Origin of the sequence: Parafrankia elaeagni (genome assembly GCF_000374165.1) — a bacterium.
GTDB classification, from domain to species: Bacteria; Actinomycetota; Actinomycetes; order Frankiales; family Frankiaceae; genus Parafrankia; species Parafrankia elaeagni.
Genome location: NZ_KB893783.1, coordinates 56,428 through 171,770, shown reverse-complemented (window position 1 = coordinate 171,770; position 115,343 = coordinate 56,428). Strand labels below are relative to the sequence as shown.

96 protein-coding genes (2 of these 96 only partly in view) are annotated in these 115,343 nt (G+C 72.6%); 33 read left to right on the top strand and 63 right to left on the bottom strand.

The features are described from left to right. A protein-coding gene (locus tag B207_RS0130160; protein WP_154675719.1) for a glycosyltransferase family 4 protein crosses the window boundary here: on the top strand, positions 1 to 438 show its 3' portion. The gene continues 897 nt to the left of window position 1, outside the view; only the last 438 of its 1,335 coding nucleotides appear in the window; the start codon falls outside the window, past its left edge; it ends in the stop codon at positions 436 to 438. Here the strand turns inward: B207_RS0130160 and B207_RS36360 are convergent, their stop codons facing one another. From B207_RS36360 to dnaG, 3 genes are all read right to left on the bottom strand, one after another. Further along, the gene (locus B207_RS36360) at positions 439 to 1,404 is read right to left on the bottom strand and encodes a class I SAM-dependent methyltransferase (RefSeq protein ID WP_018640429.1); all 966 of its coding nucleotides are present in this window, start codon (positions 1,402 to 1,404) and stop codon (positions 439 to 441) included. A gap of 92 nt (positions 1,405 to 1,496) precedes the next feature. Then, the gene (locus tag B207_RS0130150; RefSeq protein ID WP_006538863.1) at positions 1,497 to 2,675 is read right to left on the bottom strand and encodes an RNA polymerase sigma factor; all 1,179 of its coding nucleotides are present in this window, start codon (positions 2,673 to 2,675) and stop codon (positions 1,497 to 1,499) included. A gap of 40 nt (positions 2,676 to 2,715) precedes the next feature. Further along, a complete protein-coding gene (gene dnaG, locus B207_RS0130145; RefSeq protein ID WP_018640428.1) occupies positions 2,716 to 4,674 on the bottom strand; it encodes a DNA primase in 1,959 nt (652 codons plus the stop codon). Between the two features lie 843 nt (positions 4,675 to 5,517). On the opposite strand from dnaG, the gene B207_RS40905 reads away from it, so the two are divergent. The 8 genes from B207_RS40905 to B207_RS39300 all read left to right on the top strand — a co-directional run bounded on the left by B207_RS40905 (position 5,518) and on the right by B207_RS39300 (position 15,155). Next, positions 5,518 to 5,673, top strand: a complete 156-nt coding sequence (locus B207_RS40905; RefSeq protein WP_018640427.1) for a hypothetical protein — start codon at positions 5,518 to 5,520, stop codon at positions 5,671 to 5,673. A 40-nt stretch (positions 5,674 to 5,713) separates the two neighbouring features. Beyond that, positions 5,714 to 6,253 carry a PH domain-containing protein gene (locus B207_RS0130135; RefSeq protein WP_026311593.1) on the top strand — a complete coding sequence of 180 codons (540 nt, stop codon included), beginning with the start codon at positions 5,714 to 5,716 and terminating at the stop codon, positions 6,251 to 6,253. 252 nt (positions 6,254 to 6,505) lie between these two features. Next, entirely contained in the window at positions 6,506 to 9,271 is a 2,766-nt protein-coding gene (locus B207_RS0130130; protein WP_230205318.1) for an AMP-binding protein, read from the top strand. A 45-nt stretch (positions 9,272 to 9,316) separates the two neighbouring features. Beyond that, on the top strand, positions 9,317 to 9,802 hold the full coding sequence (locus B207_RS36355) for a BlaI/MecI/CopY family transcriptional regulator (protein WP_018640424.1): 486 nt from the start codon (positions 9,317 to 9,319) through the stop codon (positions 9,800 to 9,802). Further along, complete coding sequence (locus B207_RS0130120) at positions 9,795 to 10,829, top strand: M56 family metallopeptidase (RefSeq protein WP_018640423.1); 1,035 nt, start codon at positions 9,795 to 9,797, stop codon at positions 10,827 to 10,829. Before B207_RS36355 ends, B207_RS0130120 begins: the two co-directional genes overlap by 8 nt. A gap of 335 nt (positions 10,830 to 11,164) precedes the next feature. After that, entirely contained in the window at positions 11,165 to 12,154 is a 990-nt protein-coding gene (locus tag B207_RS0130115) for an iron ABC transporter substrate-binding protein (RefSeq protein WP_407671486.1), read from the top strand. 188 nt (positions 12,155 to 12,342) lie between these two features. After that, positions 12,343 to 13,881 carry an ABC transporter permease gene (locus tag B207_RS0130110; protein ID WP_154675729.1) on the top strand — a complete coding sequence of 513 codons (1,539 nt, stop codon included), beginning with the start codon at positions 12,343 to 12,345 and terminating at the stop codon, positions 13,879 to 13,881. A 92-nt stretch (positions 13,882 to 13,973) separates the two neighbouring features. Then, positions 13,974 to 15,155 carry an ABC transporter ATP-binding protein gene (locus B207_RS39300; RefSeq protein ID WP_035743049.1) on the top strand — a complete coding sequence of 394 codons (1,182 nt, stop codon included), beginning with the start codon at positions 13,974 to 13,976 and terminating at the stop codon, positions 15,153 to 15,155. Between the two features lie 79 nt (positions 15,156 to 15,234). Here the strand turns inward: B207_RS39300 and B207_RS0130100 are convergent, their stop codons facing one another. The 15 genes from B207_RS0130100 to hemW form a co-directional block, all read right to left on the bottom strand. Beyond that, a complete protein-coding gene (locus B207_RS0130100) occupies positions 15,235 to 17,118 on the bottom strand; it encodes a transketolase (protein WP_026311590.1) in 1,884 nt (627 codons plus the stop codon). A gap of 409 nt (positions 17,119 to 17,527) precedes the next feature. After that, positions 17,528 to 18,214, bottom strand: coding sequence for a YdcF family protein (locus B207_RS0130095; protein ID WP_018640418.1), 687 nt, complete (start codon positions 18,212 to 18,214; stop codon positions 17,528 to 17,530). A gap of 58 nt (positions 18,215 to 18,272) precedes the next feature. Continuing rightward, on the bottom strand, positions 18,273 to 21,326 hold the full coding sequence (locus B207_RS36350) for a glycine--tRNA ligase (protein WP_018640417.1): 3,054 nt from the start codon (positions 21,324 to 21,326) through the stop codon (positions 18,273 to 18,275). A gap of 45 nt (positions 21,327 to 21,371) precedes the next feature. Next, on the bottom strand, positions 21,372 to 21,827 hold the full coding sequence (locus B207_RS36345; RefSeq protein ID WP_018640416.1) for an antibiotic biosynthesis monooxygenase family protein: 456 nt from the start codon (positions 21,825 to 21,827) through the stop codon (positions 21,372 to 21,374). Further along, on the bottom strand, positions 21,820 to 22,617 hold the full coding sequence (locus B207_RS0130080) for an isoprenyl transferase (RefSeq protein WP_018640415.1): 798 nt from the start codon (positions 22,615 to 22,617) through the stop codon (positions 21,820 to 21,822). The genes B207_RS36345 and B207_RS0130080 overlap by 8 nt, the downstream gene beginning before the upstream one ends. A 189-nt stretch (positions 22,618 to 22,806) precedes the next feature. After that, positions 22,807 to 23,532 (bottom strand): DNA repair protein RecO, encoded by a 726-nt coding sequence (gene recO / locus B207_RS0130075; RefSeq protein WP_018640414.1) that lies wholly within the window; start codon positions 23,530 to 23,532, stop codon positions 22,807 to 22,809. 106 nt (positions 23,533 to 23,638) lie between these two features. After that, positions 23,639 to 24,556 carry a GTPase Era gene (era, locus tag B207_RS0130070; protein WP_018640413.1) on the bottom strand — a complete coding sequence of 306 codons (918 nt, stop codon included), beginning with the start codon at positions 24,554 to 24,556 and terminating at the stop codon, positions 23,639 to 23,641. Continuing rightward, entirely contained in the window at positions 24,556 to 24,948 is a 393-nt protein-coding gene (locus tag B207_RS0130065; protein WP_018640412.1) for a cytidine deaminase, read from the bottom strand. The genes era and B207_RS0130065 overlap by 1 nt, the downstream gene beginning before the upstream one ends. Positions 24,949 to 24,952: 4 nt before the next feature. Continuing rightward, on the bottom strand, positions 24,953 to 26,341 hold the full coding sequence (locus tag B207_RS0130060; RefSeq protein ID WP_018640411.1) for a hemolysin family protein: 1,389 nt from the start codon (positions 26,339 to 26,341) through the stop codon (positions 24,953 to 24,955). 15 nt (positions 26,342 to 26,356) lie between these two features. Continuing rightward, entirely contained in the window at positions 26,357 to 26,836 is a 480-nt protein-coding gene (ybeY, locus tag B207_RS0130055; protein ID WP_018640410.1) for an rRNA maturation RNase YbeY, read from the bottom strand. Positions 26,837 to 26,858: 22 nt separating this feature from the next. Then, positions 26,859 to 27,893 (bottom strand): PhoH family protein, encoded by a 1,035-nt coding sequence (locus B207_RS0130050; protein WP_018640409.1) that lies wholly within the window; start codon positions 27,891 to 27,893, stop codon positions 26,859 to 26,861. A 132-nt stretch (positions 27,894 to 28,025) separates the two neighbouring features. After that, entirely contained in the window at positions 28,026 to 28,769 is a 744-nt protein-coding gene (locus B207_RS0130045) for a 16S rRNA (uracil(1498)-N(3))-methyltransferase (RefSeq protein ID WP_018640407.1), read from the bottom strand. A gap of 47 nt (positions 28,770 to 28,816) precedes the next feature. Continuing rightward, the gene (dnaJ, locus tag B207_RS0130040) at positions 28,817 to 29,959 is read right to left on the bottom strand and encodes a molecular chaperone DnaJ (protein ID WP_026311587.1); all 1,143 of its coding nucleotides are present in this window, start codon (positions 29,957 to 29,959) and stop codon (positions 28,817 to 28,819) included. Beyond that, positions 29,959 to 30,978 carry a heat-inducible transcriptional repressor HrcA gene (hrcA, locus tag B207_RS0130035; RefSeq protein ID WP_018640403.1) on the bottom strand — a complete coding sequence of 340 codons (1,020 nt, stop codon included), beginning with the start codon at positions 30,976 to 30,978 and terminating at the stop codon, positions 29,959 to 29,961. The genes dnaJ and hrcA overlap by 1 nt, the downstream gene beginning before the upstream one ends. A gap of 244 nt (positions 30,979 to 31,222) precedes the next feature. Continuing rightward, entirely contained in the window at positions 31,223 to 32,452 is a 1,230-nt protein-coding gene (gene hemW, locus B207_RS0130030) for a radical SAM family heme chaperone HemW (RefSeq protein ID WP_018640402.1), read from the bottom strand. A gap of 264 nt (positions 32,453 to 32,716) precedes the next feature. Here hemW and B207_RS40370 point away from each other — a divergent pair, with 264 nt between their 5' ends. Continuing rightward, positions 32,717 to 32,884, top strand: a complete 168-nt coding sequence (locus tag B207_RS40370) for a hypothetical protein (RefSeq protein WP_018640400.1) — start codon at positions 32,717 to 32,719, stop codon at positions 32,882 to 32,884. Positions 32,885 to 33,088: 204 nt separating this feature from the next. Here the strand turns inward: B207_RS40370 and lepA are convergent, their stop codons facing one another. After that, positions 33,089 to 34,951: a translation elongation factor 4 gene (gene lepA, locus B207_RS0130020; RefSeq protein ID WP_018640398.1), complete on the bottom strand. Its 1,863-nt coding sequence runs from the start codon at positions 34,949 to 34,951 to the stop codon at positions 33,089 to 33,091. Between the two features lie 268 nt (positions 34,952 to 35,219). Between lepA and rpsT the strand changes: the two genes are divergently transcribed. Beyond that, positions 35,220 to 35,489 carry a 30S ribosomal protein S20 gene (gene rpsT / locus B207_RS0130015; protein WP_018640397.1) on the top strand — a complete coding sequence of 90 codons (270 nt, stop codon included), beginning with the start codon at positions 35,220 to 35,222 and terminating at the stop codon, positions 35,487 to 35,489. A gap of 197 nt (positions 35,490 to 35,686) precedes the next feature. On the opposite strand, the gene B207_RS0130010 is transcribed toward rpsT, so the two are convergent. Genes B207_RS0130010 through B207_RS0129995 form a run of 4 tightly spaced genes read right to left on the bottom strand, consistent with a single transcriptional unit; the run spans position 35,687 to position 40,725 of the window. After that, positions 35,687 to 36,040 carry a hypothetical protein gene (locus B207_RS0130010; protein ID WP_018640396.1) on the bottom strand — a complete coding sequence of 118 codons (354 nt, stop codon included), beginning with the start codon at positions 36,038 to 36,040 and terminating at the stop codon, positions 35,687 to 35,689. Beyond that, on the bottom strand, positions 36,037 to 37,065 hold the full coding sequence (gene holA / locus B207_RS0130005) for a DNA polymerase III subunit delta (RefSeq protein WP_230205317.1): 1,029 nt from the start codon (positions 37,063 to 37,065) through the stop codon (positions 36,037 to 36,039). The genes B207_RS0130010 and holA overlap by 4 nt, the downstream gene beginning before the upstream one ends. Positions 37,066 to 37,078: 13 nt before the next feature. Next, positions 37,079 to 39,556: a ComEC/Rec2 family competence protein gene (locus tag B207_RS0130000; protein ID WP_018640394.1), complete on the bottom strand. Its 2,478-nt coding sequence runs from the start codon at positions 39,554 to 39,556 to the stop codon at positions 37,079 to 37,081. After that, entirely contained in the window at positions 39,556 to 40,725 is a 1,170-nt protein-coding gene (locus B207_RS0129995; RefSeq protein WP_018640393.1) for a ComEA family DNA-binding protein, read from the bottom strand. Before B207_RS0129995 ends, B207_RS0130000 begins: the two co-directional genes overlap by 1 nt. Before the next feature lie 209 nt (positions 40,726 to 40,934). On the opposite strand from B207_RS0129995, the gene B207_RS0129990 reads away from it, so the two are divergent. Then, entirely contained in the window at positions 40,935 to 41,495 is a 561-nt protein-coding gene (locus B207_RS0129990) for a YceI family protein (protein WP_018640392.1), read from the top strand. 125 nt (positions 41,496 to 41,620) lie between these two features. Here the strand turns inward: B207_RS0129990 and B207_RS0129985 are convergent, their stop codons facing one another. The 3 genes from B207_RS0129985 to B207_RS36340 all read right to left on the bottom strand — a co-directional run bounded on the left by B207_RS0129985 (position 41,621) and on the right by B207_RS36340 (position 45,127). Continuing rightward, positions 41,621 to 42,466: a transglutaminase family protein gene (locus tag B207_RS0129985; protein ID WP_018640391.1), complete on the bottom strand. Its 846-nt coding sequence runs from the start codon at positions 42,464 to 42,466 to the stop codon at positions 41,621 to 41,623. An 88-nt stretch (positions 42,467 to 42,554) separates the two neighbouring features. Beyond that, complete coding sequence (locus B207_RS0129980) at positions 42,555 to 43,499, bottom strand: alpha-E domain-containing protein (protein ID WP_018640390.1); 945 nt, start codon at positions 43,497 to 43,499, stop codon at positions 42,555 to 42,557. Further along, positions 43,493 to 45,127, bottom strand: coding sequence for a circularly permuted type 2 ATP-grasp protein (locus tag B207_RS36340; RefSeq protein WP_018640389.1), 1,635 nt, complete (start codon positions 45,125 to 45,127; stop codon positions 43,493 to 43,495). Before B207_RS36340 ends, B207_RS0129980 begins: the two co-directional genes overlap by 7 nt. A gap of 246 nt (positions 45,128 to 45,373) precedes the next feature. On the opposite strand from B207_RS36340, the gene rfbB reads away from it, so the two are divergent. Then, the gene (gene rfbB, locus B207_RS0129970; RefSeq protein WP_018640388.1) at positions 45,374 to 46,378 is read left to right on the top strand and encodes a dTDP-glucose 4,6-dehydratase; all 1,005 of its coding nucleotides are present in this window, start codon (positions 45,374 to 45,376) and stop codon (positions 46,376 to 46,378) included. 100 nt (positions 46,379 to 46,478) lie between these two features. Here the strand turns inward: rfbB and glgA are convergent, their stop codons facing one another. From glgA to B207_RS0129920, 10 genes are all read right to left on the bottom strand, one after another. Continuing rightward, entirely contained in the window at positions 46,479 to 47,663 is a 1,185-nt protein-coding gene (gene glgA, locus B207_RS0129965) for a glycogen synthase (RefSeq protein ID WP_018640387.1), read from the bottom strand. Between the two features lie 53 nt (positions 47,664 to 47,716). Continuing rightward, complete coding sequence (glgC, locus tag B207_RS0129960) at positions 47,717 to 48,955, bottom strand: glucose-1-phosphate adenylyltransferase (RefSeq protein WP_018640386.1); 1,239 nt, start codon at positions 48,953 to 48,955, stop codon at positions 47,717 to 47,719. Positions 48,956 to 49,243: 288 nt separating this feature from the next. Then, a complete protein-coding gene (locus tag B207_RS0129955) occupies positions 49,244 to 49,687 on the bottom strand; it encodes a metal-sulfur cluster assembly factor (RefSeq protein ID WP_026311586.1) in 444 nt (147 codons plus the stop codon). Between the two features lie 2 nt (positions 49,688 to 49,689). Further along, positions 49,690 to 50,160 (bottom strand): Fe-S cluster assembly sulfur transfer protein SufU, encoded by a 471-nt coding sequence (gene sufU, locus B207_RS0129950; RefSeq protein ID WP_018640384.1) that lies wholly within the window; start codon positions 50,158 to 50,160, stop codon positions 49,690 to 49,692. Then, positions 50,157 to 51,482, bottom strand: a complete 1,326-nt coding sequence (locus B207_RS0129945) for a cysteine desulfurase (protein WP_018640383.1) — start codon at positions 51,480 to 51,482, stop codon at positions 50,157 to 50,159. The genes sufU and B207_RS0129945 overlap by 4 nt, the downstream gene beginning before the upstream one ends. Then, the gene (gene sufC / locus B207_RS0129940; protein ID WP_195905377.1) at positions 51,479 to 52,255 is read right to left on the bottom strand and encodes a Fe-S cluster assembly ATPase SufC; all 777 of its coding nucleotides are present in this window, start codon (positions 52,253 to 52,255) and stop codon (positions 51,479 to 51,481) included. The genes B207_RS0129945 and sufC overlap by 4 nt, the downstream gene beginning before the upstream one ends. Positions 52,256 to 52,263: 8 nt before the next feature. Beyond that, entirely contained in the window at positions 52,264 to 52,635 is a 372-nt protein-coding gene (locus tag B207_RS0129935; RefSeq protein WP_018640381.1) for a non-heme iron oxygenase ferredoxin subunit, read from the bottom strand. Beyond that, a complete protein-coding gene (gene sufD, locus B207_RS0129930; RefSeq protein WP_018640380.1) occupies positions 52,632 to 53,777 on the bottom strand; it encodes a Fe-S cluster assembly protein SufD in 1,146 nt (381 codons plus the stop codon). Before sufD ends, B207_RS0129935 begins: the two co-directional genes overlap by 4 nt. Continuing rightward, a complete protein-coding gene (gene sufB / locus B207_RS0129925; RefSeq protein ID WP_018640379.1) occupies positions 53,777 to 55,189 on the bottom strand; it encodes a Fe-S cluster assembly protein SufB in 1,413 nt (470 codons plus the stop codon). The genes sufD and sufB overlap by 1 nt, the downstream gene beginning before the upstream one ends. Beyond that, positions 55,186 to 55,959 (bottom strand): helix-turn-helix transcriptional regulator, encoded by a 774-nt coding sequence (locus B207_RS0129920; RefSeq protein WP_018640378.1) that lies wholly within the window; start codon positions 55,957 to 55,959, stop codon positions 55,186 to 55,188. The genes sufB and B207_RS0129920 overlap by 4 nt, the downstream gene beginning before the upstream one ends. A gap of 277 nt (positions 55,960 to 56,236) precedes the next feature. Between B207_RS0129920 and B207_RS0129915 the strand changes: the two genes are divergently transcribed. The 8 genes from B207_RS0129915 to B207_RS40365 all read left to right on the top strand — a co-directional run bounded on the left by B207_RS0129915 (position 56,237) and on the right by B207_RS40365 (position 63,933). Beyond that, entirely contained in the window at positions 56,237 to 57,034 is a 798-nt protein-coding gene (locus tag B207_RS0129915) for a hypothetical protein (protein ID WP_018640377.1), read from the top strand. Positions 57,035 to 57,161: 127 nt separating this feature from the next. After that, entirely contained in the window at positions 57,162 to 58,655 is a 1,494-nt protein-coding gene (glpK, locus tag B207_RS0129910) for a glycerol kinase GlpK (RefSeq protein WP_018640376.1), read from the top strand. Positions 58,656 to 58,871: 216 nt separating this feature from the next. Continuing rightward, a complete protein-coding gene (locus B207_RS0129905; protein ID WP_018640375.1) occupies positions 58,872 to 59,435 on the top strand; it encodes a transcriptional regulator in 564 nt (187 codons plus the stop codon). A gap of 86 nt (positions 59,436 to 59,521) precedes the next feature. Continuing rightward, on the top strand, positions 59,522 to 60,655 hold the full coding sequence (locus B207_RS0129900; RefSeq protein WP_018640374.1) for an ABC transporter ATP-binding protein: 1,134 nt from the start codon (positions 59,522 to 59,524) through the stop codon (positions 60,653 to 60,655). Continuing rightward, the gene (locus B207_RS0129895) at positions 60,655 to 61,482 is read left to right on the top strand and encodes an ABC transporter permease (protein WP_084692387.1); all 828 of its coding nucleotides are present in this window, start codon (positions 60,655 to 60,657) and stop codon (positions 61,480 to 61,482) included. The genes B207_RS0129900 and B207_RS0129895 overlap by 1 nt, the downstream gene beginning before the upstream one ends. Positions 61,483 to 61,647: 165 nt before the next feature. Continuing rightward, positions 61,648 to 62,613, top strand: a complete 966-nt coding sequence (locus B207_RS0129890; protein ID WP_018640372.1) for a COX15/CtaA family protein — start codon at positions 61,648 to 61,650, stop codon at positions 62,611 to 62,613. 585 nt (positions 62,614 to 63,198) lie between these two features. After that, positions 63,199 to 63,417 carry a hypothetical protein gene (locus B207_RS0129885; protein WP_154675716.1) on the top strand — a complete coding sequence of 73 codons (219 nt, stop codon included), beginning with the start codon at positions 63,199 to 63,201 and terminating at the stop codon, positions 63,415 to 63,417. A gap of 123 nt (positions 63,418 to 63,540) precedes the next feature. Beyond that, positions 63,541 to 63,933, top strand: coding sequence for a hypothetical protein (locus tag B207_RS40365; RefSeq protein ID WP_154675715.1), 393 nt, complete (start codon positions 63,541 to 63,543; stop codon positions 63,931 to 63,933). On the opposite strand, the gene B207_RS0129875 is transcribed toward B207_RS40365, so the two are convergent. Beyond that, on the bottom strand, positions 63,920 to 64,252 hold the full coding sequence (locus B207_RS0129875) for a helix-turn-helix domain-containing protein (RefSeq protein ID WP_018640369.1): 333 nt from the start codon (positions 64,250 to 64,252) through the stop codon (positions 63,920 to 63,922). The genes B207_RS40365 and B207_RS0129875 overlap by 14 nt on opposite strands. 73 nt (positions 64,253 to 64,325) lie before the next feature. Beyond that, positions 64,326 to 65,225, bottom strand: a complete 900-nt coding sequence (locus B207_RS0129870) for a heme o synthase (protein ID WP_407671485.1) — start codon at positions 65,223 to 65,225, stop codon at positions 64,326 to 64,328. A gap of 877 nt (positions 65,226 to 66,102) precedes the next feature. Between B207_RS0129870 and tal the strand changes: the two genes are divergently transcribed. The 4 genes from tal to pgl all read left to right on the top strand — a co-directional run bounded on the left by tal (position 66,103) and on the right by pgl (position 71,010). Continuing rightward, positions 66,103 to 67,212, top strand: coding sequence for a transaldolase (gene tal / locus B207_RS0129860; RefSeq protein WP_018640366.1), 1,110 nt, complete (start codon positions 66,103 to 66,105; stop codon positions 67,210 to 67,212). A 147-nt stretch (positions 67,213 to 67,359) separates the two neighbouring features. Next, complete coding sequence (gene zwf / locus B207_RS0129855; RefSeq protein ID WP_026311582.1) at positions 67,360 to 68,892, top strand: glucose-6-phosphate dehydrogenase; 1,533 nt, start codon at positions 67,360 to 67,362, stop codon at positions 68,890 to 68,892. Between the two features lie 31 nt (positions 68,893 to 68,923). Next, complete coding sequence (locus B207_RS36335; protein WP_051102719.1) at positions 68,924 to 70,117, top strand: glucose-6-phosphate dehydrogenase assembly protein OpcA; 1,194 nt, start codon at positions 68,924 to 68,926, stop codon at positions 70,115 to 70,117. Beyond that, a complete protein-coding gene (pgl, locus tag B207_RS0129845; RefSeq protein WP_018640363.1) occupies positions 70,114 to 71,010 on the top strand; it encodes a 6-phosphogluconolactonase in 897 nt (298 codons plus the stop codon). The genes B207_RS36335 and pgl overlap by 4 nt, the downstream gene beginning before the upstream one ends. A 104-nt stretch (positions 71,011 to 71,114) precedes the next feature. Here the strand turns inward: pgl and B207_RS0129840 are convergent, their stop codons facing one another. The 12 genes from B207_RS0129840 to uvrC all read right to left on the bottom strand — a co-directional run bounded on the left by B207_RS0129840 (position 71,115) and on the right by uvrC (position 84,728). Beyond that, complete coding sequence (locus B207_RS0129840) at positions 71,115 to 71,504, bottom strand: SHOCT domain-containing protein (protein ID WP_018640362.1); 390 nt, start codon at positions 71,502 to 71,504, stop codon at positions 71,115 to 71,117. A 121-nt stretch (positions 71,505 to 71,625) separates the two neighbouring features. After that, positions 71,626 to 73,233 carry a serine/threonine-protein kinase gene (locus tag B207_RS0129835; protein WP_018640361.1) on the bottom strand — a complete coding sequence of 536 codons (1,608 nt, stop codon included), beginning with the start codon at positions 73,231 to 73,233 and terminating at the stop codon, positions 71,626 to 71,628. A gap of 24 nt (positions 73,234 to 73,257) precedes the next feature. Next, positions 73,258 to 73,599: an RNA polymerase-binding protein RbpA gene (locus tag B207_RS0129830; RefSeq protein WP_006538993.1), complete on the bottom strand. Its 342-nt coding sequence runs from the start codon at positions 73,597 to 73,599 to the stop codon at positions 73,258 to 73,260. A gap of 293 nt (positions 73,600 to 73,892) precedes the next feature. After that, complete coding sequence (locus tag B207_RS0129825) at positions 73,893 to 75,563, bottom strand: ABC transporter substrate-binding protein (protein WP_018640360.1); 1,671 nt, start codon at positions 75,561 to 75,563, stop codon at positions 73,893 to 73,895. A 113-nt stretch (positions 75,564 to 75,676) separates the two neighbouring features. Beyond that, on the bottom strand, positions 75,677 to 75,907 hold the full coding sequence (gene secG / locus B207_RS0129820; RefSeq protein WP_018640359.1) for a preprotein translocase subunit SecG: 231 nt from the start codon (positions 75,905 to 75,907) through the stop codon (positions 75,677 to 75,679). A 112-nt stretch (positions 75,908 to 76,019) separates the two neighbouring features. Then, on the bottom strand, positions 76,020 to 76,826 hold the full coding sequence (tpiA, locus tag B207_RS0129815) for a triose-phosphate isomerase (protein ID WP_018640358.1): 807 nt from the start codon (positions 76,824 to 76,826) through the stop codon (positions 76,020 to 76,022). 81 nt (positions 76,827 to 76,907) lie between these two features. Then, entirely contained in the window at positions 76,908 to 78,110 is a 1,203-nt protein-coding gene (locus tag B207_RS0129810; RefSeq protein ID WP_018640357.1) for a phosphoglycerate kinase, read from the bottom strand. Between the two features lie 71 nt (positions 78,111 to 78,181). Further along, a complete protein-coding gene (gap, locus tag B207_RS0129805; protein ID WP_026311580.1) occupies positions 78,182 to 79,189 on the bottom strand; it encodes a type I glyceraldehyde-3-phosphate dehydrogenase in 1,008 nt (335 codons plus the stop codon). Between the two features lie 235 nt (positions 79,190 to 79,424). Continuing rightward, positions 79,425 to 80,402, bottom strand: a complete 978-nt coding sequence (gene whiA, locus B207_RS0129800; RefSeq protein ID WP_195905378.1) for a DNA-binding protein WhiA — start codon at positions 80,400 to 80,402, stop codon at positions 79,425 to 79,427. Between the two features lie 14 nt (positions 80,403 to 80,416). Further along, positions 80,417 to 81,523, bottom strand: a complete 1,107-nt coding sequence (locus tag B207_RS0129795; RefSeq protein WP_018640354.1) for a gluconeogenesis factor YvcK family protein — start codon at positions 81,521 to 81,523, stop codon at positions 80,417 to 80,419. Then, positions 81,520 to 82,389 (bottom strand): RNase adapter RapZ, encoded by an 870-nt coding sequence (gene rapZ, locus B207_RS0129790; protein ID WP_018640353.1) that lies wholly within the window; start codon positions 82,387 to 82,389, stop codon positions 81,520 to 81,522. Before rapZ ends, B207_RS0129795 begins: the two co-directional genes overlap by 4 nt. Continuing rightward, positions 82,386 to 84,728 carry an excinuclease ABC subunit UvrC gene (gene uvrC, locus B207_RS0129785; RefSeq protein ID WP_018640352.1) on the bottom strand — a complete coding sequence of 781 codons (2,343 nt, stop codon included), beginning with the start codon at positions 84,726 to 84,728 and terminating at the stop codon, positions 82,386 to 82,388. Before uvrC ends, rapZ begins: the two co-directional genes overlap by 4 nt. Before the next feature lie 683 nt (positions 84,729 to 85,411). On the opposite strand from uvrC, the gene B207_RS0129780 reads away from it, so the two are divergent. After that, positions 85,412 to 85,828 carry an SsgA family sporulation/cell division regulator gene (locus tag B207_RS0129780; protein ID WP_026311579.1) on the top strand — a complete coding sequence of 139 codons (417 nt, stop codon included), beginning with the start codon at positions 85,412 to 85,414 and terminating at the stop codon, positions 85,826 to 85,828. A 19-nt stretch (positions 85,829 to 85,847) separates the two neighbouring features. On the opposite strand, the gene uvrA is transcribed toward B207_RS0129780, so the two are convergent. Next, positions 85,848 to 88,799: an excinuclease ABC subunit UvrA gene (gene uvrA / locus B207_RS0129775; protein WP_035743006.1), complete on the bottom strand. Its 2,952-nt coding sequence runs from the start codon at positions 88,797 to 88,799 to the stop codon at positions 85,848 to 85,850. 447 nt (positions 88,800 to 89,246) lie between these two features. On the opposite strand from uvrA, the gene B207_RS0129770 reads away from it, so the two are divergent. Beyond that, positions 89,247 to 89,915, top strand: coding sequence for an MBL fold metallo-hydrolase (locus B207_RS0129770; protein ID WP_018640349.1), 669 nt, complete (start codon positions 89,247 to 89,249; stop codon positions 89,913 to 89,915). 89 nt (positions 89,916 to 90,004) lie between these two features. On the opposite strand, the gene B207_RS36330 is transcribed toward B207_RS0129770, so the two are convergent. The 3 genes from B207_RS36330 to B207_RS0129755 all read right to left on the bottom strand — a co-directional run bounded on the left by B207_RS36330 (position 90,005) and on the right by B207_RS0129755 (position 93,939). Next, the gene (locus tag B207_RS36330; RefSeq protein ID WP_051102718.1) at positions 90,005 to 91,087 is read right to left on the bottom strand and encodes a glycosyltransferase family 2 protein; all 1,083 of its coding nucleotides are present in this window, start codon (positions 91,085 to 91,087) and stop codon (positions 90,005 to 90,007) included. A 258-nt stretch (positions 91,088 to 91,345) separates the two neighbouring features. After that, complete coding sequence (locus tag B207_RS0129760) at positions 91,346 to 92,452, bottom strand: TerC family protein (protein WP_018640347.1); 1,107 nt, start codon at positions 92,450 to 92,452, stop codon at positions 91,346 to 91,348. Between the two features lie 230 nt (positions 92,453 to 92,682). Further along, a complete protein-coding gene (locus B207_RS0129755) occupies positions 92,683 to 93,939 on the bottom strand; it encodes a zinc metalloprotease (protein WP_018640346.1) in 1,257 nt (418 codons plus the stop codon). 316 nt (positions 93,940 to 94,255) lie between these two features. Between B207_RS0129755 and B207_RS40900 the strand changes: the two genes are divergently transcribed. Together B207_RS40900 and uvrB are read left to right on the top strand one after the other, a co-directional pair. Then, positions 94,256 to 96,052, top strand: coding sequence for a PucR family transcriptional regulator (locus tag B207_RS40900; protein ID WP_018640345.1), 1,797 nt, complete (start codon positions 94,256 to 94,258; stop codon positions 96,050 to 96,052). A gap of 47 nt (positions 96,053 to 96,099) precedes the next feature. Then, positions 96,100 to 98,226, top strand: coding sequence for an excinuclease ABC subunit UvrB (uvrB, locus tag B207_RS0129745; RefSeq protein ID WP_018640344.1), 2,127 nt, complete (start codon positions 96,100 to 96,102; stop codon positions 98,224 to 98,226). A gap of 53 nt (positions 98,227 to 98,279) precedes the next feature. Here uvrB and B207_RS0129740 read toward each other — a convergent pair whose 3' ends face one another. Both B207_RS0129740 and coaE read right to left on the bottom strand, forming a co-directional pair. Continuing rightward, the gene (locus B207_RS0129740) at positions 98,280 to 99,023 is read right to left on the bottom strand and encodes a class I SAM-dependent methyltransferase (RefSeq protein WP_018640343.1); all 744 of its coding nucleotides are present in this window, start codon (positions 99,021 to 99,023) and stop codon (positions 98,280 to 98,282) included. A 41-nt stretch (positions 99,024 to 99,064) separates the two neighbouring features. Continuing rightward, positions 99,065 to 99,706 (bottom strand): dephospho-CoA kinase, encoded by a 642-nt coding sequence (gene coaE / locus B207_RS0129735; protein WP_035743004.1) that lies wholly within the window; start codon positions 99,704 to 99,706, stop codon positions 99,065 to 99,067. Between the two features lie 109 nt (positions 99,707 to 99,815). Between coaE and B207_RS0129730 the strand changes: the two genes are divergently transcribed. The 3 genes from B207_RS0129730 to B207_RS0129720 all read left to right on the top strand — a co-directional run bounded on the left by B207_RS0129730 (position 99,816) and on the right by B207_RS0129720 (position 103,095). Next, positions 99,816 to 100,604 (top strand): hypothetical protein, encoded by a 789-nt coding sequence (locus tag B207_RS0129730; protein ID WP_018640341.1) that lies wholly within the window; start codon positions 99,816 to 99,818, stop codon positions 100,602 to 100,604. Positions 100,605 to 100,702: 98 nt separating this feature from the next. Beyond that, positions 100,703 to 101,911 (top strand): ABC transporter substrate-binding protein, encoded by a 1,209-nt coding sequence (locus B207_RS0129725; protein WP_063820987.1) that lies wholly within the window; start codon positions 100,703 to 100,705, stop codon positions 101,909 to 101,911. A 122-nt stretch (positions 101,912 to 102,033) separates the two neighbouring features. Further along, positions 102,034 to 103,095 carry a M4 family metallopeptidase gene (locus tag B207_RS0129720; protein ID WP_026311577.1) on the top strand — a complete coding sequence of 354 codons (1,062 nt, stop codon included), beginning with the start codon at positions 102,034 to 102,036 and terminating at the stop codon, positions 103,093 to 103,095. A gap of 6 nt (positions 103,096 to 103,101) precedes the next feature. Here the strand turns inward: B207_RS0129720 and B207_RS0129715 are convergent, their stop codons facing one another. After that, a complete protein-coding gene (locus B207_RS0129715; protein ID WP_018640338.1) occupies positions 103,102 to 106,734 on the bottom strand; it encodes an EAL domain-containing protein in 3,633 nt (1,210 codons plus the stop codon). Between the two features lie 335 nt (positions 106,735 to 107,069). Beyond that, on the bottom strand, positions 107,070 to 109,790 hold the full coding sequence (gene polA / locus B207_RS0129710) for a DNA polymerase I (protein WP_026311576.1): 2,721 nt from the start codon (positions 109,788 to 109,790) through the stop codon (positions 107,070 to 107,072). A 148-nt stretch (positions 109,791 to 109,938) separates the two neighbouring features. On the opposite strand from polA, the gene B207_RS0129705 reads away from it, so the two are divergent. After that, on the top strand, positions 109,939 to 110,427 hold the full coding sequence (locus B207_RS0129705; RefSeq protein WP_018640336.1) for a PaaI family thioesterase: 489 nt from the start codon (positions 109,939 to 109,941) through the stop codon (positions 110,425 to 110,427). Between the two features lie 262 nt (positions 110,428 to 110,689). Here the strand turns inward: B207_RS0129705 and B207_RS36325 are convergent, their stop codons facing one another. The 5 genes from B207_RS36325 to B207_RS0129680 form a co-directional block, all read right to left on the bottom strand. Next, positions 110,690 to 111,673, bottom strand: coding sequence for an ABC transporter ATP-binding protein (locus B207_RS36325; protein ID WP_018640335.1), 984 nt, complete (start codon positions 111,671 to 111,673; stop codon positions 110,690 to 110,692). Beyond that, positions 111,670 to 112,506 carry an ABC transporter ATP-binding protein gene (locus B207_RS0129695; protein WP_018640334.1) on the bottom strand — a complete coding sequence of 279 codons (837 nt, stop codon included), beginning with the start codon at positions 112,504 to 112,506 and terminating at the stop codon, positions 111,670 to 111,672. The genes B207_RS36325 and B207_RS0129695 overlap by 4 nt, the downstream gene beginning before the upstream one ends. After that, positions 112,503 to 114,068, bottom strand: coding sequence for a branched-chain amino acid ABC transporter permease (locus B207_RS36320; protein WP_018640333.1), 1,566 nt, complete (start codon positions 114,066 to 114,068; stop codon positions 112,503 to 112,505). Before B207_RS36320 ends, B207_RS0129695 begins: the two co-directional genes overlap by 4 nt. Positions 114,069 to 114,145: 77 nt before the next feature. After that, on the bottom strand, positions 114,146 to 115,078 hold the full coding sequence (locus B207_RS0129685; RefSeq protein ID WP_018640332.1) for a branched-chain amino acid ABC transporter permease: 933 nt from the start codon (positions 115,076 to 115,078) through the stop codon (positions 114,146 to 114,148). A 39-nt stretch (positions 115,079 to 115,117) separates the two neighbouring features. Further along, positions 115,118 to 115,343: the end of a branched-chain amino acid ABC transporter substrate-binding protein gene (locus tag B207_RS0129680; protein ID WP_018640331.1), read on the bottom strand. The gene runs 914 nt beyond the window's last position; the window shows 226 of its 1,140 coding nt (coding positions 915-1,140); its start codon lies beyond the right edge, outside the window — the gene reads right to left on this strand; it ends in the stop codon at positions 115,118 to 115,120.

Genomic DNA, 115,343 nt, shown 5'->3' with positions numbered 1-115,343 from the left:
CGAACCCGCACCAGGCCGCCGGTCAGCGGCGAGGCGCACCCGACCACGCTGCTGGAGGCGCAGCTCGCGGGCTGTGCGGTCATCGGCCCCGCGCAGGGCGGGTCACCGGACGCGTACCAGCGGGGTGCCACCGGATGGACCCCGGCCGACGAGTCGGTGCCGGCGCTGGCCCACATCCTGGAGGATCTGCTCGCGGACCGCGCGCGGCTGGCGCGCGCCGGGCGACTGGCCAGCGAATGGGCACAGAGTGTCACCGACCCCGACGATCATGTCCGGGCCGTCTTCGCCGCCCTGCTCGGGCGTCAGCCACAGCCACGCACCGACAGCGAAGTGGCAGGTCAGGAGCTCACCGGCCAGCCTGCCCCCCGCTCCCCGGAATCTCCCGCGCCCCAGGGGTCCCAGGGGCCGGCCGAGGAGGCCCGGGCCGGCCGCCCCTGATCAGGCCTGGGCCGCGGCCTGCCGGACACGCTCCGGCACCCGCGGGAACACGGCCTGCTCGTAGCGGCGGATCGCGACCAGCAGCCAGCTGTCCGCCGTGTCCGCCGGGGCCTGTCCGGCAGCCGGACGGCCGTCGAGGTTCTGCAGCCGGACGTCGCCGAACCCGGCGAGTTCGACCAGTTCGACCAGGTGGCCGGCTTCACGCGGATGGTGTTCCGGGCGGTACCTGCCCCGCGGGCGCGCCGCCGGTCCTGCGGGCGGCGGGGGTGCCGGCGGGGGCGGGGGCACCGGCGGCGTGGCGGCCAGCCGCACGGTCGGTTGCCGCGGCCGGCCGCCGGCGGGACCGGACACGCTCGCCCGGAGGACGAGACACCCCCCGGGGCGCAGGCTCGTCCACACCGACGTCAGTAGGGCGGAGAGGTCCTCGTCGTCCAGCTGCGTGGCGAGGGTGAGGGAGACCGCGATGTCGACCCGGCGGCCGGACCCGAAGAACTCCCGGGGAGTCCGGTAGTCGATGTTCACCGCATGGTTGAGGACACGCGCGCAGGCGAGGACACCACGCGAGAGGTCCACCGCCTCGACCGACCAGACCCGGCCGGCCACCGCGCGCGCCAGGTAGCCAGGGCCGCAACCGACGTCGAGCAGGTCCTGCTCGGGCGCCAGGTACGGCTCGAGCACATCCCGGACGAACATGTCGTGGGCACCGCGGTCGCGGTGCGCGGACCGGTCCGGGCGCTGGCCGCGGGGGTGGTGGGCGGCAAGGCCCACCAGCCGTAGGGCCAGGCCTGGCCGCCGCGGAGCGGGCGTCACGGCGAGGAGCAGGCGGACCCACCTGGCACCGAGGAAGGTCCGCCCGCCGGTTACCGCGAGAAGCAGTGATCGGAGGTGGGAGACGCGCAGGGGTGCCGCACGATCACCGTCAGTAGGCTGCAGGTCGCTGTCGCTGTCAGGGAGTCCGGGAGCCACAGGTCCTTCCGGACTGCCTGACCGCTGCCTCACAGGGTCCGACCCTGACAGGACGGACACATGAAGTCAACGAACGACTACAGCAAGTTTGACTACTCCAGGTAGTCGCGGAGCTTCTGCGACCGGGAGGGGTGGCGCAGCTTGGACAGGGTCTTCGACTCGATCTGCCGGATGCGCTCCCGGGTCACGCCGAACTCGCGGCCGACCTCCTCCAGCGTCCGCGGATGGCCGTCGGTGAGGCCGAAACGGAGCTGGATCACCTTCTTCTCCCGGTCGGAGAGCGTGTGCAGGACGGAGTCCAGCTGCTCCTGTAGGAGGATGAAGCTCGCGGCGTCCACCGGCACGACCGCGTCGCAGTCCTCGATGAAGTCGCCGAGGTGGGAGTCCTCCTCCTCACCGATCGGCGTCTCCAGTGAGACCGGCTCCTGGGACACCTTCAGGATCTCCCGGACCTTGTCCGGGGTGAGGTCCATCTCCTTGGCGATCTCCTCCGGGCTGGGCTCCCGGCCCAGGTCCTGCAGGAGCTGCCGCTGGATGCGGATCAGCTTGTTGATCGTCTCGACCATGTGCACCGGGATACGGATCGTCCGGGCCTGGTCCGCGATCGCGCGGGTGATGGCCTGGCGGATCCACCAGGTGGCATAGGTGGAGAACTTGTAGCCCTTGGTGTAGTCGAACTTCTCGACCGCCCGGATGAGCCCGAGATTGCCCTCCTGGATGAGGTCCAGGAACAGCATGCCGCGCCCGACGTACCGCTTCGCGATGGAGACGACGAGCCGGAGGTTCGCCTCGACGAGCTTGCGCTTGGCGATCTGCCCGTCCCGCTCGATGGCCTCCAGGTCACGGCGCATCTGCGGGGAGGTCTTCTTCGTCGCCACCGCGAGCTTCTCGGAGGCGAAAAGGCCGGCCTCGATCCGCTTGGCGAGGTCGACCTCCTCCTCCGCGGTCAGCAGCGGGACCTTGCCGATCTCCTTCAGGTACATCCGTACCGGGTCGGAGGTCGGGGCCTTGAGCGCGAGCTCCTCCTCCTCCCGACGCCGACGGGCCAGCAGGTCCGCCTCGTCGGCGTTCTCACCCCCCGCCTCGAGGACCTCGATGCCCTCGTCATTGAGCACCTGCAGGACGGTCTCGGCCTGCTCAGGGGGCAGCTCGGCCGCCTGGATAGCGACCGTGACGTCCTCAGTGGTGAGGAAACCGATCTCCTTGCCACGGGTGATGAGGTCCTTGACCTCGTCCACCTGGGCCTCGCGGGGTAGGACGGTAGGACTCATGGGCGGAATCTCGTCACTTCCTTCTCGGGATCGACCCAGGTTACGCGGCACCTACGCCCCGCTCCCGGAGTTGGAGCCTGTGCTGTTCCAAAGCAATCAGCTCACCGAACGCACGGTTGAAGGCATCAGTGTCGGATGTCGGGTTGAGCCGCTGCACCTGCGACTTCACTTCCCTGATCCGACGGGTCACATGCAGCTCCTGAACACGCGACATCTGTTCGTCGACGTAGCGGTCGTCCACATCGTGGTCGCACAGCACTCCCTCGACCGCGAGCGCGAGGACGAACCGCCGCAGCTCCTCGTCCGGAATCACGTCCACGACCGCACCGGCCCAGCCGAACGGGTCACCGGCCGCGTACAGCCCCGCGCACACCCCGCCCGCGGCGGCGATCGCCTCGCGGACCGCGCGATGCGCGGGAACGGTGAACAGCTCGGCGGCGAGCGTGTCGAACAGCGGGCCGGCCAGCCCCGGGCACTGCAGGGCGAGTTTGAGAGTCTCCCGCTCGACGATGACGGCCGCCTCGTCCGGCGCGGCCTCGAGCTGCCTGCGCCCCGCCGGGCGCGCCCCGCCACCACCGGCACCCGGGGCGCCCTGGCCGCCCGTGGCCACGGCGCCGCTCGCGCCGGAGGGCCTGGCCACGGCACCGCCGCCGGCCGGAGCCTTCGAGCGGTGCTGCCCGACCCGGTCGACCACGAACCGTTCGTCCAGGAAACCGAGCCAGCGGTCCAGGTTCACCGCGTAGCGGTGCCGGATACCGGTGTCCTTGAGCCGGTTCACCAGCGGCGCGGCGGCGTCCAGCGCGGCGAGGCGGCCCTCGGTGGTGTTCAGGTCGTAGCGGTCGATCACGCCGCGGATCGCGAACTCGAACAGCGGCTGCCGGCTGGCCACGAGGTCGCGCACCGCCGCGTCGCCATGCTGCGTCCACAGGTCGCACGGGTCGAGCCCGTCCGGCTGTACCGCGACATAGGTCTGGGTGACGAACCGCTCCTCGTACTCGAAGGCCCGCATGGCGGCGGCCTGCCCGGCCTTGTCCCCGTCGAAGGTGAAGATCACTTCGCCGGGGCGGGAGTCCGAGTCCATCAACAGCCGGCGCACGATGGCGACGTGGTCGCCGCCGAAGGACGTCCCGCAGCTCGCGACGGCCGTGGTGACGCCCGACAGATGACAGGCCATGACGTCGGTGTACCCCTCGACGACCACCACCTGGTAGCGGCGGGCGATGTCACGCCGCGCCAGGTCGGCACCGTAGAGAAGCTTCGCCTTCTTGAACAGCGGCGTCTCCGCCGTGTTGAGGTACTTCGGCCCGGCGTCGGGACCGTCGGCGAGGCGCCGGCCGCCGAAGCCGACGACCTCACCGCCCAGATCACGGATGGGCCACAGCAGCCGGTGGTGGAACCGGTCGATGAGCCCACCGCGCCCGCCGCGCTTGGCAAGCCCGGCCAGCTCCAGCTCCTCGGCCGTGAAGCGGCGCGCGAGCAGGTGCCGGGTCAGCTCGTCCCAGGACGCGGGCGCGTAGCCGAGGCCGAACCGCTCCGCCGCCGACCGGTCGAAGCCACGGGAGGTGAGGAACTCCCAGCCGGCGCGCGCATCCGGAGCGGAGTAGAGCTGCTCGGTGTAGAACTCGGCTGCCAGCCGGTGGGCCTCCAGCAGGCGCTGCCGCTGGCTCGTCACCGCCCGGCTGGTGGTGCCCCCGCCCTCGTAGGTCAGAGTGATCCCGGCCCGGCGGGCGAGGCGCTCGACCGCCTCCGGGAAGCTGAGACCGTCGATCTTGCGGACGAAGGCGTAGACGTCACCGCCCTCGTTGCAGCCGAAGCAGTGGAAGAACCCGACCGAGGGCCGCACGTTGAACGACGGCGACTTCTCGTCGTGGAAGGGACACAGCCCGACCAGGCTGCCGCCGCCGACCGGGCGGAGCTGGACGTGGTCACCGATGACGTCCGCGATGTCCGACCGCTCCCGTACGAGGGCTATGTCAGCGTCACGGATGCGCCCGGCCACCGATTCCCTCCCTGGTCACGTCCGGCGGGCCCGCCATCGCGGGCTCCGATGTCACTGGATAGACGGCGCCGCCCCGCCTGGGGTTGCGCACCGCGGGTATCTCGTGTCCGGTCACCTGGTACGACGCGGCCAGCGGCCCGGCCCGCCCGGGGCGCCCTCGCCGCCGACCGGACGGATCCGCTGATGACGTCGGTGTCAACGGTCCTTTCGCGTGATGGTACTTGTCATCCGGCCGACAGTGTCGATCATGCCACGCGCGGAGCCGGGAGCGACCGCCCCTCGCCCCGACGGAACGCGCCGTCCGGGCCGCACCGTCCGAGCCGCGCCGCGAGACGACGGCCGGCACCGTCCGGCACACCCTCGCGGAGACCATGATGCGACACAGGCCACATCGGAAGCCACCGACGAACCACGCCCGTCACTCCAGTGTCGCGCCACGACCCCATCCCATCCCAAACGCAGCCGGCAACGATCACAGCGTACGTCGTTTTTCGCTGGTCACAGCACCCTCTGTGGTGGTCGGCCCGTCAGTGCCCTACTCCGGGGGCCCGCGGGCCGGGCGCGCGAGGGGAACCGCCCAACGGGTTGACGACCCGTGTTCTCCCACCGCGCGGACGACACGCCGGTGAGCGCGGGACGAACGAGACCCGTTCGAGGGTGTTCAGCCTCTCACCCAGAGTGAGATTCCGGCCATCGAGGCAGGTCACAGTCCCGTGCCAGCGGGGTAATACCACTCACTGACCACGAAGCTGAGCGTATCGAGGCGATTCTCGTACCTACGTCGATCGCAACAACGATACTTTGGGCGCACCCCGTTCCCCCAACTCGGCCCGGAGGCCCGCCGTGGACAAGATCGTCAAGTACGGTGCGATCGCGTTCCTCATCTTTTTCATCGTCACCGCACCGGACAGCGCCGCGAGCATCATCGACCGGGTGTTCGGGTGGCTTGAGGACATCGGGAACGGAGCGTCCGAGTTCGTGACAGACACAGCCCTGTGATCCGCCTCCTCCCCGGCCCGGCGTCTGCGACACTTCGACCGTGGTGAGACTCCAGCTTCCGGACCCAGCGCTGCGGGACACCAAGTACCTCGCGTCCCAGGAGCGCCTGGTCATGATGGTGCGGCTGCACTGGGCCATCATGCTGCCGGTCCTCCTGCAGACACTGGGCGCGGCGCTGCTCGCCCTCGCCGTGAACGTCCTCCTGACTCTGGAGGACATCGACACGGGTCCCATCACCACACTGCTGTGGTGGTTCGCGCTCTTCATGATCCTCCGAATGCTCTGGAAGATCGCGGACTGGCACTTCGACCACCTGATGATCACGGACAAGCGTCTGCTGAAGGTGTCGGGCATCTTCTTCCGCAAGGTCCAGACGATGCCGCTGTCGAAGATCACCGATCTCACCTACAACCGGGACCCGCTCGGGCGGCTCCTCGGGTACGGCGAGTTCGTCGTCGAGTCAGCCGGCCAGGACCAGGCTCTCTCGAAGATCAGCTTTCTTCCCCGGCCGGACCGGCTCTACCTCACCCTGGTCGACATGACCTTCGGCGGCGGCCCGTCCCCGGCAGGGGACGACTGATCGCCCCGGGGGCCGTCCGCACTCACCGCCGGCGGCCCGCCACTCCTGCCCACGGGAAGGTCACCCGGGCAACACGCGCGGTAGACGAATGACCCACCCCTGGCGTCTCGGCCGAAAGTTAACCTAAGCTGAACGCCTTCCGTCCGGGTCGATGCGTTTCACCTGCGGATTCGCCTCCTTGACGCCAGTCGCCGACGCATGGTCGTCCACCCGGGCTCCTCATCGACGGCGAGGGTCGGGGCGAAACAGACGATGCCTGTCAGCGACGGCGTTCCGTTCGCACGCGGCCTGCGTGCCTTCGGTGACCGGCTTGCGGTGGTCGCCGCGAGCGGGCCGGTACTCACCTACCGGCAGCTCGCGGACCAGGTGGAGCACGCCGCCACGAGGCTGGGCCGGTCACGGCGCCTGGTGATGCTCGCGGACCCCACCGGGCTGGCGGACGATCCCGAGCCACTCGTCCTCTATCTCGCGGCCCTCGCCGCCGGGCACCCGGTGCTGCTCACGGGGCCGGGCCGCGACGAGTCCCGCGAGCTCGCCGCGGCCTACCGCCCCGATGTCGTCCTGGCCCGCGGGACCGACGGCTGGGAGTTCCACGAGCACGACACCGGCCGGTCCGCCCGCGATCTGCACCCCGACCTCGCACTGCTGCTGTCCACCTCGGGCTCGACCGGCTCGGCGAAACTCGTTCGGCTCTCGGCCCGCGGGGTCCAGGCCAACGCCGAGGCGATCGCCTCCTACCTGGGCATCCGGGACAGCGACCGCGCGCCGGTCCAGCTGCCCGTTCACTACTGCTACGGCCTGTCGGTGGTGAACAGCAACCTCAGCCGCGGCGCAGGACTGCTCCTGACCGAGGGCTCCGTGACCGAGGAGCGGTTCTGGTCGACCTGGCGGACCTGGGGCGGGACCAGCCTGCACGGCGTCCCGCACACCTTCGACCTGCTGGACCGGATCGGCTTCGCCGGCATGGACCTGCCCGGCCTGCGTTATGTCACCCAGGCCGGGGGCGCGCTGGCGCCGCACCGCGTCCGCGAGCTCGCGCTTCTCGGCCGGCACCGCGGCTGGGAATTCTTCGCGATGTACGGCCAGACCGAGGCGACCGCGCGGATGGCCTACCTTCCACCGGAGCTCGCCGCGACGCGCCCCGAGGCCGTCGGCCGGCCCATCCCCGGCGGCTCCTTCGAGATCGTTCCCGATCCCGACCAGCCCTCGCGGGGAGAACTGATCTACCGCGGGCCGAACGTGATGATGGGGTACGCCGCGGGCGTCGCCGACCTCGCGGCCGGCGCCACCGTCCAGGCCCTCGCGACCGGTGACATCGCGCGCCGGGCACCGGACGGGCTCTACGAGATCGTCGGGCGGGCATCGAGGTTCGTGAAGCTGTTCGGGCTGCGCATCGACCTGGACCGCACCGAGCTCCTCCTTGCCGAGCACGGCCTGAACGCCGCCTGCGTCGGCACGGACGACCAGCTGACCGCCGTGGTGGCGACAGCCGACGGGGCCGATCTCGACCAGGCGGCCGCCGTTCTGACCAGCCGGCTGCGGCTGCCGGTCAGCCATGTCCGGGTACTGGCCGTCAAGGACATCCCACGCCGACCCAACGGGAAGATCGACTACCCGGCCCTCCGCACGCTGACGGAGTCGGGACTGCCCGCGGACCCGCCGGCACCCGTGTCATCCGAGCTGCGGGCACGCTTCGCCCGGGTCCTGGGACACAGCGAGGTCGCGGACGACGCAACCTTCGTCGGGCTCGGCGGCGACTCGCTGACCTACGTGCGGATGTCGCTGGAGATCGAGCGCGCCCTCGGATCCCTCCCGCCGTCGTGGCCCTCCATGACCGTGGCCGACCTCGAGCTCCTCGCGGTGCGGCGGGCCGAGAGCACTCGCGGGCGCCTCCGGCCGGGCGGGCCGGCACGGTTCGGGTGGCTCGCCCGGGTGTGGCGCGGCGGCGCGGCGCGGGCCGGCGGGCTGCGGACCGTCGAGACCAACGTCGTGCTGCGCGCGATCGCCCTGGTGCTCGTCATCGCCAACCACATCGGGTTGTTCCACCTGCTCGGCGGGGCACATCTGCTCCTCGTCGTGGCCGGCTGGAGCTTCGCGCGGTTCTGCCTGCCGGCCGCCGCATCCGGCCAGGGCGGCGCACCGGACACGGCGACCAGCCGGCGGATTCTGGTCGCCGCCACCCGGATTGCGCTGCCCTCGATGCTCTGGCTGGCATGGCGGGCCATCGCGACCTCGGACGTGCACTGGTCGAACGTCTCGCTGCTGGACAACTACCTGCGCGGCGGGGTGCCGGGCTACTGGTTCGTCGAGGTCCTCGTGCAGGTGCTGGTCGCGCTCGCGGTGCTCTTCACGATCCCCGCGGTACGCGGCTGGGAGCGGCGGCACGGGTTCGGGTTCGCGCTCGCGGTGCTGGGGGTCGCGCTGGTGGCCAACATCCCGACGGACAACACGGGGACCTTCCCCAGCGCCTTCTACGTGACCCATGGCGCCATGTGGTTCTTCGTGCTCGGCTGGCTCGCCCAGCGGGCCGCCGGCACAGCCGCACGGCTGGCGGTACTCGGGATCGCCGCCCTGGCGGTACCGGGGTACTTCGGCGACCCAGCCCGGGAGACGGTGGTGCTCGCGGGCCTTTCCGCGCTCCTCTTCGTCGCCCGGCTGCCGCTGCCCGGGTTGCTTGTCACGGCCGCCGGGACGATCGCCGGCGCCTCCCTCTACACCTACCTGACGCATTACACGGTCTACGAGGTCGCGCTGCGCCACCTTGACCCGCTGCCGGTTCTCCTCCTCTGCCTCACCGTCGGTACCGCGGTCGCCGCCGCGGCCGGGCGGGCACGCTCGCTGCCGCTGCCGCTGCCGGGGCTGGCCACGGTCCCGCGCGCCGCGGCCGCGTTCCTGCGCGCCTGCCGCCGGGCGGCCGCGACACCACACGCGCTGGCCCTGGCCGGCCCGTCCGCCGGGCCCATCGGTCTGGGCCAGCCGCTCACACTCGCCTTCGGTCGTCTGAACCGGCCCGGATGACGCACCCGCCCGGAGGCCTGTCGCACCGCCCGTATGGTGGGTGGAATGAGTCCTGACGAGCCGGTGCCGCCCGGCCGTCCGCAGGAGGCGACGGGCCCGCCCGCCGGCCGGCGGGCCAGGGGGTCTCTGGAGACGGAGATCATCGAGATCCTGCACCGGTCCGAGGTCGCGCTGTCCCCGGCGCAGGTACGCGCTCGGCTGCCCGGCTCCTCCCTGCTCTCCTACAGCGCCGTCGTCACGACCCTGACCCGGCTGCACGCGAAGGGCCTGGTCACCCGCAGGCGTCACGGCCGCGCGTACCGCTACACCGCGGGGGACGCAGCCTCCGTCGCCGCGCGGCGAATGACCCGGTTGCTGGACGACCAGGCTGACCACCGACTCGCCCTCACCCACTTCCTCGCCGCGTTGTCACCCGGCGACGAGGCGTTGCTGCGCGCCCTGATCACCGAGTCCGATGCCCCTCCGCACGACGGGTCCGGCGCCGAGGACGAGCCCCCGGCCGCCCGCGACCGGCGGCAACCCCGTGCTTGACCATCTCCTGGTGTCGGTGGTCGCCGCCCCGCTGCTGACGATGCTGGCTCTCCGCCTGCTGGTGGACCGGGTGTGGCCCCGCACGGTGGTCACGACCGGAACCGCCGCTGCGCTGTTGGTGGCCGCGGCGAGCATGATCAGCCTTGTGGCGCTGGCCGCACCGGCCGCGATCAGCCTGAGTGGGCTGGTGGCCGGCGGTGTTCCAGGCGGCGAGGCCTGGCAGAACACGGTGCAGCCCCGTTGGGTGGCCTGGGTCGCTCTGGCCGCGCTGCTCGCCCAGGTGACGATGGTGGCTGCGACGGCCCGCAGGCAGTGGACCGGTCTGCGGGCCGCCCGGGCGGAGGCGGCCGCCCTGCCCGGCACCGACGACATCACGGTGGTCACCGACGAGAGAGTGGATGCGTTCGCGCTGCCCGGCGCACCGGGCCGGGTTGTCATCACCAGCGGCATGATGACGGCGCTCACCGCCGAGCAGCGCGAGGTCGTCCTCGCCCATGAGCGAGCCCACCTGGCCGCGCGCCACCATCGCCACACCTTCGCCGCACGGCTCGCCGCGGCCGCGCATCCGGGGCTGCGGCCGCTCGCGCCCCTGCTGGCGTACGCGGTGGAGCGCTGGGCGGACGAAGCGGCCGCCCGGGTCGTCCGCGACCGCGGCGCCGTCGCCCGGGGGATCACCGCAGCAGCGCTGCTGACCAGCTCATCCGATGCTCCTCGCGGCAAGGCCGCGCTGCACATCGGGAGCCTTCGCCGGGACCTCTGCGCCCGTCACGGCGGCCGGCGGCCCGGCGGGGCCCTGGGCGACGGACCTGACGGCCCACGGCGATCGGCCCGGCGGCTGCCGCTGCCCAACGGCTCCGGACCTGTCCCCCGACGGGTCGCGGCGATGCTGGCTCCGGCGCTGACCAACCGGCCCATCCGGGTGCTGCTGTCCGTGCTGCCGGCCGCACTGGCCGCGGCCTCCTGCGGGCTCGCGGTCGAGGCGATGGTCGATCTCCCTCTTCCTGGCGCGCTCGACGGCGACTGCTGACGGCCCGCCAGCCGGTTTCGGCGCGACAGCGCGGCACCAGCGGGAGGCTGGCCGGCGAAGGCACAGGTCAGAGCGCCACGTCCGGACCGTTGGACGAATGCAGTGATCTGGGCCACAGTCGACCGAACTAAAGTAAAGCTAGTCTAAGTTCTACAAACATCGTAGAAGTTGCGCCGGGCCCGGTCGCGCCGCCAGCACGTCTCATCAAGAGGACCTCAGCCATGCCTGGATTCCGCGTGCCCACACACGACCACGTCCCGCCTGGGTCGACCGCACGACACGGCCGCTTCCGGCGCCGGCCGCGGCCCGCCTCCCGCGCTGCGCTCGTCGTCACCCTGCTCGCCGTCACGGCCCTGGCCGCCTGCGGCAGCGAGGACGGGGGCGGGGAGTCCCTCACCCTGTACAGCGGCCGCAACGAGCAGCTGATCGCGCCGCTGCTCGAACAGTTCACGGCCGAGACCGGCATCGACGTCGACGTCCGGTACGGCAACACCGCCCAGATGGCGGCGCAGCTGCTGGAAGAGGGTGACCGCTCCCCAGCCGACGTCTTCCTCGCCCAGGACGCCGGCGCCCTCGGCGCCGTGGCCAAGAAGGGCCTGTTCGCTCCGCTGCCCGCCGAGGACCTGTCGGCGGTACCGGAGGGCTTCCGTTCCACGGACGGTGTGTGGGTCGGAGTCACGGCACGGTCCAGGGTGCTGGTCTACAACGAGGCAGCGGTGCCCGAGGCAGAGCTGCCCGCGTCGGTCTTCGAGCTCACCGAGCCCCAGTGGCGCGGCCGGCTCGGAGTGGTGCCGACCAACGCGTCGTTCCAGGCGTTCGTCACCGCGATGACGGTGCTGCACGGGGAGGACCGCGCCCGGGAGTTCCTGGCCGGGCTCGCGGCCAACGAGCCGCAGATCCGCGACAGCAACGTCGCGGTCCTCGAGGAGGTCGACGCCGGTCGGCTGGACGCCGGCCTGATCAACCACTACTACGCCGGTGAACTCGCCGCCGAGCGCGGCGTCAGGCCGGACGAGCTCGACGCCCGCCTGCATTTCTTCCCGGGTGGCGACATCGGTGCGCTGGTCAACGTCGCCGGGGTCGGCGTCCTCGCCACGGCGGCCGACGACCCCGAGGCACGGGCGTTCGTCGACTACCTTCTCGGGCCGCAGGCGCAGCGGTACTTCGCCGAGCGGACCTTCGAGTACCCCGTCGCGGCGGGGGTGGCCGGCCCGGCCGGCCTGCCCGCGCTGGACGAACTGACCGCCCCGGACATCGACCTCGACGACCTCGACGACCTGGAGAAGACGATCACTCTCATCCAGGCCTCGGGCCTGACCCCCTGAGCGCCGTGTCACGGGCTGTCGAGCCGCGGACTGCCGAGCCGCGGGCTGCCGAGTCACGGGCTGCCGAGCCGCGGGCTGCCGAGCCGCGGGCTGCCGAGTCACGGGCTGCCGAGCCGCGGGCTGCCGAGCCGCGGGCTGCCGAGCCGATCGGGAGGCCGGCGGCGGGGGCGGCGCCCATCCGGCTGCCGCTGCCGCGTCGGCCGGCGCTGTCCCTGGCGGCGCTGGGCGCGGCGGCGGTGGCGGTGCTCCCGTTGGTCTACCTGCTGGTCCGCGCGGTCGAGCCGGGCTGGGCCCGATGGGCCGACACGGTGCTGACCGCACGCGTGGCCGAGCTGACCGCGCGCAGTCTGGCGCTGGCCGCGGTGGTCACCGTCAGCTGTGTGGTACTCGGTGTCGGCTCGGCCGTCGCCGTCACCCGCACCGATCTGCCGGCCCGGCGCGCCTTCGCCGTGCTGGCGGCGCTCCCCCTCGCGGTGCCGACCTACATCGCCGCCTTCACCTGGGTGTCGACGTTCCGTGGGCTGGAGGGGTTCTGGCCGGCGGCGCTCGTGTTGACGCTGTGCTGCTACCCCTACGTGTTCCTGCCGGTGACAGCAGCCCTGGTCGGGGCGGACCCCGCGCAGGAGGAGGTGTCGGCGTCGCTCGGGCGGGGCCCGCTGCGCACCGGTCTCGCGGTGACACTCGGGCAGATCCGCCCGGCGGTCAGCGCAGGCGCGCTGCTGGTCGCGCTGTATGTACTGTCCGACTTCGGGGCGGTGTCCATCCTGCGTACGGACACGTTCACCCGGGCGGTCTTCGTGACCTTCGATCTGGGCTTCGACCGGACCGGCGCGGTGATGCTGTCCACGGCACTGGTCGGGCTGACCGTGGTCGTCCTGGGTGCGGAGAGCGCGACGCGCACGAGACAGGCTCGCTACACCCGGCTCGGCTCGGGTGCCCGGCGGCCACATCCGCGGCAACGCCTGGGACGGGCCAGGTGGCCGGCCGCGACGGCCATGGCCGGACTGTCCGCGCTGGCTCTGGGCCTGCCGGCGGTGAACCTGGCGCGGCGGCTGGCCAGCGGGGTCTCCGAACCCGGCGCCCTGGGCGAGGTGGCACGCGCCACGGGTGCGACGCTGTCTCTGGCCGGCGCGGGCGCGGCACTGACCACGGCCCTCGCCCTGCCGGTCGGCCTGCTCGCCGTCCGCGCGCCCGGGCGCCTGTCGGCGCTGCTGGAGCGGCTGACCTATCTCTCCCACGCGCTGCCCGGAGTCGTGATCGGCCTGTCGCTGGTCTTCTTCGGCGTCAACGTCGCCTATCCCCTTTACCAGAGCACCTGGCTGCTCGCGCTCGGCTACGCCGCGCTGTTCATGCCGCTTGCCGTGGCCGGCATCGCCGCGGCAGCCGCGCAGGCGCCGGCCGTTCTCGAGGAGGTCGCCGCCTCCCTGGGGGCGCGCCCGCTCGGTGTACTGCGCAGGGTGACCCTGCCGCTGATGCTTCCCGGCGTCGCGTCCGGCGCCGCGCTGGTCTTCATCGCCTGTGTCAAGGAGCTGCCGGCGACCCTGCTGCTGCGCCCGACCGGCATGGACACGCTGGCCACCGAGCTGTGGACGCAGACGAGCGTGGCGGCCTACGCGGCGGCGACCCCGTATGCCGCCCTGTTGTTGATGGTCTCGGCCGGACCCGCCTGGCTGCTGGCCCGGCGCACCGGCGTGCTGGCCGAGCGCGGAACGGGGGTGCTCCGTTGAGCCGCAGCCGACCAGCGCGCTCGCCCCGGCCGGAGCGGCCGGAGCGGTCAGCCCCGCTCGCCGGCCCCGGCCCGGGCGGGGACCCGCCGGCGCTGAGGATTCGCGGGGCGGTACGCGGCTTCGGCTCGGTCCGGGCGCTCGACGGCCTCGACCTCGACGTGCCGGCGGGCTCGCTGATGGCCGTGCTCGGCCCGTCCGGCTGCGGGAAGACCACCCTGCTGCGGGCGGTCGCCGGCTTCGAGCGCCTGGACGCGGGCGAGATCAGCGTCCTGGGCAGGACCGTCGCCGGACGCGGAGTCCACCTTCCGCCGCACCATCGGCATGCCGTTGTCGTGCCGCAGGAAGGCGCGCTGTTCCCGCACCTCGACGTCGCCCGCAACGTCGGCTTCGGGCTGGACCACGCCGCCCGCCGTTCCAGCCGGATCTCCGAGGTGCTGGCGCTGGTGGGACTGGAGGGCTTCGAGCACCGCATGCCGCACCAGCTCTCCGGAGGCCAGCAGCAGCGGGTCGCGATCGCACGCGCCCTCGCGCCCCGCCCGGCTCTGGTCCTGCTGGACGAGCCGTTCACCGCGCTGGACGCCGGGCTGCGCGCTGTGCTGCGCCGCGAGGTGCGCGCGGCGCTGCTCGCCGACGGGACCACCGCGATCCTGGTCACCCATGACCAGGACGAGGCGCTGGGCATGGCCGACCTGGTGGCGGTGCAGCGGGCGGGGCGGATCGTCCAGGTCGGCCCGCCGCACCAGGTCTACACGCGGCCGGCGGACCCGTGGGTGGCTGGATTCGTGGGCGAGGCCGCGCTGGTGCGCGGATGGTGGGACGGCGACCAGGTCCGCACACCGCTGGGCACGGTCCCCGTGGCCGCTGCCGACGCCGCCGCGACGGGCATCACCGCGCCCGGCCCGGGCACCTGCGGCGGCCGACCGGCGCGGGTCACGGTGCTCGTCCGGCCCGAACAGGTCGCGGTCACGGCCGCGCCGACGGACCTGCGTACCGGGAGACCATCCACCACCGACCCGGGAAGCGACCCGGGAAGCGACCCGGATCTCGCGGACGCCACCCGGATCGGGCCGGGTCGCGTCGCCCGCGTCGTCGCCCGGGAGTTCCGCGGCCACGAGGTGCTGGTCACCCTCGACTTCCAGGACGACGGGGGATCCCCCGCGCAGCTGCGCGCCCGGACCGGGGTGGCGACCGATCAGCCCGCCTTCGAGGTCGGTGACCAGGTGCTCGCCACGCTGCGGAGCACCGCGCGGCTCTGGCCCGACCCGTCCCCGTGACGTCCGGGGCACCCGGCAGACCGCGGGCCGCCCGCGCTGGTGGCGACCAGCGCGGGCGGCCCGCGGTCGTGCGCGGTGATCAGCGAAGCAGGCCCCGCGCGGCCTCGACGATGTGCGGGGTCGAGATGCGGGCGAAGTCCAGCAGCTCGTCAGGCGTACCGGACCCGGGCAGTTCGGTGACCGACAGGTGGGCGAGCCGCACGGAGACGTCGCCGTCCCGCAGGGCGCTGGCGAGCCCTTCCAGCACGGCGCCGCCGATGCCGCCCTCGGCGTAGTGGTCCTCGGCGACGACCAGCCGGCCGCCGGTCGCCCGCGCGGCCTCGGCCAGGGTCGCGGCGTCGACCGGCTTGATCGAGTACAGGTCGATCACCCGGGCCGACACGCCCTCACCGGCGAGGACGTCCGCCGCGGCCAGGCAGTGGTGCAGGGTGACGCCGGCGCCGATCAGCGTGACGGTGTCGGCGTCCGAGCTGCGCAGGACCTTGGAGCCGCCTGGCACGAACTGCTCGTCGGGCCCGTAGAGAACCGGGTAGGCGCCACGGGTCGTCCGCATGTAACTGACACCGCGCAGACCGGCCATGACCTCGACCAGCTTCGCGGTGGACGTCGCGTCGCTCGGGTACAGCACGGTCGACCCACCGACCGCCCGCATCATCGCGAGGTCCTCGAGCGCCATCTGGGACGGGCCGTCGGCGCCGATCTCCACGCCGGCGTGCGACCCGGAGAGCCGGATGTCCGCCTGCGAGATGGCCGCCATCCGGATGAAGTCGTACGCCCGGGACAGGAACGCCGCGAAGGTCGAGGCGAACGGGACGTAGCCGCGCACCGACAGCCCGACCGCCGCCGCGACCAGCTGCTGCTCGGCGATGAAGATCTCGAAGAACCGGTCCGGATGGGCCTTGGTGAAGTCCTCGGCGTAGGTCGAGTTGCTGACCTCCGCGTCCAGGGCGACCACGTCCGTCCACGCCCCGATCGCGGCCAGGGCCTGGCCGTACGCCCGCCGGCTGGCGACCTTGGCGCCGAGCTCGTAGGTCGGCAGGGTGAACGCCGGGCGGGCCTGGTGCTTCGCCCGCGTCATGTCGGCGGGCGGCACCGGGCCGCGCACGCGCAGGTTGCGCTCGCCGCCCAGCTCGATGATCGCCCGCTCGGCCATGTCGCCGGTCAGCGGCTTGCCGTGCCAGCCCTCGACGTCGGCGACCTCGGAGAAGCCCTCCCCCTTGCGGGTACGGGCCAGGATCACGGTCGGTCGGGCCGCGTCCTCGGCGTCGGCGAGGGCGGCGTCGATCGCACCCAGGTCATGGCCGTCGACCACGACGGCGCGGGCGCCGAAGGCCTCGACCCGGCGGGCGTAGGCGGCCATGTCCCAGCCGAGCTCCGTCGGCCCGCGCTGGCCGAGCCGGTTGACATCCACGATGGCGATCAGGTTCGACAGGCCGTAGAAGGAGGCCTTGTCCAGCGCCTCCCACATCGAGCCCTCGGCCATCTCGCTGTCGCCGCAGACCACCCAGACCCGGTAGGGCGCCTTGTCCAGGAACTTGCCGGCGAGCGCGACCCCGACGGCGTCCGGCAGGCCCTGGCCCAGTGAGCCGGTCGCGACGTCCACCCACGGCAGGATCGGCGTCGGGTGGCCCTGCAGGCGGTGACCGAACCGGCGGTAGCCGGTCATGAGCTCCTCGTCGGAGACCACGCCGACGGCCTTGAACATCGAGTAGATCAGGGGCGACGCGTGCCCCTTGGAGAAGATCAGATGGTCGTTCGCGGGATCGTCGGGGTTGTCCCAGTCGTAGCGGAGGTGCCGCGCGAGCAGCACAGCCATGACGTCCGCGGCGGACATGGAGGATGTCGGATGGCCGGAGCCCGCCGAGGTGCTGCTGCGTACCGAGTCGACGCGCAGCTGCTGCGCGAGTTCCCGAACCGTCTCCAGGTCGGCGACTCCAACCACTTCGGACACGGGAGTTGCCACACCAGTCTCCTTCGTCAGCGTTGTGCTGGTCTTCGGTCGTCCTGGTCGGGCCGGTGAGGCCAGCCGGCGCCGCCGGCTGACACCGCAGCCGTCGTGACGCGGCCCCACGCAGGTCGAGTGTCGTCTGTGCCGCGGGCCGGCCGACCCGGCGCCTGACGCCTGTCGCACTACCCCGTCACTCCGCGATCCGAACCGTACCAGCACGCAGGGCCTGTCACACCAGCGGAAAGCCGGCCTTCGTCACACCGGCGACACCCCGGCGGCACCCGGCCGGAGGTCGAACGCCCCGGCGGGCCCGGGTCCGGTGGCCCGCGGGTGGCGGTGGTCACCACCGGCAGCGCGTGCCGTCGCCCGGACGGGGGTGCCGGCCCGCGGGGTCAGACGGCCTGAACATCAGAGGGCCTGAACATCAGACGGCCGGAGTATGGGCCCCGGCCGGGGAGGCCCGGTGGAACAGCTGGTAGAAGCGGTAGCCGATGCCCTCGCGGAGGATGTAACGGACCTGGGTCCCGAAACCGCGGTTCGCCGGGCCCTTCGTCGCCGGGGACGTCACCGTCTCGATCCCCAGATCCGTCGCGATCGCACGGGAACGCAGGCTGTGCCAGCGGTCGGTCACCACCACCGCGGACCCCCACTGCCGGCTGTCCATCAGACCGGCCACCGCGGTCAGCGACGACAGCGTGTCCCGGCCCTGCGGGACAGCCATCACCGCACCCGCCGGCACGCCGTGGTCACGCAGGTAGGTCGCGGCGGCCTCCGCCTCGGTGAACCGGTCGCCCGGCTGGTTGCCCCCCACGGTGATCACCCGGGGCGCGACGCCGGCCCGGTAGAGCTCCAGTGCGTGGTCCAGCCGGGCCGCGAGGATGGCCGACGGGCGGCCGTCGTACTGCGAGGCACCCAGCACGATCAGCGCGTCGGAGACCCGACGGTCGTCGTCCCGACCGACCCACCACACCTGCCCGAAGGTCGCGACGGATCCGGCTGCCAGCAGCATGACGACCATCAGGACGACCCGCAGGGTCCAACGCCACCAGGGCACCCGGAACCAGGACGCCGAGGGCGGACGGGGCAGAAACCGCCGAGGGGACAGGTCCACGCGATGTCACGTTAGCCGCAACGGACCTGTTCAAACCCCCCGGCCACATCCCGCACCCTCAGGTGCCGTCGGCAGGCCCCGCCAGCGTGATCGGGAGAGTACCGAGCGCGTCCCAGTCGAGCACCTCGGCGGCGACGTCGCGGATCTCGGCGAGCAGCCCCAGCCTGGCCGCCCGCACGGCCGGATCGTCGGCCATCACCATGACGGCGTCGAAGAACGCTTCGACCGCCTCCGGCAGCTGGCCCGCCACGGCGACGAAGTCCGCGAGCTCCGGCGCCCGCCCGGAGCTGCGCACGACCAGCTGACGGGACAGCTCGGTGGCGACCTGGGCGAGCCGGTGGTCCGCCGGGTCGACGAGATCGCCGATCACGATGCCCGGAGCGGCCTCGGCCGGGACGATCCTGCGGACCCGGCCGACCGCGGCGGCGAGCCGGGCGAAGTCGGGGCTGTCCGCCAGCGTGCGCAGCTCCCGCAGGGTCGAGGCCGCGCGGGCCGGCCGCCCGGTCAGCGGGCGCAGCGCGCCGACCAGCCGGTGGTCGGCTCCCGCGTCCAGCAGCTGCTGGGTGAAGCGGCCGCGCACGAACGCGTCCGCCTGCTCCAGGGCGGTCTCCGACACGGGCACCGGGAGGAGCTTCGCCGCCTCGGCCAGCATGTCCGCCACGGTGAGACCCGCGAGCTCGGGACGCCCCGCCAGAATCGCGGTGACACCGAGCGCGGCCCGGCGCAGCCCGAACTGGTCCGAGCTGCCGGTCGGCGCCGCGTCGAGCGCGAACAGCCCGGTGAGCAGGTCGAGCCGATCGGCGAGGGCGAGCAGCGCACCGGGGACGGTCCGCGGCAGCGTCCCGCCGGCACGACGCGGCAGCTCCATCTCGTAGAGCGCCACGGCGACGGCCTCGGGCTCGCCGGCGCGGCGGGCGTACTCGCGGGCCATCGTCCCGGCGAGGCTGGACAGCTCGATCACCATCTGGGTGGCGAGGTCGAACTTGGCCAGCTCGCCCGCACGGTCGAGGGTCGCCCGGTCGAGTGCGGACAGGCCGGCGCCGGCGGAGCTGCCGAGCCTGTCGGCGAGCCGGCCGGCGAGAGCCGCGATGCGGTCCGCCCGGTCGGCGACCGAGCCGAGCCGCTGCTCGAAGGTCAGCTTCGCGAGCCCCTTCCGGAAGGTCGCCAGGGGCACCTTGAGGTCGGCGTCGAAGAAGAACGCCGCGTCCTCGAACCGGGACCGCAGCACGGCCTCGTTGCCCGCGCGGACCAGCGGGACCTCGACCGCTCCGTCCGCCACCGTGACGAAGCACGGCTGCAGCGCCCCGGCCGTGTCCCGCACCGCGAGGTAACGCTGGTGCTTGTGCATCACCGTCGTGAGGATCTCCGGCGGCAGCTCGAGGTAGCGCCGCTCGAAGGAGCCGAGCACCGGGCGCGGGTACTCGACGAGGTTGGTCACCTCGTCGATGACGTCCGCCTCGAGCTCGAGGTCGATCACGCCGTGCTGCTCGGCGGCCAGCTTCGTGGCCTCGTCGACGATCAGCTCCCGGCGGGCGGCCGGATCGAGCAGGACGGAGCTGGCGGCTAGCAGCTCGGCGTAGCCGTCGGCGCCGCGCACCTCGATCGGCGGCGACCCGGCACGCCGGTGGCCGCGGGACGTCGTGCCGGCCGCCAGCGTGGACACGGCGACCGGGACGACCGATCCGCCGAGCAACGCCACCACCCAGCGCACCGGGCGGCTGAAGGACAGCTCGGGGTCGTTCCAGCGCATGTTCCGCTCGGACCGCAGACCGGTCAGGACGGCGCCGAGCACCTCGGCCAGGACCTCGATCGCCGGCCGGCCGGTGTCGGTGCGCACCAGGGCGACATGCTCGACGCCACGGTGCTCGACGACGGTCAGGTCGGCCACCGCGGCGCCCTGCCCGCGCACGAACCCGGTGGCCGCCTTCGTCGGCTCGCCCTGCGCGTCATAGGCCGCCGAACGACGCGGGCCCCGCACGACCTGCTCGACGTCGGGCTCCCGGACGGCGACCTCCTCGACGACGGCGACGATGCGCCGCGGGGTCCCCCGCACCAGCACGGAGCCGTGCGCGAGGCGGGTGCCCGCCAGCCGCTCGACCAGTGCCGCCCGGACAGCCTCGGTCTGGCGGCCGACCTCCGCGGCGGGCAGCTCCTCCGTGCCGATCTCGAACAGCAGCGTCGCCGGGCCGGACGGCACCGCCGCCGGGTCGACGGCGGCGGGAACGGCCGGCGCCGGCCGGGGGGTCTCCCCCAACGGGCTGCCCAGCTCGACCCGCCGCTCCCGCCAGAGCGTGGCGACCTCGCGGGACATCCCCCGCATCTGGGCGAACGAGGTCGCCCGCTCGGTGGTGGAGACGGCGCCGCGGGAGTCCAGGATGTTGAACGCGTGCGAGCACTTCAGCACGTACGAGTGGGCCGGGACCGGCAGCCGGGCGTCGAGCAGCCGGCGGGCCTCCGCGGCGAACTCGCCGTACATCCGGCGGACCGCGTCGATGTCGGCCTCGTCCAGGTAGTACCGCGACATCTCGAACTCGGCCTGGCCGAACACCTCCCCGTACGAGGCCCCGGGAGCGTAGGCGATCTCGGCGAAGTGCCGGACCTCCTGCAGCGCCATCATGATCCGTTCGATGCCGTAGGTGATCTCGACGCTCACCGGGTCGAGCGACTGGCCGCCGGCCTGCTGGAAGTAGGTGAACTGGGTGATCTCCTGCCCGTCCAGCCACACCTCCCAGCCCAGGCCCCAGGCGCCCAGGGCCGGCGAGGTCCAGTTGTCCTCGACGAAGCGGACGTCGTGTGCCGCGGTGTCGACCCCCAGCGCACGCAGGCTGCCCAGGTACAGCTCCTGTGGGTCACCCGGATCCGGCTTGAGGATCACCTGGAACTGGGTGTGCGTCTGGAGCCGGTTCGGGTTGAGGCCGTAGCGCGAGTCGTCCGGGCGCACCGAGGGCTCCACGTAGGCCACCCGCCACGGCTCGCCGCCCAGCACCCGCAGGATGGTCGCCGGGTTGTAGGTACCGGCACCGACCTCGGTGTTGAACGGCTGCACGATCATGCAGCCGCGCTCGGTCCAGTAGCGGGTCAACGTCAGCAGGGCGTCCTGCATGGTCAGCATCGGGGCAGCCTCGGCAGCTCGTGATCGGGTGTTACCCCGCCGAGGCTACCGGGTGGCGGTGCCGCTACCGCCCGCCCAGCCTCGCGAGCCGGCGCCCGGCACGGCGGTGTCCGCGTCGGGCGCACGGGCCGACCCGTGCGAGAGCGCGGGCCCGCCCGTCTCGCGTTCGTGCAGCACCTCGAAGGCGCCCGGCGCGTCCTGCGCCCAGCCCAGCAGCGGTGTCAGCTCGCACCGGACGTCGAACCCGGACAGCGCCCGCCGCCAGGCCCCCGGACCGGACCACTCCGTGACCAGCAGCCAGGCGGCCGGCTCGTCGACGGACCGGCCGACCCGGCCCGACCGGAAGCCGGGCTGTGCGGCCAGCGCGGCCAGCACCCGCTCCCCGGCCGCGGCGAAGCCGGCCCGTGCCGGTTCGGGCACGTCGAACCGGAGGACCGCCACCACCGGCGCGCCCGGCCCGCCGGCGGCCGCCGGCGGCCGGACAGCCTCGTGTTCAGGCACGGTGGGCGACGATGCCGCCGTAGCGACGATCCCGGCGGGCGTACTCCTCGCAGGCCAGCCACAGGTCGCGGCGGTCGAAATCAGGCCACAGGGTGGGCACGAACGAGAACTCCGCATAGGCCGCCTGCCAGAGCAGGAAGTTACTCAGCCGCTGCTCCCCCGAGGTCCGGATCAGCAGGTCGACATCCGGCATGTCGGGCTCGTCCAGGTAGCGCGCGATGGTCTCCTCGTTGATGCGCTCCGGGCGCAGCAGGCCGGCGCGCACGTCGCGGGCGATCGCCGCGGCGGCGTCCGCGAGTTCCGCGCGCCCACCGTAGTTCACGCACATCACCAGCGTGAGCCGGTCGTTGTCCCGGGTCCGCTCCTCCGCGGACTCCAGCCGCCGGATGACATTCCCCCACAGCCGCGGCCGCCGGCCGGCCCAGCGCACCCGCACTCCGAGCGAGTGCATGTCCTCGATCCGCCGCCCGAACACACCGTCGGTGAAGCGCATCAGAAACGCGACCTCGTCCGGTGAGCGCTTCCAGTTCTCCGTCGAGAAGGCGTACACCGACAGCCAGCGGACACCCATCTCGATGGCACCCTCGACGCAGTCGAACAGGGCGTCCTCGCCGGCCTCGTGACCCTTGGTACGTGGCAGGCCGCGCAGCTTCGCCCAGCGCCCGTTCCCGTCCATGACGATCCCGACATGGCGCGGGACGAGGGCCGGCGGCAACGCCGGCGGCAGCGCTCCGGACGGATGGGGACGCGGATCGCGGTACCGCCTGCCCACCTCTTCACGCAGGCTCACAGCCGACATCCTCTCGTCCGGGCCGGCGGTTCACCGACCGACCCCCGCCGGCCCGGGGACACCCGGACCACCGGTCTCGCAGCACACATCCCGTCCCGCTCCTCACCCGGTCCCCTCGCCCGCCACGCACGCCCGTGCCCGACCCGGGACACCGCCTCCGCGCCCTCCGGCCACACATGCCCGTGACCCTCACGTCCGTTCAAGATGCGGCAGGGCGCGCAGCGCCCGTTCGAGGTGCCACTGAAGGTAGGCGGCCACGACCCCCCCGGCCTCCCGGCGGGTACGGACGTCCGTCGCCTCCGCGCCGTCCCAGTCGCCGTGAAGAAGGTCGGCCAGCAGCCGCACCGCGGCCGGAGACGTCGACGCCGCACCGCGCGGTCGACATTCCGGGCACACTACGCCGCCGCCCGGAACGGACAGCGAGTGGTGCGGTCCGGGCTCGCCACAGAGCGCGCATTCGTCGAGGGCCATTCCGTATCCGGAAACCGTGAGTGAGCGCAGCAGGAACGCGTCCAGGACCAGGGACGGCGGCCGCTCACCGGACGCAAGCGTACGCAGGCCGCCGACGAGCAGCAGAAACAGCCTGAAGGCGGGCTGGCGTTCCTCGCTGGTCAGCCGCTCCGCGGTCTCGAGCATCACCGCCGCCGCCGTGTACCGCGTGTACTCCTGGGCGATCGTCGCGCCGTACGGAGCGAGGATGTCGGCCTGGGTGACCGTGTCCAGCGAACGGCCCTCGTGCAACTGCAGATCGACATAGGTACCCGGCTCCAGCCGCGCGCCGAAACGCGAGGACGTCTTCCGGACTCCCTTGGCCACCGCCCTCACCCGGCCGTTACGCCGGGTGAGCACAGTCACGATGCGGTCCGCCTCGGCGAAGGGCGCCGTCCGCAGGACGACGCCCTCATCGCGATACACCGGCACGTTCCCATGGTTACATGCCTGCCCTGACGGCCTGGCGGGCCGCCTTCCGTCGCCGATGCGCGGCGCGCCGGCGCCTCCGGAACCGAGGGCGCCGGCGCTTTCAGAAACCGAGCCGGCGGAGCTGCTTCGGGTCCCGCTGCCAGTCCTTGGCCACCTTGACGTGGAGGTCGAGGTAGATGGGCGTGCCCAGCAGCGCCTCGATCTGGGTGCGGGCCCGGGTGCCGACGTCACGCAGCCGGGACCCGCCGGCGCCGATGATGATCGCCTTCTGGCTGGGTCGCTCGACGAAGACGTTGACATGCACGTCGAGCAGCGGTCTGTCCGCCGGGCGGTCCGCCCGCGGGATCATCTCCTCGACCACGACGGCCAGCGAGTGCGGCAGCTCGTCCCGCACGCCCTCCAGTGCCGCCTCGCGGACCAGCTCGGCGACCATGACCTGCTCCGGCTCGTCGGTCAGCTCGCCCTCCGGGTAGAGCCGGGGGCCCTCCGGCAGCCGGGCGACGAGGACGTCGGCCAGTGTGCCGACCTGGAACGACGACACCGCGCTCACCGGCACGATCTCGGCGAAGTCCCCGAGCCCGGTGACCTCCAGCAGCCGGGCGCCCACCCGGTCCGGGTCACCGACCTTGTCGACCTTGGTGAGGATCGCGACCACCGGGGTGCGCCGGGCCAGCCGGCCCAGCTCCTCCGCGATGAAACGGTCCCCGCGCCCGAGCGGCTCGTCCGCCGGCATGCAGAAGCCGATCACGTCGACCTCGGACAGCGTCGCGCGGACGACGTCGTTGAGCCGCTGCCCGAGCAGCGTGCGCGGGCGGTGCAGACCCGGGGTGTCGACCAGGATGAGCTGGGCGTCCGGCCGGTGGATGATCCCGCGGATGGCGTGCCGGGTCGTCTGGGGACGTCCCGAGGTGATCGCCACCTTGGTTCCCACCAGGGCGTTCGTGAGCGTGGACTTGCCCGCGTTGGGACGCCCGACGAGGCAGGCGAAGCCCGAGCGGAAGTCGGTCGCCAGGTCCACTAGCTCGACACCCGGTCGCGCGCGACGCCGTCCGGACCGGCGAGGAACACGGGCACACCCGCGCCGAACTCGGCGAGCAGCGCCAGGTCGTCGGCACCGGGCTCGGCGGCGTCGGTCACCACCGCGGCGGCCTCGAAGCGCCGGGCGCCGCTGGACGCCGCGGCCACGACCGCGGCCCGCAGCGCCGACGTCACGAGCTCGGGCCGGGCGTGCGCGACGGTGGCGGCGGCGTAGGTCCGGCCGTCGGTGTCGCGCACCGCGGCGCCCTCGGCGGGCTGCCCCGCCGGGGTGTAGGCGCGCAGCCGCGCGGCGCGGGCCAGCACCACCAGCTTGGTGTCCTCCGCCTCCAGGACGAGCCCGGCCGGGCCGGGAGGGGGGGTCGACGACGTCACGATGTCACCTCTCTGCTTGGGGATCCCGGGCGGTGGCGCCGGGTTTCTCGCCCGTGCCGGCCGGTTCCCCGGTGCTGCCGGTGGCCGGCCGACCCGCGCCGTCCCCGCTGCCGTCCTGGCCGCGGGGGGTGGGGGAAAGCCGCTGGACCACGACGGTGCCGATCTGGTTGCGCCGACCGGCGGCCCGCTCGGCGGACAGCCGCAGCCCGGCGATGTCGGCGGTGGCGCCGGGGATGGGCACCCGGCCGAGCACGGTCGCGAGCAGGCCGCCGACCGTCTCGACGTCGTGGGCCTCGGGCACCTCGTCGATGCCGAACAGCTCGGCGAGATCGTCGACGTCGAGGCGGGCCGTGACCCGGGCGGTGTCCTTGTCGAGCCACTCGACCGGCGGCGCGGCGGAGTCGTACTCGTCGGTGATCTCGCCGACGATCTCCTCGAGGATGTCCTCGATGGTCACCAGTCCGGCGGTGCCGCCGTACTCGTCGATGACGACCGCCATGTGGGTGCGGGAGGCCTGCATCTCGCGCAGCAGGTCGTCGGCGGGCTTGCTCTCCGGGACGAGGGCCGGCGCCCGCATGATCTGCGCGACCCGGCTGTCCTGCGGGCCCTCGCGCTCCCAGCCGACCATGTCCTTGAGGAAGGCGATCCCGACGACGTCGTCCACGTTCTCGCCGATCACCGGGATGCGGGAGAAGCCGCTGCGCAGGGCGAGCGAGACCGCCTGCCGCACCGTCTTGTCGGACTCGATGAAGACCATGTCGGGGCGCGGCACCATGACCTCGCGCACGAGGGTGTCGCCGAGCTCGAACACCGACGCGATCATGTCGCGCTCCGCCGGCTCGATGACGTCGTTCTCCTCGGCGAGGTCGACGAGGTCCCGCAGCTCCGCCTCGGAGGCGAACGGGCCGTCGCGGTAGCCCGGGCCCGGCGTGACGGCATTGCCGAACGCGATGAGCAGGCGCGGCAGCGGCCCGAAGACCTTCGCCAGCCGGATGGTGAGCCCCGCGGTCGCCAGTGACACCGCCGGGGCGTGCTGCCGGCCGAGGGTTCGGAACATCACCCCGACCAGGATGTAGGCGACGAGGGTGGACACCAGCGCGCCGAGCCCGACGGCGGCGAAACCCGCGCCGTAGGCGTGCACGGCCAGCACGGTGATGCACGCGGCAGCCGCCATCTCGCCGACGATCCTCAGCAACAGCAGCAGGGCGAGGAAGCGCCCGGGGTCGGCGACGACCCGGGCGAGGTTCGCGGCACCCGTCTTGCCGGCCCGGGCGAACTCGTCGACGCTGACCCGGGAGACCCGGGTCAGGGCCGCGTCGACCGCGCCGAGCCCCGCCGCGGCGAGCGCGGCGACGGCGGCGATGAGGACGAGCAGGAGATCACCGGTTGCCATGACGGACCGGGCCCCTCAGGAGGTGGCGGCGCCGGCCGCGGTGTCCCAGGAGGCCAGCAGGCTGTTCTGGAGCTTCCACATCTCCCGTTCCTCCTCCGGCTCGGCGTGGTCGTAGCCGAGCAGGTGCAGGATGCCGTGCGTGCACAGGACATGCAGCTCGCGCTCCATGTCGTGACCGGCCCCCGCGGCCTGCCGGCGGGCCACCTCCGGGCACAGGACGACGTCGCCGAGCAGGGTGGTCGGGTCCTCCTCCACCGACTCCGACCACGACGGCTCGAACGCCTCGTCCTGGGGGAAGGCCAGCACGTCCGTCGGCCCCTCCTCACCCATGTACCGGACATGCAGGTCGGTCATCGCGTCGATCTCGACGAGCATCACCGACAGCTCCGCCAGCGGGTTGACCTTCATCGTGTCGAGGACGAACCTGGCGAGCGCGGCCAGCCTGACCTCGTCGAAGTCCGTCACACCCGACTCGTTGGCGACGAAGACCGCCATCAGACGTTCCCTCCCGCCGCGCTCACCGGCGCTCCCGGCGGGTGGCCCGGGCCGGCCGGGTCTCGGCGGGGGCCGGGCTCGCGGCGTCCCAGCGCGCGTAGGCGTCGACGATGTCGCTCACCAGCCGATGACGCACGACGTCAGTGCTGGTCAGCGCCGCGAAGTGCACGTCACCCACGCCGTCGAGGATCTCGCGGACCACCCGCAGGCCGCTGTGCGTGCCGGAGGGCAGGTCGACCTGCGTGATGTCACCCGTGACGACGATCTTCGAGCCGAAGCCGAGCCTGGTCAGGAACATCTTCATCTGTTCCGGCGAGGTGTTCTGCGCCTCGTCGAGAATGATGAACGCGTCGTTGAGCGTGCGGCCGCGCATGTAGGCCAGTGGTGCGACCTCGATCGTCCCGCTCTGCATGAGGCGCGGGATGGTATCCGGGTCGATCATGTCGTGCAGCGCGTCATAGAGCGGGCGCAGGTAAGGGTCGATCTTCTCGAACAGCGTGCCGGGCAGGAAGCCGAGGCGCTCGCCGGCCTCCACCGCCGGCCGGGTGAGGATGATCCGGTTGACCTTCTTCGACTGCAGCGCCTGGACGGCCTTGGCCATCGCCAGATAGGTCTTGCCGGTGCCCGCCGGACCGATCCCGAACACGATGGTGTGCTGGTCGATCGCGTCGACGTAGCGCTTCTGGTTCAGCGTCTTCGGCCGGATCGTCCGGCCGCGGTTGGACACGATGTTGAGGGTGAGCACCTCGGCGGGCCGCTCCCCCTCGCCGCTGCGCAGCATCGCCACCGAGTGGTCGACATGCTGGGGGCTCAGCTCGGTTCCGGCGTCCAGCAGCGCGACGAGCTCGGAGAACAACCTGGCGGCAAGCGCGTTCTCCGCCGGATCACCGGTGATCGTGATCTCGTTGCCCCGCACGTGGATGTCGGACGAGAAGGCCTTCTCGATCACGCGCAGCAGCTGGTCCTGATGACCGAGCAGACTCACCATGCTGTGCGGGCCGGGGACGACGATGCGCGTGGTGACCCGGGAGTCGGGGGGGGTTTCGGATTCGGGCATGTGTACGGCCGCGCGGGCCGGCGTACCTCTCACTTCAGGACTGGGACGAAGGTCGCCCTCAGACGACGGCGGAACCCACAGGCGCACTACACCGTGGTGCTCACGACGTCATGGTGCTGGTGACAACCCAGTCTATCCGGCCAGGCGGCCGATGTCGGCGAGTACCAGGGCGGCCGCCACGACACCCGCGGTGGACGTCCGCAGCACTGTCGGGCCGAGCCGACCAGCGATGGCGCCGGCGGCCGTGAATGCGGCGAGCTCGTCGTCCGCGACCCCGCCCTCCGGCCCGACGACCAGCAGGATCTCCCGCGGCTCGACTTTGCCCCCCTGCTCCCGCAGGCCTTCCCGCTCCCGCACGACCGCCTGCTCGTGCACCGGCACAGCGAGGCCGGCCAACGGCGTCGACGCCGTCTCATGCAGGACGACGGCGAGCGCGGAGCGCCGGGCACGCTCGGCGAGCTGCCGGGTTGTCACGAGCCCGCCGACCTCCGGCCAGCTGAGCCGGCGGGACTGCTTCGCGGCCTCCCGCGCCGTACGGGTCCACCGGGCCCGCGACCGTTCACCGCGCTCGCCGTCCCAACGGACCACGCATCGGGACGCCGCCCACGGCACGATCTCGTCGATGCCGACCTCGGTCATCATCTCGACTGCCAGCTCGCCGCGGTCACCCTTGGCCAGCGCCTGCGCCACGACCAGCCGCGGCGACGGGAGCCCGACCGACCTGCGGCGCAGGACGACGCACTCCAACTCGTCGCGGCCGGCCGAGCGGACCTCACATTCCAGCGCCGTACCGGCACCGTCGGTCACGTCCAGGCGCTCACCGGCCCGCAGCCGCCGCACCGTGGCCGCGTGCCGGCCTTCCGCGCCACCGAGCACGAAGACCTCGGCCGGGGGCAGCGGGTCCAGGTGGAAGACCGGCGCGGTCAGCGGCTACGCCGCCCGCTGCGGCGTCGGGAGAACAGACCCGAACCACCGGAGGCCCCGCCCACCACCGCCGGGGTCTCCTCCTCGCGCAGCTTGGCCAGCTCGCGCAGCAGCCGCTCCTGCTCCGCGTCCAGCTTCGTCGGCGTCTCGACCACGATGTGGATGTGCAGGTGGCCTCGCCCGACCGCGCGCAGATGCGGGACACCCCGCCCGGCGAGCCTGATCACCTCGCCCGGCTGGGTACCCGGCTTCACCGTGATCGTCTCGGAGCCGTCGAGCGTCTCCAGCGTCGTCATCGTGCCCAGCGCCGCGGCCGTCATCGGCAGTCGCAGATCGCAGTGCAGGTCGTCACCCTCCCGGGTGAAGACCGCGTGCTGCCGCTCGGAGACCTCCACGTACAGGTCCCCGGGCGGGCCTCCGCCCGGACCGACCTCGCCCTCTCCGGACAGGCGGATGCGCATCCCGTCCTCGACCCCCGAGGGGATCTTCACGGTCAGCGTGCGGCGCTTGCGGACCCGGCCGTCGCCGGAGCAGTCCCGGCACGGGTGCTCGATGACCGTGCCGGTGCCGGAGCACCGCGGGCACGGCCGCGAGGTCACCATCTGCCCGAGGAACGAGCGGGTCACCTGCTGGACCTCGCCACGGCCGTGACAGGTCGAGCAGGTGGACGGCTGTGTGCCCGGCGCCGCGCCCGCCCCGGAGCAGGTCGCGCACACCACCGCGGTGTCGACCGTGATGTCCCGCGTCGCGCCGAAGGCGGTCTCGGCCAGGTCGAGCTCCAGCCGGAGCAGCGCGTCGTTGCCGCGCCGGACCCGCGAGCGCGGCCCGCGGCTCGCGCCACCGCCGAAGAACGCGTCCATGATGTCGCCGAGGCCGCCGAAGCCCGCCCCGAACGGCGAGCCGGCGCCGGCCGCGCCACCACCGGGCGCGAGCGGGTCACCGCCGAGGTCGACGATCTGACGCTTCTCGGGGTCCGAAAGGACCTCGTAGGCGTTCGTCACGTTCCTGAACCGCTGCTGCGCCTCCGGATCAGGATTGACGTCCGGATGGAGCTCGCGCGCCAGCTTGCGGTAGGCCCGCTTGATCTCGTCACCGGTGGCGTCACGCCGCACACCGAGTGTCGCGTAGTAATCCACTGCCATCAGTCGGCACCCAAGAGTTCACCCACGTACTTGGCGACGGCCCTCACGGCCGCCATCGTTCCCGGATAGTCCATCCGCATCGGGCCGACTACTCCCATTCCGCCCAGCACCGCCGGGCCGAGACCGTACCCGGTGGCGACCACGGACGTCGACCGCAGGGCGTCGACGTCCGTCTCGCGCCCGATGCGCACCGTCACAGTACCGGTCTCCCGGGCTGAACCGATCAGTTTGAGGAGCACCACCTGCTCCTCCAGTGCTTCCAGGATGAACCGCAGCGAATCGGCGAAGTCCACCGAGGCCCGGGTGAGGTTCGCCGTGCCCGCCAGCGCGACCCGCTCCTCCTGCCGCTCCAGCAACGCCTCCAGCACCACCGTGGTCAGCGTGGTCAGGTGCGGCCTCAGGTCGGGCCGGGCGGAGTCGGGCAGGTCGGCGGCGGCTTCGGTGGCGTCGGCCATCCGCCGGCCCCGCAGTGACCCGTTGAGCAGGCTCCGCAGCTCCCCCACGACCCCGTCGTCGACCGGGGTGGGGATCTCCACCACCCGTTGTTCGACCCGGCCGGTGTCGGTGATGAGGACGAGAAGCAGCCGGTTCGGGTTCAGCGTGACGATCTCGATGTGCCGCACGCTGCTCGACGACAGCGACGGGTACTGCACCACCGCCACCTGCCGGGTGAGCTGGGCGAGCAGCCGCACCGACCGGCGGACCACGTCGTCGAGGTCGACCGCGCCCTCCAGGAAGCTCTGGATGGCCCGGCGCTCGGCGCGCGACAGCGGCTTGACCCCGGACAGCCGGTCCACGAACAGTCGGTAGCCCTTGTCCGTCGGGATGCGACCGGCGCTGGTGTGTGGCTGCGTGATATAGCCCTCTTCCTCCAGGGCGGACATGTCGTTACGCACCGTGGCAGGCGACACCCCGAGGGCATGCCGCTCGGCCAGCATCTTGGACCCCACCGGCTCGTTGCTGAGCACGAAGTCCTCGACGATCGCCCGCAGGACCTCCAGGCGCCGTTCTTCAAGCACGTGACCGCACCCCCTTCGCCGGTTCCGTCAGCCAGGCGGGGCTGGCGACGCGTACCGGGCCGGTCACCCTGCCCTGGCACTCTGCCACCGTGAGTGCCAAGTGTAGCTTCCTACCCAGGTCGTGGCAGCCATCGTGAGCAGACAGGCCTTCCGGCCACAGCGCACCCGCCGCCGCGGGCACGACCCCGCCCAGCGCATGGACGGTCGCTGGGCGGGAGCTGGTCGCCGGGCGGGCGGCAGGGCATCAGTCGGGCAACAGGGCACGGACCACGGTGTCGGTCAGCAGCCGGCCACGCCGGGTGAGCGCCACCCGGCCTGCCGCCAGCTCCGGTCCGATGACGAGGCCGTCCGCGGCCAGCTCGTGCGCGGCCGCCACCCCGCGCTCGCACAGGGCGTCCACCACGAGCCCCTCGACCAGCCGGACCCCGAGCATCACCCGCTCGACCCGCCGCGCCGTGGCGTCCAGGACCTCCCGGGCGGCAGCCGGGCTCCGTCCCGCGCCGACCCTCGTCGCGTACTCGGTCGGATGGCGGACGTTCCACCACCGGACCCCACCGACATGGCTGTGCGCGCCCGGCCCCAGGCCCCACCAGTCGTCGCCGCGCCAGTAGCCCAGATTGTGCCGGCACCACGAGGACGCGTCCCGGGACCAGTTGCTGATCTCGTAGTTGAGCAGCCCGGCGGCGGCGAGGGTCTCATCCGCCTGGAGGTAGCGGTCGGCCAGCAGGTCGTCGTCCGGCTCCAGGAGCTCGCCGCGGCGCACCCGGCGGGAGAGCTTCGTCCCCTCCTCGACCGTCAGCGAGTAGGCGCTGACGTGGTCCGGTTCGAGCTCGATCACCGTGCTCAGGCTGGCCGCCCAGTCGGACTCGGACTCACCTGGCGCACCGTAGATCAGGTCGAGGCTCAGCTGGTCGAACCCGGCCCGACGGGCCCAGCCCACGACCTCCGGGACCCGCCCGGGAGTGTGCTGGCGATCCAGCGCGGCGAGCACGTGTGGACGGGAGCTCTGCATTCCCAGCGAGATGCGGGTGAACCCGCTCGCCCGCAGATGCTCCAGCGCGGGCAGGTCGACGGACTCCGGATTCGCCTCGGTGGTGACCTCCGCGTCGGCGGCCAGCCCGAAGGTGTCGTCCAGGATCCGCAGCACCTTCGCCAGGTCGGCGGCCGGGAGCAGGGTCGGGGTGCCGCCGCCGACGAAGACCGTCGACACGGGCAGTTCGCGCTCACCCAGCACAGCCCGGGCGAGGCGGGCCTCGGTCGCGATCGAGTCGACGAAGGAGGCGGCCCCACCCTGACCACCAGCGCCGAGCTCGGCCGGGGTGTAGGTGTTGAAGTCGCAGTACCCGCAACGGGCCGCGCAGTACGGGACATGCACGTACACGCCGAACGTCCGGGTGCCGACGCCGGCGAGCACGGCGTCGGGGAGCGCGCCGTCGACGGGCGCCGGCGCCCCTTCGAGAGGCTTGGATGGCATGACCCCAGTGTGCTCCCAACGAGTGCCGAGACCGCAACGCTATGTTTGTCAACTGGTCTCATGGGTGTCATCCGGGCGGTACCGGACTACGTCTGGACCAGTATCAGACAAGGTGCGCCGCGCGCCGCCCGAATGCGCCATCCGCGGCACCGACGGACACCACCCGGGCCGGGACCCCGCGTTTGCGGTTCGTTGACAATCGTAGGGCCAAACCATGGGCAATTGGTCATGGATCAGTCGAGGTGGGTACGAAATGATCCAGGTATGCAGGAGGAGCTCACCAGCGGAGTCGTGACCATCGAGGAACTGCTGCCGCCACGAACCACGGAGTACCGGTCGGGATCCGTCCTGGCCCTCGGCTTCGCCCAGGCAGAACCGGTCACCGAACCGATCCGTATCCCCCGGATGAACCCGGCACCTGATTCCGCCTGACCGCGACCGTCACCCCAGCCCACGCCACCGGCGCACACAGAGAACGGTGCGCCTACCCGACCCCGATCCCCCGGTGTGGACGCCGGCCCGGCCAGGCCGCAGGAAGCTGCCCCAGGTCCGGACCGGTGTGCCGTGGGCGCGCCGGCCGGCCAGGCGCTGCCCGGCCGGCGCGCCCACGAAACGGGCCCGCCGTGGGTTCCGGCCTCAGCGGCCGCCGGTCTTGGGCGCCGGCGTCTTCGGGCTCTCCGTCGTCGACAGCGCCGCGATGAAGGCCTCCTGCGGGACCTCGACCCGCCCGATGGTCTTCATCCGCTTCTTGCCCTCCTTCTGCTTCTCCAGCAGCTTCCGCTTCCGGCTGATGTCACCGCCGTAGCACTTGGCGAGCACGTCCTTGCGGATGGCCCGGATGTTCTCGCGCGCGATGATCCGGCTGCCGATCGCCGCCTGGATCGGCACCTCGAACTGCTGGCGGGGAATCAGTTCGCGCAGTTTCGAGGTCATGGCGACGCCGTAGCTGTAGGCCTTCTCCCGGTGCACGATCGCCGAGAACGCGTCGACCGCCTCGCCCTGCAGGAGGATGTCCACCTTGACGAGGTCCGCTGCCTGCTCCCCCGCGGGGTCGTAGTCGAGGCTGGCGTATCCGCGGGTACGCGATTTCAGGGCGTCGAAGAAGTCGAAGATGATCTCCCCGAGGGGGAGCGTGTACTTCAGCTCGACCCGGTCCGTGGAGATGTAGTCCATGCCCCTGAGTACCCCGCGACGCCCCTGGCACAGCTCCATCACCGCACCGACGAAGTCGGTCGGCAGCAGGAGCATCGCGTCCACCACCGGCTCGTACACCTCGGCGATCTTGCCGCCTGGCCAGTCGCTCGGATTCGTCACCGTGACCTCCGAGGTGTCCTCCATGACAACCCGGTAGACCACGTTCGGCGCGGTGGAGATGAGCGTGAGGTCGAACTCCCGCTCCAGCCGCTCCCGGACGATCTCCAGGTGCAGCAGGCCGAGGAAACCGCAGCGGAAGCCGAACCCCAGCGCCGCCGACGTCTCCGGCTCGAAGGTGAGTGCGGCATCGTTGAGCTGCAGCTTGTCCAGCGCCTCACGCAGGGCCGGGTACTCGCTGCCGTCCAGCGGGTACAGGCCCGAGTAGACCATCGGCCGCGGGTCCCGGTACCCGCCGAGCATCTCGGTCGCGGGCCTGCGCGCGGAGGTGATCGTGTCCCCGACGCGCGCCTGCCGGACGTCCTTCACGCCGGGGATGACGTAGCCGACCTCGCCCGCGGACAGCGACCCGGTCGGCCGCGGGTCCGGCGAGATGACGCCGACCTCCAGCGTCTCGTGGCTGGCACCGGTCGACATCATCAGGCAGCGGTCGCGGGTCGTCAGCGTCCCGTCGACGACGCGGACGTAGGTGATCACGCCGCGGTAGATGTCGTACACGCTGTCGAAGATCATGGCGCGCGGCGGGCCGTCCGGGTCGCCACCCGGCGCCGGGATGCGGCGGACGATCTCGTTGAGCAGCTCCGGTACGCCCTGCCCGGTCTTGCCGGAGACCTTCAGGACGTCGCCCGGATCGCAACCGATGATCGACGCGATCTCCTCCGCGACCTTCTCGGGCTGCGCCGCCGGGAGATCGATCTTGTTCAGGACCGGGATGATCGTGAGGTCGTTCTCGATCGCGAGGTAGAGGTTGGCCAGCGTCTGCGCCTCGATGCCCTGGGCGGCGTCGACCAGCAGGACCGCACCCTCGCAGGCCGCGAGCGAACGGCTCACCTCGTAGGTGAAGTCCACGTGTCCGGGGGTGTCGATGAGGTGCAGGATGTAGTCGCGGTCGTCGTCGGCCTTCCAGGGCAGCCGGACGTTCTGCGCCTTGATCGTGATACCGCGCTCGCGCTCGATGTCCATCCGGTCGAGGTACTGCGCGCGCATGTTGCGGGCCTCGACCACACCGGTCACACCGAGCATGCGGTCGGCGAGGGTGGACTTGCCGTGGTCGATGTGGGCGATGATGCAGAAGTTGCGGATCGACGCCGGGTCGACGGTGGTTGCCTCGGTCGGAGCTTCGGACACGCGGGCTGGTCTCGTTTCGCTGCTCGTCGGTCTGTCGGGCACTCGGGCCGGTCGCCGCCACGTGCGTACGTACGGGCTCGCGTCCTCCCATCGTGCCAGGCCTCCATCGTGCCAGGCACACGGTGGCCCGCCCGCGTGGCCACGCCCGGCGCCCGCAGCCTGCGGGCGCTGGTTTGATAATGTCGGTGCTGCTTCGCCGTGGGCCCTGGTCGGGGCGGACGGCGCATCCCCCGAACCATCCCGACTCGACACCCAGAGGTTCTCCCGCGTGGCCAACATCAAGTCGCAGATCAAGCGCAACCTCACCAACGAGAAGCGACGGCTGCGCAACAAGGCCGTGAAGTCCGAGCTGAAGACGCACGTCCGCCGCTTCCGCGACGCCGTCGACGCCGGCGACGCCGAGCGCGCCGAGAGCGCGTTCCGCATCGCCGCGAAGAAGCTGGACAAGGCCGCCAGCAAGGGCGTGATCCACCCGAACCAGGCCGCGAACCGCAAGTCCGCGATGGCGAAGGCGAACGCGGGCATCGGCGCTTCCTGACCGCATCGGGCGGCCACCGCCCTGCGGCAGGGCCCAGGGCCCTGCACATCCCAACAGGACCGGAACTCCTGATCGACGGAGTTCCGGTCCTGGGTTTTTCCGCTCGGGATCCTGGGTGTTTCCGCTCGGGAGTCGCCAGGATCAACCCGGAAGCACCCGGCAGCGGCGGGTCCAGGGCGGGTGGCAGGGGGCAGGCGTCAGTGCCCTGACCCCGGCGCCCGCTCGACCGGGGCCGCCAGCGTGCGTTCGAGGACCTCGGCGTAGGCCGTGAGCGCCGCGACCACGAGCGGGAGCACGACCAGGACCCAGGCACTGGCCAGGTCGCCCATCGCGACCACGAGAGTCACCAGCACGGTGACCGTGGCGAGGGCGCCGCGCATCCACCCGGCCGGCAGTACCCGCAGGCCGAAGACTCCACCGGGCGGGATCTGGTCATCGTGCACCGGGCGGGGCCGGCCGGCCCCGGCGCTGCGGTCGCCCTGCTGGCCGTCGCCAGGCTCTCCGCGCGCGGGCCCCGCAGCACCGTGCTGCCCGCCGGGGGATTCACTCATCGCCCTCGTCCTCCCCTGCCGGCGAACTCGCCACGGTCGCTGCCCTGGGCGCCACCCGACGACCGGCCCCGGGCCCCGGCGACCTCCTGGAGCAGCCGCTCCAGCGCATAACCGGCGTTGACGGCCGCGCCCTTGACTCCCGCGTCCGCGACCGCGACGGCCCGGATCGCCCGCGCCAGTCCGGCGTCGGACCAGCCCCGTGCCGAACGCTGGGCCCGCTCGACCTTCCAGTCCGGCATGCCCAGGGCCTTCGCGATGTCCCACTTGGACCCGCCGCCGACGGAGGAGACCCGCGCCAGGTCGCGCAGACCGCCGGCAATGGCACTCGTGACAAGGACCGGCGCCGTCCCACTCTCGAGGGCCTGGCGGAGCAGCGCCAGCGCGGTGGCGAGATCACCGGCGATGACGGCGTCCGCCACGGCGAAACCGCTGGTCTCGGCCCGCCCGCGGTGGTAGCGCGCCACCGCTGGCTCGTCGATGACGCCGTCCGTGTCCGCGACCAGCTGGTCGCAGACCGCCGCGATCTCCCGCAGGTCACCGCCCACGGCATCGAGCAGCGCGCGGACCGCGTCCTCCGTCGCCTTTCCGCCGAGCCGGCGGATCTCCGCGACCGCGAAGTCATGCCGGTCCCGCGGGCGCGTGATCCTGGCTGCGGAGATCACCCGGCCGCCGGCTTTCTTCATCGCGTCGACCAGCTTGCGGTTCTTCACCACGCCGCTGTGGACCACGACAAGGACCACGTCGTCGAGGGGATGCTCGACGTAGGCCAGCAAGGCGTCTCGGAGATCCTCGGGAAGATCCGCCGCGCCGCGGACGACCAGTACCCTGCCGCCGCCGAACATCGAGCTGGCACCGAGGTCGATCATGTCGGCGTCGGTCAGTTCACCGGGCGCGCGGTCGACGATCTCGACCTCGGGGTCGCGGGCCCGGGCGGCGTCGCGCACCTCCCGTACGGCGCGCGCGACCAGCAGGTCCTCGTCACCGCTCACGACGACGAGCGGTGGCGGCGCGGCTGGGGACGGCACGTGGATCAGCATGTCACGCCGGCGCCCTGGCCTCACGCGCACCGGGCCGGCGTGCCACCACGGCAAGCTGGCCCGGCGCCGCGCGGACGACCGCCACCGCCCCGTGCAGGTCGGTGCGGGCCACCATCACGCCGGCCACGCGCAGCCTCGCAAGGGTTTCCGGCGCCGGGTGGCCGTAGGTGTTGCCCGTTCCGACGCTGATGACGGCGACCGCTGCCGCAGTCGCGGTGAGGAAGTCTTCGGTCTGCTCCTCGGCGCCGTGGTGCGCCACCTTCAGCACGTCCACCGCGACCGTGCCGTGGTGTGCCAGCTGACGCTGCTCGGGGAGCTCGGCGTCGCCGGTGAGCAGCATGGTGACGCCCGCGACCTCGGCGAACAGGACGAGGCTGGCGTTGTTCGGGTCACTTTCCGTCCCGCGCAGCACCCGTTCCGGCCCGAGCATCCGCCAACGCACATCCCCGACCGAGCCGACCGAGCCGGCGAGCACGGTCCGCACCGGCACCCCGGCCGCCTGCGCGCCGCGCCGGACCGCGGCCCACTGCTGCGCCGGTTCGGGCAGAGGGCTCACCACCACCTCCCCCACCGGAACCCGGCCCAGCACGCCGGTCAGACCGCCCGCGTGGTCGGCGTGCAGGTGGCTGAGGATCAACACCGGTACCCGCCGGATCCCCAGGCTGTTCAGGCAGGCCGCGACCAGCTCCGGGTCGGGGCCGACATCGACCACGACCGCGGAGTCGGGCCCGGCCCGCAGGACGAGCGCGTCGCCCTGACCCACGTCGCAGGCAACCAGCCGCCAGCCGGGCGGCGGCCAGCCGTCCAGACGCGGCAGCAGGAACAGGCGGGCGAGCAGGAGGCCCACCACGATGGCCGCGAGCAGCCGACGGGTCGCCGGCCGCCGCGCCATCGCGACGGTGAGCATGACCGCGACCAGAGCGAGGGCCGCGCCGACGGGCCCCGCGGGCCAGCCGACCGTCGCGCCCGGAAGGCCGGCCGCCCGGTCGGCGACCACGACCAGCCACCGACAGGGCAGCGCCGCCAGGCGCGCGACCGGCTCCGCGACGGGCGGATGCACCGCGGCCAGGCCCATCGTGAACAGGCCGAGCACCGTGGCCGGCGCCACCGCCGGGGCGGCGGCCACGTTCGCGGGAATGGCGATCAGGCTGACTCCGCCGCCGAGCCAGGCCAGGACCGGCGTGCAGGCGAACTGTGCGGCGGCCGCGACGGCCACGGCCTCGCCGACCCGGACGGTGCCGGTGCGCGACCACCGGGGGGCATCCGGCCAGCGGGCTCCGGCCCGCCGTTCCAGGGCCTCGCCCCACCCTGGCCCCCACACGACCATGCCGGCGGTGGCGAGCACTGACAGCGCGAAGCCCGCCGACAGCGCGAAGGTCGGGTCCGCCGCGATGACCGCGAGAACGGCGCCGGCGAGCGCGGCCAGCACCGCACGCGGCCGGCCCAGCGCCAGCGCGGCAAGGCCGACGAGCCCCATCGCCCCCGCCCGCACGACACTCGCGGACGGACGCGCCAGAATCACGAACCCGGCCAGCGCGGCGGCACCCGCGAGCGCCCGGGACCGCGGACCGAGCCGCGTCCGCCCGAGCACCACCAGCACCGCGCCGGTGGCGATCGCGAGATTCGCTCCCGAGACAGCTGTCAGATGACTCATCCCGGCGGTGCGGAAGTCGTCCTTCAGCTCTGGGTCGAGCTCCGAGGTGTCACCGACGACGAGCGCCGGGAGCAGACCACCCGCGGGCTGCGGGACCCCCGCCGCGGCCGTGTGCAGCCGTGCCCGCAGCCAACCGGCGACGCGCTGGGCGGCGGGCGGCCGTCCGTGGGGCCGGGGCGGCGCCCGGGCGAACAGGACCGCGGAGATCGTGTCTCCCGGCCTGGGCCTCGCGAGCGTCGCACGGACGTTCAGCCGCTGGCCCGGCAGGTAACGCACCAGGTCCGTCGAGGGACCGACCAGCAGCACCGGAACGGAGCTCCGCAGTCTCCGGCCGGCACTGGTCACCGCTTCCAGACGCGCGCTGGCTGTTGCCGGCGGCGCACCGCGCGCCGGGCCGGTTGCGCCGGCTCGCGGTGGGGAGGGCGACGGGTCGCCGGTAAGGACGACCGTGGCCTCGACCGTCCGCTGGGCCCGCGCCAGCTCGGCGAGGGGGCCGGTGGTGCGGGCGCGACCGGCGAGACCTCCGACGAGCAGGCCGGCGGCGAAGAAGGCGAGGGCGACGCAGGCCGCCAGACCGGGCCCGCCGAGCCCGAGGTGCCCGGCCGGCCGGCGCTGTGCGCCGAGGAGCACCGCGGGCACGCAGCAGACGAGGGCGGCGCCGGCGCATCCCAGCAGCACCGGGCCAGGAACCCAGCGCCCGGCCAGTGCCGCGGCGCCCCAGAACACGGCGGCCGGGACAGCCAGTCGAAGGTCCGCGCGGCCGCGGCGGGCGCTCCTTTCATCGGCGGGCAGGCCGAGGCCGGCCTCCATCACGGCAGCGACCATCAGACCCGCACCAGCGGGAGGAGATCCGCCAGACGGCGGTCACCGACGCCGGTCACCTCACCCAGCTGGTCAGGCGACGTGAACGGACCGTTCTCGGATCGCCAGTCGATGATCCGCTGCGCGAGTACCGGGCCGACGCCGGGCAGGTCGTCGAGCTGCGCGACGGTCGCGGTGTTGAGGTCCAGCGGCTGCCCACCGGCGCCTGCTGTCCCTCCCGACGCCGCGGCCCCGAGGCCGGGGTCGGCAACCGCCCCGGGGGGCGGTGGGGCGGGGCCCGGCCGCCCGTCGACGAGGATCTGTTCGCCGTCGGTGAGGATCCGGGCGAGTGCTATCCCGCTCGTGTCGGTGCCCGGCAGCGGACCTCCGGCGCGGGTGAGGGCGTCGACGACTCTGGCACCGGCGGGCAGCCGCACCACCCCGGGCCGCACGACGCGACCGGCGACGTCGACCACGACCTCGCTCCCGGCGGTCGCCTCCGCTCGTTCCGATCCCGCCCCCGGAACGGCCGGGGCGGCCGCTCCCCCGGCGCCGGCCGCCTCGGGCGGCCCCGTTGCCCGCGTGCCCGGGGCTGCCCCGAGCGGGCTGACGGATTCCGTGCCGGGCACGCCCTCGGCCCCGGAGCGAACCGGTACCGGCGGACCCAGGGACACCGGCCGGTTGCGCCAGGCCATCCAGCCGGCTGCCGCCGCCGCCAGGACAGCCACCAGGACGAGGACCAGGGCGGCTCGCGCGGTGGGCGCCAGGACCGCGTCACGCAGCGTGGGCGGAAGGCGATCGGCTACGCGCCACCGCGGCCGCCGGGGGCCCCGGGAGGAGCCGGTCGGGCCGTCGGCCGGGTCGGGGTGCATCCGACCGGTGTCACCGGCGAACTCGTCAAGCCAGTCGTCGATCTGGTCAGGCTCGTCGGCACCGCCACCGACGTCGCCTCCATAGGCGCCAGCGCCAGCCCAACCTTCGGGCCTGCCGCCGGCCCCGGCCCCGGCCCCGGCCCCGGTCGCGGGCCCGGGCCCGGTCGCGGGCCCGACGTCGCCGAACTCGCCGTACCGGATCCGGGGCCCGCCCGGACGCTCGTGCGGCGGCGGCTGTGCCCAGGATCGCGCCAGGGGTTCGGTCGTGGGATCGCTCGCCTGAGGGAGCTGCTGGTCCGACCGCGGCAGGCGTCTGTCCATGCACGCAACGTAGGCAGCGCCGAGACGGAACGGACGCCTCGGCGGCTCGCTGTGGACAACCGAATCTCGTCCACAGCGGGGAATGAGCCGGCCGCAGGTTTGGTTGACCGCGCAAGTAACCTACCTCTGGCAGTCGGACCCGACCGCCGCCCCGGCACCACGGCGGGCCGGCGCCGGACATCCCTGAACAGGCCTCGAAGGAGATCACCATGAGTGCTGCAGCCAGCGATCTGACCGAGCTCACCGGTACCTGGGCCCTCGACCCCGCACACACCCGCATCGGCTTCGCCGCCCGTCACGCGATGGTCACGACGGTGCGCGGGCAGTTCACCGGCGTGCAGGGGACCCTCGAGCTCGACGGCGCGAACCCGACCGCCTCCAGCGCGAGTGTCACCCTCGACACGACGACGTTCGACAGCGGCGTGGCCGACCGGGACGCGCACGTGAAGTCCCCCGACCTGCTGGACGTCGCGCAGTTCCCGACCATCACCTTCACCAGCACCGGCGCCAAGGCCAGCGGCGACGACAGCTACGTCCTGACCGGGGATCTCACCATCCGCGGCGTGACCCGCCCGGTGGAGATCGCCATCACCTTCGAGGGCTCCTCGAAGGACCCGTTCGGCAACGTCCGCGCCGGCTTCACCGGGACGACGAGCATCAGCCGCAAGGACTTCGGCATCTCCTTCAACGCCGTGCTCGAGACCGGCGGCGTGCTCATCAGCGACAAGATCAAGATCGAGTTGGACGTCTCGGCCATCAAGGCCGCCTGACAGCGGCCACGCCCGGACCGTCGTCACCGATCGACGGTGCGTGCCGTGCTCCGAGCTGGCTCCGGAGCACGGCGCGCCGCCCTCGGCACGCGCGGCGGTGGGCCGAGCCCGGGTGACCGGCCTGCTCAGCCGAGCCGGGTGACGGCGACGGTGACCCCGAGCGAGGTCGACGCGCCTCCCGAGTACACGCCCAGCATGGGTGGCACGTCGCCGTAGTCGCGGCCGCGGGCGACGACGACGTGCGGCTCCCCGGTCTGGATCCCGTTGGTGGGGTCGAAACCCAGCCAGGTGCCGAGCCAGCCCTCCACCCAGGCATGGCTCTGCCCGCTGACCGTCTCGCCGACCTCGGCGTCCGCCGACGGGTGCAGGTAGCCGGAGACGTACCGGGCGGGCATGCCGGCGGCCCGCATCAGCACGAGCGCCAGATGGGCGAAGTCCTGGCAGACCCCGACGCCCTGTTCCCAGGCCTCGACGGCCGATGTCCGCACCTCGGTCGTCCCGGGCCGGTAGCTCAGCTTCTCGCGCACCCAGTCGCCGACCGCCGGGAGGAAGTCGGCCGGGCTGTTCGCCGCCGCGAGTTCCAGCGCCGCCGCGCGCAGCTCCGGGTGCTCCGGGGTGGAGACGGTGGGCCTGACGAACTCGACGAAACGGTCCGCGAGGCTGTCGTCGGTGAGCTGTTCCCAGCTCGGGACGTCCGCCGGCCGTGGCGGGGCAGCCGCTGTCTGCACGACCGAGCGCCCGGTGACGATCAGCTCGGTGTGCGGGGTGTGCAGGTCGAACGCGGTGACCTGGGTCCCCCAGTAGTCCCAGTACCGGTAGGTCGACGCGGCCGGTTCGGTGCGGACCGTGGCCTCCAGCGTGAGCTGTGACTCCCCGGTCTGCGGAATGATGCGCGCCTCGTTGTAGGAGGAGACCACCGGGCTGGCGTACCGGTAGCCCGTCGAGTGCTCGATGCGGATCTGCCAGCTCATGGTGCGCCTGCCTCCTCGTCGTTTCCGGTGCCGGTCGTCACGGCGCCGGTCGTCACGGCGCCGGTCGTCACGGCGCCGGCGGTGGCGGTCAGGCGGGCACCTCGCTCGCCCAGGTGTGCGGGCTCTCCCGGGCGAAGTAGCGGGCGGTGACGGCCGCACTGACCGCCGAGCAGGTCCGCTGCAGTGCCGCGAGCAGGTCGGGCATCTGGGCGGCCAGCTCGTCGATGCCGCGGAACTCCAGCTCCGTCCGCGCCCGGCCGACGGTGCGGCGGGCCGCGTCGTCCACGGTCGAGCGGGCCAGGCCCCGGCCGGAGTCGAGCTCGGCGAGAATCTGCTCGGCGAGTGCGAGCGACCAGTAGACCGATCGAGGGAACAGGCGGTCCAGCAGCAGGAACTCGGAGACCCGGGCGGCGTCCACCGCCCGCCGGTAGGTCCGCAGGTACGCCTCGTGCGCACCGCAGGAGCGCAGCAGGCTGACCCAGCTCTGGGAGTTCGGGTCGTCGCTGATGCTGGACGACAGCAGCCGCGCGGTCATGTCGACCCGTTCGAGGCTGCGCCCGAGAACCAGGAACCGCCAGCCGTCGTCGCGCGCCAGGGTGGCGTCGACCAGCCCGGCGAGCATCGCCGTACGTTCCCGCACGTAGCGGAAGTAGACGTGCGGGCCCATCCGGCGGGCGAGCTCCTCGGTGTGCGGGAGCTCGTTCCAGGTGGCGTTCAGGCACTCCCAGACGTCGCTGGAGACCACGACACGGGCACCGCGCGCGTTCTCGCGGGCGGCGGAGAGCGACCCTCGGATACTGGACGAGTTCGTCGCCTCGTAGGCGAGCACCTCGGTGACGTACCGGGCGTTCGCGGGCTCGGAGCGATCGACGACCCCCATCACCGCGAGCAGCTCGGCGCCGGCGGACGTCTCGTCCAGGGCGGGGTCCTCAAGCACCCGGTGCACATGGACGTCGAGGATCCGCGCGGTGCTCTCGGCCCGCTCGGCGTAGCGGCCGATCCAGAACAGCGACTCGGCGATGCGGCTCAGCACCGGCCCGCCTCCCGTCCGGACTGCTGCTGCTGCTGCTGCTGCTGCTGCTGGGATTGTTGCTGCTGCTCGGACTGCTGTTGCTGCTGCTCGTCCGAGGAGTGCGGGCCGAGATCGGGGCCGGGAGCGACCGACGGCGCGGGGCCGGAGCGGCGGCCGAACGGTGTCGCGCCCTCCCGCTCCTGCAGGTCGGGGGCGAGGACCCAGGTGTCCTTGGAACCGCCGCCCTGGCTGGAGTTCACGACCAGGCTGCCACGCGGCAGGGCGACCCGGGTGAGCCCGCCCGGCAGCACCCAGATCCGGTTGCCGTCGTTGACCGCGAAGGGCCGCAGGTCGACGTGGCGGGGGCCGAGCCGGTCGCCGGCCAGTGTCGGGGAGGTGGAGAGGCGGACCACCGGCTGGGCGATCCAGCCGCGCGGGTCGGCGAGGACACGGGCACGCAGCTCGTCCAGCTCGGCCGCGGTCGCCTGCGGGCCGATGACGATTCCCTTGCCGCCCGATCCGTCCACCGGTTTGACGACCAGGCTGTCCAGGTTGGCCAGGACGTGCGCGCGCTGCTCGGGGTCCTCCAGCCGGTAGGTGTCGATGTTGCGCAGCACCGGCTCCTCCCCGAGGTAGTACCGGATGAGGTCGGGGACGTAGGTGTACATCAGCTTGTCGTCGGCCACGCCGTTGCCCACGGCGTTCGCGATCGTCACGTTGCCGGCCCGGGCGACGTTGAGCAGCCCGGCGCAGCCGACCACCGACTCCGGCCGGAAGTGCAGCGGGTCAAGCCACTCGTCGTCGATACGCCGGTAGATCACGTGCACCGGGTGCTCACCCTCGGTGGTACGCATGGTGACCCGGTTGTTGCGGACCGACAGGTCGCGGCCCTCCACCAGCTCCACGCCCATCTGGCGGGCGAGCAGCGCGTGCTCGAAGTAGGCGGAGTTGTAGACGCCGGGGGTCAGGACGACGACCGTGGGGTCGGCCACCTCGGGCGGCGCCGCCGAGCGCAGCGCGTGCAGCAGGTGGGTCGCGTAGTCGCCGACCGGCCGTACCCGGTGGGTCGCGAACAGCTCGGGGAAGACCCGGGTCATCGCCCGCCGGTTCTCGACGACATAGCTGACCCCGGACGGGACGCGGACGTTGTCCTCCAGCACCCGGAAGTCGCCGTTCTCGTCCCGCACCAGGTCGATGCCGCTGACATGGGCCCGGACCCCGTTCGGCGGGTCGATGCCGTGCGCGGCGCGGTGGAAGTGGGAGCACGAGAGCACCAGCCGACGCGGCACGATGCCGTCGGCGAGGACGTCGGCACGCCCGTAGACGTCCGCCAGGAACGCCTCCAGCGCCCGCACCCGCTGCACGACGCCGCGCTCGATGACGTTCCACTCGTCGCCGTCGAGCAGTCGCGGCACCAGGTCGAGCGGGAACGGACGCTCCTCGCCGAACAGGTTGAAGGTGATCCCGGCGTCCCGGAAGGCACGGTCCAGGGCCACCTTGCGCGCGGCGAGATCGGCGCTGCTCAACGGCTGGAGCGCGTCATGGAGGGCGGAGTACACATCCCGGGGGCGGTGGGCCGGGTCGAAGACCTCGTCCCACGCGGCCGCCGCAGCGACCTCCGCCGCATACCCCTCGAACAGGTCGGCCACGCGCTGGAGCGTAGGGGCTCGGTGTTACTTCCGCATGACGTCACTGTGGGAGGCGGGGACCTCACCAGCAGCCCCGCGCCCAAACGCCGCGGAACGACGGCGGCCGACACCGGCGACACCGGCGACAGCGGGCGACACCGGGGGACGCCGACTCGCCGCCCTCACCCATGGACCGCGCACGCGTAGGCGAGTATGTAGGGGCGACCGATGCGACGACGCACCGTATGACGCACCGAAAGGCGAACGATGACGACTCTGCTGGTGACCGGAGCCGCCGGATTCATCGGATCCAACTTCGTCCGGTACTGGCTGGGCACGCACCCCGGCGACCGGCTGGTCGCGCTCGACGCGCTGACCTACGCGGGCTGCCGCGAGAACCTCGCCGACGTCCAGACCGGCATCACGTTCGTCCACGGCGACATCCGCGACCGCGAGCTCATCGAGGGCCTGCTGCGCGAGCACCGCGTCGACATCGTGGTCAACTTCGCCGCGGAGTCTCACAACAGCCTGGCGATCATCCGCCCGGGCGACTTCTTCTCCACCAACGTCATGGGCACCCAGAACCTGCTGGAGGCGGCCCGCACCGTCGGTGTCGCCCGGTTCCACCAGATCTCCACCTGCGAGGTCTACGGGGACATGGCCCTCGACGACCCGGGCGCCTTCACCGAGGACTCGCCCTACCTGCCGCGGACGCCCTACAACGCCGCCAAGGCCGGTTCGGACCACGCCGTGCGCTCCTACGGGTACACCTACGGCCTGCCGATCACGATCACCAACTGCTCGAACAACTACGGGCCGTTCCAGTTCCCGGAGAAGGTCATCCCGCTCTTCGTGACCCGGGCGCTGCAGGGCGAGTCGCTGCCGCTGTACGCGTCGACGAAGAACCGGCGGGAATGGCTGCACGTCGTCGACCACTGCCGGGCCATCGAGGCCGTCCTGGAGCGGGGCACGGTCGGCGAGACCTACCACGTGGGCAGCGGCATCGAGGCCGACATCGAGACCATCGCGGACCTGATCCTCGGCGAGCTGGGCCTGCCCGCGTCGCTCAAGACGATCGTGCCCGACCGGCCCTCGCACGACCGCCGCTACCTGCTCGACTCCGGCAAGCTGCGGACGGCGCTGGGCTGGGAGCCGCGGATCAGCTTCGCGGACGGCATGAAGGCGACCATCGCCTGGTACCGCGACAACGAGGCCTGGTGGCGGCCGCTGCTCGGGCGCTCGCCGGTCTCGGAGACCGCCTGGCAGGGCTAGGGAAACCCGCCCCGGGGCCCTTGGCTGGCTCGCCCCCGCCTGGCCTCGCACGGCCTCGCACGGCCAGGCGGGGGCGGTGCCGGAGGGCCGCCGGGCCGGGTCAGGCGCGCCCGTCCACCAGCTGGCCGTAGAGGCGTGCGGTGCGCTCGGCCACGGCCGGCCAGCCGAACGCGGCGACGGCGCGCTCCCGGCCGGCCCGCCCCATCCGGGCGGCCCGCGCCGGGTCGGCCAGAAGCTCGTTGACGGCCGCCGCCAGCGCCGCCGGATCGTCCGGCGGGACGAGCAGGCCGGTCTCGCCGTGTGCCACCACCTCCGGGATCCCGCCGACCCGGGAGGCGACCACGGCGGTGCCGCAGGCCATCGCCTCCAGGTTCACGATGCCCAGCGGCTCGTACACCGACGGGCACACGAACACCGTCGCGTGTGTCAGCAGCTGGATGACCTCCGGCTTGGCCAGCATCCCGGACAGCCAGACCACCCCGTCACGGCTGCCGCGCAGGCTGTTCACCCCGGCGGTGACCTCGGCGTGCAGCTCCTCGGTGTCCGGCGCCCCCGCGCACAGCACGAGCTGGGCGGACGGGTCGAGGTCGGCGGCCGCCCGCAGCAGCACCGGCAGCCCCTTCTGCCGGGTGATCCGCCCGACGAAGACCACGGACGGCCGGTCCGGGTCCACGCCGTGGCGTTCGAGGACGTCCGTCCGCGGGTCCGGGGCGTACTCGTCGGTGTCGATGCCGTTGCGGATCACGTGGACGCGCCCGGGGTCGACCTGCGGGTAGGCGTCCAGGATGTCGGCGCGCATCCCGTCGCTGACCGCCACCACCGCCGCCGCCGAGCTGATCGCGACCTGCTCGGCCCAGGACGACAGGCGGTAGCCTCCGCCGAGCTGTTCGGCCTTCCAGGGTCGCCGCGGCTCCAGCGAGTGCGCGGTCATCACGTGCGGGATGCCCTCGACGAGGGCGGTCAGGTGCCCCGCGAGGTTGGTGTACCAGGTGTGGGAGTGCACCACGTCGGCGCCGCCGGAGGTATTGACCGCCGCCGCCATCGACAGGTCCATCGAGGCGATCCGCAGCGCGTCGTTGGCGCCGTCGAGCGCGGGCCAGGGCCGGTGCCCGACCACCGCGGGCGGCACGGGCACCGCGGCGGCGGCGGGCGGGCGTGGCCCGCCCTCGCAGTGGACGGTGAGCTCGACCAGCCGGGCCAGCTCGCGGGCGAGGTACTCGACGTGCACGCCGGCGCCGCCGTAGACGTCCGGTGGAAACTCCCGTGTGAGCAGCGCGACGCGCATCCGTCTCTCGATCCTCCGCCTGGTTGCGGTCGCCGGCCGGGCGCCGGCGCCGGTCAGTCCGCGATGGTGACGCCCTTGCCGACGACGGTGACGCCGGCCGCACTGACCTGGTAGCCGCGTGCCCGGTCATGGTCCTTGTCGACCCCGACCATCGCGCCCGGGGGTACGACGACGTTCTTGTCCAGGATGGCGTTCCGGACGACGGCGCGACGTCCGATGACGGCGTTGTCCATGAGGACCGCGCTGTCGACCGACGCCCACGAGTTGACCCGCACCCCCGGGGAGAGCACGGACCGCCGCACCGTTCCGCCGGAGACGATCACGCCGTTGCTGACGATGCTGTCGGTGGCGACGCCCACCCGGCCGGGGCTGTCATGGACGAACTTCGCCGGCGGCACCGGCGGGACGTTGGTGTAGATCGGCCAGTCGCGGTTGTACAGGTTGAAGACGGGATCGAGCGCGCACAGGTCCATGTGCGCGTCGTAGTAGGAGTCGAGCGTGCCGACGTCCCGCCAGTAGCCGCGGTCGCGGTCGAGCGCCCCGGGCACGTCGTTGCCGGCGAAGTCGTACACCGCCGCCATGCTCTGCTCGACCAGCATCGGCACGATGCTCCCGCCCATGTCGTGCACGCTGTCCCGGTCGGCGGCGTCGGCCCGCAGGGCGTCGATGAGGACGTCGGTCGTGAAGACGTAGTTGCCCATCGAGGCGAAGATCTCGTCCGGGGTACCGGGCAGCCCTGGTGGATCCGCCGGCTTCTCGAGGAACTCGGCGATGGAGATCCCGTCAGGCGCGGGGCGGATCACCCCGAAGGCGGAGCCCTCCGAGCGGGGGACCCGCAGGCCCGCGACGGTCACTCCGGCACCGGACTCCAGGTGCTGCGCGACCATCTGGCGGGGGTCCATGCGGTAGACGTGGTCGGCGCCGAAGACGACGACGATGTCCGGGGCCTCGTCATGGACGAGGTTCAGCGACTGGTGGATGGCGTCGGCGCTGCCGGAGAACCACTGCGGGCCGAGGCGCTGCTGCGCCGGCACCGGCGTCACGTAGTTGCCCAGCAGGTTGCTCATCCGCCAGGTGGTGGTGATGTGGCGGTCCAGACTGTGGCTCTTGTACTGGGTCAGTACCGCGATACGCAGGTATCCGGCGTTGACCAGGTTCGACAGTACGAAGTCGACCAGGCGGTAGATACCGCCGAAAGGAACGGCCGGCTTCGCTCGGTCCGCGGTCAGTGGCGCCAGGCGACTGCCGGCACCCCCTGCCAAGACCAGGCCCAGCACCCGCGGGCTGCGCATTCTTCGGCCGGCTCCCCGTCTTCCGCCCGGATCCGGGGTGGATCCGCCCCGGCTGCGACCGGTCGCCAGCGGTTCCGGCACGTGATCGGACATGTGCCGCGTCATGCTGGATTCCGGTCATCACGGAGCCTACAAGGCGGCCGGGAGGCGGCTCGCTTCGCGTCAAAACTGCTGGCCCGGGACGCCGATCCGGCCGCTCCCACGGGCGGGGAACGGCCGGATCACACCGGTGGCCACAGGACCGGCCCGGTCACGAGGAGTCATGACCCGGACGGGTGGAGCTGGGTGTCAGACGTTGAAGCCGAGGGCGCGCAGCTGCTCCCGGCCGTCATCGGTGATCTTGTCCGGACCCCACGGCGGCATCCAGACCCAGTTGATCGTCACGTCGTTGACCAGGTTGTCCGGGCCGTCGACGAGCGCCGAGCGGGTCTGGTCCTCGATGACGTCCGTCAGCGGGCAGGCCGCCGACGTCAGCGTCATGTCGAGGGTGACCGTGTTGTCGTCGGCGATGTTGATGCCGTAGACGAGGCCGAGGTCGACGACGTTGATCCCGAGCTCGGGGTCGACCACGTCCCGCATGGCCTCCTCGACGTCGTCGAAGGACGCCTTCTCCACGACGAGGGCCCGCTCGGTGACGACGGCCGGCGCCGCCGCGGGCTGAGCCGCCGCGGCCTCGGCCGACTCGGCGAGGGCCGACTCCTCGGTGACGGAGGTGGTGGTGGTCTCGGTCATGGTCATGTCTCCTGCTCCGGGACGGAGGTCCGGGTGGCGGCACTGGTGGCCTGCGCGGTGGCGTCCTTCCAGGCCATCCACGACAGCAGGGCGCACTTCACCCGGGCCGGGTACTTGGAGACACCCGAGAACGCGACCGCGTCCTCCAGAACCTCCTCGTCACCCTCCTGGGTGCCGCGCGACTGCATCAGCGCCAGGAACTCGCGTTCGAGTTCCAGCGCCGCCGCCACCGACTTCCCGATCACCAGGTCGGCCATCACGCTCGCCGACGCCTGGCTGATCGAGCAGCCCTCGCTCTCGTAGGACACGTCCGCCACGACACCGTCGGCGACGCGGACCCGCAGGGTCACCTCGTCGCCGCAGGTCGGGTTGACGTGGTGCACCTCGGCGTCGAACGGGTCGCGTAGGCCGCGGTGGTGCGGGTTGCGGTAGTGATCCAGGATGATCTCCTGGTACATGGAGTCGAGCTTCACCTCAGGAAGAACCTCCTGACCTGCCCGAGCCCTTCCACCAGCGCGTCGACCTCGGCGGTCGTCGTGTAGAGGTGGAACGACGCCCGGGTCGTCGCCGGGACGCCGTAGCGGAGGCAGACCGGGCGGGCACAGTGGTGCCCGACCCGTACCGCGATGCCCTGCTCGTCCAGGATCTGGCCGATGTCGTGCGGGTGCAGCGGCCGGTCCTCGGAGTCGCGCAGGGAGAAGGAGATCGCCCCGCCGCGGTCCTGCGGTGTCGGCGGGCCGATGATCCGCAGGCCCGGCACGGCCGCCAGCGCGTCGAGCGCGTAGGCGGTGACCTCGTGCTCGTGCGCGGCGACGGCCTCCATGCCCAGGCCGGTCAGGTAGTCGACGGCGGCGCCGAGCGCCACCGCCTGCGAGATCATCGGCGTGCCGGCCTCGAACCGGTGCGGCGGGGCCGCGTAGGTGGAGGCCTCCATCGTGACGACCTCGATCATCTCGCCGCCGCCGAGGAACGGCGGCATGACCTCGAGCAGCTCACGCCGGCCCCACAGCACACCGATGCCGGTGGGCCCGCACATCTTGTGCCCGGTGAAGGCGAGGAAGTCCACGCCGAGCTCGACGACGTCGATCGGCATGTGCGGCACCGACTGCGAGCCGTCGAGCACGGTGAGCGCGCCGACCGCGCGGGCCCGGGCGACGATCGTCGCGACCGGGTTCACCGTGCCCAGGATGTTGGACTGGTGGACGAACGAGACGACCTTCGCCCGCTCGGTGATGACCTCGTCGAGGTGGGCCAGGTCGAGCCGGCCGTCCTCGGTGAGGCCGATCCAGCGCAGGGTCGCGCCGGTGCGGGCACACAGCATCTGCCAGGGCACCAGGTTGGAGTGGTGCTCCATCTCGGTGATGACGACCTCGTCGCCGGGGCCGAGCCGGAAGCGCTCCGCCTCCGCACCGCCGGAGACCGCGTTGCTCATCGCGTAGGCGACCAGGTTCAGCGCCTCGGAGGAGTTCTTGGTGAACACGATCTCGCGCCGGTCGGGTGCGCCGACGAACGCCGCGATCCGGTCCCGCGCGTCCTCGTAGAGGGCCGTGGCCTCCTCGGCGAGCACGTGGATGCCGCGGTGCACGTTGGCGTTGTGCCGCTCGTAGTAGGTCCGCTCGGCGTCGAGGACGGCCAGCGGCTTCTGCGACGTCGCGGCGCTGTCGAGGTAGACCAGCGGCAGGCCGTCGTGCACGGTGCGGGAGAGGATCGGGAAGTCGCGGCGGACCCGCTCGACGTCGAACCCGGGCGTGGTCGCCGTGTCGGCTCCCGGCTGGCGGGTCTCGATGACCGTCATGAGATCGCCGCCGGCTCCGTGGTCTTCACGTACCGGTCGTAGCCGGACTCCTCCAGCGTCGCCGCGAGCTCGGGGCCACCCGCGTCCACGATCCGCCCGCCCGCCATGACGTGCACGAACTCGGGCTTCACGTAGCGCAGGATGCGGGTGTAGTGGGTGATGAGCAGAATGCCCGTCTCCCCCTTGGCCCGTACCGCCTCGATGCCGGCCGAGACGATGCGCAGGGCGTCGACGTCCAGGCCGGAGTCGGTCTCGTCGAGGATGGCGATCTTCGGCGCGAGCAGCTTCATCTGCAGGATCTCGTGGCGCTTCTTCTCACCGCCGGAGAAGCCCTCGTTGACGCTGCGCTCGGCGAACGCCGGGTCCATCTCCAGCCCGGCCATCGACTCCTTGACCTCCTTGACCCAGGTGCGCAGCTTCGGGGCCTCGCCCCGGACCGCCGTCACCGAGGAGCGCAGGAAGTTCGACACCGAGACGCCGGGCACCTCGACCGGGTACTGCATCGCCAGGAAGATCCCGGCCCGCGCCCGCGCGTCGACGGGCATCGCCAGGACGTCCTCGCCGTCGAGGGTCACGGTGCCCTCGGTGACGGTGTACTTGGGGTGGCCGGCGATCGAGTAGGAGAGCGTGGACTTGCCGGAGCCGTTCGGCCCCATGATCGCGTGGGTCTCGCCCTTGCGGACGGTGAGGTCGACACCGCGCAGGATCTCGCGCGGGCCGTCCGTGTCGGTCTCGACCGACACGTGCAGGTTGCGGATCTCGAGAACAGACACCGCTGTCGTCACCCTCGCTTCGGGTTCGTGTGAAGGTCGACGAGCACGTCGTCGCCGTCGATGGTCACTGGGTAGGTGGGCACCGGGTCGATGGCCGGCAGGCTCGTCGGCTCGCCCGTGGTCAGGTCGAACTGGGAGCCGTGCAGCCAGCACTCGATGAGGCCGTTCTCGACCTCGCCCTCGGAGAGCATCACGTCGGCGTGGGTGCACTCGTCCCGCACCGCGTAGTACCGGCCGCCCGACCGGACGAGGCACACCGGCTCGCCGTCGATCTCGACGCCGAGCGCGGCCTCGTCGGCCAGGTCGGAGACGGCGCAGGCGCGCCGCCAGGAAGACCCCGCCGTGGTCCCGGCGGCGCCTGTGCTGCTCGGCGTGGTCATACGCCCACCGCCGCCAGCTCCTCCTCGACCCGCGCCATGATCCGCTCACGCAGTTCGGGGATGTCGATCCGGTCGACGATCTCGGCGAAGAACCCGCGGACGACCAGCCGGCGTGCCTCGTCGGCCGGAATGCCGCGCGACATCAGGTAGAACAACGACTCGTCGTCGAACCGTCCGGTCGCGCTGGCGTGACCGGCACCGACGACCTCGCCGGTGAGGATCTCCAGGTTGGGCACCGAGTCGGCGCGGGCGCCGTCGGTGAGCACCAGGTTGCGGTTCAGCTCGTAGGTGTCCGTACCGACAGCGTCGGCACCGATCACGACGTCGCCGATCCACACCGCGTGTGCCCCGGCGCCCTGCAGGGCGCCCTTGTAGACGACCCGGCTGCGGCAGTTCCGCGCCTGGTGGTCGACCAGCAGGCGGTGCTCCTGGTGCTGGCCCGTGTCGGTGAAGAACAGGCCGTAGAGCTCGGCGTCGCCGCCGGGCCCGCGGTACTCCACCGTCGGGTTGAGCCGGACGAGGTCGCCGCCGAGGGTCACGGTGAACGACCGCAGGCGGGCGTCCCGGCCCACCGAGAAGGCGTGCGAGCCCAGGTGGACGGCGTCGTCGGCCCAGTCCTGGAGGGTGACGAAGGTCAGCGCGGCGCCGTGGCCGATGAACACCTCGACGGTGCCGGCGAAGGCGGCGCTGCCGGTGTGGTCGAGCACCACCGTCGCGGAGGCGAACGGGCCGAGCTCGACGAGCACGTGCTCGTAGGCGACCCCGCCGTCGCCGCGCAGGCGCACGACGACCGGCTCGGTCAGCGCCGCCTCGCCCGGGACGGTGACGGAGACGCCGCCGTCCGCCCGGGCCATCGCGAACGCCGACGGGCGGTCGGCCGGGGTCAGGACCCGCCCGATCCGGGAGTCGGTGGCGGCGAGCCGCTCGACCTCCACGCCGTCCGGCGCGGCGACCGAGACATCGATCTTGGTGTCGCTCGGCGGCCCGTTCAGCAGGCCGCGCAGGCGGCGCAGCGGGGTGAACCGCCACGCCTCCTCCCGGCCACCGGGTACTACGTGGTCCTCGGGGTCACGGGACCGGACGGGACGCGGTGCCGCGCCGGCCTGCGCCGGGGGGCGTCCCGTGGCATCGATGACGGCCATCAGCCGACTGCGCCTTCCATCTGGAGCTCGATGAGCCGGTTGAGTTCGAGGGCGTACTCCATGGGCAGCTCGCGCGCGATCGGCTCGATGAAGCCGCGCACGACCATGGCCATCGCCTCGTCCTCGGACAGGCCGCGGCTCATCAGGTAGAAGAGCTGGTCCTCGCCGACCTTGGAGACGCTGGCCTCGTGCCCGATGGAGGCGTCGTCCTCGCGGACGTCGACATAGGGGTAGGTGTCGGAGCGGCTGATCGTGTCGACCAGCAGCGCGTCACACTTCACCGACGACCGGGAGGCGTGCGAGCCCTCGTTGATCTGGACCAGGCCACGGTACGAGGTACGGCCGCCGCCGCGGGCCACGGACTTCGACACGATCTTCGACGACGTCCGCGGCGCGGCGTGCACCATCTTGGCGCCGGCGTCCTGGTGCTGCCCCTCACCTGCGAAGGCGACGGAGAGCACCTCGCCGTGGGCACGCTCGCCGAGCATCCACACCGCCGGGTACTTCATCGTCACCTTGGAGCCGATGTTGCCGTCGATCCACTCCATGGTGGCGCCCTCGTGGCAGGCGGCCCGCTTCGTGACCAGGTTGTAGACGTTGTTCGACCAGTTCTGGATGGTCGTGTAGCGGCAGCGCGCGTTCTTCTTCACGATGATCTCGACCACCGCGGAGTGCAGTGAGTCGGACGAGTAGACCGGCGCCGTGCAGCCCTCGACGTAGTGGACGTACGCGCCCTCGTCGACGATGATCAGGGTCCGCTCGAACTGGCCCATGTTCTCCGTGTTGATCCGGAAGTAGGCCTGCAGCGGGATCTCGACCTGCACGCCCGGCGGGACGTAGATGAACGAGCCACCGGACCACACCGAGGTGTTCAGCGCGGCGAACTTGTTGTCGCCGACCGGGATCACCGAGCCGAAGTACTCCTGGAAGAGCTCCGGGTGCTCACGCAGGCCCGAGTCGGTGTCGAGGAAGATGACACCCTGCTCCTCGAGATCCTCACGGATCTTGTGGTAGACGACCTCGGACTCGTACTGGGCCGCGACGCCGGAGATCAGCCGCTGCTTCTCCGCCTCGGGGATGCCGAGCCGGTCGTAGGTGGCGCGGATGTCCTCGGGCAGCTCGTTCCACTCGGCGGCCTGCTTCTCCGTCGACCGGACGAAGTACTTGATGTTGTCGAAGTGGATCCCGGTCAGGTCCGCGCCCCAGGTCGGCATGGGCTTGCGCTCGAAGAGCTTCAGCCCCTTGAGCCGCAGGTCGATCATCCAGGACGGCTCGTTCTTCTTCGCCGAGATGCTGCGAACAACTGCTTCGGAGAGGCCGCGCTCCACGTCGACGGCGTAGGCGTCCGCATCTGCCCAGCCGAACCGGTAGGAGCCAAGGCCCTCAAGGGCGGTCTCGGCAGAGGTGGTCATAGGGAACCTTCCGAAAATGAGGATGGTTGTGATGTCCGCCCGGACCCGGACGAGGCCGTGTCGGGCGGTGCACCCGGCGATGGCGTGGGCTCGGCTGCCGCGGCACTCCCGACGGGCGGGAGTACCGTGATCGCCTCCACGGGGATCACCGGGATATGGGTGGTGCAGACGCCGTCGCCGTGCGCGATCGTCGCCAACCGCTGCACATGGGTGTCGAGAAGCCGCGAGAGCATCGCCGTCTCGGCCTCACACAGCGCCGGGAACCGCTCGGCCACGTGCTGCACCGGGCAGTGATGCTGGCAGATCTGGGTGCCGGTCGGCAGCTCGGAGACGCTGGCGGTGTACCCGGCCTGGGTCATGGCCGCGGCGATCGCCTCCGGCCGCTCCGCCGGCGGAACCGCGACCACCTCGTCGCGGATCTGGCGTTCGAGATCGACCCCGCGGGCCCGGGCGAACTCGGCGACCGCCTCCGGGCCGCAGGCGTCCGCGAGGAACCGCAGCGCGCCGGCCGCCAGGTCGGAGTAGGCCGTCGGCCCGGCCTGGTGCCCGGCCTCGGTGAGCGTGTAGCGCCGGGCCGGACGGCCCCGCCCGCGAGGGCCACGCACCCCGGTCGAGGTGGTCGTGATCGTGCCGTCCGAGGTCATCGCGTCGAGATGGCGGCGGACGGCGGCGGGCGACAGCCCGAGCTCGTGGGAGAGATCGGCTGCCGTGGAGGGGCCGCGCTCGAGCAGGAGGCGGACGACGCGGTCCCGGGTGCGGCCGTCGGCCACGCCCGATGGAACCTCCTGCCCGCTTTTCACAACACCAGTGTGCCCTATTTCCGTGACGCGGTCGAACCGAGGAGCCGCAGATCACCCGACCGTCCGGAGATCTCTTTCACAGCGTCGGATCCGCGACACGGCACCGTGATCCACCCGTGCGCGCGACCCGCGGTTTCGGTGCCGCAGCCTGCCTCGGAGCCGGCTGTGACCCACCCGCCACGCAGCACACCCCGCCCGGGATGGGACACTTTCGGGCGGCATGCGACGTACGGGAAGGTGCTGCGAGATGCGAACGGTTCGCACGATCGGCCCCGGCGGCGCGGTCATGGCCGCCACCAGCCTGGCAGGCACGGGACACCCCGGCACCCCGGCAGCCCGGCCGCGGACACTCCGCCGGCCGGCCTCCCCCTGGCGCGGCGCCGTCGCCACGGTCGCCCTGGCCGTCGTGGCTGCGGGCCTCACCGCCTGCGGCGGCGGCACGGAGACCAACGGCCTGGAGAAGGCCTCCCCCGCCGAGGTCGGGACGCGTTCGGTGGAGGCGCTGCGCGGCGCCGGCAGCGTGCGCGTCCTCGGCACCGTCCAGGACCCGTCCAGCGACGGCACGACCACCTACGACCTGGTGATGGCCGGCCCGTCGGCCCGCGGCACCGTGACCTCCGGGCAGATCGTCGCCGAGCTGGTGAAGGTGGACGACGACACCTTCACCAGGGGCAGTCGCGAGTACTACGAGTCGATCGGCGAGGGTGACGCCGCGGAGCTGCTGGCCGACCAGTGGGTGCGGCTGTCCACGGAGGCGGCGGCCCAGTACCGCTTCTTCAGCATCGAGGGGTTCGTCCAGGCACTCGGCGAGTACGTGGCGGCGCTCGACGGCGAGGTGACCACCGAGGAGGTCGGCGGGCGCCGTGCCGTGGTCGCGGGCAGCCCGGGAGGGACCCGCCTCTGGGCGGCGAACACCGGCGAGCCCGTCCCGCTGCGGATGGAGATGCTGGAGGGCGAGGAGGGCTGGATGGACTTCTCCGACTACGACGCCGCGGTCTCGATCACCGCCCCGACGAGCTCCGTGGACCTCTCCTCCCTGTCCTGACCGGCAGGCCCCACTACCGTGGTCGGACCATCCGGGACGGCCCGGGTCCGGCGCGGCCCGGCGCGGCGACCAGGCTGCACGCAGGGCGACTATGGCCGGACGGCCCGTGGGCGGGAGGGACTCGGACATGCTTGTCGCGGCGGTGGACCAGGGCACCAGCGGCACCACGGTCTGCCTGCTCGACGCCGAGGCCACGGTCGTCGGCCGCGGCTACCGCGCGGTCGGGACGTCCTTCCCCCGGCCCGGATGGGTCGAGCAGGACCCGGAGGACCTGCTGACCAGCGTCGTCGGCGCCGTCGCCGACGCCCTCGCCGACGCCGGCCGCCGCCCCGCCGACCTGGCGGCGCTGGGCATCACCAACCAGCGCGAGACCACGGTGCTGTGGGAGCGCCGCACCGGGCGCCCGCTGTACCCGGCCATCGTCTGGCAGGACCGGCGCACCGCCGCCGTGTGCGAGCGCCTCGCCGCGGCCGGCCATGCCGCCCTCGTGCAGGAGCGCACCGGTCTGGTCCTCGACCCCTACTTCGCCGGCACGAAGGCGGCCTGGGTGCTCGAGCACGTGCCGGGTGCGCGGCAGGCGGCCGAGGCCGGCCGGGTCGCCTTCGGCACCGTCGACTCCTGGCTGGTGTGGCGGCTGACCGGCGGCCGGGTCCACCTGACCGACGTCACCAACGCCTCCCGCACGATGCTCTTCGATCTGGCGGGCGGCACCTGGTCGGAGGAGATGCTGGAGCTGCTGGGCCTGCCCGCGGAACCGTTGCCGGAGATCGTGCCGAGCTCCCGGGTCTACGCCCACACCGATCCCGAGGCCTTCCTCGGTGTCGAGGTGCCGATCGCCGCGGTCGTCGGCGACCAGCAGGCCGCGCTGTTCGCCCAGGCCTGCTTCGCACCCGGGCAGGCCAAGAACACCTACGGCACCGGCTCGTTCGTCCTGGTCAACACGGGCACGGCGCCGCCGGCACCGCAGACGTCGCTGCTGCGGACGGTCGCGTTCGGGCTCGACGGCGAGCCGCTCACCTACGCACTGGAGGGCGCGATCCTGTCCACCGGCTCCGCCGTCCAGTGGTTGCGGGACGGGCTCGGCGTCATCTCCGACAGCGCGCAGACCGCGGAGCTGGCCGGGTCGCTCGCGAGCAACGACGGCGTCTACTTCGTCCCCGCGCTCGCCGGGCTCGGCGCACCGCACTGGGACCCCCGCGCCCGCGGAATGATCATCGGGCTGACCCGCGCGACCAGCCCCGCGCATCTGGCCCGGGCGGTGCTGGAGGCCATCGCGTACCGGACCCGGGACGTCGTCGAGGAGATGGCGGCCGGCGCCGGCGTGACCGTCACCGAGCTGCGCGCGGACGGCGGCGCGGCCCGCAACCCGTGGCTGATGCAGTTCCAGGCCGACATCCTCGGAGTCGAGGTGGACGTCCCGGAGAACACCGAGACGACCGCGCTCGGCTCCGGCTACCTCGCCGGGCTCGCCACCGGCCTGTACTCGGGCCGCGCGGAGCTGGACGCCCTCCGCCGCACCGCGCGCCGGTACCGGCCGTCGCTGGGCGCGGACCAGCGCGAGGACCTGTACGGCCGGTGGCTGCGCGCCGTCGAGCGGTCCCGCGACTGGGACCGCGACTGAGCGGTCCGTCACTCCGGCCGGCCTGGCCGGCTGGCCGGGATCCGTCCCGGCAGCACACGAGACCCCACATCAGAACAACGATCCAAGCCCACTGAAAGACAACACCAGCTGGCCGCCGATTGGGAAAAGTGGCTGTCCCGCGCCATGATTCCTGTCAACCTGTACCCCGGGGGCGGTTGGCGTCTCCCGCCGCGCACATCACCCCGGACGGAGACCGTGACCGACGCGGACTACGCCCTGGAACTGGGCCGCCGCCTCCGAGCTGCCCGCAACCGACGCGGGCTGTCCCTCCTCGACGTCCAGGAACGCACCGAGGGGCGGTGGACCGCCGGCACGCTCGGCGCCTACGAGCGAGGCAGCCGGACCCTGCGGGTGCACCGCCTGGTCGAGCTCGCCGAACTGTACGACGTCCCGGCGACACTGCTCGTCCCGCCGCCGATCGAGCGCCGTGAGACCGACGACCTCCCGCCGCTGGTCATCGACCTGCGGCGGCTGCGGAAGCTGCCGCCGACGCGGACCGGCCCGCTGCGCCGGTGGATCGCCATCGTGCAGGTGCTGCGCTCGGACAGCTCACGGGACGTGCTGCGGCTCCGGCGTTCCGACCTGCAGTCGCTGTCGCGGCTGTACAGCACCACTCCCGCGGTCCTCTACGAGCGGCTCGTGGCCTGGGGCACGCTGGTCGACCCCGGTGAGGCGGCGTCCGCCGGCGGACGCCGCCGGCCGCCGGCGCTCCGGCCCCCCCAGCCCCCCTCCCGCCCGCAGTCCTCCTCCCGCCGGTAGTCCCCCTCCCGCCGGTAGTCCACCCGCGCGCGGTCAGCGTGATCGGCCCGGCCGGGCACCGCTGCGCAGTCCGTAGGATCAGCGGCGTGACCGAGGTCCTGGCAGTCGAGGTGACCGATCTGGTCAAGACCTACCGGCGCGCGCCGGCCGGGGGGCAGACCCGGCCGCGCTACCTGCGCGCGGGAGCGCCGGAGCCGCCAGCCGGCCCGCCGGCGCAGCGGCGCCGCGGTCGCCAGCGCACCCGGACCCACGCTTCGAGCCCGCCCGATCGGGCAGGTCAGGCCGATCGGGCCGGCCCGCCCGGCGGCACCGAGGCCAAGCCGGACGAGGCCCCGACGGTCACCACCCACGTGCGTGCGGTGGACGGGCTTTCGCTGCAGGTCGCCGCGGGGTCCGTGACGGCGGTGCTCGGTCCGAACGGCGCCGGCAAGACCACCACCATCGAGATCTGCGAGGGCTTCCGGGCCGCCGACAGCGGCGAGGTCCGCGTGCTCGGGCTGCACCCGCTGCGCGACGCGGCGGCACTGCGCCCACGGGTCGGCGTGATGCTGCAGGCCGGCGGCATGTACCCCGGTGCCCGCGCCGGCGAGATGCTCCGGCTCATCGGTTCGCACCACGCCCACCCGCTGGACGCCGGTGTCCTGCTGGAACGGCTGGGGCTGGCCGACGTCGCCGGCGTCCCCTTCCGGCGGCTGTCGGGCGGGCAGCAGCAGCGGCTCTCCCTCGCGATGGCCGTCATCGGACGCCCCGAGCTGGTCTTCCTCGACGAGCCCACCGCCGGGCTGGACGTCCAGGGGCGGCGTGACACCTGGGAGCTCATCGAGGAACTGCGACTGTCCGGCGTCACCGTGGTGCTCACCACGCACGCGATGGACGAGGCCGAGCGGCTCGCCGACCAGGTGGCCATCGTGAACCGGGGCCGGGTCGTCGCCGCCGGGACACCGGCCGAGCTGACCCGCGGCGGCGCCGAGGGCCAGCTCCGCTTCCGCGCCCCGGCCGGCCTCGACGTCAGCCGCCTGCTGCTCGCACTGCCCGACGGCACCACCGGGTGGGAGGACCCGCCCGGGCACTATCTCGTGCAGGGCACCGTCGACCCACAGCTGCTCGCCGCGGTCACCGCGTGGTGCGCGGGCAACGGCGTGCTCGCCGAGGACCTCCGCGTCGAGCAGCGCACCCTCGAGGACGTGTTCCTGGACCTGACCGGGACGGAGCTGGAGTGATGAGCCCCCTCGCCGAGACCCGCCCGGCGGAAAGCCGCCCGGCCGGCGCCGTCCTGGACCTGCGCCCCGCCCCCGGGGCCGCCTCCCGGCGGCGCATGCTGGCCGCGCAGACCCGCCTCGAGCTCACCCTGACCCTGCGGCGTGGCGAGTCCGTGCTGCTGACCCTGATCATCCCGATCGGGCTGCTGGTCTTCTTCGCCGCGGTGGACGTCCTGCCGACATCGGCCACCGCACAGCGCTCGGTGGACTTCCTCGTCCCCGGCGTGCTGGCACTGGCCATCATGTCGACGGCGTTCACCGGCCAGGCGATCGCCACCGCGTTCGAGCGCTCGTACGGCGTCCTCAAGCGGCTCGGCGCCTCCCCCCTGCCCCGGTCGATCCTGCTCGCGGGCAAGTCGCTGGCCGTCCTCGCGGTCGAGATCGTCCAGCTCGTGCTGCTCGTCGCGGTCGGGTTCGCGCTCGGCTGGGAACCGCACGGATCGGTCGCCTCGGTCGGCTGGGTGGTCCTGCTCGTCCTGCTCGGCACCGCCGCGTTCTCCGGCCTGGGGCTGCTGATGGCCGGCACCCTGCGGGCCGAGGCCACGCTCGCCGCCGCGAACGGGGTCTACCTGCTGCTGCTCCTGATCGGCGGGGTCGTCTTCCCGCTCGAGGAGCTGCCCGGGTGGATGCGGGTGGTCGCCGAGGCGCTGCCCACTGCGGCGCTGTCCGACGGCCTGCGCGCCGTGCTCGCCGAGGGCGCCGCGCCGGGCGCCGGCAACCTGATCGTGCTGGCCGTCTGGTCCGTCGGCGCGCTCGGCCTGGCGTCCCGGCTGTTCCGGTGGGAGTGACCCACCCGACGCGCGGGCCGCACCCGGCGGCCGGGGCTCCGGCAGGTGGCACCCCGGTAGTGGCGGTGCACACCCGAACCGGTCGGTGCGGGCGGATTACGATGGGCCGCGATGCCATCTTCTACCACTCGTCGGAGCAAGGTCCGCGCTGACGGCGACGCCACCATGGCCGGCTCGGGCCGGCTTCCCGTGATCGGGCTGCGCGCGTTCCGGCGGCTCTCGCTTGCCAGCGTCATCCTGCTCGCGGCGATCGTCGTCACCGGCGGGGCCGTCCGGCTGACCGGTTCCGGTCTCGGCTGCCCCACCTGGCCGCAGTGCGGTGACGGGTCCTTCACCCCGCACGCGGCCTACTCGCTCAACGGAGCGATCGAGTTCGGGAACCGGCTGATCAGCATCGTGGTCGGCCTGGTGGTGCTGGCCCTGCCGATCGCGGCACGCCTGCTCCGGGAGAAGCGCCGGGACCTGCTCCTGCTCTCCCTGGGGCTGTGGCTCGGCTTCCTCGGCCAGGCCGTGCTCGGTGGGATCACCGTGCTGGTGAAGCTGCACCCGGCGACGGTGGCCGCGCACTTCCTGCTGTCGATGGTCCTGCTGTTCAACGCCGTCGCCCTGCACCGGCGAGCCCGGCAGGCGGCCGGGCCGACCCCGCTGGCGGTCCGCGCGGAGCTCGCCTGGCTCGCCCGGGTGCTCGTGGTGGTCGCCGCCGGCGTCCTCGCTCTGGGCACCGTGGTGACCGGCACCGGCCCGCACAGCGGAGACAGCGAGGAGACGAAGCGCTTCGGCTTCGACATCGTCAACGTCGCCCAGCTGCACGCCGACGGCGCGATGGTGCTCACCGGGCTGACCCTCGCGATGGTCTTCGCGGTCCGCCTCACCCCCGCCCCGGCCGAGGCCCGCCGCAGCGCGAACGCCCTCCTGCTCACGGTCGTGGCGCAGGCGGCGATCGGGTTCACCCAGTACTTCAGCGGCGTCCCGGCGCTGCTGGTCGGTCTGCACATGGCCGGCGCGACCATCATGTGGATCGTCACGATCCAGCTCTGGCTGGCCATGGGCGAACGTGCCCCCGCCACCGAGGCCGCCTGGGCCGGGTCGCCGTCGCGCGTCCAGGCACCCGCCACTCCGGTCACCGCCTGACCGGACCGGACCGGTCAGCGGTCAGCGGCCAGCGGTCAGCGGTCAGCGGTCGTGACGGTAGCCAGGTGGCTGCGCGTACGCCGCCAATCTGACGCTGCCGCCAGGTCTTCGCCACCGGCCGAGGTGTTGCGTTCTCGCGACTAAAGACCTCTCGGTGTCCCTTCCCCCACGTCCTTGACGAGGGATGTCGCGCCCATGCCGCAAGCCTCTCCAGCACGAGACACGGAGAGGTCTTCAGGCGCTGTAACAGCGGCACCCCTCGCTGACGGAAGCCAGAGAAGCGCTGGTCAGCGGCCTGAAGGCCCCTCGGTCCCACGGCCCGCCCAACCGCCACCGCCCTGCTCGCACCACCGGCGTCCCACCGAGGAAGCACAGGCCCCGGGCACCGCCCCGGGGGTCGGACTCGACGTTCCCCAACCTGTCGAACGAGCAGCCGGCACCGCTTTCAGACAACAGTGTCACCTCAGCAGCAGCAGCGGCGGCGGCGGGACAGCAACGCCGCGGCGGCAGGCCAGCGGCCGAGTGCCGTGACGAAAATGTTCGGCTCGGAGCGATCCGTCGACGGATCTGCCGCGAACTCCGTGCGTGGCAGGGACTGAACGGCGCGTCAGCCGAGTGTGGAACGACGGCGCCGCCTACGACATGGTCGTGCCGGAGCCCGTCGCCGGGCTGGCGGGCGTGCCGGTGATGACCGCGGTCGCGGAGCTCATGCGGACGCTGGACGCTCTTGCCGCCCGGCCGGGGACTGGTGCGCAGGTGCGGGCGCTGCTCGCCGTGTGGTGTCTCTGTCGTCGCGTCAGTTGACCAGGATGTCAGCCACCGGGTCAGCGGGCTCCAGGCCGGTCGGCGACGGGCAGCTGCGGCGCTTCACCCGGGCCTGCGCGGCTGGAGTTGCGGCCGGGCAGCTGGGCCCGGCGGAGCTGCGCCGTGCTCACCGCGCCGTCGTGCCGGGCGGGGGGACCGTACGAAGCGGCATGGTGTGGGTCGACGGAGTTCCGCGACCTGGTGATGGGGCCGTCCGTCATGGCGGTCACCGGCTGGATAGACGACGGGAAGGCCGTCGAAGTCGGCTGGCAGACGCTCCAGGGCGGCTTCGATCGGCGCCGTGTCGCTACCTCGCTCGACGAACAACTGCAGGCGTGGGCCGAAGTCATGGTCGGTGGAGATCTCGTCGTCGAGCCCGAGGACCTCGGAGCCCTTGCCAAGCAGCGCGGCCGCGTGGGGCACGCCCCAGACCAGCTGCCGGATGCTCTGTTCGTAGAACCGTCGGGAGAGCTCGCGACCGGACACGCCCGCTGCGGTGCTGTCAGGCGATGTTGAGCTGGATATTGCCGATGCGGGCGACGATGTCGAGCTGGCCACCGAGACCGGTGATGTAGGAGCGCAGGACGTCAAGGCCCGTCGCGGCCCCGTTCTCGATCTGGCTGATCCTCGCCTGACTCAGACCGGTGGCTTCGGCGAGCTGCGCCTGGGTCACCCCGAGCTGCCCGCGGATTTCAGCCAGCTGCGCACCGCTGACAGAAGCAAGCATCCGCCCTCGCAGTTCAGCGCGATGGGCCGTGCGTGCCGCGCTGTCCCACTCGGGATCGGCCGCCCGCGCGCGCGCCTTGACATCACGCCAGTTCGACGGACTGGTCATGAGTCCTCCCGTTCCGCATGCGTCGAGGGTGGAGGTCCCTCCCCCGACGCATGCGCTGGGACCGGTCAGGCCGTCAGAGCAGGGATGCGGCGGCCAGTGCTGCGAACAGCAGCGTCAGGTACGTGATCGACATGTGGAACAGGCGCATCGGCTTCACGTCCTCGCCCCGGCGGGCGCGGCCGGCCATCCGGTGCGCCTCGGCGATGAACCAGACGCCGAGGATCACCGCCGGCACCGTGTAGACCAGGCCGATGTCGGCGACCGGGCCGACGGCCAGCGAGACCGCGACCATCAGGTAGGAGTAGGCCACGATGCGGCGGGTGACGACCTCGACGGTCGCCACCACGGGCAGCATGGGCACTCCGGCCGCGGCGTAGTCGTCCTTGAAGCGGATGGCCAGCGCCCAGAAGTGCGGCGGCGTCCAGAAGAAGACGACCGCGAAGAGCAGCACCGCGGGCCAGCCGACGGTCCCGGTGACGGCGGACCAGCCGATGAGCACGGGGAAGCAGCCGGCGGCACCGCCGATGACGATGTTCGACGGCGACCGCCGCTTGAGGCCCAGCGTGTAGACGAAGACGTAGAAGGCGATCGCGCCGACGGACAGCGCGGCCGAGATCCAGTTGACCAGGAGCCCGAACATCAGGGTCGAGACGATGCCCAGCACGATGCCGAAACGCAGCGCCTGGGCCGGTGTGACGACCTCCTGGACGAGCGGCCGGCGGCGGGTACGACCCATGAGCTGGTCGATGTCACGGTCGACGTAGCAGTTGATGGTGTTGGCGCTGCCGGCGGACAGGGTGCCCGCGACCAGTGTCACCACGATCAGCCACCAGGACGGCATGCCGCGTTCGGCGAGGAGCATGACCGGGACGGTGGAGACCAGGAGCAGCTCCACGACCCGCAGTTTCATCAGGGCTATGTACGAGCGGGCCCGGCCGGCCACTCGTGCCCATCGGCCACGGGAACCGGCCAGGACAACGTCGGTGGGCTCCGCCGGTACGGCCGGTGCCGCGCCGGCTGGCAGCCCGGCGATGGCAGGCAGCCCGGCGGCGGTGGGCAGCCCGGCGATGGCAGGCAGCCCGGCCACGGCGGGAGCCGGGACGGCGGCGGAGGCCACAGCGGCGCCTGACGGCTGGACCGCGCCCGGCGCGGGGACGCGCGGGGCGGATCCCGCCGTGGCCGGACGGCCACCGCTCGACGTCACCGGGCGACGGCGAAAGCCCTGCCGGTGGCGAACAACGGCCTCGGGAGACAGAACGACCTCGCGATCGGCGCGGTCATCCAGCGAACCGCGCGGGACGGCGCCCGAGAAAGGGCGTGGGTGGTGTTCTACGACGTGTCGGAGTCTAGCTGCCGGGAGGGGGCGAGTGCGCGTGGGCTGCGTCCCGACGTGGTCCTGTCGGAGCCGCTCTCCCCGCATGTGGGTGACGCCCGCCGGGGGCCCCGGGCTGGCTGTGCGTCCAGCGTGTGGAGTCGGCCACGGGTCGCGGGCCGGCCGGGTGACGTGCCACCCGGCCCGGGCAGGCCGGACGTCCAGTGTTCTTCGGCACGTTTCCCGTGGGACACCTGGACACAGACTCTGGGGTGAGGATCACGCGGCAGGGTAGGGCCGAGGACAGGGACATCTGGCACGGTCGCCGTAAGCAGTAAGGAAGGCGGCGCGAAGGCAGTGGCGCGACCGGCCGGGCGCCCCATGTCGGTGGCGCGCGGACACCCCGGGGCGACCCGGGCGGTGCGTGGACGCGCGTCACAGCGGCGGGGAACCGTGCCTGCAGATGCGATCATTGGTACCACCGGACAATGAAGACCACCGCGGCGCGACGACACGGCCGCGCAGAGGAGGACGTCCGATGAGCAAGCCACTGTCCGACCTGTCGGCTGCCGGTGTGGCGGTCTGGCTGGACGACATCAGCCGCGAGCGGCTCCGAACCGGCAACCTGGCCGACCTCGTCGGCGGCAGCGGCGTCGTCGGGGTGACCAGCAACCCGACGATCTTCCAGAAGGCCATCGGGGGCGGCGAGACCTACCAGGAGCAGCTCCGCGACCTCGCGGTGCGCGGGGTGGACGTCGGCGAGGCGGTCCGTGCGATCACCGCCGCGGACATCCGCGAGGCCTGCGACGTCCTGCGACCGGTGTACGACGCGACCGGCGGCGTGGACGGGCGGGTGTCGCTGGAGGTCGACCCGCGGCTCGCGCACGAGACCGAGCGCACCGTCGCCGAGGCGCGCGCGCTGTGGTGGCTGGTCGACCGGCCCAACCTGTTCATCAAGATCCCGGCGACCCGGGGCGGGCTGCCCGCGATCACCGCGACGCTGGCCGAGGGCATCAGTGTGAACGTCACGCTGATCTTCGCTCTGGACCGGTACGAGGCGGTCATGGACGCGTACATGACCGGCCTGGAGCAGGCGCTCGACGCCGGCCGCGACATCTCCGACGTGGCCTCCGTGGCGTCCTTCTTCGTCAGCCGGGTCGACGGCGAGGTCGACCGGCGGCTGGAGAAGATCGGCACGCCGAAGGCCGCGGAGCTGCGCTCCAAGGCCGCGATCGCCAACGCGCGGCTCGCCTACGAGCTGCACCAGAGGGTGTTCGGCACCCCGCGCTGGGAGCGGCTCGCCGCGGCGGGCGCGAAGCCGCAGCGCCCGCTGTGGGCGTCGACGTCCACGAAGGACCCGTCACTGCCGGACACGCTGTACGTGACGGAGCTGATCGCCCCGGGCACCGTCAACACGATGCCGGAGGCGACCCTCGAGGCCTTCGCGGACCACGGCGTCGTCCCCGGCGACACGATCACCCCCAACCTCGGGGCGGCCCACGCCGTCTTCGACCAGCTCAGCGAGCTGGGGGTGGACATGGCCGACGTCGTCGAGGTCCTCGAGGTCGACGGCGTCCGCAAGTTCGAGGACTCCTGGAACCAGCTTCTCGGCACGATCCGCGACCAGCTCGGCGCCGCCGCCCCCTAGGTTCGGCGGACCTGTGCGGCCGGACCGGCCGCCAGCCGGCCGCCAGCCGGGCGCATCCGGCTGGCCGGCGGCAGTATCGGCAGCGCGGCAGTATCGGCAGGGCAGCAGTATCGGCTCGCGAGCACCACGAACTGTGAAGGGGGAACGGTGGCGTCCACCGCTAGTGGCAACCCACTGCGGGATCCACGGGATCGGAGGCTGCCACGGCTGCCGGACAACAGTGCTCTGGTGGTCTTCGGCGTAACCGGTGACCTGGCCCGCAAGAAACTCATCCCGGCCGTGTACGACCTGGCGAACCGGGGGCTGCTGCCTCCGGGCTTCGTTCTGGTCGGGTTCGCCCGGCGGGAGTGGAGCGACGACGAGTTCGCCGCGTTCGCCCGGGAGGCGGCCGAACGCGGCGCCCGGACCCCGTTCCGGGAGGACACCTGGGAGCGGCTGGCGGGCTCGCTGCGCTTCCGGTCCGGGTCGTTCTCCGACGACGCGGCCTTCGACGGCCTGGCCAGTCTGCTCGCCGAGCTCGAGCAGAGCCACGGCGTCCGCGGCAACGCCGCCTTCTACCTGTCGATCCCGCCGACGGCCTTCCCCGTCGTCCTCAAGCAGATGCAGCGGACGGGGCTGGCCTCCAACGACGCCGCGGGCGGCTGGCGGCGGGTCGTCATCGAGAAGCCGTTCGGCCACGACCTGGATTCGGCGCGCGAGCTCAACGCCCTCGTGGACGACGTGTTCACGCCGGGTGACGTGTTCCGCATCGACCACTATCTGGGCAAGGAGACCGTCCAGAACCTGTTCGCGCTGCGCTTCGCGAACACGCTGTTCGAGCCGATCTGGAACTCGCACTTCGTCGACTCGGTGCAGATCACGATGGCCGAGGACGTCGGCATCGGCACCCGCGCCGGCTTCTACGACGAGACCGGCGCGGCCCGGGACGTCCTGCAGAACCACCTGCTGCAGCTGCTCGCGCTCACCGCGATGGAGGAGCCGGTCAGCTTCAGCGCCGAGACGATCCGCACCGAGAAGCTGAAGGTGCTGCGCGCGGTGTCGGTGCCCGACGACTTCGGGACCTTCGCCGTGCGCGGGCAGTACTCCCAGGGCTGGCTCGCCGGTGAGCGGGTCCGCGGCTATCTCGAGGAGGCGGACATCCCCGCCAGCTCGACCACCGAGACCTTCGTCGCGGTGAAGCTCGGCGTCGAGACCCGGCGGTGGGCCGGCGTGCCCTTCTACCTGCGGACGGGCAAGCGCCTGCCGCGCCGGGTCACCGAGATCGCGATCACCTTCACCAAGGCGCCGCACCTGCCGTTCGACGTCACCGACACAGCCGAGCTGGGCAACAACCAGCTGGTGATCCGGGTCCAGCCCGACGAGGGCGTCACACTCCGTTTCGGCTCGAAGGTTCCCGGGTCGGCCATGGAGGTCCGGGACGTCGCCATGGACTTCCTGTTCGGCGAGGCGTTCACCGAGGCGCTCCCCGAGGCCTACGAACGTCTCATCCTGGACGTCCTGCTCGGCGACGCGACGCTGTTCCCGAACAACGCCGAGGTCGAGGAGTCCTGGCGGATCATCGACCCGCTGGAGGACTTCTGGCAGAGCACCAAGCCACACACCTACCGGGCGGGCACCTGGGGGCCGGCGGCCGCCGACGACATGCTCGGCCGTGACGGCCGCCGGTGGCGCCGGCCATGACCCACCACCGCCACGCCGAGGGGAGCCAGGCATGACCACGCTGTGGGACACCACCGGATCGGCGGTGGTCAAAGCACTCGCGGCCGAGCGGCGGGCCGCCGGCGCGCTGGCGTTCGGGCTCGCGCTGACACTCGTGGTGGTCGTGGACGAGCAGCATGTCAGCCAGGCCGAGAGCGCCGCGACGGCAGCCGCCGCCGCGCATCCCTGCCGGCTGCTGATCGTCGTCCGCCGCCAGATCGACTCGCCGCACCCGCGGCTGGACGCCGAGGTGTCCATCGGCGGCCGGCTGGGGCCCGGCGAGGCTGTCGTGATGCGGATGTCCGGGCGGCTCGCGCTGCACGCGGAGTCGGTGGTCCTGCCGCTGCTGGCACCGGACGCGCCGGTGGTCACCTGGTGGTACGACGCCCCGCCGGAGAAGATCGCCTACGATCCGCTCGGGGTCTTCGCCGACCGCCGTGTCACCGGCACGTACGCGGCCACCGACCCGGTCGCCGCGCTGCGGCAGCGGGCCGAGGACTTCGTCCCCGGCGACACCGACCTCGCCTGGACCCGCATCTCCGGCTGGCGCACGCTGCTGGCGGCGGCCTTCGACCAGGTACAGGCCTCCGACGCCGCCGGCCCGGCGACGATCGTCAGCGAGCCCGGCAACCCCAGCGCCTGCCTGTTCGCCGGCTGGCTGCAGGCGAGGCTGCAGGTCCCGGTGACAATCACCGACGCGCCCGGGCGCAAGGGCATCCAGGGTGTGCGGCTCGCCGTCGGCGACGGCGAGCTCGAGCTGGCCCGCACGGACAGCCGCTCGGCGGGCATCACCCGCACGGGCTTCCCCACCCGGGTCCTGCCGCTGCCGGAACGCGGGCTCGGAGACCTGCTCGCCGAGGAACTGCGCCGGCTCGACGACGACGTCGTGTACGCGGAGGCGCTCTCGGCCTGGAGCCAGATCCCCGATCTGAGCCGCCGACCGCTGCACCGCGAGCACATCTGGCGCGACCCCGCGCTGGAACACACCGCGGCCACGTCTCCCGCCGGAGCCGCCGGTGCGACGACCGGAGCGAGCGGGCGGCCCGGAGCCGCGCAGCGTTCACGAGCCGCGGAACACCCCGCAGCCACGGAACGCTCGGGAACGGCGGGCAGGGCCGGGGCGGCGGACAAGGGGAAAGCCACGGAGCACGCCGAGGCGGCTGAGCCCGCCGGGGCCACGCCGACAGCACCGCCGGCGGCGCCGTGACCGCGCGGGAGCCCGGGTCGGCGCCCGTGCCGCCACCGGCAAGGGTCGTCGTGCACGCGGATGCCGGCGTGCTCGCACGCGCGACGGCCGCCCGGCTGCTCACCGCCCTCGTGGACGCCCAGTCCGAGCGGGGCGAGGCCAGCCTCGTGCTCACCGGAGGCGGGATCGGCGTGGCGCTGCTGCGGGCGGTGCGTGACAACCCCGCGCTCGATGCCGTCGACTGGTCGAAGGTGGACGTGTGGTGGGGCGACGAGCGCTTCGTCCCGGCGGACTCCCCCGACCGCAACGACCGGCAGGCCTGGGACGCGCTGCTGGAGCACATCCCGCTGGACCCGTCGCGGGTGTTCCCGGTCGCCGCCCTCACCCCGGCCCGGGCCGGGGGTGACGTCGAGTCCGCGCCCGCAGCCGCGGGAGAGGGGCCCGGGTCCGGCCGCGCGGGGCTGGCCGCGATCCGGCCGATCGGGGCGGCGGAGCCGGAGACCGCCGCCACGCAGTACGCCGTCGAACTCGCGGCACGAGCAGCCCCCGGCGCGTCGGTCCCCGCCTTCGACGTGCTGCTCCTCGGGCTCGGGCCGGAGACCCACACCGCGTCGATCTTCCCCGGGTCGCCGGCCGCCGTGGCGACCGAACCGACGGCGGCTGTCCACGACTGCCCCAAGCCACCGCCGACGCGGGTGACGATGACGTTCCCGACCCTGCGCTCGGCCCGTCAGGTGTGGATGGTGGCGGCGGGTGAGGAGAAGGCGGAGGCCGTCGCGGCGGCACTCGCCCCGGGGGCGGACCCGGTGACCTGGCCTGCGGCAGGGGCGGTGGGGCGTGAGCGAACCCTGTGGCTCGTCGACCAGGCCGCGGCGTCCAGGCTCGAGCCGACCCGAGCCGGCTCCGCGGGCTGATCCGGCCCAGGCTGGCCCAGGCCGGCTCGGCCCGGAGCCGGAGGCCGGCCGTCAGAGCTGACGGCCGGGTCCGGGCTCCGGGCTGATCAGGCCGGAATCGCTGATCAGGCCAGAATCTTCGTCTTCTCCCGTTCGAACTCGTTGGCGCTGATGACCCCGTGGTCACGGAGGTCTGCCAGCCGGGTCAGCTCGTCGGCGGGGCTCGGCCGGCCGGCGGCCTGGCGGACCTGGGCGCGCCAGAGATCCGCGGCGGCGGCGGCCTGGCGGGCCTGTCGCTCGTGCATGGAACTACCGCGGATGATCAGGTACGCCAGCACACCGACCAGCGGCAGGATGACGATGAGGGCCGTCCAGCCTGCCTTGCCCCAGCCGGAGAGGTCGTGGCTGCGGAAGACGTCCGCGACCACGGTGAACAGCAGGAACAGCCATAGAACGAAGCAGAAGAACCACAGCATGTAGAGAAACACGCTGAGCAGCGGGTAGTCGGAATCCACCTTGCCTCCTCTCACCGTCACCTACCGGTGAGCCTGACTCATACCCGTATCCGGGCACTGTGCGCTTCGACCCCATCACCTTCCGCGGGTGAGTTCGCGCGCGGGCACGGATACGGCCCAGTCATTCCCTCGTGAGCACGCCGTCACCCACCGAGTTGATCCCGGTTGCGGGATAGGTGTAGGCGAGCCGGTCGTCGGAACGCAGCGCGAGCACCAGCCGGTCCGCACCCTTGCAGAGGACGCCGGGCAGGACCAGCCGTTCCTGCACCGTGATGCTGTCCGGGCCGACCTCCCGCAGGCGCAGCTCCATGCGGCACCCGTCCGTCGGGTAGGCGCTCCGGCCGACGATCTCGTCGATCCCACCACCGCTGAGCACAAGCTCCACGGGGAACTCGACCGGCCCCTGGGTCACCGAACCGCCCCACGAACCGGCCATGCCGGCCGGCAGCAGGTCCCGAGAACCGGACGACGGACCACCGCCGGATGACGGACCACCGCCGGATGACGGGCCGCCACCGGGTGTCGGGTCACGATCGGATCCCGGTTCACCGCCCCGCACCATCCACAGCAGGCCAGTGGTGACCAGGACCAGCACCAGGCTGGTGAGGAGGGCTCCGACGATCAGCGGTCGGGGCGGACGCGGGAGGTGAGGGGGCCACGACCCCGGCCCTCCCGGCAGGGATCGGTCGACGCGGTCGACGGGCCGCGTCCGATCCCCTGCCGGCGCCGGCCCCAGCGACGCCACCGGATCCACCGGATCCACCGGGCCGCCCGGGTCCGCGGACGGCACCGGACGTTCCCGCGACGCGGATCCTCTCGTGGCCAGCCGACCGGCGAGAGCCCTCCCGCCGGTTCCGGCTCCGGCTTCGGCTCCGGTGAGGCGCAGGACCCGGCCGAGCAGCGCCTTCGCGGCCTCCGCGCTCAGCCGGGTCTCGGGGTTCTTGATCAGGAGACCGCCGATCACCGGCCACAGTGCGTCCGCCCGCACCAGCGGCGGCGGATCCGCGTGCAGGACCGCGCCGAGAGTCAGTGGCACGGTGTCCCGGGCGAACGGCGGGTTCCCGTCGACGGCGAAGTACAGCGTGGCCCCGAGCGAGAAGAGGTCCGCGGCCAGCGAGGCGGGCCGCTGGGTGATGCGTTCCGGTGCCAGGTAGGCGGGTGTGCCGGCGCTGCCGTCGCTGCCCGGTGCCGTCGTGTCCGCCACGTGGGTCGCGATACCGAAGTCGGTGAGCAGAACCCGCCCGTCAACGGCCAGCAGGATGTTCGACGGCTTGACATCCCGGTGCAGCAGCCCGATCCGCTGGCCGGCCATGAGAGCGTCGAGCACGGCGAGCCCCACCTGGGCCGCCCGGACAACCGGGAGCGGCCCGGTCTCGCGCACGGCGGTGTCCAGCGAGGTGGCGGCGACCAGCTCCATGACGATCCAGGGCAGGCCGCCGTCCTCGACGACGTCGGTCACCGAGACGACGTGCGGGTTGGAGCGGAGCTGGGCGGCGCTGCGCGCCTCCCGCACCGCGGCGGCGACCCGCGCCCGGTCCGCACCGGTCAGGCTCGCGCCGGCGAGCCCGGCCGCCGCCGGACGGCCGCCGAGCCAGATCGCCTTGACCGCCACCTCGACCCGCAGCAGCAGGTCGACGGCCCGCCACACGACACCCATCGAACCGGCGCCGATACATTCCACCAGCCGGTACCGGCCGGCCACCACATGGCCGGCCTCGATGGTCCGCACAGCGGGCAGCCGAACGCGGGGTGGTCAGGTCACCGGCGCGCCCCGCAGCTTCGCCAGGGCCTCGGCGAGGATCGCCTCGCCGTCCTTCTCGTTGCGCCGCTCCCGCACATAGGCGAGATGCGTCTTGTACGGCTCGGTCTTCGGCGGAGCGGGGGTGTTGTCACGGTCCCGCCCGGCCGGAAAGCCGCAACTCGGGCAGTCCCACGTGTCCGGTATGGACGCGTCGGCTGCGAAGGCCGGCTTCGTCTCGTGCTCGTTGGCGCACCAGAAGGAGATGCGCTGCCGGGGGGCGGTGTCGCCCCGCTCGGCCTCGCCCATCGGTCCCGCCCCGACCCGGCTCCCCCGGATGGCGTTGCCACCTGCCACGGCCCGCGTGCTCCTTTGTCTCGTCCCATGGGTGGTAGCTCGGCGGTCGGCCCCCCGCGGCCGGACCACCCACGTCCGAACCGCCACCGTTGACGTGCCGGTGCCGCTCACGGCCGTGCCCAGCATGTCTGTCCGGAGTGTAGGCCGGCACGCCCACCACGGGTTGCACCGACCACCCCCACCGGGGCTTCCCTACGCGAATGAGGGCCCGTAATGGCCCTCTCACAGGTGTGGGCATCCTCGCCCGGCCGCCACCACCCGCCGGGCGCACCCCGCGGGTAATGCGGATCCGGTCAGGACGACAGCGAAACCGCGGTGGGGTCGGCGGTTCCGAGTGAGGGGATGATCGTGAACGCCTGCACCGCCGCGCTGTGCAGGCGGGCGGGGTAGCTGACCGCGAGCGGCAGGACGGCGGCGTCGGCGAGGACGGTCCGTTCCAGCGCCGCCCAGGCCTCGCCGGCCGCGGTCGCCGGGCTGGCCTCGGACGCCGCCTCGAAGCGGGCCTGGAGGTCCGGGCGCCGGTAGCCGCCGTCGGCGGGCCGCGGCCCCATCCACATCCCGTCGAGCAGGGGCTGGTAGACGGTGCGTGCGGCGTCCCCGAACCAGCCGGGGGCGATCCTCGTCAGCGCCAGGTCCCAGAACTGCTGCTGCGGGTCGCCCACCGCCTGCCGGTACTGCTCCCTGCTGCGCACGCGGACGTCCAGCCGGATGTCGGCGCGGGCGAACGCGACGCGCAGCGCCTCGGCCACCTGGGCGTCGGCGGCGCTGTCCGTGGTGAGCAGCGACAGCGCCGTCACCCGCCCGCCGGGGTTGTTCGCCAGGCCTTCGGCGCAGCGCTGCGGGTCGCCGGTGCCCTCCTCGGCCGGGTAGGGGTCGTACTCCTGGTAGCCGGTCATCGGCTCCTGCAGCAACTGCGCCGTCGGCGCGGCGAGCGGCGGGCCGCCGAGCGCTCCGGTGACCGCCACCCGGTCGACGCAGTACGCCAGCGCCGTGCGGACCTGCTGTTCGCGCAGCGCCGCCGCGGACGGTCCGTTGAGCCCGACGACGAGCGTGACCACCGTGCCGGTCGGGCCGACCACGAGGCGGTCGTCCGCATCGCCGGTGAGCGCGTCCAGCTGCTCCGGGGGGACCTCTCCGTCCAGGGCCATGTCGCCCTCGCCGGCTTCGATCCGCTCGGCGATCGTCTCGGCGTCGAGGCCGTCCGTCACCGTGATGTGGTCCGGCAGCGCCCGCCTGATGCCGTCCGAGGAACCGCTCCAGGACGGGTTGCGGGACAGCCGGTAGTCACCGTCCGGCTCGGACACGAACCGGTAGGGGCCGGCGGAGATCAGGTTGTCCAGGTACTCCGGGGAGTCCGGCGGGTACGCCAGGGCCTCCAACGGCACCGGGGAGCTGGCCGGCAGCGCGAGGACGTCGACGAAGTCGTTGACCGGGCGGACCAGGTGGAACTCGATCGTGTCGTCCCCGACGACCTCGATGCCGGAGATCGAGCCGCCCTCGATCAGGGCCGACACGTCCGCGACCGGCGACACGGCGAGCTGCGCGCAGTACTCGGCGAACCCGCGGATGGTCGCGGCGTAGTACCCGCGCAGCGGCGAGGGCACCGGCGGCGCGCACATGCGCTTGAAGCCACGGGCGACGTCGGTCGCGGTGATCCGGCGCTGGCTCGGGGTGTTCCAGCGGGCCGCCGAGCGCAGCCGCACGGTGTAGACGGTGCCGCCCATCGTGACCACCGGCTCGCCGACGGCCAGGTCCGGCCGCGGGATCGTCGCCCGCGTCACGTCGGTGTCGGTGGGGTAGCTGTAGAGCTGCCGGGTGACCAGGCGGGCGAAGGCCTGCTCCCCCGGTTCGTCGGCCCAGCCGGGGTCACCGCTGGGCATCTGCCCGGTGAGCAGGCGCAGGGTGCCGCCGGGCTTGCCGTCAGGCGGGGCCGTGGTCGGCGCGGTGGACGGGGTCGCCGCCATCGGCCCAGGTGCCGGATCGGAGTCCGGACTGCACCCCGCCGCCGCGAGCAGGGTGGCGGCGAGGGCACAGATCACCCGGGCGACGCGTGGACGCCGCCCCGAAGCGGTGGCTTTCAATTCTTCAGAAGCAGACCGAGACCGATGATGCAGGTGATCCACAGGAGGGCCACCGCGACAGTGAGGCGGTCGAGGTTCTTCTCGACGACCGAGGACCCGCCCAGAGAGGAGGAGACACCGCCACCGAAGAGGGTCGACAGGCCGCCGCCCTTGGCCCGGTGCAACAGCACCAGCAACACGAGCAGCACGCTCGTGGCGATCAGTGCGATCGACAGACCGACCGTCATCCAGACCAGCTCCCGCCGTCGTGTAGGCCTGAAACGCCGTACCCGATCAGGCCCGACGATCGTGTCAACGTACATGACACCACCCTGGTGCCCGAGCAGGAGCTTCCCAGGCTCACGGCGCAGCGCGGACGATCCCGACGAACTCCTCCGCGACGAGGCTCGCACCGCCGACGAGGCCACCGTCGACGTCCGGCCGGGTGAACAGCTCCGCGGCGTTCGCGGCCTTGACCGAGCCCCCGTAGAGCACGCGGATCCCGGCCGCGACCGGCTCGCCGAACAGCTTCGCGAGCTGGCCGCGGATCGCGGCGCACATGTCCTGCGCGTCCTGGGCGGAGGCGGTCTTCCCGGTGCCGATGGCCCAGACCGGCTCGTAGGCGACGACGAGCGTCGCGGCCTGCTCCGCCGTGACTCCGGCGAGCGAGCCCTCCAGCTGGGCGAGCACGTGCTCGACGTGGGTGCCGGCGGTCCGGATCGCCTCGTGCTCGCCCACGCAGACGATGGGCGTGATGCCGTGGGTGTAGGCCGCACGGGCCTTCGAGGCGACCAGCGCGTCGTCCTCGTGGTGGTAGGTGCGCCGCTCGGAGTGCCCGACCACCGCGTACGAGCAGCCGAGCCGGGCCAGCATGGACCCGCTGATGTCACCCGTGTACGCCCCGGAGCCGTGCGGCGAGAGGTCCTGGCCGCCGTACCCGACGGCGAGCCTGTCCCCGTCGATCAGGGTCTGGACGCTGCGCAGGTCGGTGAACGGCGGCAGGAAGACGACCTCGGCCTTCTCCAGCTCGGCCGGCTTCAGGTCGAAGGCGACCTTCTGCACGAGCGCGATGGCCTCGAGGTGGTTGAGGTTCATCTTCCAGTTGCCGGCGACCAGTGTCCGCCGGCCGGACCCGCCCGATGTACGGGCGGGTGCCCCCTTCGCCACGTTCCCGTGTCCCTTCGTCCGGTGCCTGATGGTGTTCTGGGTGTTGTCTTGTGCGCTGTTCTGGTGCCGTTCTGGTGCTGGTCAGACGTCGAGTGCGGCGAGCCCGGGCAGGGTCTTGCCCTCCAGGTACTCGAGGCTGGCCCCGCCGCCGGTGGAGATGTGGGTGAAGCTCGTCTCGGGAATGCCCAGGGTGCGCACGGCGGCCGCGGAGTCCCCGCCGCCCACGACCGAGAAACCCGAGCCGGCGGCGACGGCCTCGGCGACACCGCGGGTGCCGGCGGCGAACGCCGGGAACTCGAACACGCCCATCGGGCCGTTCCAGAAGATCGTCGCGGCACCGCCGGCCACGCCCGCGAACACCGCGGTCGCCTCCGGGCCGATGTCCAGGCCGAGCCAGCCGTCCGGGATCGCGTCGGCGGCGACCACCCGGTGCGCGGCGTCGGCGGCGAACTTCTCGGCGACCACCACGTCGGTGGGCAGCACGAGCCGGTCGCCGGCCTCCGCCAGCAGGCTCTTGCAGGTGTCGATCATCTCGCTCTCCAGGAGCGAGGCGCCGACCGGGTGGCCCAGCGCGGCCAGGAAGGTGAAGCACATGCCGCCGCCGACCAGAAGCGAGTCGACCCTGGGCAGCAGCGCGCGGATGACTCCCAGCTTGTCCGACACCTTCGACCCGCCGAGCACCACCGCGTACGGCCGGGCCGGCTCGGAGGTGAGCGCGCGCAGCACCTCCAGCTCCGCCAGCACCAGCTGCCCGACGGCGTGCGGCAGGCGCTTGGGCACCTCCGCCACGCTCGCGTGGGCACGGTGCACGGCGCCGAACGCGTCGCCGACGTAGAACTCGGCCAGCGCCGAGAGCTCGTCGGCGAAGGCGGCGCGGTCGGCGGCGTCCTTGCTGGTCTCCCCCGGGTGGAAACGGAGGTTCTCCAGCAGGGCCACCTGGCCCTCGGCAAGCCCGCCGACGACCTGGCGGGCCCGGTCGCCGGCGATGTCGGCGCCGCCGTCACCGGCGAAGGCGACCGGGACGCCGAGCAGCTCGGACAGCCGCTCGGCGACCGGAGCCAGCGAGTACTTCGCCTCCGGGGCTCCCTTCGGGCGCCCCAGGTGCGAGCAGACGACCACCTTCGCGTTCCGCTCGAGAAGCGCCCGGATGGTCGGCAGGCTGGCCCGTACCCGCCCGTCGTCGGTGATGCGCGGCGCGGACCCGGAATGGTCCAACGGCACGTTGAGGTCACTGCGGACGAGCACGCGGTGGCCGGTGACCTGCAGGTCGTCGATCGTCCTCACGCTGGGCTGCTCCGGGGTCGGCGAAGGTCGAGATCAGGTGGACGGGGCGTCTCGCGGGGTCGCGGCCGGGGTCAGAGCCGGCCGGCGACCAGACCGGTCAGGTCGACCAGGCGGTTGGAGTAGCCCCACTCGTTGTCGTACCAGCCGACGACCTTGACCTGGGAGCCGAAGGACATGGTCAGCTGCGAGTCGAAGGTGCAGGACGCCGGGGTGCCCACGATGTCGGAGGAGACAATCGGGTCTTCCGTGTAGACGAGGTAGCCCTTCAGGGGGCCTTCGGCCGCGGCCTTGTAGGCGGCGTTGATCTCGTCCTTCGACGCCTCACGGGCGAGGTTCACGACGAGGTCGGTAACAGAACCGTCCAGGACCGGAACGCGCATCGCGAGACCGTCCAGCTTGCCCTTCAGGTGGGGCAGAACAAGAGCGGTCGCCTTCGCCGCGCCGGTGGTCGTCGGAATGATGTTCTGCGCGGCGGCCCGGGCCCGGCGCAGGTCGGAATGCGGGAAGTCCAGGATGACCTGGTCATTGGTGTAGGCGTGGATCGTCGTCATCAGGCCGCGCTCGATACCGAACGCCTCGTCGAGAACCTTGGCCAATGGCGCGACACAGTTCGTCGTGCAGGAGGCGTTCGAGAGGATGTGGTGCTTCGCCGGGTCGTAGACGTCGTCGTTCACGCCCATGACGACCGTCAGGTCCTCACCCTTGGCCGGCGCCGAGATGATCACCTTCTTCGCGCCCGCGGCCAGGTGCTTGCCGGCGGTCTCCGCCGTGGTGAAGCGTCCGGTCGACTCGATGACGACGTCGACGCCCAGGTCAGACCAGGGCAGCGCCGCCGGGTCACGCTCGGCCAGCACCTTGATCGTGGTGTCGCCGACCCGGATCCCGTCCTCGGCGACCGAGACCGGGGCGGCCAGCGTGCCCAGGGTCGTGTCGTACTTCAGCAGGTGCGCGAGGGTCTTGTTGTCCGTCAGGTCGTTGACGGCGACGATCTCCAGATCGCTGCGGCGACTCGCCGCAAGCGCCCGCCAGAAGTTACGGCCGATTCGCCCGAAGCCGTTGACACCCACCCGCGTAGCCACGTCCAGGACTCCCTATGCTCGTGTGCCGTCGTGTGTCAGGAGCCTAGCGAGTCGGGACATCATCGGCGGGAATCCGAACCGATTCATGTCGGTCTCCTCACATCGGGGGACCCGGCACCGTCAGCAATTGGTTGAATGCATCGCCTTTCGACAAACACCCTATCCTACGGACCCGCCCCGGCACGGTGCGTGGCCGTGCTCCCGCGGCAGGCCCACGGGGCACCTGATTCCGTGCTCAGGCGTTCTCAAAGAGCTCCGGCGAGACACTGGCCTCGGTGTTCGGGATACCGAGCGCGTTGGCACGTTTGTCCGCCAGCGCGAGCAGGCGCCGGATTCGGCCGGCGACGGCGTCCTTGGTGAGCGGCGGATCGGCCAGTGCGCCGAGCTCCTCCAGCGACGCCTGGGCGTGCTCGAGTCGCAGCCGGCCCGCGGCGAGCAGGTGCTCGGGGGCGTCGTCGCCGAGGATGCGCATCGCCGCCTGCACCCGCGCCCCGGCGGCGACCGCCGCGCGGGCCGAACGGCGCAGGTTCGCGTCGTCGAAGTTCGCGAGCCGGTTCGCCGTGGCCCGGACCTCGCGGCGCATCCGCCGCTCCTCCCAGGCCATCAGGCTGTCGTGCGCACCGATCCGGGTGAGCAGCGCGCCGATCGCGTCGCCGTCGCGAACCACCACCCGGTCGACCCCGCGGACGTCCCGGCTCTTGGCCTGGACGCCCATCCGCCGCGCGGCGCCGACGAGCGCGAGCGCCGCCTCCGGCCCGGGTGAGGTCACCTCCATCGAGCACGACCGGCCCGGTTCGGTGAGCGAGCCGTGCGCGAGGAACGCGCCGCGCCACGCCGCCGCCGCATCGCAGGCCGATCCCGTGACCACCTGCGGGGGAAGGCCCCGCACCGGGCGGCCGCGCTGGTCGAGCAGGCCCGTCGACCGGGCCAGCTGCTCGCCGTCACGCTCCACCCGGACGATGTAGCGCACTGATCGGCGCAGCCCGCCGGCAGCCAGCACGGCGACCGACGAGGGGAATCCGAAAACCTCGGCGATCTCACGCCGCAGCCGGCGTGCGGTGGCGCCGGTGTCGAGCTCGGCCTCCACCACGATCCGCCCGCCGACGATGTGCAGACCCCCCGCGAACCGCAGAAGCGCCGCCATCTCAGCCCGCCGGCAGCAGGGCTTGGCCACTCGCAGCCTGCTCAGTTCGTCCTTGACGGTGGCCGTCATCGCCGCCACACAGATCACTCCTTGCCTTCACCGGAAGGGATCCGGTGGCCGGGGCCACCGGTGGATGTGCAACCGACACCCGAGGGGTCGGCACAGCCCGCGCCTGGCTGCCGGCCCGGCCAGGTCCGTCCGTCGACCGGACGGGGCGGTGTCGGCACCGCCGGCCGCGGGTCATCGGCCGCGAACACCGCCCGGAACGCCGCAGCGAGCAGCGCGGGATCGTGCAGGGCCGGATCGCTGACATCCCGCACGGGCGCAAGGTGCAGGCGGGCTCCGAGGTCCATCGCCGCGCGGGCGAGCGGGCCGGGATCGCCGACCGCCGCGGGATCCGCGATCACGACGTCCAGCCGCAGCCCGGGAACATGGGTGGCCAGCGCGTGCAGGTGCGCCTCGGGCGTGTACCCGGCCGTCTCACCGGGCTGGGCCACGAGGTTGAGCACCATCACACGGCGGGCCCTGGCGCCGGTGATCGCCGCGTGCATGTCGGGCACCAGCAGGTGCGGCAGCACGCTCGTGTAGAGCGATCCGGGGCCGAGGACGATCCAGTCCGCGGCCCGGGCGGCGGCCAGGGCGGCGCCGCACGCGGCCGGCGCGGCCGGCACCAGCCGCACGCCGGCCACCCGGCCGGGTGTGGTGGCGACCGCGGCCTGCCCGCGGACCTCCACCGGTTCCGCCGCCCGAGCCGGGTCCAGGCCGGTCACGTCCGCGACGATGTCGATGCCGTCGCAGGACAGCGGCAGTACCCGACCCTGCGCGCCGAGCAGCGACGCGACGAGGTCGAGGGCGGCGACCGGCGACCCGGCGCGCTCGGCCAGCGCGGTCAGGACGAGGTTGCCGACGGCGTGCCCGGCGAGCGGCCCACCGCCGCCGAACCGGTGCTGGAAGAGCCCGGCCCAGGTCCGCGACCAGTCGTCCGCGCCGGCGAGGGCGGCGAGGGCCATCCGCAGATCGCCCATCGGCAGCGCACCGAGCTCGGTACGCAGCCGGCCGGACGATCCGCCGTCGTCCCCCACGGTGACCACCGCGGTCAGCCGGCGGCTGATCCGCCGCAGCGCCGACAACGAGGCCGCGAGACCGTGCCCGCCACCGAAAGCGGTGATCGCGAGAGCGTCGCCGGTCACTCGCGGCCCAGATCCCGGTGCACCACGCGGACGCCGACCCCGTCGGCGGCCAGCCGTGCCCCCAGCTGCTCCGCGACAGCCACGCTGCGATGCTTGCCGCCCGTGCAGCCGACCGCCAGCGTCAGGTACCGCTTGCCCTCCCGCACATAGCCCTCACCGACCAGTCGCAGCAGGGTCGTGTACTGGTCGACGAACTCGGCCGCGCCCGGCTGGGCGAGCACGTAGTCGCGCACCTGCGGGTCCCGGCCGGTGTAGGGCCGCAGCGACTCCACCCAGTGCGGGTTGGGCAGGAAGCGGCAGTCCGCGACGAAGTCCGCGTCCAGCGGAAGCCCGTACTTGTAGCCGAACGAGACCACGGTCGCGTTCAGCCGGTTCGCCCGCGGCTGGCCGAACGCAGCATCGATCTTCGCCCGCAGCTCGTGCACGTTGAGGTCGGTGGTGTCGAGCACGAGGTCCGCCTCGCCGCGCAGCTCCGCGAGCAGCGCCCGCTCGCGGTTGATCCCGTCCACCACCCGCTCGTCATCCTGCAGCGGGTGCGGGCGCCGTACGTGGTCGAACCGGCGCACCAGCGCGTCGTCGGACGCTTCGAGGAACAGCATCCGTGGATGCATACCGCGCGAGTCCAGTGCCTCAACGGCCGCCCGCAGATCGGAGAAGAAGGCCCGGCCACGGACGTCGACGACGACCGCGATCCGGCTCACCGCCCCGCCCGAGCGATGGCCGAGCTCCGCCATCGTCGACAACAGCGCCGGCGGCAGATTGTCGACGACGAACCAGCCCAGGTCCTCCAGACACTTCGCGGCCGTGCTGCGGCCGGCACCGGAAAGCCCGGTGATGATTGCCAGATCAAGCGTCGCGGTGGTCAACCCGCCACCCCCCGGATCGCGCCCGGCTCGCCGGACCCGGTGCTCTCGCTCGCCGGGCCCGCCCCCACCGGGTCGGACATCGTCGCAATGATCTCGCCGGTCAGTGGGTCGACGGCCGGCGGGGGCGCCTCGGCTCCGCCGGGAGCCGACCGGGCCAGCGCGGCCACGATCGCCTCCGCCGTACGCGGGCCGATCCCCGGCACCTGGGCGATCTCCGCCGCGCTCGCCGCGCGCACCTTCGCCACCGACCCGAACTGCCGCAGCAGCGCCTTGCGCCGAGTCTCCCCGAGACCGGGCACCCCGTCGAGCGCCGAGGCGACCATCGACGCCGACCGCTTCTGCCGGTGATAGGTGATCGCGAAGCGGTGCGCCTCATCCCGGACGCGCTGCAGCAGGTAGAGCGCCTCGCTCGTCCGGGGCAGGATCACGGGCTCGCCCTGGCCGGGCAGCCAGACCTCCTCCAGGCGCTTCGCCAGGCCGCACAGCGCGACGCCCCCCGGCCCGGCATCGATCCCGAGCTCGTCGAGCGCCCGTGCAGCGGCGGCGACCTGCGGCGGCCCGCCGTCGACGACGACCAGGTTCGGCGGGTAGGCGAACTTCCGCGGCTGCCCGGTCTCGGGATCACGCCCGGGCGCCTCTGGGCCGGCTCCCGGTCCCCCGGCAGCCAGCCCCTCCACCGCCAGCCCCTCGGCGACCGTGCTCATCGTCGTGCTCGCCGTCGCCGACTGGGTGGCCCCGGCTGCCCGCGTGCCGGTCTCGGTACCCTCGCCGGCGCCGGGGAAGCCGGCCAGCTCGCCGGTTCGGGCACGCTCGGCCAGGTAGCGGGAGAACCTGCGGTGGACGGCCTCGTGCATGCTCGCCGTGTCGTCCTGACCGTCGACGCCGCGGATGGCGAAGCGGCGGTACTCCGACTTGCGCGCCAGCCCGTCCTCGAAGACGACCATGCTGGCCACGACGTTGGTGCCCTGGATGTTCGACACGTCAAAGCACTCGATGCGCAGCGGGGCGTCCGGCAGCTCCAGCGCCTCCTGCAGGTCGGCGAGCGCCCGGCTGCGGGCCGTGAGGTCTCCGGCGCGCTTCGTGCGGTGCAGGGTGAACGCCTGGCCGGCGTTGCGCTCGACAGTCTCCATCAGAGTGCGCTTGTCCCCCCGGCGGGGGACACGCAGATCGACCCGCGCGCCGCGGGCCCGGCTGAGCAGTTCCACGACGGCGTCGGCGTCCGGCGGCAGTTCCGGGACGAGGATCTCGCGCGGGACCTCGCCCGTGTACCCGGGCTCGGCGGCCGGCCCGCGGCGGCCGGCGGACGCGGTGCGCGCCCCGGCAGTGGCCTCGGGCTGGTCGGCGCCGGCCCCGGGCTGGTCCACCGGCGACGCAGCCAGGCCCGCGGCCGCCTCCGCCTGCACGCCCTCGAGGTACTCCTGGGTCAGGAACTGCTCGACGAGATCCCCGGTGGTGACGTCCTCGAGCTTGTCGACGACCCAGCCACGCTGGCCGCGCACCCGGCCGCCCCGCACGTAGAAGATCTGGACCGCCGCCTCCAGTTCGTCCTGGGCGAAGGCGATCACATCCGCGTCGGTGCCGTCCGGCAGGACGACGGCCTGCTTCTCCACCGCACGGCGCAGTGCCCCGATGTCATCGCGCAGCCGGGCCGCGCGCTCGTACTCCTGGGCGTCGGCCGCCGCGCGCATCTCGCGCTCCAGCCGACGCAGGTAGCGGCCGGTCTGGCCGGACATGAAGTCGCAGAAGTCGTCGACGATCTCCCGGTGGGCCTGCGCGTCGACCCGGCCGACGCAGGGCGCCGAACAGCGGTCGATGTAGCCGAGCAGGCACGGGCGGCCGACCTGGCCGGCCCGTTTGAAGACGCCGGTGCTGCAGGTGCGCGCGGGGAAGACACGCAGCAGCAGATCGAGCGTCTCCCTGATGGCCCAGGCGTGCGCGTAGGGGCCGAAGTAACGCACCCCGCGCCGCTTCGGCCCGCGCATGACCTGCAGCCGCGGAAACTCCTCGTGGAGCGTCACGGCGAGACTCGGGTAGCTCTTGTCGTCGCGGTAGCGGACGTTGAACCGCGGGTCGAACTCCTTGATCCAGGTGTACTCGAGCTGAAGCGCCTCGACCTCGGTGGAGACAACCGTCCATTCCACCGAGCTGGCCGTGGTGACCATGTGCTGTGTCCGGGGGTGCAGGGTGTGCACATCGGCGAAGTAGTTGGCCAACCGGGACCGCAGGCTCTTGGCCTTGCCCACGTAGATGACACGGCCATGATCGTCGCGGAAGCGGTAAACACCCGGGGTCTCGGGGATCGAGCCCGGCGGGGGCCGGTAGGTCGCCGGATCAGCCATGAACCGAGCCTACGGCGGCCATCCTCCGACCTGAGCAGTGCCTGCACGTATCCATTCCATCACGCTCAGCTTCCATGACGTCGAGCACCCCCGAAACTGACCGCGTCGAGCCCTCTCGGATCCCCCGGAACCGGCCAGGCGATCCCGCGGGCAGGACGGCCCGACCTCCGAAGTGCCTCCGAGGGCTGTCGGCGAGTTTTCCGTCCCCCCGCACGCCGATCGGATGCCGCCGGCGGAGGCCGCTCGACGGTCGGGCCGGGCGGGACAGGACGCTGATGACCAGGTGGCCTCCCGACCGGCACGCCATCTGCCGGAGAGCCTGTTGTGGCTGGTGTGGCTGACCTGTCGCCCGGACGATCCAGCGTCCGCCCTCGGTCATCGCCGGGTCGCCGTATGCTGTATCGGGCCAGGTCTGTGGCGCCCGGGCTGAACTACTGCGACGGTGGAGTCCAGCACCATCGGGTCCGCACACGGTGGCGGCCGGCACGGTGGCGGCCGGCACGGTGGCGACGAACACGGTGGCGACGAACACGGTGGCGGTCAGCACCCTGGCGACCGGCACGGCGGCCATCGGCCGCGTAGGAGGGCCGGCGGCCACAGCGACAACCGTGTGGTGGCTTGTCATGGCAGGGGCGCCCGGCGCAGCGGCAGGGCCGGCGCATTCGGACCAAGGGGGCCGACGCGTGCAGGTGGAGGACGTCACGACGGAGTTTGTCGTTGACGACGCACCCGGGCGCGGGCGGATCACTGTTCTCCAGGTGACCTGGCGCAGCTGCGACCCGCTCGCCGTCGCGCTGGTCCTGGTGTCACGACCGGACCATCCGGCGCTGCCGCAGGGCCACTGGGTGGCTCCACGCGACGCCCTGCGGGCCGGGCTCGAGGGCCCGGTGCCGGTCGGTGACGGCGACGTCCGCATCACGCCCGAGCCGGCGGGAGGTATCCGCCTGGAACTGTCCGACGGCGAGCGGCGCTCCGTGGTCGTACTCGACGCCGCCCCGGTCCGCAGCTTCCTGGACCGCACCGAGCGGGTGGTCCCCGCCGGGGAGGAACACACCGAGGTCGCGCTGGACGCCGTCCTCGACGATCTTCTGCAGCCCTGAGCCAGCGGCGCCAGCGCCGTCATCCTGCCGAGGAGACGGCGCCCGCCAGCCTGCCGCGGGGCTTCTTCGCCCCGGCCGTGCTTCCACCGGTGCCGGGGCCCGAGGCCTGCTCCACGGTTGCCGCGCCCCGCCCACCGAGGATCTCCCGGAGGAACGACCCGGTGTGGCTCGCGGGCACTGCGGCCAGCGTTTCCGGCGTGCCCTCGGCGACAACCGTGCCACCGCCGGTACCGCCCTCCGGGCCCATGTCGATGATCCAGTCCGCGGTCTTGATGACATCGAGGTTGTGCTCGATCACGATCACCGTGTTGCCGGCGTCGACCAGCCGGCCGAGCACGCCCAGCAGCTTGCGGATGTCCTCGAAGTGCAGGCCGGTGGTCGGCTCGTCCAGCACGTAGACGGTGCGGCCGGTGGAGCGCCGCTGCAGCTCCGAGGCGAGCTTCACCCGCTGCGCCTCGCCGCCGGACAGCGTCGGCGCCGGCTGCCCGAGGCGCACGTACCCCAGCCCGACGTCGTTCAGCGTCCGCAGGTGGCGCGCGATCGCCGGGACCGCCGCGAAGAACTCGGCTCCCTCCTCGATCGGCATGTCGAGCACCTCGGCGATGCTCCGGCCCTTGTAGTGCACTTCCAGGGTCTCGCGGTTGTACCGGGCGCCCGCGCAGACCTCGCACGGGACGTAGACGTCCGGAAGGAAGTTCATCTCGATCTTGATGGTGCCGTCGCCGGAGCAGGCCTCACAGCGCCCCCCCTTGACGTTGAACGAGAACCGGCCCGGCAGGTACCCGCGCACCTTCGCCTCGGGCGTCTCCGCGAACAGCCGGCGGACATGGTCGAACACGCCGGTGTAGGTCGCCGGGTTGGATCGCGGCGTCCGGCCGATCGGGGACTGGTCGACGCGGACCGCCTTGTCCAGGTGGTCGAGCCCGCTCACCGTGCGGTGCCGGCCGGGGACCTCGCGGGCACCGTTGAGGTGGTTGGCGAGCACGCTGGCCAGAATGTCGTTGACCAGGGTCGACTTTCCGGACCCGGAGACCCCGGTGACCGCCACCAGGCAGCCGAGGGGGAAGGAGACCGTGACGTCCCGCAGGTTGTGCTCGCGGGCGCCGTGCACGGTCAGCGCGCGCCCACGGACCGGCGGCCGGCGGGCCGCGGGGACCGGGATCTCGCGCCGGCCCGAGAGGTAGGCCCCCGTGATCGACTCCTCGCTGGTCAGCAGGTCGTCGACGGAACCGGAGACGACCACCCGGCCGCCGTGCTCGCCGGCGCCGGGACCGATGTCCACCACCCAGTCGGCGGCGCGGATCGTGTCCTCGTCGTGCTCCACCACGATCAGCGTGTTGCCGAGGTCCCGCAGCCGCAGCAGCGTCTGGATGAGGCGCCGGTTGTCACGCTGGTGCAGGCCGATGGACGGCTCGTCCAGCACGTAGAGCACCCCGACCAGCCCCGAACCGATCTGGGTGGCGAGTCGGATCCGCTGTGCCTCCCCGCCGGCGAGGGTGCCGGCGGCCCGGTCCAGGGACAGGTAGTCCAGGCCGACGTCCAGCAGGAACGCCAGCCGGGCGTCGATCTCCCTGAGGACCCGGCCCGCGATGGTCTGTTCCCGCTCGCTGAGCTCGACGGTGCGCAGGAAGTCGGCACAGTCACGGATGGACATGCCCGCGACCTCGGCGATCGAGCGGCCGGCCAGGGTGACCGCCAGCGACTCCGGCTTCAGTCGGGCCCCCCGGCAGGCCGCGCAGGGCACGTCGCGCATGTAGCCCTCGTAGCGCTCCCGGCTGCTGTCCGACTCGGCGTCGGCGTGCCGGCGCCGCAGGAACGGCAGGACGCCCTCGAAGGATGTGTAGTAGGAGCGCTTGCGGCCGTACCGGTTGGTGTAGCCGACGTGGATCTCGGTCTCCCCGCTGCCGTGCAGGATGGCCTTGCGGGCACGCTCCGGCAGGCCCTCCCACGGGGTGTCCATCCGGAAGGTGAGGTCCTCCGACAGCGCCGTCAGCAGCCGCTGGAAGTACTCCTTGTTGTGCCCTCCGGCCCAGGGCTGGACGGCTCCGTCAGCGAGCGACAGGGTCGGGTCGGGCACGACCAGGTCGGGGTCGACCTCCTTGCGGGTGCCCAGCCCGGTGCACTCCTGGCAGGCGCCGAACGGCGAGTTGAACGAGAACGACCTGGGCTCCATCTCCTCGAAGGACAGGTCGTCGTACATGCAGGCCAGGTGCTCGGAGTACATCCGCTCGCGGTCGGGGTCGGCGGCGTCGCGGTCGACGAAGTCGAGCAGCACCAGGCCCTTGCCGAGCCTCAGCGCCGTCTCGATCGAGTCGGTGAGGCGCCGCTTGGCCGACGCCTTCGCCGCGAGCCGGTCGACGACGACCTCGATCGTGTGTTTGCGCTGCTTCTCCAGCTTCGGGCGGTCGGTGAGAGCGACGACGGTGCCGTCCACCCGGACCCGCGCGAAACCGGACGTCTGCAGCTCGGCGAACAGGTCGGCGTACTCGCCCTTGCGGCCGCGGACGACCGGAGCCAGGACCTGGAAGCGGGTGCCTTCGGGCAGCTCGAGGAGCCGGTCGACGATCTGCTGCGGAGTCTGGCGTGAGATCGGCCGGCCGCACTTCGGGCAGTGCGGGTGGCCGACCCGTGCGTACAGCAGGCGGAGGTAGTCGTAGACCTCGGTGATCGTGCCGACGGTCGACCGCGGGTTGCGCGACGTCGACTTCTGGTCGATCGACACCGCCGGCGACAGGCCCTCGATGAAGTCGACGTCGGGTTTGTCCATCTGGCCCAGGAACTGGCGCGCGTAGGCCGACAGCGACTCGACGTACCGACGCTGGCCCTCGGCGAAGATCGTGTCGAAGGCGAGACTGGACTTGCCCGAGCCCGACAGGCCCGTGAAGACCACAAGGCCGTCTCTGGGCAGGTCGAGATCGACGTCACGCAGGTTGTGCTCGCGTGCTCCGCGCACGACAAGACGGTCGGCCATCGTCAGGTCCCTCGTCGTTCTCGGTCGGCTGCTGTCGTCGGCCGGTGCCGGCACCGGTGGGGTTCCGTCACCGCGGCCTGCGCGGCGCCCCTGGCCGGTCAGCCGGCCGTGAGCCAAACGCGCGTTCGAACACAGCCGACGCTACACGCCTCGGACGAACGGCCCGTAACAGCCGTGCCCCCGCTCCCGGACGGCAACAACGCAGCCCACAACCCTTCCGGAGGCCCCGCCCCGGCGAGCGCGGCCCGCCCCGAATGCCCGGGACGCAGACACGCGCGGACACACGGTCGAGAATGGTGCGGCCGGGCAGGCCCGCACACGCCCGGCCACCCGGGGGTGCCGGGGCGGCGGCCGTGACGGCCCCGGCGCCCCGCGCCCCTGCTCGACCCTGCAGATCACCGCCCCGATCCGCCGGAACAGGCGACGCACAGACCGAGGAGAAGCGGAATGAACATCGGCGCCGGCTACACGGGTGACGTCACCGTCGGCGGGCCCGCGGACGTCCGCGAGCTACCGGACCTCACGATCACCAAGGTGGCGGTGGGCCCGTTCGACAACAACTGCTACCTCCTGCGCTGTGCGGCCACCGGCGAACAGCTCCTCGTCGACGCGGCGAACGAGACGGGAACGCTGCTGCGCCTCGTCGGCGACGCCGGTCTGAGCACCGTGGTGACGACGCACCGACACGGAGACCACATCCAGGCGCTGGAGGAGGTCGTGGCCGCGACCGGTGCGCGGACCGTCGCCCATCCGCTCGACGTTCCCGCCATCCCCGTCCCGACCACCGATCCGGTCGTGGACGGCGACGAGGTGCACGTCGGTGAGGTCACGCTGCGGGTCGTGCACATGGTCGGGCACACACCGGGATCGGTCGCGCTGCTGTATGGCCGGGACAGCGGCGCTCCACACCTGTTCACCGGCGACTGTCTCTTCCCCGGTGGCCCCGGCAACACCTTCGGCGACGCGGCTGCCTTCACCACCCTCATGGACGACCTGGAGGCCAAGGTCTTCGGGCCCCTCCCGGACGGGACCTGGATCTACCCGGGCCACGGAAAGGACACAACGCTCGGCGCCGAGCGGCCGCACCTGGCCGAGTGGCGCGCCCGCGGCTGGTAGACCTCGGCGGGCCGGGAACGACGGCAGCACCGCGGGCCTCGCCGGGTCCTGTCGGCCATGGCCCCGGTGGGGCCCCGGGGCCCCCGGGGTCAGCGGTCCGCAGTCGCCCACGATGACGCCGGCGGCGCCGAAGGGTCCGACCGGGCTGCCACCGGCACCGTCGACCGCGGCAGTGGCAGCCGCGCGCGGACGTCCGCTCCCAGCACGGCCACGTCGATCCGGCCCAGGTCCCGACGCGCCTGGGCCGGGACCGCGCACCACCGTGACCGCGTGGCCGGCTCCCGGTGCGGTTGGAGCAGACCGGCGACAAGGCCGCCCAGGATGCGCCCGGCGCGCAGGGCCTCATGTCGCCGACCGGCGACAAGCTTGCGCAGGGTGAGGACGATCAGCTGGCCGGAGTGGACGGCGAGCCAGCTCCGCCCCAGCGCAGCCCGATGGCGCCGCGCGTAGATCGCCGCGGAACGGCCGAGCTCGGCGTACATCAGGCCGGCCCGGCCGACCGTCCCCCCGCCCACATGGGACACCTGGCACCGGTCGTCGGCCCAGTACACCCGGCCACCGGCCGCGTGCAGCCGCGCGAACAGGTCGGTCTCCTCGTAGTACATCCAGTAGGACGGGTCGAATCCGCCCAGACGGAGGAAACTGGCCGTCCGGATGGCGAAGAAGGCGCCCACCGGGTAACGGAGGTCCGGCCAGCGGGCGACCGCGGCTGCCTCGCCACGCACCGCCGTGTACGTGTTCGTGCGGACGTTCGGCAGGACCGCTGTTCCCCGGCCGGGCAGACCACGCTCGCCGCGCAGCGGGAATCCCACCGCGTCGGCGCCCTCCGGCACGGACGCCAGCAGGTCAGGCAGAGTCGCGCAGGCCTCGGCCGACACCGTGATGTCGCTGTTGACGACGAGGATCCACTCGGGAACCGGTTCGCCCGGCGCCGGCTGCGCCTCACCGCTCGCCAGCGAGCCACGCACGGCGATGTTCACCGCCGTGCCGTAGCCGACGTTCCCATGCCCTTCGAACAGTCGGACCCCGGCGGGCAGGTCGTCGTGCACCGTGCCGGTCAAGTTCTCGACCAGCGACACCCGGGATCCGGAAATACCGGACAATGTCGCGAGGAGACAGGCCAACTGGGGCGACCCACCATAGGAGACAACCACTGCCAAAAAGGTGTGCATAGTCCGCCTTGAACGAAGAGGGAGGGATTCCGGGTGCTCGGACGATCCCGGCGGTGCCGAAACACTAACGTGCCCGTCTCGCTGTCACCCACAGGACAATCGGCGCGTCGCCCAGTGACTAGTTCGTATAAATCATTGGACCACTCACCGCCGGTACATGCCCGTCCCCGCACGTTACCTGTTCCCCGGCGCCCGTTTCCGGACGGAATGCAGACGGGGCGGGCGGCCCCCGGCCCGCCCGCCCCGTCATCCGGATACTCAGTGACGCTGGTCGCCGACGGGCGTCACATCGCTCTCCCTGCGCTCGCCGCCAGTCGGGCCGGGCTCGCCCTGCGGGATGCCCGTTCCGGCGGCGGGTGCCCCGGCCACCGGGCCGGCTCCAGCCACGGCGGCCGTTTCGGCGGAGGCCGCGGATCCGGCCGCCGGTCCGCCGGGTCCGCTGTCACCGTCGCCCTCCGCGGGCGGCGCCGTCGCCAGCGACCACACGATCGCACCGGTCAGGACGACCGCGATAACCATCAGGGACAGCCAGATCGGCATGTGCCAGACGTCGGTGAGCAGCATCTTGACGCCGATGAACGCGAGAATGACGGCCAGACCGGTGGCAAGGTGGTGGAACTTCTCCATCAGCCCGGAAAGCAGGAAGAACAGTGACCGAAGGCCCAGGATCGCCAGCGCGTTCGCGGTGTAGACGAGGAAGGTCTCGTTCGTCACGCCCAGCGCCGCCGGCACCGAGTCGAAGGCGAACAGGACGTCCGCGGTCTCGACCGCGACCAGGACGGCGAGCAGCGGGGTGGCCACCAACTTGCCCGCGCGCCGCAGGACGAAGTGCTGCCCCTGGTACTCGTCCGTCACCGGGATCACCTTGCGCAGCAGCTTGACCGCCCTGCTGTCCCCCGGGTCCAGGTCGACACCGTCGTCCCGGACCATCTTGAACGCGGTGTAAAGAAGGAAGGCGCCGAACAGATAGATGACGAAGTGGAAGTTGTCCAGCAGCGCGATGCCGGCCGCAATGAACAGGAAACGCAGGACGAGGGCACCCAGAACGCCGTAGAAAAGCACCCGGTGCTGGTATTCGCGTGGAACCTTGAAGTACGAGAAGATCAGCGCGAAGACGAACAGGTTGTCAACGGAGAGGCTCTTCTCCAGCAGATACGCCGCCGTGTACTCACCGGCCGCTCCCGGCCCCTGCCAGGCCCAGATCACGAATGCGAATCCGACGCCGAGCGACACCCATCCGACGCTCCACCAGGCGGCTTCCCGGAAGCCGATGACGTGGGCCTTGCGATGGGCCAGCAGGTCGATGGTCAGAAGCAGGAGCAGGCCGCCCAGGAAGGCGACCCAGGCCCAGGCTGGTACATCCACGGAATATCCTCCGAACGGGGCTTTTCATGATGATCTCGGCAGCGGTCACGCCTGGGTGCCGTGGGTGGAGCGGGAGACAGCGCCCAGTGGTGCCCGGGAAGAAGGTGTGGCCCTGGCCGGCCGGGCGCCGTTGCCGGCAGCCGGCCAGAGCAGGAGCAAGTGGGCCTTCCGGCCCGGATGGCGCCTCGAGGCAGGGACTGTGGTCGCGGCGAAACGCGGGAGAAGTCGGGTCAGCGGCGCCGACCAAAGCCAACGGAAGAGACCACACGCCCGCGTAGTGGGGCAGTGCCGAGCGCCTTGGCGATCTCACCCGGGCCCACCGTGCCGACCATCTCGGGCGTGCCGTCCGCACCGGGCGCCACAACCACGATCGCCCCGGCGGCCGGTCGCGTGGCAAGGCGGGATGTCACGCTCGCCAACGGCTCATCCGGCCGGGCGGTGGCGACATGGTCCATCGGGATGGTGACCCGGGTGACCCGGGCCAGGTTCCGGTCGTCGGCGGGAACCTGGGTCAGATCATGCAGCCGCGCCACGCCGAGAAGCGGGCCGGCGAAGTCACGGACCGCGAAGAGCGAGCGGCCCGACGGCAACGCGATCTCGTCAAGCGCGGCGGCGACGGTCTTCCAGGCCGGAAGCACCGACGGGGCGGGGACCATCACGTCCCGCACGAACACCCCGTCGAGCGCGGTGGCGGCCTTCTGCTGGGCCTGCGCCAGTCGGGAGCTGCCCAGCGCCAGCCAGCCGAGGAGCACCGCCCACAGGCCCACCAGCCCGATCAGGAAGGAGGCCACGACCCCGACGACGATCAGAGTCCAGCCGGTGACGACTCCTGCCCGCGCCACCGCCCGGGCCGCGGCGGCCTCGTCACCGGTACGCCGCATGACCCGTGCCGCGAGCATCCGACCACCAGCGCTGCGCGGTGCGGGCAACAGGTCGATGACGGTGATGAGCAGGGCGAACGTGCCGACCCACAGCGCGACCTCGCCCAGCAGTTCCAGCGTGCCGCCGGGAGCGAGCGCACCCGCGGCCACCAGGATCATCCCGGCGAGAGCTGTCACGGCCAGGCCCGCACGGGCGATGGCGCCGTCCGCGACAGCATCTCCCGACGCGGGAGTCAGCGGGTCGCGCGTCGCGGCGCCGTCAGCCACACCGACGCCCTCGGCCCGCAGGCCTCCGCCGGCGTCACGCCCGGCAGAAGCCAGGCCCAGCCGGCTCCCGAACGCGCCGACCGTGATCCCGGTGACTTTCACCCCCGCCCGGCGCGCGGCCGCGGCCCGGGCGAGATCCGCGCCCAGGAGGATCCCGACGAGAATGCCGGCACCGATCACGCCGCCGCTGAAGTAGGCGAAACCCGGCCGGTCGGGAACCGTGGCCGGCAGGGTGAGCACGGCGAGTACGACGGTCACGACCGCTACGGACACGAAAAGACCCGGGCGCACCATGATCGGCAGGCGCCGGGCGCCGCGCGGGTCGGTCTTCGTGGACATGTCGCGGGTAGATCCTTTCCCTCTCACGTCTTCACTTCCGTCCGGGCTGGTTCGCCTGCAGGGATCCGGGGGGCGGGCAGCGGGCGAGCCTGGCCACAGGGCCGGCCCGCGGGCGTCCCGGAGGGCGGACCGACGGCGACGAGGCGGGCCGATCCACTCCCGCGGAACACCTCACCCGGGCACGTCCACTGCCCTCACCAGGCTCAACGCTCAGCCTGCCCTTCGCCGTCCCGGCAGACACCGTCCGGACTCCGCGACTTTGTCTACGATTTCCTTGCCGATACTCGGCAGCCGAACGGGGGAGGTGCGACGATCAATGACCAACACGGACCGACGGCCCGGATGGCCGATCCAGCACGAGGAACAGTCCGCCGGACTGCCCGGGACGAGCCTGACCCGGCTCCCCCGGGCGGCGGTGCTGGCCGCGGCCGATGCCCGGCTCCATGCCGGTCTGCTCGGCGACTATCTGGACGTGCTCGCCTCCGCAGCGGACAGCGGCCGGCGCCTGTCACGGGCCGAACTCGACCGGTTCCGCGCCCTCGGTCAGGCCGCGGCCGAGTCCGGCGCCTCGCTGCCCGCGCTCGTCGATCTGTATCTGTCCGCGACCTGGCGGGTCTGGCCGTCACTGCCCACGGTTCGGCAGGCAGACCGGGCGGCACGCGATCTGGGCCGGGCCCTGCCGGCGTCACTCGACCGGCGGCCACCCCCCGACTCGGACCCGGGCTCGGCAGCCGCCTGGGGATCGGGTTCCGGCAGCGCCCCTGACTCGGGCGCCGGTTCTGACGCCGGTCCCGGTCCCGGTCTCGACGCCGATGCCGACACCGGCAGCGGCAGCGGCTCCGGCGGTTCGGCGGCCGGGCGGCAGACGGCAGGCGTCGACGGGCCCCCGCCGGCCGGCACACATCTGCGGGAGGCGATCGGCGGTATCACTGTCGGGGCCGTCTCGCGGACCCGCGCGGCGGCGTCCGCGGTGCTGCGGGCCAGCGACGACACGGTCGCGGCGGTCTGCGAGGGCTACGAGCGGGCCCGGACGGCCCGCGCCCGCTCCGAGGAGGCGATGCGACGTGAGCTGGTCGACGACCTGCTGACCGGAACGTCCGAGCTGGGACCGTTGCTGGAGCGGGCCGTCGCGTTCGGCCTGCGGCTGGAGGCGCCCCACGTCGTGCTCGTCGCGTCGGGGAGCAGACGGTTCCTGGATGGCCGCGCCGTCGTCCGGGCGGTGGAGGAGTCACTGCGCGAGCACTGCGCCACCGAGCCACTGGTCGCGACCAAGGACGGGCTGCTCGTCTGCGTCGTGCCACAGGAGACCGACCTGACGCTGCCTCTCGCCCCGGACGGCCAAGGAGCCGGCCCCGGCGCGGTCGCGGAGGGCGGGCAACCGTCCCGGGATCCAGCCCCGGAGCCGGGCCTGGATCCGGGGCCGGAGCCTGGGGCGGCTCCGGGCCGGAGCCGGGCGGACGGGGGCCCCGAACATCCCGGCGCCGAGCGGGTGGCACCGGACCGGCCTGCGCCGCGGGCCCCGGCTCCGCGCGGGCGGCGCCGGATGGACCCGCCCGGGCCCGGCGACGTCGGGTTCGCCCCACTACCCGCCTTCGCCCCGACCGGTGCCATGCCAACGACCACGGTCAGAGCCATCACCCGGCGGCTCGGGGCCGAGCCGGAGCTCGTGTGGCGGCTCGGAGTCAGCCGGGCCCGCAGCGGCGTGGCCGGCGTCCGGATCGGGTACGAGGAGGCCCGCAACGCTGTCGAGCTCGCCGGGCGCATGCGCATGGACGGCCAGGTGCTCCACGCCGACGACCTGCTGATCTACAAGGTGCTGCTGCGTGACCGGGAGCCGCTGGAGGAGCTGGTCGAGACGGTCCTCAGCCCACTGCGCTCGGCGCGGGGCGGCGCGGGACCCCTGATCGAGACCCTCGACGCCTACTTCGCGACCGGCGGGGTGGCCCTCGCCGCCGCCCGGCGGCTGCACCTGTCGGTGCGGGCGTTGACCTACCGGCTGGACCGGATCCACACGTTGACACGGCACGACCCGACCTCCCCCACGGACCGCTACGTGCTCCAGACCGCCGTACTCGGCGCGCGGCTGCTCGGCTGGGAGCGAGGGCCGCGCTGACGGGTGCCGGCGGGAAACTGTCGGAGGTCTGTGGTGTTCTGGATTTCGTGAGCACAACGTTCGAACGCCCCACGACGAACATCCAACGTTCGACGGCGCCGTTCCAGGTCGTCTCGGATTTCGAGCCGTCCGGTGACCAGCCGGCGGCGATCGACGAGCTGGCCCGTCGGGTGCGGGCCGGTGAGAAGGACGTCGTGCTCCTCGGCGCGACGGGCACCGGCAAGTCGGCGACGACGGCGTGGCTGGTGGAGCGCCTGCAACGCCCGACGCTCGTCATGGCGCCGAACAAGACGCTGGCGGCCCAGCTCGCGAACGAGTTCCGGGAGCTGCTGCCGAACAACGCCGTCGAGTACTTCGTGTCGTACTACGACTACTACCAGCCCGAGGCGTACATCGCGCAGACCGACACCTACATCGAGAAGGACTCCTCGATCAACGAGGAGGTCGAGCGGCTGCGCCACTCGGCGACGATGAGCCTGCTCACCCGGCGCGATGTGGTCGTCGTGGCAAGTGTGAGCTGCATCTACGGCCTGGGCACGCCGCAGGAGTACGTCGACCGGATGGTCCGCCTGCGGGTGGGCGACGAGTTCGAGCACGAGCAGCTGCTGCGCCGTCTCGTCGACGTCCAGTACACCCGGAACGACCTCGCCTTCACCCGGGGAACGTTCCGGGTGCGGGGCGACACGGTCGAGGTGTTCCCGGTCTACGAGGAGCTCGCGATCCGCATCGAGATGTTCGGTGACGAGGTCGAGCGCCTCACCTACCTGCACCCGCTCACCGGCGACGTCGTGCGGGAGGTGGAGGAGGTCTTCGTCTTCCCCGCCACCCACTACGTCGCCGGGCCCGAGCGCATGGAGCGGGCGATCACCGGCATCGAGGCGGAGCTCACCGGGCGGCTCGCCGAGCTGGAGGGTCAGAGCAGGCTGCTGGAGGCCCAGCGGCTGCGGATGCGGACCACCTACGACATCGAGATGATGCGCCAGGTCGGCTTCTGCTCCGGCATCGAGAACTACTCCCGGCACATCGACGGCCGGGCGGCCGGAACGGCGCCGCACACGCTGCTGGACTACTTCCCCGACGACTTCCTCCTGGTCATCGACGAGTCGCATGTCACCGTCCCGCAGATCGGCGGGATGTACGAGGGCGACATGTCACGCAAGCGGAACCTGGTCGACCACGGCTTCCGGCTGCCGAGCGCGGTCGACAACCGCCCGCTGCGCTGGGAGGAGTTCCTGGAGCGGATCGGGCAGACGGTGTACCTGTCAGCCACTCCGGGCCCGTACGAGCTGGGGCGTGGCAACGGCACCGTGGAGCAGATCATCCGTCCGACGGGCCTGCTCGACCCGGAGGTCATCCTCAAGCCGACCAGGGGTCAGATCGACGATCTCGTGCACGAGATCCGGGTCCGGGCCGAGCGGGACGAGCGGATCCTCGTGACGACGCTGACCAAGAAGATGTCCGAGGATCTCACCGACTATCTGCTGGAGCTCGGCATCCGGGTCCGCTACCTGCACAGTGAGGTCGACACGCTGCGCCGGGTCGAGCTGCTGACCGATCTGCGCCGCGGCGAGTTCGACGTCCTGATCGGGATCAACCTGCTCCGCGAGGGTCTCGACCTGCCCGAGGTCTCACTGGTCGCGATCCTCGACGCGGACAAGGAGGGCTTCCTGCGCTCGGACAAGTCCCTGATCCAGACCATCGGGCGGGCCGCCCGCAACGTCTCCGGCCAGGTCCACATGTATGCCGACAAGGTGACCCCGTCGATGCGCCACGCGATCGAGGAGACGAACCGGCGCCGCGAGAAGCAGATCGCCTACAACACCGAGCGCGGGATCGACCCCCAGCCGCTGCGCAAGAAGGTCGTCGACATCCTCGACGACATGGTGCGTGAGACCGCGGGCGCGGAGATGATCGGCGGTGGTGGCCGGGCCCAGTCCCGCGGGAAGGCACCTGTCCCCGGCATGAAGTCGAAGGCGGGCGATGCGGTCGGCCGGTACGCCGCCGAACTCGCCGGCATGCCCCGTCAGGAACTGGCCCAGCTCATCCGCCAGCTCGACGACCAGATGCACGAGGCGGCCAAGGAGCTGCAGTTCGAGCTCGCGGCCCGCCTCCGCGACGAGATCAACGAACTGAAGAAGGAGCTGCGCGGGATGGACGCTGCGGGCATCGCCTGACCGTCCCGGCCCCGCGCTGCCCCCGGCGGCGACAGGCCCGCCCGGCGTCAGGGTCAGCCGGCGCGGCGAGCACTCACCTCGAGGCGGACATAGTCGATGGCGGGCTCGGGCAGGCGCCGCGCCACCTCGTGGACGAGTGCCGCCCGCTCGTCCTGTCCCAGCCGGGCCAGGTGTGCTCCGAGCACGACGGTCTCCAGGTAGTCGTGCAGTGCCGCGGGTTCGGCGAAGTACGCCCTGTCCGGGCGCAGGCGTGCGTCGACGTCGACGAAGCCGGCGGCTTCGAGGTGTTCGCGGGTCGCGGCCGGGCCGGCGAACGTCCAGACGTCCGGAAGGTCACCGAGGATCTGACGCAGCACCGCCTCGACGGTGGCGATGTTGCCCTGGCCCCCGCAGTCGACCGACAGCCGCCCCCCGGGCCGCAGCACCGCAGCGAGGTTGCCGAACACCCGCCGGTGGTCGTCGATCCAGTGCAGCGCCGCCACGCTCATCACGGCGTCCACCGGTTCGGTGATGGGCAGCGGGTCGCGCAGGTCGGCGGCGACCACGGTCAGGCGCTCCCCCGCGTCGGGCAGCCGTGCGCGGAGCCGCTCCAGCATGGAGGCCGAGGCGTCCACGGCGACCACCCGCCCCCGGGGCAGCGCGTCCAGCAACGCGGTGGTGTCCCGACCGGTGCCGCAGCCGGCGTCCACGACCGTCTCCCCGCCGGTCAGGGAGAGCCGGGCGACGGTGCGCCGGCCCCACAGTTCGTGCGGCAGCGCAAGGGTGTCGTAGGTCTCCGCGTCCCATTCCCAGGCCATGGTCTGACAGTAGGCGGACCGACCGGGCCCGCCGAAAAGGCTCAGGCCCCGGGCTGTGAACCCGTGGCCGTGCCACCGGCGGCTGTGCCACCGGCGGTGTCGCGGCGGCGGAGCAGCTCCTGCCAGACCTCCGCCACCCGGGCCTGCAGGTCGTCGAGCGTGCCGCTGTTGTCGACGAGGATGTCGGCGACCGCCCGGCGCTGTTCGTCGGTGGCCTGGGCTGCCATCCGGGCCTCGGCCTGGTCCGCGGGGAGGCCGCGCCGGGCCAGCCGCTCGAGGCGGAGCTCCCGCGGCGTCTCGACGACCACGATCAGGTCGTAGCCGGGGCGCCGGCTCGACTCGACGAGCAGGGGAACGTCGTGGATGACGACGGCGTCGGCCGGCGCGGCGGCGATCCGCCGGGCCATCTCCGCCCGGATCAACGGGTGTGTGATCGCCTCCAGGCGGCGGCGGCTCTTCTCGTCGGCGAAGACCACCCGGCCCAGCGCCTCCCGGTCGAGCGATCCGTCCGGGGTGAGCACGTCCGGCCCGAACGCCTCCGCCACGGCGGCCAGCCCGCTGCTGCCGGGCTCGACAACCTCGCGGGCGATGCGGTCCGCGTCCACGAGATGGGCGCCATGCCGCACCAGACATTCCGACACCGCGCTCTTGCCCGACCCGATTCCGCCCGTAAGTCCCACCATCAGCACGAGCCAGAGTGTGCCAGGGCGCCGCCGCAGGAGCTCCCCGGGTTCACACACCCGGCCCCGCCGGTGCGCTCGACGGTGCTGATCGGGCGGGCAGACTGAACGGGTGGAGGCCACCCGTTCCGGCGCGCGCCGGTCGGTGCTGGCCCGGTTGTGGCCGACGATGCTCACCGGGGGCCTGTTGGGCGCCGGGGTGACGGGCCTGGTGTTCCTGCCCTCGCTCGCGGCGTCCGCGCCGCTGCTGCTCATCGCGCTGCGGCCGACCATCTCCGTGCTGGTGCTGGTCGGCGGCCAGGTCGCCTTCGTCCCGGCGCTGCTGGTCGCCACGGTGTTCCGGGCCCTGCTGGATGTCGGCTACTTCGGCCTCGCGCGCTACAACGTCCGGTCGCTGCTGCTGCGGCGGGTCGGTACCAGCCGGCTGGTCGCCGCGCTGGCGCGGCGGTCGGCACAGCGGGGGCTGCTGTGGTTCTGCCTCGTGAACACCAATCTGGCGGTGGACGCGGCACTGGGTGCCGGGGCGGTGCCGATGCGACGGTTCCTGCGGTTCCTGATTCCCGGCTCGGCGCTGTCGTCCGCGCTCTACCTGGCGGCCGGGAGCAGTCTGGCGCCCTGGACACGCGAGGTGGTCCGCTGGCTCGACGAACACGCCAGCATGCTGATGCTCGGCGCGATCGGCCTCGCCGCGCTGCAGGCCGCCACGCTGCTCGCCGCCCGCCGGGTGAGGGCTGCCCGGCGGGTGCGGGCCGCCCGCCAGGCCCGCGATCCGCGGCAGTGTTCTCAGTATTCACAAACGGCTGACGATAGCTCCATACAAGACAGCGAAACACCACAGAAAATATTGCAGTCAGGTAAATCCGAATCTTCTGTGCGGGTCAACCCACCGGACTGGGCGTAAACGGTTGTGAACGCCCAGGAACTCCGCCGCCACCGTGCGCCGGACTCGGAGAGGTGGCTCACCTGGTGTTTCGGACGCGGTTTGTCGGTGCAGCCCTGATGACGGTCACCGGAGTGCTCGTGGCGCTGGTGGGCGCCTGTGCCGCCGGCGGTTCCGCCCGCGACGGCACCGCGCAGGCCGCGCGCGGCTGCGCCCCGGGTGTCACCGACAATCGCGTGACGGTCGGCGTCCTGTTCCCGGACAGCGGGCCGATGGCGGCGCAGTACACCGGATTCCGGTCCGGTGTGGAGGCACGGCTCGCCCAGGAGAACGCGGGCGGTGGCGTCGGCGGCCGCCTGATCGGGACGGTCTGGCGCGACGACGAGTCCAGTCCCGGCGTGAACCTGCGGGCGGCGAAGGATCTCGTCGCCGACGGAGCGTTCGCGGTGCTCGAGGGCACGATGGTCTCCGAGCGGTCGGCGCCGTGGCTCGGCGAGCAGGGCGTTCCCGTGCTGGGGGTGGCCGACCAGCCGCTGTGGGGCGAGCACCCGAACATGTTCGCCGCCGGCTCGGTCGCCGCGGGCGCGGGCGCGTCGAGCGCGCTGGGCCGGTTCGTCGGTTCCCAGGGCGGCACCCGGGCGGCGCTGCTGGTGACCGGGTCCGACCAGGCCTCCCGGTTCTTCGCCGCGAGTGCCCGGTCGAGCCTGGAGGCCGCGGGTGTCCCCGTGGTCTTCGAGTCCGCGGTCGACAGCCTGTCCGCGGAGCGGGTCGGCTCGCGGATCCTGGCGGCCGGTGCGGACACACTGATCGCGGCCACCCCGCTGGACGCCTACACCGGGGTCCTGATCACCGCCGCCGAGCTGGGCCGGCCGTTCACCGTCGCGCTGTCCCCGTTCGGCTACGACATGAGCCGGCTGCCGCCCGGGCTCCGGCAGGCACTGGCCGGCACCTACGCCGGCGTGCCCTTCACCGCGTTCGAGCGCGATCTGCCCGCGCACCAGGCGTACCTGTCGGCGATGTCCCGGTATGCCCCTCAGCTCGCCGAGCCGCGCCTGCAGAGCGCCATGAACGGCTGGATCAGCGCCGACCTGTTCGTCCGCGGCCTGCGGACCCAGCAGGGCTGCCCGAGCCGAGCCGGCTTCGTCCGCGGGCTGGGCGCGGTCACCGACTACGACGCGGGCGGCCTGCTGGCCCGGAAGATCGACTTCACCGTCGGGCGGGGGTGGGCGGACCTGTGCGTCGACTTCGTCCGGGCATCCTGGGCCGGAGTGGGCTTTGACGTGTTCTCACCGGGTCCGACGTGCGAGGGCACCGCAGCGATGCAGTGACGAGGGGGACACAAAGAACAGTCTGGACATCAGATCACGCGGCGGCGAAGGTCGGTGGCGGGGGGTCACACCCACCCGGGAGTACCCGAATGTGACGAACAGTCACCGATGAGGAGCCACCGATGAGCGGTCACCGTCGCTGCGCGCCCTGTGCCGTGCCGCCGCACGTGCTGGAGCGCATCGCACGGAACGGGAACGACGACCAGCGCGCGCGGGCCCTGGCCACCCTGGCCCAGGACACGTCCCACCGCACGGTCCGGGTGCACAACGCGTTTCTGCGCTCGGCGCAGCGCACGGCGACGCCGCCTCGGCTGACGCCGACCAGCGGGCCGCGCCGCACGATCGGCGACGCCAAGAGCACGGAGGACCTGCCGGGCACGACGGTCTGTGTCGAGGGCGACGGGCCCGTCGAGGACGTCACCGTCAACGAGGCGTACGACGGCCTCGGCGCCACGTTCGAGTTCTTCCGTTCGGCCTACGGCCGGGACTCCGTCGACGACGACGGCATGGCACTGCTCGCCACCGTCCACTACGGGGAGCACTACGAGAACGCCTTCTGGAACGGGCGGCAGATGGTCTTCGGAGACGGTGACGGCGAGCTGTTCAACCGGTTCACCGTCTCGTTGGACATCATCGGTCACGAACTCGCCCACGGCGTCACCGAGGACGAGGCGCAGCTGATGTACCTGAACCAGTCCGGCGCCCTCAACGAGTCGATCAGCGACGTCTTCGGCTCGCTGGTGAAGCAGCACCTGCACGGCGAGACCGCGGCGGAGGCGGACTGGCTCATCGGTGCGGGCCTGCTCACCGACGCGGTGCAGGGGGTGGCGCTGCGTTCCCTGAAGGAGCCCGGGACAGCCTACGACGACCCGGTGCTCGGCGACGACATCCAGCCGGCGCACATGGACGGCTACGTCCGCACCACCACGGACAACGGCGGTGTGCACATCAATTCGGGCATCCCGAACAAGGCGTTCTACAACGCGGCGATCGCGCTCGGCGGGCACGCCTGGGAGCGCGCGGGGAGGATCTGGTACGAGGCGCTGCGGGCCCCTCAGCTGCGGCCGAACGCCACGTTCCGCTCGTTCGCCACCGCCACCACCCGCCAGGCGCAGGTGCTGTTCGGGGCGGAGGAGACCCGGGCCGTGCGGGAGGCGTGGGCCGCGGTCGGCGTGACCGCCTGAAAGCGTTCAGACGCCGGCCGACGTGGCCGTCATCGGGGCGCCCGCGCCGTTGCGGGCGTCCCGGGCGGCCGCCATGGCCAGCGCCTGGTTCTCCGCCTCGATGAGGGCGGTGCTCAACGGCTCGTTGCTCCCGGTGATGGAGATGCCGACGGCCAGGGGGGCGGGCGACTCCTGCCCCCAGGCCCGGCGCAGCGCGGCGACGGCGGTCTCGGCGCCTTCACGCCCGCCGGTCGGAATCGCCATCACGAACTGCCGGTCCGCCCAGCGGGCCAGGTGCTCCGGGTCGTCGGCGACAGCCCGCAGATCGGTCGCGAACTGGGTGAGTCCCTGATCGGGTGCCGTGCCGGCGGCGGCGCCCGGCGGCGGCCGGCCCGACCGGGGCAGGTCGAACAGGCAGACGGCGGTGCCGGAGGGCAGATGCCCGAGCGTGGGCAGGAACGCGGAGCGGGTGGCGAGGCCGGTCGCGCTGTCGGTCTCGAACGACCGACCGGGGCAGTCGACCGCCAGCATGCGCCCGAGGGCGTGGCCCGCCTGGCCGCCGAGCAGGGTCAGCACCTTGTCGAGCGCGGTGTCGATCACCGGAATCGGCCGGGACCATCGCATGCACAACGCGCCGGCCACCCCGCCGGCGCCCGGGAGCGGCATGATGAGGACCGAGGCGACGTGGCTGCGGCGGGCCAGGTCGGTGTTGAAGCCGGTGTAGGAGTAGGCGTCCGGCACGAACAGGGGGCGCAGTGTCCGCAGCACCTGCCCGACGACGGTTCGCTCGTCCTTCCGGAACTTCTGCCCCGGCCGGATGATGGCCTCGGCGCCGGGTGCGACGGACGACTCGACGGCGGTGAACTCGGCCGATCCCGCGCTGTCCGCCACCAGGACGTTGGCGACGTCCGCTCCGGACATGTGCCGCGCCGTGTCCGTGATCAGGGAGGCCGCGGCGTGGACCTCGCCCCGGTGGTCGAGCTGGTCCAGCGCATGGGTGGTGTCCGTCACCAGCTCCAGCAGGACACACTCCCGGCGGGTGTCCATCATGACCATGGCGTGTCGGGCGAGGCTTTCCAGGGCCTCCCGCTGCCCCGGGGTGAGCCGCCTCGGGATGCGGTCACTGATCGTGATCGCGCCGATCGCATGCCCGTCGGACGTTCGCACCGGCACGCCCGCGACGAAGCGCACGATCCGGTGCCGGTAGGCCTTGGCGCCGTGCGCGAACCGGGGGTCGAGCGTGGCATCCGGGACCTCGACCAGCTCACCGGCCGCGACCGAGTGCGAACCCACGCCGACCCGGGCCGGAACGTCCTGCGTCTGGTGGCCGAACCGGCCGAGGTAGATCTCGGAGTCGGCGCTGACCATGATGATCGACCCGACGTCGCAGCCGGTCATCGCGGCCGCGAGCGCCGCGACGTCGTCCAGGCGGTAGCTGTGCGGACGGAAGGCGATCTCGTAGCGGCGCACCGCGGCGATCCGCGCGGCCTCCTGCTGGGCGAGCGGCGCCAGAATACCGAACCGCTGCGTCTGCGCCAGCGTGAAGAGGGTCCTGTCGGGCTGATGCGGCTGGTGCGGCTCTGCTGCTCCACCCGTCGCTGCTCCGGGCCCGGCGGTGGTCTCGGGCCGGCCGGCGGTGGCCGCCGTCGATCCGTCTGGCACCGGCCCGCCTGATCCCGATCCGTTCGGCGCCGATCCGACGGGAAGCTCCCCGCCGGGAGGCGGGCCCGTCGCCGTGGGCTCCGATCCCACCCGGTGTACCCCGGCGGAACCGGGCCCGCCCCGTCGGTCGGGACCCGGGCCTGTCGCCGGGCGGTCCGTCCTCGCCGCGCGGACGGCGAGGAGGTCCTCCAGCCGGGACGGCGGCCGTGGCCGCGAGATCACGTCGCCCTGCAGGATGTCGCAGCCGAGCTCGCTCATCATCCGCAGCGTCCGCTCGTCCTCGACGCCCTCGCCGACGACCCGCAGCCCGAGCCGGTGCCCGAGGTCGAGGACGGACCGGACGATGGCGGCGTCCTGCAGGCTCCCGCGGATGTCCGCGACGAACCCGCGGTCGATCTTGACCTCGTCGAACGGAAGCGCCTTGAGGATCTCCATCGAGCTGTAGCCGGTACCGAAGTCGTCCAGCGCGAGCTTGACGCCCTTGCTGCGCAGTTCCCGCAGCATCGCCGCCGCCCGGCCGGGCTGGGTCACCAGGGCGCTCTCGGTGATCTCCAGGGTGAGCATGTCGGGCGGGAGGTGGTGCCGCGCCAGGCTTGTGGTGACCAGGTCGGGCAGGTCGTCCAGGATGAGCATGCGAGCTGACAGGTTGACCGAGACCGGTACGTGCAGGCCCCGCGCGGCCCAGTCGGCGCACTGACGCAGCGCCTCGTCCAGCACCCACCGGGTCATGTCGCCGATGAGCGCCGACCGTTCGGCGATCGGCAGGAACGCACCGGGCGGGAGCAGGCCGCGGGTGGGGTGCCGCCACCGAACCAGAGCCTCGACCCCGACGATCTGGCCGGTCGCGGCGGACTGCAGCGGCTGGTAGTAGACGAGGAGCTCGTTGTGGGCGATGGCTGCCCGCAGCTCCGCGTACAGGGAGATCTCCCAGGAGCGCACGCCGGCGATGCCGACGTCCCAGAGACCGACCCGTTCGCCCTGTCGTTTCGCCCGCGACAGCGCGACGTCGGCGCACGGGAGCAGCGCGGCGGCCGTCTCGCCGTCCCGCGGCGCGAGGGCCAGCCCGGCGCTGGCCTCGACCCCGACGTTGATGCCGCGCACCTCGAAGGGGCCTTCCACCTGACTCAGCACCGAGCTGCCGAGGTCGCGCAGAAGACGGTCCCGGCCCGGTGGCTGGCGCGCGCCGTCGTCCGGGGCGCCGATGGGATCGCCGGTGCCGGCAGGGCAGGAGATGACCAGCGCGAACTCGTCGCTGCCGAGCCGGCCGACGAAGGCCGGGCGCGGTCGCACCCTGGTCAGCGCACGCGCGAACTGACGCAGCAGCTCGTCACCGCCCTCGTGCCCGAGCGCGTCGTTGACCTCCCGGAAACGGTTGATGTCGAGCAGGAGGAAGACGACCTCCTCGCCGCGCTCGCGGGCCCGGGCGATCGCCGGATCGGCGACGCTGGCCAGCCCGCTGCGAGCGACCAGCGAGGTCAGCGGGTCGGAGAAGGCCTGCTGATGGCCCCACCGGAACAGACCGGACATGACCAGGCAGCCGCAGACGGAGCTGACCACCGCCGCGACCAGCAGCGGCGCGGGATCAGCGAGATCCGGGTTCGCCCATGCGGCGAGGACCATGACGAGTGCTATCCACGCGGCCAGCGCCAACGTCGAGCAGAGCCGGAGCATGCCGCAGAACGCCGCGAGCCACGGGAACCAGAGCAGGAACAGCTCGCAGCCCTGGCCCGGCCCGGCGTTCGCCGCGGCCAGACCGAGGCCGGCGGTCATCGACGCTCCGGACAGCAGCGGGAGCCACTCCCACTCGTCCTGGTGCTCGGTGAGCGGTCGCAGCAGGCCGACATTGGCAAGCCCGATGGCCAACGCCGCCCACGATCCGGGCCGCAGGAAACCCGGCGAGGCCGGGACCAGGACGGTGATCAGGAAGAATCCCGCCAGGCCGAGAACCAGGACCGTGAGCAGCCGGCGGCGATCGACGATGATCGGGCCGCTGATCACGGGCTGGTTTCCCCTTTCCCTGCCGCGACGGATCACGGTGGTGCTCCCCCCGACGAGCGCCTCCGGCGCTGGGTGGGACACCGGCCCGCGCAGACGGCACAGACCGCAGCGGCCGCGCCGCGGGCGCCGACAGCCTGAGAATTCCCGCCGGCACCATGCCTGACACGTTGGTTGGCCGCGGGAATCCCGGTGGCACGCGCACAGCTCTCACCGCCCTTTCCGGAAACGGCGGACGAACACACCGGGACAGACACCCGCGGACGGCGCGGAGAAGGATTATCTCCGGATCGTGGACGGATCCGGCGGGGTCTCAGGGCCGGCCTCAGTGGCCGGCCTCAGTGGCCGGCCTCGTCCCAGGTGCGCCCGGCGCCCACGCTCACCTCCAGCGGAACGGACATCTCGTACGCGGCACCCATCTCGGACCGCACCAGCGCCTCGACCTCCTCCCGCTCCCCCGGCGAGATCTCCAGGACGAGCTCGTCGTGCACCTGGAGCAGCAGCCGGGAGCGCAGGTCCCGGGACCGCAGGGCGCGGTCCACCCCCAGCATCGCGATCTTGATGATGTCGGCGGCGGAGCCCTGGATGGGGGCGTTCAGCGCCATCCGTTCCGCCATCTGCCGGCGCTGGGTGTTGTCGCTGGTCAGATCGGGCAGGTAGCGGCGACGCCCCATGATCGTCTCGGTGTAGCCGTCACGCCGGGCCTGGTCTACGACACCGCGCAGGAAGTCCCGGACGCCGCCGAACCGGGCGAAGTAGGCGTCCATGTGCTCGCGGGCCTCGTCGGGGGCGATACCGAGCTGGCCGGCGAGCCCGTACGCGGACAGTCCGTAGGCCAGCCCGTAGGACATCGCCTTGATCCGGCGTCGCAGCTCCGGGTCGACCTCTGAGACCGGGAGCCCGAACGCCTGCGCGGCGACGAACGTGTGCAGGTCCTCCCCGGAGGCGAAGGCCTCGATCAGCCCGGCGTCGCCGGACAGGTGGGCCATCAGCCGCATCTCGATCTGCGAGTAGTCGGCTGTCAGCAGCGTCTCGTAGCCCTGGCCGACGATGAACGCCTGCCGGATCTGCCGGCCCTGCACCGTGCGGATCGGGATGTTCTGCAGGTTCGGGTCCGTGGACGACAGCCGGCCGGTGGCCGCGATCATCTGGTTGAAGGTGGTGTGGATCCGCCCGGCGTCGTCGATCATCGGGATGAGCGAGTCGACCACGGTCTTGAGGCGGGCCACGTCGCGGTGGTGCAGCAGCACCGGGATCAGCGGGTGGTCGGACTGTGTCGCCAGCCAGGCCAGCGCGTCCGCGTCGGTGGTGTAGCCGGTCTTGATGCGCTTCGTCTTGGGCAGCGCCAGCTCCTCGAAGAGGATCTGCTGGAGCTGTTTGGGCGAGCCCAGGTTGAACTGCCGCCCGACGATGCCGTGGGCCTGCGCGGCGACGTCCGTGACCTCGGCGCTGTAGTGCTTCTGCAGCTCGGTGAGGTGATCGGAGTCGGCGGCGATACCGGCCCGTTCCATGCGGGCCAGGACGCCGACCAGGGGCAGCTCCATCTCCCGCAGCAGCCGGGCCGCGGACCTGCGCTCGAGGTCGCCGTCGAGCACGCCGGCAAGCTCGAGGGCGGCGCGGGCGCGGATCGCGTCCGCCTCGGCCTCGTCGGCCTCGCCGGAGCCGTCGAGGGTGAGCTGGCCGCTCGTCTCCCCCTCCGACCGCAGCTCGCGCTGCAGGTAGCGCAGCGTCAGGTCAGCCAGGTCGAACGAACGCTGGCCGGGCAGGGCCAGGTAGGCGGCGAGCGCGGTGTCGCTGGTCACGCCGGCGAGGTCGAAGCCCGCCTCGGCCAGCGCCAGCATCGGGCCCTTGAGGTCGTGCCCGGCCTTCGGCCGGTCCGGATCCGCCAGCCAGGCGCCGAGGGCGGCCGAGTCACCGGCGGTGAGCTGGGTCGGGTCGAGCCAGGCGGCCGCGCCGTCGGTCGACGCCAGCGACAGCGACACGATCACCCCGGTGCCGCGGCCCCACGTGCCGCGCAGGTGCAGGCCGGTGCGGCCGGCGCCGGAGGCGTGCTCGGCCAGCCAGGAGGCGACCTCGTCCGGACCGAGCATGGTCAGCTCGATCTCGAAGCCCTCGTCGGCGGACGGCGGTGCCACCGCCAGGGCGGCGTACAGCCGCTCCCGCAGCACCCGGAACTGCAGCGTGTCGAACAGCTGGTGGACGGCCTCGCGATCCCACGGGTGCAGACGCAGGTCGACCGGGGCGACCTCCAACGGCACCTCCCGGGCGAGCTCCGTCAGCGACCGGTTGCGGATGACGTTGGCCAGATGGGCCCGCAGCGAGGCACCCGTCTTGCCGCCGATCTCGTCGGCCCGGTCGACCAGGTCGGCCAGCGAGCCGAACTGCTGGATCCACTTGGTGGCGGTCTTCTCCCCCACCCCCGGCACCGACGGCAGGTTGTCGGACGGGTCGCCGCGCAGCGCCGCGAAGTCGGGGTACTGCACCGGCGACAGGCCGTACTTCGCCTGCACCTCGTCCGGAGTGAAGCGGGTCATGTCGCTGATGCCCTTGCGGGTCATCAGCACGGTGACGCGGTCGTCGACGAGCTGCAGCGCGTCGCGGTCACCGGTGACGATCAGGACGTCCATGCCGTCGGCCGCGGCCTGGGTGGCGAGGGTGGCGATCACGTCGTCGGCCTCGAAGCCGGCGGCGCTGACGCCGGGCACCGCGAGCGCCTCGCAGACCTGGTGGATCAGCGCGACCTGGCCGACGAAGTCCGCCGGGGTCTCGGACCGGCCGGCCTTGTACTCCGCGTACTGGGTGTGCCGGAACGTCGGCGTCGGCAGATCCCACGCGACGGCGACGTGGGTGGGCTTCTCGTCGCGCAGCGCGTTGATCAGCATGGAGGTGAAGCCGTAGACGGCGTTCGTCGGCTGGCCGGTCGTCGTCGAGAAGTTCTCCACCGGCAGCGCGAAGAAGGCGCGGTAGGCCAGCGAATGCCCGTCGAGCAACAGCAGCCGGGGGCGGTCCGCCGCGGGAACCGAGGTACTGCCGGACGGGGACGAAGTAGTCGCAGGCACGCGGCGAGTCTAGGACGTGGGTACGACAGCTCCGCGCGTGTGCGGCGGAAGGGCGGCAGGACCACGGGCTCCCCGCGGCGAAGAAGATCCGCGGAGGCCCGCAGAGGCCGCAGGGCCTGGACGGCGTGAGCCCCGCCGCGGCGCTAATGTGCTGGTTGTGCCCTCTACGGCGTCGGATCAGACCGAACTGCTCAACGAACTGAACGAACACCGCGGCGAGCTCGGCGAGCGCCTCGGGATCGTGCTGACGGAGGCCAGCGCGCAGCGCGTCGTCGCGACGATGCCCGTCGCCGGCAACCGGCAGCCCTACGGCCTCCTGCACGGCGGCGCCTCGGTCGCGCTCGCGGAGACCGTCGGCTCGGTCGCCTCGATGCTCGCCGCCGGCCCGTCCCGCTCCGCGGTCGGCATCGAGATCAACGCGACCCACCACCGCGCGGCCGTCGACGGGATGGTGACCGCCGTCGCGACCCAGATCCGCGCCGGTGCCACGCTGGCCACCTACGACATCCGGATCACGGACGAGGCGGGCCGTCCGGTGTGCACCTGCCGACTGAGTTGTCTGCTGCGCGACAATCCACCCGCCGGTGGGCAGGTTCCCCCGCGAAACACCCAGGCCACTTCGGCCAACGCACAGTGACCTGCACGCTCGTCCGTACTGCTACCGTCATCCCAGGTGGGCGCCCGGGACGGGCGAGTAGAAAACGCCGGGCACGGGGAAGGTTCGGGCGGTACCAAAGCCCGTCCCGGGCACCCATCAGAAGACCGCCAGTGCGCTGGATGAACCCACGCTGGATGAACCCGGACAAAGTCTGACTGCAGTTTCTGGAGCTTTGTCGCAGGAGTTCGCGCGGACCGATGTCGGCGAGGGGCGTCGCCTGGCGAGGCCGTGACTGTGTCGGTCAGCCGGTGACCTGTCTGTCGCGGGTGTCGTGAGGTTCGTCCGAGCTGCCTAGATATGCGTCGCGGACGCGGGCGTCCCGCGCGAGAGCGTCGGCGCTGCCCGCCAGCACCACCTCGCCGGTGTCGAGGACGTAACCGCGATGGGCGATCCGCAGGGCGGCCGCGGCGTTCTGCTCCACCAGCAGAACGGTCGTCCCACCCGCGTTGATCTCCCGGATCACCTCGAAGATCGTCGCCACCAGGAGAGGGGCGAGACCGAGCGAGGGCTCGTCCAGCAGGATCAGGCGGGGCCGTGCCATCAGCGCCCGCCCGATCGCCAGCATCTGCTGCTCCCCGCCGGAGAGTGTCCCCGCCGGCTGCCGGGAACGCTCCGCGAGCCGGGGGAACAGCGTGTTGACCCGATCCAGGCCCCGGCGGGTCTCGGCGCGGTCGCGGCGGCGGTCCAGGTAGGCGCCCATCGCCAGGTTCTCCGCGACCGTCATCGCCGGGAAGATCCGCCTGCCTTCCGGGACGTGGCTGATGCCGAGCGCGGTTACCCGGTGCACGGGCAGGCCGGGGACGTCCCGCTGCCTGGCTGCGTCCTGGTGCCTGGCTGCGTCCCGGTGCCGACCGCGGGAGACGCGGCCCGTCCGCTTCGCCGATGCGGTCCGCACCGGCAGCACCGGAGGCACCGATCGCGCGGCCCGCACCGACGACGCAGCCGGAGCCGGCCCCGGCAGGGGTGCTCCCGCGATGCACGTGCCGTCGAACCAGACGGCACCGCGGGCGGGTGGCAGCAACCCGGAGATCATGCGCAGCGTCGTGGTCTTCCCCGCGCCGTTCGCCCCGAGCAGGGCGACCACCTCGCCGGCCTCGACCCGCAGCGAGATCCCGCGGACGGCCGTCACCGCCCCGTAGGCGACCTCGGCGTCACGCACCTCCAGCAGCGGGCCGTCGGACACGCCCCCGCTTCCGGCCGGGTTGGTCGTGGCCGGGTCGGTCATTGCCGGCTCCGCTCGTCGTCGGTGTCCCCCAGGTACGCCTCGATGACGGCGGGGTCGGAGCGGATCTGGTCCGGGTGGCCGGCGGCGATCACCCGGCCGAAGTTGAGCACGGAGATCGAGCCGGCGACCGCGGCCACCAACCGGATGTCGTGCTCGATGAGCAACACCGAGACACCTTGTTCCGCGATGGCCCGGATCAGCGTGACCAGGTCACGCCGCTCGGCCGCGGTGGCTCCGGCGGCCGGCTCGTCGAGCAGCAGCAGGGACGGGGCGGTGCCCAGCGCCCGCGCGATCTCCAGCCGCCGCTGCTCCCCGTAGGGCAGGCTGCCGGCCGGCAGTGCGGCCCTACGTCCCAGCCCGACGAAGTCCAGCAGGTGGTGGGAGCGTTCCAGCACCTCCCGTTCCTCCCGCCGCACGGCCGGGGTGGGCAGCAGTCCGCGCAGTGCGCCCGCCCGGGCCCGCACCTCGACGCCGACCTGGACGTTCTCCACCGCCGACATCTCGGGGAAGAGGCGGATGTTCTGGAACGTGCGGGCGATTCCCAGACGGGCGACCCGGTGCGGGGACCGGCCGACGAGCTCGACCGCGTCCTCCCCCGCCCAGAACCGGGCGCTGCCCTGCTGCGGCCGGTAGGCGCCCGTGAGGCAGTTGAACAGCGAGGTCTTGCCGGCCCCGTTCGGGCCGATGACAGCGAGGACACTGCCCCGCTCCTGCCGCAGGGACACCCCGTCCAGGCTGGTCAGCCCACCGAAACGCAGGGTCACGTCACGTACCTCGAGGATCGGTCCGACCGCGGTCGACGGCCGCGGATCGGGAATGACCCGGGCGGTCACGGCGCCGGCTCCGTTCCCGGGCCGACGCCCGGTCCCGTTCCGGCCCCCGGTCCCGGTCCCGGCACCGGCACCGTGCCGGATCCCGATGATGCGCCCGGTGCCGGCAGGGGGCCTGGTCCTGGAGCTGCGCCCGGGGCGATCACCGAGTCCTGGCCAGCCCCCGCGGTCGCCCCCACCGCGGCGCCGACCAGCCCAGCGCCCGCGGCGGCGGGGACGGGGGGAGCACCGGGCACGTCCTGACGGGGCAGGGCCCGGTGCCGGCGCGGCGGCAACAGGCCGCTCGGCCGGAAGATCATCATGAGGACCACCACGGCGCCGAAGTAGATGAACCGGTCCGCGGGGGGAACCGTGTCCCGGAGCAGGAACGCGGTTCCCTGCAGGACGAGGGCGCCGAGCACCACACCGAGGCGCGAACCCATCCCGCCGAAGATGACGATGGTCAGGACCAGCAGCGAGGCCTGCAGGCCGAAGGACTGCGGGTTGAAGAACTGCTTGGTCGCGAGCACCACCCCGGCGAAGCCGGAGACGGACGCCCCCACGGCGAACGCCAGCAGCTTCATCCGGATGGTGGCGACCCCGGTGGCCTCGGCCGCGATCTCGTCCTGGCGGATCGCCGTCCAGGCCCGGCCGGTCCGCGAGCGCTCCCAGCGCCCGAACACCACCATCACCAGCACGATCAGCACGACCAGGAGGTAGTAGTACGGCAGCGGGTTCAGACCCCACGAGTAGCGCACGCCGGGCAGGTCGACCGACAGCGGCGGCAGCCCGAAGACACCGCGCGGCCCGCCGGTCACCCCGTCGGCGTTGTTCGCCAGCAGCTGGACGATCTCACCGAAGCCGAGGGTGACGATCGCCAGGTAGTCACCGCGCAGCCGCAGGGTCGGCCCGCCGAGGACCACTCCGGCCACCGCCGCCACGACCAGCGCCACCGGCAGCGCGAAGAACGGGTTGATCTGCCAGGGGGCGTGCCAGGGCATCGCCTCCGCGGACGTCACGTAGGCCGTCGTGTAGGCACCGATCGCGAAGAAGGCGATGTAGCCGAGGTCCAGCAGGCCCGCGTACCCGACGACGACGTTCAGGCCGAGCGCGAGCAGGGCGTAGACGCCGATCTCGCCCACCAGCGCCTGCTGGGCCGCCGTGGACAGCGCCGGCGGCACGGCGAGGGCCACCGCGAGGAGCGCCAGGTGACCGAGCCGCGCCCCGTGCCGGCCGGTGACCGGCGCCGCGATCCGCCGGAACGGGCCGGCCGAAGCCGGCGGGCCGGCACCGTCCCCGCCGCCCGGGGCGAGAGGCATGGAGGCGGGGGGCATCACCGCGGCGCGGGCCCGGGAGGTCAGCGCCCGCACCCGGCTGGCGAGATGGCCGCCGCCGAGCAGCGCGACCCACAGGCCCAGCGCCGCGGCCACAAAGATGATCACCCGCGGCCAGGCGAAGGAGCCGGTGATACCGGCGAGCGGATGGTCCGCGTCCCCGGACGGCCCCGTGATCACGGCGGCCAGCGCCGACAGGAAGCAGGCGATGCCCAGGCTGCGTACCCGGCGCGACCGCGTCAGCCGCGTCAACCGGGTCAACCGGGTCAACCGGGTCAACCAAGGTAGTCGGCCCAGCCACGGCAGCCGCGGCTGGTGCGGGAGACCGCTCACGCCGGCCGGCCCAGCCGCGTCCCGAGCAGACCCGACGGCCGTACCAGCAGCACCGCGACGAGCACCGCGAACGCGATGACGTTCTTGTACGAGGCGTCGAACAGGTACCCGCCGAAGCTCTCGACCAGCCCGAGCAGCAGGCCGCCGATCACCGCCCCGCGGACGTTGCCGATACCGCCGAGCACCGCCGCGGTGAAGGCCTTGATCCCGGGGACGAACCCCATCGTGTAGGACGCGTTGAACGTCATCGCGTAGAGGAACCCCCCCGCCCCGGCGAGCAGCCCACCGAGCACGAACGTCGCGACGATGATCTTCTGGACGTCCACGCCCATCAGGCCGGCGCACTCGGCGTCCTGGGCGACGGCGCGGATGGACTGCCCGAGCCGGGTGCCGGCGACCAGGTGGTCGACCGCGAGCAGCATCATGAGCGCCGACGCGGCGATCACCAGCGACTGGGTGGAGATCTCGGCGCCGAACACCGTCAGCACCGTGCCGTTGGTGAACAGCTCCGGCACCGGGACGCTCTGCCGGCCGAACTCCTTGCCGGCCAGGTTGAAGGCGAACAGCGACGCCCCGATCGCACTGATCAGGTACGCCAGCCGCGGGGCGCCGCGGCGGCGCAGCGGCCGGTAGGCGCAGCGTTCCAGGGCATAGGCGGCGGTCGCCCCGGCCAGCGCGCCCACTCCGAGCCCGAACAGCACCAGCCCGGCCGAGGCCAGGCCGGACGGCGTCGCCCCGCCGTCCGGCACCAGCGCCCGGCTGGCGAACAGCCCGCCGAACGCCCCGAGCATGAACACCTCGCTGTGCGCGAAGTTGATGAGCTGCAGGACTCCGTAGACCAGCGTGTACCCGAGGGCGATCACCGCGTAGAGCGCGCCGACCATCAGCCCGTCGATCGTGAGCTGACTGATCTGCTCAGCCGAGCCCATGGATCTCCCTCCGGGCCCGGCGCCGCCCGGCGCGCCGGGTCAAGGCTTCACGAGCGTGCTGACCGGCCCGAGCACGGTGCGCTGGCCGTCCTTCACCTGGTACACGTAGACCGTCGAGCCCTCGACGTCACCGTTGCGCTGGAATTTGATCCGCTTGGTGACACCGGGCAGGTCGACCTTGCCGAACGCGGAGAGCACCGACTCCCGGCTCGCCCCGGTGCCCTGCTCGCGCAGCACCGAGATGACGGCGTTGGTGGCGTCGTAG

What these genes read in the sequence shown, in the direction of transcription:
- B207_RS0130150 (WP_006538863.1), bottom strand. Translation starts at nt 2,675, where the DNA reads ATGAGTCCTACCGTCCTACCCCGCGAGGCCCAGGTGGACGAGGTCAAG.
- B207_RS0130130 (WP_230205318.1), top strand. Translation starts at nt 6,506, where the DNA reads ATGCCTGTCAGCGACGGCGTTCCGTTCGCACGCGGCCTGCGTGCCTTC.
- B207_RS36355 (WP_018640424.1), top strand. Translation starts at nt 9,317, where the DNA reads ATGAGTCCTGACGAGCCGGTGCCGCCCGGCCGTCCGCAGGAGGCGACG.
- B207_RS36350 (WP_018640417.1), bottom strand. Translation starts at nt 21,326, where the DNA reads ATGCTGACCATGCAGGACGCCCTGCTGACGTTGACCCGCTACTGGACC.
- B207_RS0130060 (WP_018640411.1), bottom strand. Translation starts at nt 26,341, where the DNA reads ATGGCAACCGGTGATCTCCTGCTCGTCCTCATCGCCGCCGTCGCCGCG.
- ybeY (WP_018640410.1), bottom strand. Translation starts at nt 26,836, where the DNA reads ATGGCGGTCTTCGTCGCCAACGAGTCGGGTGTGACGGACTTCGACGAG.
- B207_RS0130050 (WP_018640409.1), bottom strand. Translation starts at nt 27,893, where the DNA reads ATGCCCGAATCCGAAACCCCCCCCGACTCCCGGGTCACCACGCGCATC.
- dnaJ (WP_026311587.1), bottom strand. Translation starts at nt 29,959, where the DNA reads ATGGCAGTGGATTACTACGCGACACTCGGTGTGCGGCGTGACGCCACC.
- hemW (WP_018640402.1), bottom strand. Translation starts at nt 32,452, where the DNA reads ATGCCATCCAAGCCTCTCGAAGGGGCGCCGGCGCCCGTCGACGGCGCG.
- B207_RS40370 (WP_018640400.1), top strand. Translation starts at nt 32,717, where the DNA reads ATGCAGGAGGAGCTCACCAGCGGAGTCGTGACCATCGAGGAACTGCTG.
- B207_RS0130010 (WP_018640396.1), bottom strand. Translation starts at nt 36,040, where the DNA reads ATGAGTGAATCCCCCGGCGGGCAGCACGGTGCTGCGGGGCCCGCGCGC.
- B207_RS0130000 (WP_018640394.1), bottom strand. Translation starts at nt 39,556, where the DNA reads ATGGTCGCTGCCGTGATGGAGGCCGGCCTCGGCCTGCCCGCCGATGAA.
- B207_RS0129995 (WP_018640393.1), bottom strand. Translation starts at nt 40,725, where the DNA reads ATGGACAGACGCCTGCCGCGGTCGGACCAGCAGCTCCCTCAGGCGAGC.
- B207_RS0129990 (WP_018640392.1), top strand. Translation starts at nt 40,935, where the DNA reads ATGAGTGCTGCAGCCAGCGATCTGACCGAGCTCACCGGTACCTGGGCC.
- B207_RS0129985 (WP_018640391.1), bottom strand. Translation starts at nt 42,466, where the DNA reads ATGAGCTGGCAGATCCGCATCGAGCACTCGACGGGCTACCGGTACGCC.
- rfbB (WP_018640388.1), top strand. Translation starts at nt 45,374, where the DNA reads ATGACGACTCTGCTGGTGACCGGAGCCGCCGGATTCATCGGATCCAAC.
- glgA (WP_018640387.1), bottom strand. Translation starts at nt 47,663, where the DNA reads ATGCGCGTCGCGCTGCTCACACGGGAGTTTCCACCGGACGTCTACGGC.
- glgC (WP_018640386.1), bottom strand. Translation starts at nt 48,955, where the DNA reads ATGCGCAGCCCGCGGGTGCTGGGCCTGGTCTTGGCAGGGGGTGCCGGC.
- B207_RS0129955 (WP_026311586.1), bottom strand. Translation starts at nt 49,687, where the DNA reads ATGACCGAGACCACCACCACCTCCGTCACCGAGGAGTCGGCCCTCGCC.
- B207_RS0129945 (WP_018640383.1), bottom strand. Translation starts at nt 51,482, where the DNA reads ATGACGGTCATCGAGACCCGCCAGCCGGGAGCCGACACGGCGACCACG.
- B207_RS0129935 (WP_018640381.1), bottom strand. Translation starts at nt 52,635, where the DNA reads ATGACCACGCCGAGCAGCACAGGCGCCGCCGGGACCACGGCGGGGTCT.
- sufD (WP_018640380.1), bottom strand. Translation starts at nt 53,777, where the DNA reads ATGGCCGTCATCGATGCCACGGGACGCCCCCCGGCGCAGGCCGGCGCG.
- sufB (WP_018640379.1), bottom strand. Translation starts at nt 55,189, where the DNA reads ATGACCACCTCTGCCGAGACCGCCCTTGAGGGCCTTGGCTCCTACCGG.
- B207_RS0129915 (WP_018640377.1), top strand. Translation starts at nt 56,237, where the DNA reads ATGCGAACGGTTCGCACGATCGGCCCCGGCGGCGCGGTCATGGCCGCC.
- glpK (WP_018640376.1), top strand. Translation starts at nt 57,162, where the DNA reads ATGCTTGTCGCGGCGGTGGACCAGGGCACCAGCGGCACCACGGTCTGC.
- B207_RS0129895 (WP_084692387.1), top strand. Translation starts at nt 60,655, where the DNA reads ATGAGCCCCCTCGCCGAGACCCGCCCGGCGGAAAGCCGCCCGGCCGGC.
- B207_RS0129890 (WP_018640372.1), top strand. Translation starts at nt 61,648, where the DNA reads ATGGCCGGCTCGGGCCGGCTTCCCGTGATCGGGCTGCGCGCGTTCCGG.
- B207_RS0129875 (WP_018640369.1), bottom strand. Translation starts at nt 64,252, where the DNA reads ATGACCAGTCCGTCGAACTGGCGTGATGTCAAGGCGCGCGCGCGGGCG.
- tal (WP_018640366.1), top strand. Translation starts at nt 66,103, where the DNA reads ATGAGCAAGCCACTGTCCGACCTGTCGGCTGCCGGTGTGGCGGTCTGG.
- B207_RS36335 (WP_051102719.1), top strand. Translation starts at nt 68,924, where the DNA reads ATGACCACGCTGTGGGACACCACCGGATCGGCGGTGGTCAAAGCACTC.
- B207_RS0129825 (WP_018640360.1), bottom strand. Translation starts at nt 75,563, where the DNA reads ATGGCGGCGACCCCGTCCACCGCGCCGACCACGGCCCCGCCTGACGGC.
- secG (WP_018640359.1), bottom strand. Translation starts at nt 75,907, where the DNA reads ATGACGGTCGGTCTGTCGATCGCACTGATCGCCACGAGCGTGCTGCTC.
- whiA (WP_195905378.1), bottom strand. Translation starts at nt 80,402, where the DNA reads ATGACGGCCACCGTCAAGGACGAACTGAGCAGGCTGCGAGTGGCCAAG.
- uvrC (WP_018640352.1), bottom strand. Translation starts at nt 84,728, where the DNA reads ATGGCTGATCCGGCGACCTACCGGCCCCCGCCGGGCTCGATCCCCGAG.
- uvrA (WP_035743006.1), bottom strand. Translation starts at nt 88,799, where the DNA reads ATGGCCGACCGTCTTGTCGTGCGCGGAGCACGCGAGCACAACCTGCGT.
- B207_RS0129770 (WP_018640349.1), top strand. Translation starts at nt 89,247, where the DNA reads ATGAACATCGGCGCCGGCTACACGGGTGACGTCACCGTCGGCGGGCCC.
- B207_RS36330 (WP_051102718.1), bottom strand. Translation starts at nt 91,087, where the DNA reads ATGCACACCTTTTTGGCAGTGGTTGTCTCCTATGGTGGGTCGCCCCAG.
- B207_RS0129755 (WP_018640346.1), bottom strand. Translation starts at nt 93,939, where the DNA reads ATGTCCACGAAGACCGACCCGCGCGGCGCCCGGCGCCTGCCGATCATG.
- B207_RS40900 (WP_018640345.1), top strand. Translation starts at nt 94,256, where the DNA reads ATGACCAACACGGACCGACGGCCCGGATGGCCGATCCAGCACGAGGAA.
- B207_RS0129740 (WP_018640343.1), bottom strand. Translation starts at nt 99,023, where the DNA reads ATGGCCTGGGAATGGGACGCGGAGACCTACGACACCCTTGCGCTGCCG.
- coaE (WP_035743004.1), bottom strand. Translation starts at nt 99,706, where the DNA reads ATGGTGGGACTTACGGGCGGAATCGGGTCGGGCAAGAGCGCGGTGTCG.
- B207_RS0129725 (WP_063820987.1), top strand. Translation starts at nt 100,703, where the DNA reads ATGACGGTCACCGGAGTGCTCGTGGCGCTGGTGGGCGCCTGTGCCGCC.
- B207_RS0129720 (WP_026311577.1), top strand. Translation starts at nt 102,034, where the DNA reads ATGAGCGGTCACCGTCGCTGCGCGCCCTGTGCCGTGCCGCCGCACGTG.
- B207_RS36325 (WP_018640335.1), bottom strand. Translation starts at nt 111,673, where the DNA reads ATGACCGACCCGGCCACGACCAACCCGGCCGGAAGCGGGGGCGTGTCC.
- B207_RS0129685 (WP_018640332.1), bottom strand. Translation starts at nt 115,078, where the DNA reads ATGGGCTCGGCTGAGCAGATCAGTCAGCTCACGATCGACGGGCTGATG.